General features: G+C 42.8%; 90 protein-coding genes and 4 tRNA genes (2 of these 94 only partly in view). 11 read left to right on the top strand and 83 right to left on the bottom strand.

Annotation, left to right across the window (positions count from 1 at the left end):
• The 6 genes from LI288_RS04555 to LI288_RS04530 all read right to left on the bottom strand — a co-directional run.
• Positions 1 to 407: the beginning of a hypothetical protein gene (locus LI288_RS04555; RefSeq protein WP_227089585.1), read on the bottom strand. 1,252 nt of this gene lie to the left of the window's left edge; only the first 407 of its 1,659 coding nucleotides appear in the window; its start codon is at positions 405 to 407; its stop codon lies beyond the left edge, outside the window.
• A gap of 19 nt (positions 408 to 426) precedes the next feature.
• Complete coding sequence (locus tag LI288_RS04550; protein ID WP_227089584.1) at positions 427 to 1,248, bottom strand: hypothetical protein; 822 nt, start codon at positions 1,246 to 1,248, stop codon at positions 427 to 429.
• 2 nt (positions 1,249 to 1,250) lie between these two features.
• Positions 1,251 to 2,414 carry a DUF5716 family protein gene (locus LI288_RS04545; RefSeq protein ID WP_227089583.1) on the bottom strand — a complete coding sequence of 388 codons (1,164 nt, stop codon included), beginning with the start codon at positions 2,412 to 2,414 and terminating at the stop codon, positions 1,251 to 1,253.
• 38 nt (positions 2,415 to 2,452) lie between these two features.
• Positions 2,453 to 6,004 (bottom strand): DUF5717 family protein, encoded by a 3,552-nt coding sequence (locus LI288_RS04540; protein ID WP_227089582.1) that lies wholly within the window; start codon positions 6,002 to 6,004, stop codon positions 2,453 to 2,455.
• Positions 6,001 to 7,332 carry a replication-associated recombination protein A gene (locus LI288_RS04535; RefSeq protein ID WP_227089581.1) on the bottom strand — a complete coding sequence of 444 codons (1,332 nt, stop codon included), beginning with the start codon at positions 7,330 to 7,332 and terminating at the stop codon, positions 6,001 to 6,003. Before LI288_RS04535 ends, LI288_RS04540 begins: the two co-directional genes overlap by 4 nt.
• Positions 7,333 to 7,486: 154 nt before the next feature.
• Positions 7,487 to 9,439: a diguanylate cyclase domain-containing protein gene (locus LI288_RS04530; RefSeq protein ID WP_227089580.1), complete on the bottom strand. Its 1,953-nt coding sequence runs from the start codon at positions 9,437 to 9,439 to the stop codon at positions 7,487 to 7,489.
• Positions 9,440 to 9,625: 186 nt separating this feature from the next.
• On the opposite strand from LI288_RS04530, the gene LI288_RS04525 reads away from it, so the two are divergent.
• On the top strand, positions 9,626 to 10,828 hold the full coding sequence (locus LI288_RS04525; RefSeq protein ID WP_227089579.1) for a D-alanyl-D-alanine carboxypeptidase family protein: 1,203 nt from the start codon (positions 9,626 to 9,628) through the stop codon (positions 10,826 to 10,828).
• Between the two features lie 197 nt (positions 10,829 to 11,025).
• Here LI288_RS04525 and LI288_RS04520 read toward each other — a convergent pair whose 3' ends face one another.
• From LI288_RS04520 to thrC, 16 genes are all read right to left on the bottom strand, one after another.
• Positions 11,026 to 12,684, bottom strand: a complete 1,659-nt coding sequence (locus LI288_RS04520; RefSeq protein WP_227089578.1) for a hypothetical protein — start codon at positions 12,682 to 12,684, stop codon at positions 11,026 to 11,028.
• Positions 12,685 to 12,702: 18 nt separating this feature from the next.
• Complete coding sequence (locus LI288_RS04515; RefSeq protein ID WP_022432752.1) at positions 12,703 to 14,091, bottom strand: glycine--tRNA ligase; 1,389 nt, start codon at positions 14,089 to 14,091, stop codon at positions 12,703 to 12,705.
• Positions 14,092 to 14,326: 235 nt separating this feature from the next.
• Positions 14,327 to 14,929: a TIGR04100 family radical SAM protein gene (locus LI288_RS04510; protein WP_022432753.1), complete on the bottom strand. Its 603-nt coding sequence runs from the start codon at positions 14,927 to 14,929 to the stop codon at positions 14,327 to 14,329.
• Between the two features lie 24 nt (positions 14,930 to 14,953).
• Positions 14,954 to 15,790, bottom strand: a complete 837-nt coding sequence (locus LI288_RS04505) for a pyridoxamine kinase (RefSeq protein ID WP_227089577.1) — start codon at positions 15,788 to 15,790, stop codon at positions 14,954 to 14,956.
• A 120-nt stretch (positions 15,791 to 15,910) separates the two neighbouring features.
• Positions 15,911 to 16,648, bottom strand: a complete 738-nt coding sequence (gene recO / locus LI288_RS04500) for a DNA repair protein RecO (RefSeq protein ID WP_227089576.1) — start codon at positions 16,646 to 16,648, stop codon at positions 15,911 to 15,913.
• 15 nt (positions 16,649 to 16,663) lie between these two features.
• Positions 16,664 to 17,617, bottom strand: a complete 954-nt coding sequence (gene era / locus LI288_RS04495) for a GTPase Era (RefSeq protein ID WP_440311443.1) — start codon at positions 17,615 to 17,617, stop codon at positions 16,664 to 16,666.
• A gap of 274 nt (positions 17,618 to 17,891) precedes the next feature.
• The gene (locus LI288_RS04485) at positions 17,892 to 20,846 is read right to left on the bottom strand and encodes an insulinase family protein (protein WP_227089575.1); all 2,955 of its coding nucleotides are present in this window, start codon (positions 20,844 to 20,846) and stop codon (positions 17,892 to 17,894) included.
• A gap of 191 nt (positions 20,847 to 21,037) precedes the next feature.
• Complete coding sequence (gene dnaJ, locus LI288_RS04480) at positions 21,038 to 22,168, bottom strand: molecular chaperone DnaJ (protein ID WP_227089574.1); 1,131 nt, start codon at positions 22,166 to 22,168, stop codon at positions 21,038 to 21,040.
• Between the two features lie 85 nt (positions 22,169 to 22,253).
• Positions 22,254 to 24,143, bottom strand: coding sequence for a molecular chaperone DnaK (gene dnaK / locus LI288_RS04475; RefSeq protein WP_022432759.1), 1,890 nt, complete (start codon positions 24,141 to 24,143; stop codon positions 22,254 to 22,256).
• Between the two features lie 43 nt (positions 24,144 to 24,186).
• A complete protein-coding gene (gene grpE / locus LI288_RS04470) occupies positions 24,187 to 24,777 on the bottom strand; it encodes a nucleotide exchange factor GrpE (RefSeq protein ID WP_264473923.1) in 591 nt (196 codons plus the stop codon).
• A 71-nt stretch (positions 24,778 to 24,848) separates the two neighbouring features.
• Positions 24,849 to 25,931 (bottom strand): heat-inducible transcriptional repressor HrcA, encoded by a 1,083-nt coding sequence (gene hrcA, locus LI288_RS04465; RefSeq protein ID WP_022432761.1) that lies wholly within the window; start codon positions 25,929 to 25,931, stop codon positions 24,849 to 24,851.
• 205 nt (positions 25,932 to 26,136) lie between these two features.
• A complete protein-coding gene (locus LI288_RS04460; protein WP_227089573.1) occupies positions 26,137 to 26,871 on the bottom strand; it encodes a hypothetical protein in 735 nt (244 codons plus the stop codon).
• A 52-nt stretch (positions 26,872 to 26,923) separates the two neighbouring features.
• Positions 26,924 to 27,634: a polysaccharide biosynthesis tyrosine autokinase gene (locus tag LI288_RS04455; protein ID WP_227089572.1), complete on the bottom strand. Its 711-nt coding sequence runs from the start codon at positions 27,632 to 27,634 to the stop codon at positions 26,924 to 26,926.
• Complete coding sequence (locus LI288_RS04450; RefSeq protein ID WP_227089571.1) at positions 27,634 to 28,398, bottom strand: YveK family protein; 765 nt, start codon at positions 28,396 to 28,398, stop codon at positions 27,634 to 27,636. Before LI288_RS04450 ends, LI288_RS04455 begins: the two co-directional genes overlap by 1 nt.
• Before the next feature lie 6 nt (positions 28,399 to 28,404).
• Positions 28,405 to 29,151, bottom strand: a complete 747-nt coding sequence (locus tag LI288_RS04445) for a CpsB/CapC family capsule biosynthesis tyrosine phosphatase (RefSeq protein WP_227089570.1) — start codon at positions 29,149 to 29,151, stop codon at positions 28,405 to 28,407.
• Between the two features lie 131 nt (positions 29,152 to 29,282).
• A complete protein-coding gene (gene thrC, locus LI288_RS04440) occupies positions 29,283 to 30,770 on the bottom strand; it encodes a threonine synthase (protein ID WP_227089569.1) in 1,488 nt (495 codons plus the stop codon).
• Between the two features lie 232 nt (positions 30,771 to 31,002).
• On the opposite strand from thrC, the gene LI288_RS04435 reads away from it, so the two are divergent.
• The gene (locus tag LI288_RS04435; RefSeq protein ID WP_227089568.1) at positions 31,003 to 31,836 is read left to right on the top strand and encodes a hypothetical protein; all 834 of its coding nucleotides are present in this window, start codon (positions 31,003 to 31,005) and stop codon (positions 31,834 to 31,836) included.
• Between the two features lie 109 nt (positions 31,837 to 31,945).
• Here LI288_RS04435 and leuD read toward each other — a convergent pair whose 3' ends face one another.
• Both leuD and leuC read right to left on the bottom strand, forming a co-directional pair.
• Positions 31,946 to 32,431 carry a 3-isopropylmalate dehydratase small subunit gene (gene leuD / locus LI288_RS04430; RefSeq protein WP_022432767.1) on the bottom strand — a complete coding sequence of 162 codons (486 nt, stop codon included), beginning with the start codon at positions 32,429 to 32,431 and terminating at the stop codon, positions 31,946 to 31,948.
• A 26-nt stretch (positions 32,432 to 32,457) separates the two neighbouring features.
• Entirely contained in the window at positions 32,458 to 33,723 is a 1,266-nt protein-coding gene (gene leuC, locus LI288_RS04425) for a 3-isopropylmalate dehydratase large subunit (protein WP_022432768.1), read from the bottom strand.
• A 180-nt stretch (positions 33,724 to 33,903) separates the two neighbouring features.
• Here leuC and LI288_RS04420 point away from each other — a divergent pair, with 180 nt between their 5' ends.
• Positions 33,904 to 34,884: a LysR family transcriptional regulator gene (locus LI288_RS04420; RefSeq protein WP_227089567.1), complete on the top strand. Its 981-nt coding sequence runs from the start codon at positions 33,904 to 33,906 to the stop codon at positions 34,882 to 34,884.
• 156 nt (positions 34,885 to 35,040) lie between these two features.
• On the opposite strand, the gene LI288_RS04415 is transcribed toward LI288_RS04420, so the two are convergent.
• The 9 genes from LI288_RS04415 to LI288_RS04375 all read right to left on the bottom strand — a co-directional run bounded on the left by LI288_RS04415 (position 35,041) and on the right by LI288_RS04375 (position 44,382).
• Positions 35,041 to 35,114: transfer RNA gene (locus LI288_RS04415), tRNA-Pro, on the bottom strand.
• A gap of 404 nt (positions 35,115 to 35,518) precedes the next feature.
• Positions 35,519 to 36,826, bottom strand: coding sequence for a methyl-accepting chemotaxis protein (locus tag LI288_RS04410; RefSeq protein ID WP_227089566.1), 1,308 nt, complete (start codon positions 36,824 to 36,826; stop codon positions 35,519 to 35,521).
• Positions 36,827 to 36,831: 5 nt separating this feature from the next.
• On the bottom strand, positions 36,832 to 37,365 hold the full coding sequence (locus tag LI288_RS04405; RefSeq protein ID WP_227089565.1) for a chemotaxis protein CheW: 534 nt from the start codon (positions 37,363 to 37,365) through the stop codon (positions 36,832 to 36,834).
• Positions 37,366 to 37,390: 25 nt separating this feature from the next.
• Positions 37,391 to 39,535 carry a chemotaxis protein CheA gene (locus LI288_RS04400; protein ID WP_227089564.1) on the bottom strand — a complete coding sequence of 715 codons (2,145 nt, stop codon included), beginning with the start codon at positions 39,533 to 39,535 and terminating at the stop codon, positions 37,391 to 37,393.
• A 19-nt stretch (positions 39,536 to 39,554) separates the two neighbouring features.
• A complete protein-coding gene (locus tag LI288_RS04395) occupies positions 39,555 to 39,947 on the bottom strand; it encodes a response regulator transcription factor (RefSeq protein ID WP_227089563.1) in 393 nt (130 codons plus the stop codon).
• Between the two features lie 27 nt (positions 39,948 to 39,974).
• Positions 39,975 to 41,003, bottom strand: a complete 1,029-nt coding sequence (locus LI288_RS04390; protein ID WP_227089562.1) for a protein-glutamate methylesterase/protein-glutamine glutaminase — start codon at positions 41,001 to 41,003, stop codon at positions 39,975 to 39,977.
• A gap of 23 nt (positions 41,004 to 41,026) precedes the next feature.
• The gene (locus LI288_RS04385; protein ID WP_227089561.1) at positions 41,027 to 41,830 is read right to left on the bottom strand and encodes a CheR family methyltransferase; all 804 of its coding nucleotides are present in this window, start codon (positions 41,828 to 41,830) and stop codon (positions 41,027 to 41,029) included.
• Between the two features lie 12 nt (positions 41,831 to 41,842).
• Entirely contained in the window at positions 41,843 to 42,916 is a 1,074-nt protein-coding gene (locus tag LI288_RS04380) for a response regulator (RefSeq protein WP_227089560.1), read from the bottom strand.
• Positions 42,913 to 44,382 (bottom strand): sensor histidine kinase, encoded by a 1,470-nt coding sequence (locus LI288_RS04375; RefSeq protein WP_227089559.1) that lies wholly within the window; start codon positions 44,380 to 44,382, stop codon positions 42,913 to 42,915. Before LI288_RS04375 ends, LI288_RS04380 begins: the two co-directional genes overlap by 4 nt.
• A gap of 217 nt (positions 44,383 to 44,599) precedes the next feature.
• On the opposite strand from LI288_RS04375, the gene LI288_RS04370 reads away from it, so the two are divergent.
• Positions 44,600 to 45,784, top strand: a complete 1,185-nt coding sequence (locus LI288_RS04370; protein ID WP_227089558.1) for a nucleotide sugar dehydrogenase — start codon at positions 44,600 to 44,602, stop codon at positions 45,782 to 45,784.
• Positions 45,785 to 45,850: 66 nt separating this feature from the next.
• On the opposite strand, the gene LI288_RS04365 is transcribed toward LI288_RS04370, so the two are convergent.
• The 20 genes from LI288_RS04365 to LI288_RS04270 form a co-directional block, all read right to left on the bottom strand.
• Positions 45,851 to 46,963, bottom strand: a complete 1,113-nt coding sequence (locus LI288_RS04365) for a S66 family peptidase (protein WP_227089557.1) — start codon at positions 46,961 to 46,963, stop codon at positions 45,851 to 45,853.
• Between the two features lie 183 nt (positions 46,964 to 47,146).
• Complete coding sequence (locus tag LI288_RS04360) at positions 47,147 to 48,064, bottom strand: SufB/SufD family protein (RefSeq protein WP_227089556.1); 918 nt, start codon at positions 48,062 to 48,064, stop codon at positions 47,147 to 47,149.
• Positions 48,065 to 48,073: 9 nt separating this feature from the next.
• Positions 48,074 to 48,799, bottom strand: a complete 726-nt coding sequence (locus LI288_RS04355; protein ID WP_022432781.1) for an ABC transporter ATP-binding protein — start codon at positions 48,797 to 48,799, stop codon at positions 48,074 to 48,076.
• Between the two features lie 20 nt (positions 48,800 to 48,819).
• Complete coding sequence (locus LI288_RS04350) at positions 48,820 to 49,566, bottom strand: adaptor protein MecA (protein ID WP_227089555.1); 747 nt, start codon at positions 49,564 to 49,566, stop codon at positions 48,820 to 48,822.
• Between the two features lie 235 nt (positions 49,567 to 49,801).
• Entirely contained in the window at positions 49,802 to 50,827 is a 1,026-nt protein-coding gene (ilvC, locus tag LI288_RS04345) for a ketol-acid reductoisomerase (protein ID WP_227089554.1), read from the bottom strand.
• A 33-nt stretch (positions 50,828 to 50,860) separates the two neighbouring features.
• Complete coding sequence (gene ilvN / locus LI288_RS04340; RefSeq protein ID WP_022432784.1) at positions 50,861 to 51,352, bottom strand: acetolactate synthase small subunit; 492 nt, start codon at positions 51,350 to 51,352, stop codon at positions 50,861 to 50,863.
• A gap of 77 nt (positions 51,353 to 51,429) precedes the next feature.
• Positions 51,430 to 52,014 carry an ATP-binding cassette domain-containing protein gene (locus LI288_RS04335; protein ID WP_227089553.1) on the bottom strand — a complete coding sequence of 195 codons (585 nt, stop codon included), beginning with the start codon at positions 52,012 to 52,014 and terminating at the stop codon, positions 51,430 to 51,432.
• A 2-nt stretch (positions 52,015 to 52,016) separates the two neighbouring features.
• Complete coding sequence (locus tag LI288_RS04330; protein WP_227089552.1) at positions 52,017 to 52,802, bottom strand: ABC transporter permease; 786 nt, start codon at positions 52,800 to 52,802, stop codon at positions 52,017 to 52,019.
• Position 52,803: 1 nt separating this feature from the next.
• A complete protein-coding gene (locus LI288_RS04325; protein WP_227089551.1) occupies positions 52,804 to 54,618 on the bottom strand; it encodes a GGDEF domain-containing protein in 1,815 nt (604 codons plus the stop codon).
• 61 nt (positions 54,619 to 54,679) lie between these two features.
• Positions 54,680 to 55,969, bottom strand: a complete 1,290-nt coding sequence (locus tag LI288_RS04320; RefSeq protein WP_227089550.1) for an O-acetylhomoserine aminocarboxypropyltransferase/cysteine synthase family protein — start codon at positions 55,967 to 55,969, stop codon at positions 54,680 to 54,682.
• Positions 55,962 to 56,855 carry a hemolysin family protein gene (locus LI288_RS04315; protein ID WP_022432789.1) on the bottom strand — a complete coding sequence of 298 codons (894 nt, stop codon included), beginning with the start codon at positions 56,853 to 56,855 and terminating at the stop codon, positions 55,962 to 55,964. The genes LI288_RS04320 and LI288_RS04315 overlap by 8 nt, the downstream gene beginning before the upstream one ends.
• A gap of 144 nt (positions 56,856 to 56,999) precedes the next feature.
• Positions 57,000 to 57,365 (bottom strand): type II toxin-antitoxin system PemK/MazF family toxin, encoded by a 366-nt coding sequence (locus tag LI288_RS04310; protein ID WP_022432790.1) that lies wholly within the window; start codon positions 57,363 to 57,365, stop codon positions 57,000 to 57,002.
• Positions 57,366 to 57,439: 74 nt separating this feature from the next.
• The gene (alr, locus tag LI288_RS04305; protein ID WP_227089549.1) at positions 57,440 to 58,630 is read right to left on the bottom strand and encodes an alanine racemase; all 1,191 of its coding nucleotides are present in this window, start codon (positions 58,628 to 58,630) and stop codon (positions 57,440 to 57,442) included.
• 62 nt (positions 58,631 to 58,692) lie between these two features.
• A complete protein-coding gene (locus tag LI288_RS04300; protein ID WP_227089548.1) occupies positions 58,693 to 60,261 on the bottom strand; it encodes an NAD(P)H-hydrate dehydratase in 1,569 nt (522 codons plus the stop codon).
• A gap of 67 nt (positions 60,262 to 60,328) precedes the next feature.
• A complete protein-coding gene (locus LI288_RS04295; RefSeq protein WP_022432793.1) occupies positions 60,329 to 60,934 on the bottom strand; it encodes a hypothetical protein in 606 nt (201 codons plus the stop codon).
• 28 nt (positions 60,935 to 60,962) lie between these two features.
• Positions 60,963 to 61,604 carry a redox-sensing transcriptional repressor Rex gene (locus LI288_RS04290; protein ID WP_436970244.1) on the bottom strand — a complete coding sequence of 214 codons (642 nt, stop codon included), beginning with the start codon at positions 61,602 to 61,604 and terminating at the stop codon, positions 60,963 to 60,965.
• A 213-nt stretch (positions 61,605 to 61,817) separates the two neighbouring features.
• On the bottom strand, positions 61,818 to 64,280 hold the full coding sequence (locus tag LI288_RS04285) for a homocysteine S-methyltransferase family protein (protein WP_227089546.1): 2,463 nt from the start codon (positions 64,278 to 64,280) through the stop codon (positions 61,818 to 61,820).
• Positions 64,273 to 64,956: a vitamin B12 dependent-methionine synthase activation domain-containing protein gene (locus LI288_RS04280; protein ID WP_227089545.1), complete on the bottom strand. Its 684-nt coding sequence runs from the start codon at positions 64,954 to 64,956 to the stop codon at positions 64,273 to 64,275. The genes LI288_RS04285 and LI288_RS04280 overlap by 8 nt, the downstream gene beginning before the upstream one ends.
• The gene (locus LI288_RS04275) at positions 64,944 to 66,053 is read right to left on the bottom strand and encodes a M20/M25/M40 family metallo-hydrolase (RefSeq protein ID WP_227089544.1); all 1,110 of its coding nucleotides are present in this window, start codon (positions 66,051 to 66,053) and stop codon (positions 64,944 to 64,946) included. Before LI288_RS04275 ends, LI288_RS04280 begins: the two co-directional genes overlap by 13 nt.
• A gap of 3 nt (positions 66,054 to 66,056) precedes the next feature.
• Positions 66,057 to 67,661, bottom strand: coding sequence for a DEAD/DEAH box helicase (locus tag LI288_RS04270; RefSeq protein ID WP_022432798.1), 1,605 nt, complete (start codon positions 67,659 to 67,661; stop codon positions 66,057 to 66,059).
• A gap of 158 nt (positions 67,662 to 67,819) precedes the next feature.
• On the opposite strand from LI288_RS04270, the gene LI288_RS04260 reads away from it, so the two are divergent.
• The 3 genes from LI288_RS04260 to LI288_RS04250 all read left to right on the top strand — a co-directional run bounded on the left by LI288_RS04260 (position 67,820) and on the right by LI288_RS04250 (position 71,641).
• Positions 67,820 to 69,754, top strand: coding sequence for an ABC-F family ATP-binding cassette domain-containing protein (locus LI288_RS04260; RefSeq protein ID WP_320055219.1), 1,935 nt, complete (start codon positions 67,820 to 67,822; stop codon positions 69,752 to 69,754).
• A gap of 157 nt (positions 69,755 to 69,911) precedes the next feature.
• Positions 69,912 to 70,370 carry a CYTH domain-containing protein gene (locus LI288_RS04255; RefSeq protein ID WP_227089543.1) on the top strand — a complete coding sequence of 153 codons (459 nt, stop codon included), beginning with the start codon at positions 69,912 to 69,914 and terminating at the stop codon, positions 70,368 to 70,370.
• Positions 70,367 to 71,641 carry a chloride channel protein gene (locus tag LI288_RS04250; RefSeq protein ID WP_227089542.1) on the top strand — a complete coding sequence of 425 codons (1,275 nt, stop codon included), beginning with the start codon at positions 70,367 to 70,369 and terminating at the stop codon, positions 71,639 to 71,641. The genes LI288_RS04255 and LI288_RS04250 overlap by 4 nt, the downstream gene beginning before the upstream one ends.
• Positions 71,642 to 71,804: 163 nt before the next feature.
• On the opposite strand, the gene LI288_RS04245 is transcribed toward LI288_RS04250, so the two are convergent.
• The 14 genes from LI288_RS04245 to LI288_RS04180 form a co-directional block, all read right to left on the bottom strand.
• Positions 71,805 to 72,845, bottom strand: coding sequence for an ABC transporter substrate-binding protein (locus LI288_RS04245; protein WP_227089541.1), 1,041 nt, complete (start codon positions 72,843 to 72,845; stop codon positions 71,805 to 71,807).
• Positions 72,846 to 72,901: 56 nt separating this feature from the next.
• On the bottom strand, positions 72,902 to 74,620 hold the full coding sequence (gene recJ, locus LI288_RS04240) for a single-stranded-DNA-specific exonuclease RecJ (protein WP_227089540.1): 1,719 nt from the start codon (positions 74,618 to 74,620) through the stop codon (positions 72,902 to 72,904).
• An 88-nt stretch (positions 74,621 to 74,708) separates the two neighbouring features.
• Entirely contained in the window at positions 74,709 to 76,937 is a 2,229-nt protein-coding gene (secD, locus tag LI288_RS04235) for a protein translocase subunit SecD (RefSeq protein ID WP_227089539.1), read from the bottom strand.
• A gap of 42 nt (positions 76,938 to 76,979) precedes the next feature.
• Complete coding sequence (gene scfB / locus LI288_RS04230; protein ID WP_022432805.1) at positions 76,980 to 78,338, bottom strand: thioether cross-link-forming SCIFF peptide maturase; 1,359 nt, start codon at positions 78,336 to 78,338, stop codon at positions 76,980 to 76,982.
• Positions 78,339 to 78,440: 102 nt separating this feature from the next.
• Positions 78,441 to 78,587: a six-cysteine ranthipeptide SCIFF gene (gene scfA / locus LI288_RS04225; protein ID WP_012739622.1), complete on the bottom strand. Its 147-nt coding sequence runs from the start codon at positions 78,585 to 78,587 to the stop codon at positions 78,441 to 78,443.
• Between the two features lie 73 nt (positions 78,588 to 78,660).
• Positions 78,661 to 79,632, bottom strand: coding sequence for an AEC family transporter (locus LI288_RS04220; protein WP_227089538.1), 972 nt, complete (start codon positions 79,630 to 79,632; stop codon positions 78,661 to 78,663).
• Positions 79,633 to 79,786: 154 nt separating this feature from the next.
• Positions 79,787 to 80,974, bottom strand: a complete 1,188-nt coding sequence (locus tag LI288_RS04215) for a PD-(D/E)XK nuclease family transposase (protein WP_227089537.1) — start codon at positions 80,972 to 80,974, stop codon at positions 79,787 to 79,789.
• Between the two features lie 129 nt (positions 80,975 to 81,103).
• The gene (locus tag LI288_RS04210) at positions 81,104 to 81,586 is read right to left on the bottom strand and encodes a hypothetical protein (RefSeq protein WP_227089536.1); all 483 of its coding nucleotides are present in this window, start codon (positions 81,584 to 81,586) and stop codon (positions 81,104 to 81,106) included.
• Between the two features lie 276 nt (positions 81,587 to 81,862).
• A complete protein-coding gene (gene thiD / locus LI288_RS04205) occupies positions 81,863 to 82,672 on the bottom strand; it encodes a bifunctional hydroxymethylpyrimidine kinase/phosphomethylpyrimidine kinase (RefSeq protein ID WP_227089535.1) in 810 nt (269 codons plus the stop codon).
• Between the two features lie 248 nt (positions 82,673 to 82,920).
• Positions 82,921 to 83,005 (bottom strand) — tRNA-Leu (locus tag LI288_RS04200).
• 98 nt (positions 83,006 to 83,103) lie between these two features.
• Positions 83,104 to 85,116 (bottom strand): FtsX-like permease family protein, encoded by a 2,013-nt coding sequence (locus LI288_RS04195; RefSeq protein ID WP_227089534.1) that lies wholly within the window; start codon positions 85,114 to 85,116, stop codon positions 83,104 to 83,106.
• Positions 85,109 to 85,876 (bottom strand): ABC transporter ATP-binding protein, encoded by a 768-nt coding sequence (locus LI288_RS04190; protein ID WP_227089533.1) that lies wholly within the window; start codon positions 85,874 to 85,876, stop codon positions 85,109 to 85,111. Before LI288_RS04190 ends, LI288_RS04195 begins: the two co-directional genes overlap by 8 nt.
• Positions 85,877 to 86,006: 130 nt before the next feature.
• Positions 86,007 to 86,957: a sensor histidine kinase gene (locus LI288_RS14390; protein ID WP_227089532.1), complete on the bottom strand. Its 951-nt coding sequence runs from the start codon at positions 86,955 to 86,957 to the stop codon at positions 86,007 to 86,009.
• 74 nt (positions 86,958 to 87,031) lie between these two features.
• Positions 87,032 to 87,706 (bottom strand): response regulator transcription factor, encoded by a 675-nt coding sequence (locus LI288_RS04180; RefSeq protein ID WP_022432812.1) that lies wholly within the window; start codon positions 87,704 to 87,706, stop codon positions 87,032 to 87,034.
• A gap of 254 nt (positions 87,707 to 87,960) precedes the next feature.
• Here LI288_RS04180 and LI288_RS04175 point away from each other — a divergent pair.
• Both LI288_RS04175 and LI288_RS04170 read left to right on the top strand, forming a co-directional pair.
• Positions 87,961 to 88,045 (top strand) — tRNA-Leu (locus LI288_RS04175).
• Between the two features lie 29 nt (positions 88,046 to 88,074).
• A tRNA-Leu gene (locus tag LI288_RS04170) sits at positions 88,075 to 88,159 on the top strand.
• 218 nt (positions 88,160 to 88,377) lie between these two features.
• On the opposite strand, the gene LI288_RS04165 is transcribed toward LI288_RS04170, so the two are convergent.
• The 11 genes from LI288_RS04165 to LI288_RS04115 form a co-directional block, all read right to left on the bottom strand.
• Complete coding sequence (locus LI288_RS04165) at positions 88,378 to 88,614, bottom strand: HPr family phosphocarrier protein (RefSeq protein ID WP_022432813.1); 237 nt, start codon at positions 88,612 to 88,614, stop codon at positions 88,378 to 88,380.
• Between the two features lie 195 nt (positions 88,615 to 88,809).
• Positions 88,810 to 90,435 (bottom strand): phospholipase D-like domain-containing protein, encoded by a 1,626-nt coding sequence (locus LI288_RS04160; RefSeq protein WP_227089790.1) that lies wholly within the window; start codon positions 90,433 to 90,435, stop codon positions 88,810 to 88,812.
• A 201-nt stretch (positions 90,436 to 90,636) separates the two neighbouring features.
• Positions 90,637 to 91,137, bottom strand: coding sequence for a hypothetical protein (locus LI288_RS04155; protein ID WP_227089531.1), 501 nt, complete (start codon positions 91,135 to 91,137; stop codon positions 90,637 to 90,639).
• A gap of 286 nt (positions 91,138 to 91,423) precedes the next feature.
• Entirely contained in the window at positions 91,424 to 92,908 is a 1,485-nt protein-coding gene (locus LI288_RS04150) for a glutamate synthase subunit beta (RefSeq protein ID WP_022432816.1), read from the bottom strand.
• A 34-nt stretch (positions 92,909 to 92,942) separates the two neighbouring features.
• Positions 92,943 to 97,481: a glutamate synthase large subunit gene (gene gltB, locus LI288_RS04145; RefSeq protein WP_227089530.1), complete on the bottom strand. Its 4,539-nt coding sequence runs from the start codon at positions 97,479 to 97,481 to the stop codon at positions 92,943 to 92,945.
• Positions 97,482 to 97,925: 444 nt separating this feature from the next.
• A complete protein-coding gene (locus LI288_RS04140; protein ID WP_022432818.1) occupies positions 97,926 to 98,849 on the bottom strand; it encodes a diacylglycerol/lipid kinase family protein in 924 nt (307 codons plus the stop codon).
• A 98-nt stretch (positions 98,850 to 98,947) separates the two neighbouring features.
• Entirely contained in the window at positions 98,948 to 100,546 is a 1,599-nt protein-coding gene (locus tag LI288_RS04135) for an MBL fold metallo-hydrolase RNA specificity domain-containing protein (RefSeq protein WP_022432819.1), read from the bottom strand.
• A gap of 197 nt (positions 100,547 to 100,743) precedes the next feature.
• Positions 100,744 to 101,304 (bottom strand): nitroreductase family protein, encoded by a 561-nt coding sequence (locus LI288_RS04130; RefSeq protein ID WP_022432820.1) that lies wholly within the window; start codon positions 101,302 to 101,304, stop codon positions 100,744 to 100,746.
• Positions 101,305 to 101,335: 31 nt separating this feature from the next.
• Positions 101,336 to 102,718, bottom strand: coding sequence for an MATE family efflux transporter (locus LI288_RS04125; protein ID WP_022432821.1), 1,383 nt, complete (start codon positions 102,716 to 102,718; stop codon positions 101,336 to 101,338).
• A 14-nt stretch (positions 102,719 to 102,732) separates the two neighbouring features.
• Complete coding sequence (locus tag LI288_RS04120; RefSeq protein ID WP_022432822.1) at positions 102,733 to 103,950, bottom strand: aminotransferase class I/II-fold pyridoxal phosphate-dependent enzyme; 1,218 nt, start codon at positions 103,948 to 103,950, stop codon at positions 102,733 to 102,735.
• 22 nt (positions 103,951 to 103,972) lie between these two features.
• Positions 103,973 to 105,427 (bottom strand): GDSL-type esterase/lipase family protein, encoded by a 1,455-nt coding sequence (locus LI288_RS04115; protein WP_227089529.1) that lies wholly within the window; start codon positions 105,425 to 105,427, stop codon positions 103,973 to 103,975.
• A gap of 165 nt (positions 105,428 to 105,592) precedes the next feature.
• On the opposite strand from LI288_RS04115, the gene asnB reads away from it, so the two are divergent.
• The gene (gene asnB, locus LI288_RS04110) at positions 105,593 to 107,443 is read left to right on the top strand and encodes an asparagine synthase (glutamine-hydrolyzing) (RefSeq protein WP_227089528.1); all 1,851 of its coding nucleotides are present in this window, start codon (positions 105,593 to 105,595) and stop codon (positions 107,441 to 107,443) included.
• A 199-nt stretch (positions 107,444 to 107,642) separates the two neighbouring features.
• On the opposite strand, the gene LI288_RS04105 is transcribed toward asnB, so the two are convergent.
• Positions 107,643 to 108,230 carry a dipicolinate synthase subunit B gene (locus LI288_RS04105; RefSeq protein WP_227089789.1) on the bottom strand — a complete coding sequence of 196 codons (588 nt, stop codon included), beginning with the start codon at positions 108,228 to 108,230 and terminating at the stop codon, positions 107,643 to 107,645.
• An 11-nt stretch (positions 108,231 to 108,241) separates the two neighbouring features.
• Complete coding sequence (locus tag LI288_RS04100; protein ID WP_227089527.1) at positions 108,242 to 109,033, bottom strand: dipicolinate synthase subunit DpsA; 792 nt, start codon at positions 109,031 to 109,033, stop codon at positions 108,242 to 108,244.
• 153 nt (positions 109,034 to 109,186) lie between these two features.
• On the opposite strand from LI288_RS04100, the gene LI288_RS04095 reads away from it, so the two are divergent.
• The gene (locus tag LI288_RS04095) at positions 109,187 to 110,194 is read left to right on the top strand and encodes a LacI family DNA-binding transcriptional regulator (RefSeq protein WP_227089526.1); all 1,008 of its coding nucleotides are present in this window, start codon (positions 109,187 to 109,189) and stop codon (positions 110,192 to 110,194) included.
• Between the two features lie 335 nt (positions 110,195 to 110,529).
• On the opposite strand, the gene LI288_RS04090 is transcribed toward LI288_RS04095, so the two are convergent.
• The 3 genes from LI288_RS04090 to LI288_RS04080 all read right to left on the bottom strand — a co-directional run.
• Positions 110,530 to 112,107: an extracellular solute-binding protein gene (locus LI288_RS04090; RefSeq protein ID WP_227089525.1), complete on the bottom strand. Its 1,578-nt coding sequence runs from the start codon at positions 112,105 to 112,107 to the stop codon at positions 110,530 to 110,532.
• Between the two features lie 200 nt (positions 112,108 to 112,307).
• A complete protein-coding gene (locus LI288_RS04085) occupies positions 112,308 to 114,932 on the bottom strand; it encodes a translation factor GTPase family protein (protein WP_227089524.1) in 2,625 nt (874 codons plus the stop codon).
• Between the two features lie 136 nt (positions 114,933 to 115,068).
• A protein-coding gene (locus tag LI288_RS04080; RefSeq protein ID WP_022432832.1) for a DUF2325 domain-containing protein crosses the window boundary here: on the bottom strand, positions 115,069 to 115,343 show its 3' portion. It continues 10 nt past the right edge of the window; the window shows 275 of its 285 coding nt (coding positions 11-285); its start codon lies beyond the right edge, outside the window; the stop codon is at positions 115,069 to 115,071.

Genomic DNA, 115,343 nt, shown 5'->3' with positions numbered 1-115,343 from the left:
TTTTCTTCTTTTGCAAGCTTCCCCGAATAATTTTCCTGTGTCCCTGCCTGATTCATCTTATCTACTACATGAATCAGGGACTTTGCCTGCACACTGTTTAACAACTCATCATACTTTTTTTCTTCTTCTTTTGCTTTTCTGCGCTGTTCCTGGATTTTTTCTTCGGAACTGACCTTTTTATTCTTTTTCTGCGGTGCTTTTGCTTTTTTTTCATGCTTCTGATAATTTTTTTCAAATTCGCTGACAAGTCCCGTTAAATCTTCTGTCCGCGAATTATCCGCATTTTGTTCTTCCCCTGTATTCTGCTCATCGTCATAGACAAAATCATCAATGTCTTCAATGTCCTCGATATCTTCCAAATCGTAATTTTCTTTAATTGTTCCCTTGATATAATTTAATAATCCCATATTTCCTCATTTCATCCGTCTATGACGTATACCTTTTATACTGCGCTTTCCATCTGTCCATGCAGTCATCAATCGCCTTATAATACTGTGCTACTTCACCGTCGGATTTTAAGTGTTCCATTTTCTGCATCGCACGGTATTCATCGCTGTAACGTGCATTGTCTGTAAGCAGTTCCAGTTCTCTTTGCAGCACCTGTTCTTCTTCCGGTGCCTGCATATCCTGTATCTGTTCCTCACCCTCTGCCATACGGCATGCCGCAAGATAACATTTCCGGGACTTTTCATGCTGACCGATTTTATACGCTTCTTCAAAATACTTTGCCGCTTTTTCAAAGAAGAACATTCTGGCATAGGCAGTTCCCAGATTGTGATAGACCTTTGCGTAAAACAGCCCTGAAAGATTGATGTCGCGCTCTCCATTTACAATTTTATCATAATTGCTGATTGCACTATAATAGCAGCCTTTTTCAAGAAACCGGTCTGCACGCATTTTCATCCGTTCATAGACATTCTGTGTATCCAGCATCGCAAGCAGGTCCTTTACCTGTTCAATTTCTGCCGTATCATAATAATCCACATACTTTAAAATGGTCACAACCGCTTCCGCCAGCCCTGCATTTTCACGCTTCAACTGCTCAAGCTTGTCTGCCAATAACGGTTCCTTAATCTCTGTCCGGATAAACGCAATAAGTTTTTCATCTAAAAATGCATTGGTCAGAATATAGATATTGTTGTATATATAATAGCACAATTCTTCCAGTGAATAGATTTGTACCCCCGGTTCCTCCAAAACCAGCGGCTTTAATGCCCGCCCGGTCCGGCATAAAATGATTCCGCTCATATTCATTCCTCTTTCTGTGCAATTTTGTCTGTTTCCAAATTTATTTCTTCTTCCACTACAACCCCGGAACTTTTGACAAATCCGCCAAAGCCCATATCTTCTATCCGTACCACGCAATGGCTGTCACTGTCAAAACGGACTTCAAAAGCCACTCTTGTCATCCTGCCCTGGCGGAACGGTATCGCACTGATGTCAATTTCCTGTGTCCATTCATATCCGGTGTCACACCTGTGCAAAATAACAGGAATCGTTCTCATATCTTCCAGTATCAGTTCCACACTGCGTCCGGCTTCGTACCAGTTCGTTCCCGGTCTGACCATGCGGAACCGCTTTTCCTCGCCGCGTTCTTTGATATTCAATTCAAGCCCCGTGGTAATGCGGTTTCTGCACGCCAGCAGTCTGCCGCTGCTATGACCGGCAGAAGTGTCTTCCTTTAATGCAGCATATGCAGCACCTTTTACAAACAGATTCTGTCCCGCAAATGCTTTTCTGCGCGCGCACAGCACATGGGTCAGTTCCTTGGGCAGATTTTCTGCTTCAAAACCGGCTCCCGTCAGATATACCGCAGATACGATTTTATCCTTTAATGCATCCTGCACACAGTGTATCAGTTCTTTTTCAGCCTGCGCCAGTGTTTTCCGTTTTTGCGGCACGGAACAAATCATTTCGGAGCTGTAAACGTGGCTTTCCTCCGGTATCATTTCCTGACCGCTTTTTTTTACAATCGTCATATAATGCGTATGCAGTCCGTCTTCTCTGTAATCGAGTAAAACCGCGCCGTTGACGTACAGCTCTTTTTTCTGTGAAAAAGCGTAATACGCATAAGCTTCCTCATGGCTGATAAAACTCCAGTTTTCCTTTGCATACCCTGTAAGCTGTACCGCCGCCGAAAGTTTTTCTAATACCGGCTTTGAAAAATCACTGACGGTGACACAGATAGAATCCCGTTCTCCTGCCTTTCGCCCGTTTTTTGGAAGCAGCGCAAGCAGCGTACAAAGAAGTTCTTTTAAATTATCCTGAGTGGCACCAGATAGCATAAATCCAAACTGATACTTCTGCCGGTTGTCCACGGAATTTACAACGCTTACCGATACCGGCTGTCTTTGCTGTTCATCATAATAGCAGATTTGGGAACTTTCCTGCCCGATATCTATTCCAACTATCAATTCAATCTCCTTCTGCCGCCTGCGCAGCTCCTTCATTCTTAAAAAGGCTGAAACATCTGTTCCACAACGTAATCCTGCACGCAGTACCCCTGCATGAGTTTTTTCATGGTTGCCATATCATGCATTTCCATGCTGACAAGCATATCATTTAAATAATCAAAACGTCCCTGTGGCTCTTTTGGTGTCACATTGTTACAAAGCAGGCTGGCATCCTGTGTTTTTTTCTTTTTCTTTCCGTCATCTTCCAGAAAATAGTACTGTATGCTTTCCCCGTAAAACAAAGAAAAGCTCTTTGCATAAACACCGCCTGCCACACAGGATAACACTTCACTTTGATATTCTTCCTTATCATCATGACGGTAGAATATCTGTACTTTGCTGTTTTCCGGTGCATAATACTCTACAGTTGTTTTGTCTGCCGCATTATACGGAAGGGAAAGTATCCCCTTATACTGCTCATAAAATGAAAAGAAAATATTTTCCGCACACAGCATATCCATCAGCTTTTGCAGTAACAGCATATGTGTACCGCCAAGCTGTTCCTGTCCAAACTGCGTATGGTATTTTAAATATGCCATACCACACACCGGCGGCATTTTTTTATTTTCCAGCAAATATCCGCCGATACAGGTAAAGACCTGTTCGTCTGCCGTTTCGTGTTTCACAAAATAACGGTACGCATTTTCTGCCAGATAAGCCATTTCAACCGCCGCATCCGGCAGCTGCTGACGATAATACGTAAAAACTTCCGGAATTCTGCCAGATAAATTTCCTGTAAATAGCCGTTCCACCAGTATCCGCTCTGCCAGTGTCTGGCACGGCACCCTAAATCCTGCACAGGCACGCCATACTTTCATCATTTTATCGGACTTTGCCTGATAAAACTGTTCTAAATATGCCAGTACATTTTCGTCATACTTGCCCTCATCAAACACATGAATACAGCACGCCAGCAATTTTTCATTGTATTCCTGCGGTCTTAACAGAATCATATTTCTTGCCATACGTAAAAGCTTTGCCGGTGCGGCTTCTTCAAAACCGTATTCACATACCAAATCAAAAGCATCCTCATACATGCCTTCTGCAATACACGTTTCAATCAGCAGCGCTGCATCGTGTATCTGCAATTCTTCTTTTAAAATCTTTTCATAGCGTTCTCCAAAATCTTCGCCATGATAATATTCATGATAATACTGTATCTGCCAGCTGTTTAACCGGTTTCTTGTAAGCTGGTTGACATTGCCGTCTGCCATCAATGCAAGACAGACTGCGCAGGCTTCTTCATCGTTTTTACGCTGTTCTAAGCTTTGTTCAAACCAGTTCAGCAGCAGATAAATATCTTTGCTGCAATAATCATCCAGCGCTTTTAAATATGCCGGATTATCATAAACCCTCTCGATTTCATACTGGATACTGCCTTTATGTACCTGTTTGCCTGCATCTTCAAACATCAGAATGCAGTCCCTTGTATACATCTGCACATAGGCAGTCCGTCCCACCAGCGTACAGCGCTGTCCCTTGCGCAGTTCCTTGTGCTTTACCAGCACCGACTCAATCTTGTCATTGAATACGGTAATACGGTATGTAAATAAGTATCTTGACAAGAATGGTGCCGTTTCTTCATTGACACCGACATTCTGAAACAGCCATCCATAAATCACTTCCAGATAAGGATCAATATATCCCTTTTTCATCTGCCCATAGGCAAACCGCTCTATCTGCGGTGCATACGTGTTCATGATTTCTCTGGAACTGCTGTGATTTTTTAAAATGTCCGCATACAGATATGCCTTGCTTTTTGTACTTAAACTGCTCTCATATGTAAAGTAACGCAGTACAATCTGCGGCAGGCGTTTTAATTCTTTTTTATCTAAACTTTCTATATAAAATTCATACAGACGCGTAATGCGGAGTCCACGCAGAATTCCCTTCTCGTACAGTCCTGCATATTCCGGTCCAATCAGCTCATTGCGGATCATATGTGTAACAAGTACGGTTAAGATTTCATCCTTGTCAAAAAAGTCGTTTAATGCTTTAAGCAGTCTTAAATACTGCATATCTGCCACTTTACCGTTTGCAATCATTTCACACACATACAAAGTCAGTTTCGTGGAAATTATGCCGTACTTACAGCCGAACTGTAAAATGTGCAGTTCAAAATCGTTTAACACACGCAAAAGCTCCGGCTGTGCATTTAAAATCTGTAACGCTTCATAATACATCACAGGACTTACACAGCCATTGTGGTATGCATCCTTAATCCGTAAAAGCTTAATGCTCTTATTTGCATCTTCCGCAGCATCCAGATAAAATAAAACCCACAGAACGCGCCACGTATCATAGCCGTTTTCATAATAATCCCGGATTACCTTAACTGCCGCAAAGGTATAGGACTTATCTTTATAATACATTGCACTGACATACAGGTAATAACAGTACAATTCCACATGGCTGTCCTTATTTTCTTCAAGAAAATCCCTGACATTGTCAATCAGCCAGCCGGCTTCATCACTGCGGTTCTGCACCAGCAGAATCTGTGCCTGTGCCAGCTTGAAAAAAATATCGTCATCGCAGATACCGCGCATGCGTTCTATAATCTGTAAAGATTTGTCCTGCCATGCCCGCTTGTCTTCCCGCTTCATTCTGAAACTTAAATATTCCTGAACCAGTGCAAGCACCGCCTGCTTTTTCTCACGGTGCGTATTTTCCTGTCCGGCGCAGTCTACTTCAATTTCAACCGTATATTTCTGCGTAAAAGAACAGATTGTCATTCTGCCCCAGTTCCTGCCCGCGTGCAGCTTGTCCGCATCAATGACATATTCCAGTTCATACTTATTGCCCGTAAAATTCTCAGACGTAATGCGTGTTATCTTCGGACAGATAAACGGTACATCCGTTTCAACCGTAAGCTCCGTATACCCCCAGCCGCTCCTGGTAATCGTTATACGCTCTTTCACGCTTTCCGTAAAATCCGCAAATGTCTTTGTCTGCGGAAAAACATCTATGCCAACCGGTGATTTTTTCCGCACGGCAATTAAAAATTCTTCCATTGCTGCATAAACGTTGGCTTCACTGCCGTTTTTAGCGCCTTTTACCACATCATAAATATTGGTCTGTACCGGATCGTTTTTTAAAAATATCCGTTTAAAATCCGGCGATAAAAAAAAGCCTGCTGCCTCCTCCGGTGAAGTCTGTACAAGATTGGCAAAATGAAACATACTGCCTGCTGCTCCCATGCTGGTCATGACCTTCTGCGCTTCAACCGTGTATTCATAAGATACGCTTTTTTCACCCGCACTGCTGACAATATAAAACTGTCCCTGAATCACCGTACCTTCTTTTAAATCCGCGGCATCTACCGTATAAACTATCTCTGCCGGTGTCGTGCCAAACTGGGGTTTTTCAATGCGGACACGTGCATGACTGGATAATACAATGCCGTAAGCCGGCTGTGATGCCGTAAACCGGAACGTAAACATTCCCTGTCCGCCTGCCGTGACACTGCCGGTCAGCGTATAATCCTGCACTTCTAATTCCGGTCTTTGATATGTAAATTTTCCTCTTGCTAATCGATTGATATACTCCTTCATTCGGAATCAGCCTCCGCTTTGATTTTATCTAAATGCTCTTTCATCTTTTTCTCGTAACCGATTTCTGTCATTTCATAAAAACGACTGTCTTTTAATGCATCCGGCAGATACTGCTGTCTGACATAGTGGTTCTTATAATCATGTGCATACAGATACCCTGCACCGTGACCTAGCTTTGCCGCACTCTTATAGTGGGCATCCTGCAAATGTGCCGGAATTGGAGCGGTCTTTTGTGTTTTTACCACTTCCATTGCCTTATCGACTGCCATATAAGCCGCATTGCTTTTCGGTGCGCATGCCACATACAACGCCGCCTGTGAAAGCGTAATCCGTGCTTCCGGCATACCGAGCCGCTCAACCGCCTGTGCCGCCGCCGAAGCAACTACCAATGCCTGCGGGTCTGCATTGCCCACATCTTCACTCGCACAGATTAAAATCCGCCTTGCAATAAACCGCACATCCTCCCCGGCATATAACATTCTTGCCAGATAATAGGCGGTGGCATCCGGGTCTGAGCCGCGCATACTCTTAATAAATGCTGAAATCGTATCATAGTGGTTATCGCCTGTTTTATCATAGCGGATCACACGCTTCTGGATACATTCCTGTGCCGTATCCAGTGTGATATGCACTTTTCCGTCTTCTGATTTTGCCGTTGTAAGAATTCCCAGTTCTACTGCATTTAACGCACTTCTTGCATCGCCGTTTGCTACGTCTGCAAGAAATTCCAGCGCATCTTCGTCAATCTGTGCATGGAAGCTGCCCATGCCTTTTTTTTCGTCCTGTACGGCACGCACAATCAGCTTTTTAATATCTTCTTTTTCAAGCGGCTTTAATTCAAAAATAACCGAGCGGGATAAAAGAGCGCCGTTGACTTCAAAATAGGGATTTTCCGTTGTCGCTCCGATTAAAATCAGCGTCCCATCCTCCACATACGGTAACAGATAATCCTGCTGTCCTTTATTAAAACGATGAATTTCATCGACAAACAATATCGTCTTTTTACCGTACATGCCGAGATTATCTTTTGCCTTGGCAACAATGTCTTCCATATCTTTTTTCCCGGCAACAGTCGCATTAATCTGTTCAAATGCCGCACTAGTCGTATGGGCAATGACCTTTGCCAGTGTCGTCTTTCCCGTTCCCGGCGGTCCGTAAAAAATAATGGAGCTTAATTTATCTGCCTGAATGGCGCGGTAGAGCAGCTTGTCCTTTCCGATAATATGCTGCTGCCCCACCACTTCATCCAGTGTCTGCGGTCTTAAACGAGATGCTAACGGCGATTCCTGCTTTATTGTATTTTCACGCATATAATCAAATAAATCCATAGTTATCCTCATTCCTTGGCAACTTGTTGCGAAGGGGCGATGAGAAATCCGCGCAGGCGGTTCCTCATCTGCCATCAAGGGGATTTGTTTTTGCTCAAAAACAAATCCCTGTGTGAAAAAGCTTTGATTTAAGGCTTTTTCACACTATCCCCTTTTAGTCTTTAAACTGTTCTGCCATTGCCTCTAATTCATTCTTTTTCTTTATAAAGCATTGTAATAATCTTGGGTTAAATATACCGCACTCTCCGTCCAGAATCATCTGATAAGCTGTATCATATGAAAATGACGGTTTGTAACAGCGTTTACTAATCAGCGCATCATAGACATCTGCCAGTGACACCAGCTGTGCACCAATTGGAATTTCATCTCCTGTAAGTCCTTCCGGATATCCGCCCCCATCGTATTTTTCATGATGATACCTTGCAATCTGCGAGCAGTACTGCATATATTCTTCTTCCCCTTCATCGTTAAAAATACGAAGGATAATATCATATCCCTTCGTTGTGTGGGTCTTCATAATCTCAAATTCTTCCGGTGTGAGTTTTCCCGGCTTTAGCAGAATCGTATCGGAAATTGAAATTTTTCCCACATCATGTAATGGCGATGCCTGTACAATCATATCAATATCGTTCTGGGTCAGTCCATATTCCGGGCATTCCTCTTTTGCACATTCCGCCAGGATTTTTGTAAAAAATTTCACACGCTTAATATGCGCACCGGATTCCACATCACGGAATTCTACAACATTGCCCAGAGATTCAATAATTTTTTCATTCAGCCGCTGTATCTTCCGGGTCTGACGCATGGTCTTTTCTTCTAACGCATTTTTGTGTTTATATAAATCAATGATGTTATTTAAGCGGCTGCTGAAGCTGTATGTATCAATCGGACTTGTCACAATATCAATAACACCATGTGCAAATGCATTTTTATAGACATCTTCTATATATTCACTGGATAAAAAAACAACCGGAACATTATCGATATAATCCATTTTCCGCATATAATCAAGTAAATCAAAACCGTTTATCCCATTGGCATACATTTCCGTCAGCACCAGACACAGAGAATCTTTTTTTTCATCAACAATCTCGATTGCCTCCTGACTGGTATCCGCTTTAATAATTTTATATTTTCCCATAAAGATATCCCCCACCATATGCTGGATACCATCATTTGCCATTACTACAAGAATGGATTCTGTATATGCCTCTTTATATACCGGATTGTCAGCCTGTACGGAAACACCTGTCATTCCCTTTTCTTTTGCCTGTTTTAACGCCGTTTCCGCGCTGCTGTAAAGCTGCCAGAAATCTGTGCCGAAACGTGAACTCACCGCTGTTCCCACTGTCACTTTTATCCGCACATCCGGATATCCGGTAATTGTTGTCTGCTCTGCTACCTGCATAATTTTATCCATATACTGCTGCTGCATCTTTTCTTCGTACAGTGGAATATACAGACAGAACTCATCGCCGCCAATACGGGACATCACCACATCGGAACGGAATATAGATACCATATTGGCAGCCATATTGTTGATTACCATGTCCCCCGCGGAACGTCCGTATGTGTCGTTAATCCATTTTAATTCACGGATATCCATTACAATAATCGCACAGTTGCCATCATTAAGCAGTGCTAAATCGTGATTTACCCGTTTTTCAAAACTGCCTCGGTTATAAAGGCCTGTAAGCATATCATGTTCTGATATTTCCATATAACTGCTGTTTTCTATTTTAACCTGGGAAAGCGGCGCTGTATCGGTAACATCTGAAACAATAATCTGCGCCTGCATTTCCCCGGTCTTTTCATCTTTGTAGATTTTTCCATAACAGAAAACTACAATGATATCGCCATTCTTTTTTACCAGACGGTGTTCCTGTATATTTTCGTTCTGGTTCCTGCGTATCTGCATCATCTTTTCTATATATTCAACGATATCTTCTGCCGGAATCAAATCGGTATGTTTTAATTGATTTTCTCTGTAATCTTTTTCAGTATATCCTGTCAGTTTCTCAAAATTTTCATCTGCCGAGATAATACGGTAATCACTCATCCGTATTCTGTAAACAGAATAAATAACATCTTTTACATTACTACTCATTTATTCCTCCACAGGCTCTAGTAAACCCAATAATAAGAAATATAACATATTTTTTTTCAAATTTCACTACCCGAAAGCAGATTTGCCTATTTTTCACAAAAAAATACAGCAAAAGCATACAAATTAAGTCTATTTCATATACTGCATTAAGAAAATGAATTGCTTTTTAGCGGAAATGAGCTTCTTATGCGTAAAACTGTGCTTCTTTATCCGGCAGTCCGTCTGACTGCCCTACTTCTTTCCGTATGTTTTTTGTTAACCTCCGTTTTCCCCTGCATTACATATGCCGGAAATTCCGACAATGGTCCTGCCATTACCTCGCCCGCCGCCATTTTAATGGAAGCTTCCACCGGACAGGTGATTTATGAAAAAGATGCCGATACAGTCTTACACCCCGCAAGCATTACAAAAATCATGACATTAATTCTGATTTTTGATGCATTAAACTCCGGTAAAATCAACCTGACCGACGATGTGACCGTATCCGAATATGCCGCTTCCATGGGCGGCAGCCAGGTCTTTTTAGAACCCGGCGAAACACAGACGGTCGAAACCATGATTAAATGTATCAGTGTTGCCAGTGCCAACGATGCCTGTGTTGCCATGGCGGAACTGATTGCCGGCAGCGAGGAGGGCTTCGTTGCCAAAATGAATGAGCGTGCCAAAGGACTTGGCATGAATAACACTACTTTTATCAACTGCTGCGGACTGGATACAGACGGGCATATGTCAACTGCAAGGGATGTTGCCCTGATGAGCCGTGAACTGATTGTGCAGTATCCTCAGATTCACAATTACTCAACTATCTGGATGGATACGATTACGCACGTTACCCGCAAAGGCGAAAGTGAGTTCGGTCTGACAAACACGAATAAGCTTATTAAACAATATCAGTGGGCAACAGGCTTAAAGACCGGTTCTACCGGACTTGCCAAATGCTGTCTTTCTGCAACCGCCAATAAAGACGGTGTTGAATTAATTGCCGTTATCATGGCTGCTCCCGACAGTAAGACCCGTTTTTCAGATGCCGTAACGCTGCTGAATTACGGATATAGTGTATGCGACATTTATCACGATACTGAAATGCCGCAGCTCCCAAACCTATCCGTATCCGGTGGGCAGTGCGATACGCTTTCACTTTCCTATGCAAAAGAATTTTCGACCTTATTCTTAGAACCTGTCGATACCGCCAGCATCGAAAAACAACTGACTCTCCCTGAAACAGTCACAGCACCTGTAAACGAGGGGGACGTCATCGGCACCCTGACATACACATTGGACGGAAAGACCCTCGGCACGGTCGATATCACTGCCGCACAGTCTGTTTCTTCTGCCACATACGGCGATGCACTGTTTAAAATGTTCCGGAAACTTACCGGTGCCGCGTGATTTAGAAATACAGCATAACCGTACAGGATAAAAAAACGATATAACAGCATACAATAAGCCGCAAAAAACGGAATCCCCGGTATCTGAAACTTAAATCTGTTTCAGATACTGTTGATTCCGTCCTTTTTTACTTTGCACCCGCACCGGCAGATTATCGTCTTTCTGCCCGGTACTGTTGCATTAAATACTTTACCGTTTTACTGATATTTTGTTCCAAGCCAGAAACGGCTGACATCGCCAACCTTCTCAAGCCCATTCCCTTTTTTTGCACAGGAATAAAGCTGTCCGTCGGCATCGTAAAAATACAGCCTGTTTTTATACAGCAGTGTATATGCCGTGTCTGTCTGTTCCGTCTGCTCACACATTTTTACAGGACTGCCCTTTACCGATGCACAATAATACTGCACACCGTCTTTGATATAAGTAATACCGTTCTGTGTATTGTCCACACTGCTGAGTGTTCCTGCCGTGACGCCGGATGTAATCCCGCTTTTCTTTCCTTTTTCACTGTAACAGAGTGTACCGTCTGCATTAATGTACACCAGTATATTATCCGCCGGAAGATACTCATAATCTGCCTGCAGCAGTGTATCAACCTGCACACGTTCTTTAATACCGTCTTGTGACAATTCCGCATAGGTAATTTTATTCGGCGCTAAAAGATACAGATACCCTGCCTTTTCCTCATAAATTATTTCTACGGAAGATGACAGTTCCTGCATCATATACTTTGTCTTTTGTTCTGAAATGTTGTAGTAGTACCACTCACCGTCGTCACTGAAAATCAGCGCATGGGCATTCTTTGAAGTATTTACCGTATCTGCCTTTGCCGTAAAAAAGTTATCTGCCTTCGCACTTTCTGCATACACGCTTCTGACACTGTCAGATAATTCATTTTCTTTTTTATTCTCATCATAATCATACAGATACAATACATTATTCTTGTTGTAGCAGGCAATTTTTTCTTCTGCCGCATACACAAAATATTCCTTTAACTGCCCTTCTATGAGTGTAAGCTTTCCGGACGCATCGTATACATATAACTGCATAGCTCCGAGTCCGCCTTCCTCATTGACAACCTCGACATCGGAATAAATAACTTTTCCTTTATTCGTAATATAACCGATATCTTTATCATAGGCATTTTTAGACACCTGTACCGCATCCTGTCCATCTTTCCATGTATACAGCGCATACTGCGCACTGCCCTCATCATAGACGGTTGCCGCAAAATATTCCCCGTTGTCGCTTGCAAGCGTATTTGTCACCGCATCGGCATCAATCTGCTGTGGAAACTGCGGCGTGTAAAATGTACGGTTATCGACTGCAAAAACCGCCTGCTTATTTTCACACACATAATTATTTTCCAGCCCTGCAACATTGTAAATCTTTGCACCGGAACTCATATAAAGCACATAATTTTTACGGGAAGCAAGCTTGTAAATGCCAAATCCGCCGCCTGCCAGTACACATACAACCAGCACTGCCGCGATAATCCGTTTCCGGTATCTGCTAAAAAAGCCTTTTCGTTTCTTTAGCTCCTCTGCGGCACTGCCTGCTGCTTCTTTTCCGGTATCATACACCTTTTTCATCATACCCAGATAATCGATTTCCTCATACTCCGGCTGTTCCTGTGGCTTCTTTTTTACTGCTCTGCGGTCATCGGCGTTTTCCTCTTCCGGTTCTTTCTGCGGCTTGTCTGCGTGAGAAGAAGCAGACTCTTTTTCAGCCTGCTTCTTTTCATACGCCTCTTTTCTCCTCAGATAATCTGCATTATTGACGATAATCTCTGGTCCCGGTTCACAATTCGGGCAGGCACTGCCCTCATACTCCTGACCACATTTCGGACATTTCATGGCGATTCCTCTCACATATTAAAATGTAAATTTGTCTGCGAAATATGCCTTTAAATCAGCAATCTTTACACGTTCCTGTTCCATTGTATCTCTGTCACGTACCGTTACGGCATTATCTTCTTCTGAATCAAAGTCGTATGTAATGCAGAACGGTGTACCGATTTCATCCTGTCTTCTGTATCTCTTACCGATATTTCCTCTGTCATCGAATTCACAGTTATAAGTCTTTGAAAGTTCAGCAAACACCTTTTCTGCGCCTTCATTTAACTTCTTAGACAGCGGAAGCACACCGATTTTAACCGGTGCCAGTGCCGGATGGAAATGAAGCACGGTTCTTACGTCACCGCCTTCTAATTCTTCCTCATCATATGCAGAACACAGGAATGCAAGTGTTACTCGGTCTGCCCCCAGTGAAGGCTCGATAACGTATGGAATGTACTTTTCCTTTGCTTCATCATCAAAATAAGACATATCTTCACCGGATACGGTCTGATGCTGTGTCAAATCGTAATCTGTTCTGTCGGCAATACCCCAGAGCTCGCCCCAGCCGAATGGGAATAAGAATTCAATATCCGTTGTTCCCTTGCTGTAGAAGCATAATTCTTCCGGAGAATGATCTCTTGCACGCATTTCATCTTCCTTGATTCCCAGCTTCTGTAACCAGTCGATGCAGTACTGTCTCCAATATGTAAACCACTCCAAGTCTGTTCCCGGCTTGCAGAAGAATTCAAGTTCCATCTGTTCAAATTCTCTGGTACGGAATGTGAAGTTACCCGGTGTAATTTCATTTCTGAAAGACTTACCAATCTGACCGATACCAAACGGTACTTTCTTTCTGGATGTTCTCTGTACATTTTTAAAGTTGACGAAAATACCCTGTGCTGTTTCCGGTCTTAAATAAACGGTATTCTTTGCATCTTCCGTAACACCCTGGAATGTCTTAAACATCAGGTTAAACTGTCTGATTTCTGTAAAGTTGTGCTTTCCGCAGGTCGGACAGTTGATTTCGTGTTCGTCAATGAAATTCTTCATCTGTTCCTGTGTCCAGCCGTCTACAGAACCGCCTAAATCAAACTTATTCTCATCTGCCCAGTCTTCAATCAGCTTATCGGCACGGAATCTTTCATGACATTCCTTACAATCCATTAACGGATCAGAGAATCCGCCAAGGTGCCCTGAAGCAACCCATGTCTGAGGGTTCATTAAAATTGCACAGTCCACGCCGACATTGTACGGACTTTCCTGAACGAACTTCTGCCACCATGCTTTTTTCACATTATTCTTTAATTCTACACCCAGATTGCCGTAGTCCCATGTATTAGCAAGTCCACCGTAAATTTCTGAACCCGGATACACAAATCCTCTTGCCTTTGCTAAGGCTACAATCTTTTCCATTGTCTTTTCCATTTCTAATCTCCATTCCTCCGCACCTGCGGCTCATTCTTCTCTATCCTTTTTCTTTTATGCACTTACACTCCGCATAAACATGCAACAATTTTATACTATTTTTATCATTCTGACAAGACCATATTCTTCTTCTGAGCGGCTTTCTTACAAAGCCGCGATTACTATATATGGATATTTGTGCTGTTCACAGCTCAAATATCCGTGTGAACAATCTTTGATTTAAGGATTGTTCACACTAGTCTTCCCACGGGCGGATTCTGTATGCCGCGCCGATTTCATCGCAAATCTTTTGACACTGTGCTTCCTGTTCGTGACTGATGGTCGTATCTACGGTTGTCATAACAACATGCGGTACGTATTTTGTACACGCTTTTGCAAATGAAAGCATCGCATCAAAGGATTCTTCCCCGAATTTACTTCTGACGAGCTTTAAATACTCCTCTTTTTCCGGATGGTTTAAGCTGACGGATACCGTGTCTACAAGTCCCTTTAATTCCGGTGCGATGTCACGTCCGTTAATCAGACTGCCTGCACCGTTGGTATTGATACGGATAGGCTTGTTATATTTTTCTTTGACAAATGCCGCAATCTCTTTTAACGCATCAAAACGCTCTGTCGGCTCACCAAAGCCGCAAAACACCACTTCGTTGTACTGTGTCATATCAAACTTTTCAAATTCTTTTTTTACTTCTTCCACAGACGGCTCTCTTTCCAGCCACAGTCTGTCGGATTCTCCGATTCTGTCCATCGTCTGCCTCAGACAGAACGTACAGGCATACGGACATTTATTTGTTAGATTGACGTACAGATTATTATGTACCTTATAAAGAATTTCCATCGTATAATCTCCTTTTCCATATCTTTATTTTAAGGTAGTGAGCAGTTCCTCAAAGCAGACACCGTCTGTCAGCGGAATGTCCATTTCCATAGATTTCAAAATACATTTTTTAATAAATGCGGATGCTTTTTTCACCGAATCGTGGAAATCCACACCGTTGACCGCATCTGCCGCAATAATGGCACTGAAAATATCACCCGTGCCGGAACGGGACATCCCTGCCTTTTCAGTCTTGATAAAATAGCCCTCCTGCCCCATTTCATAACAGAAATTCGCCACATATTTTCCCTGCTGGATACCTGTGATAACAATTTTTTCCGGTCCTTTTTCCGCTAAAAGCTTTGCCATATGGGTCAGCTCTTTTTTTGTCCAGCTTTCATGATATGCCATTCCGGAAAGGATACAGCCTTCTGTCAGATTCGGTGTTAAAATATCCGCATGTGTCACCAGCTTTTTCATTTCTTCACAGGTTTCCTGCGTATAGGTCGGATACATTTTTCCGTAATCGCCCATCACCGGATCGATAATGGTAATGTTGTCTTTTGTCTGAAACAGTGACAGAAAATGCTCCACAATCCGTATCTGACGTGCCGAGCCTAAAAAGCCCGTGCAGATGCCGTTAAACTGCAATCCCAGTTTCACCCACTCCTGCATATAGTCTTCCATTTTATCTGTATAATCATCAAAAAAGAAGCTTTCAAAACCCGTGTGATTGGAAAAAATCGACGTTGGCAGTGGACAGCACTGAACCTTCATTGCCGAAATGACCGGCAGCTCCACAGCAATTGAACAACGCCCAAACCCGGACATATCGTTGATAACCGCTATTTTCTTCTGATGATTGTGTGACATATCTGACATATCCTTTATCCTCTTTTTATTCTTATTTCTGTACGGCTCTGCCGCAGTCCGTCATTTTACAGGCACATATCCGAAACGCGGAGCACGAACATATGTCCGTGTCCTGTATCCCGGCTTACTTTACCCCGGCAGCATGGCTTCGGATTTCATCTGCTTATCCAAGTGCTTTGCACAGATACGCTTTAAAACCATTTTCAATTCCGTGAGTACATTTTCACTGACTGTAAACGTATACAGCTTTTCAAGCGGTGCCGTGACAATATACTGGAGCGTGTATACGGTAGATTCTTCTAACTGTATGCCGTCCGGCGCCTGTCCGTGACACGCATGGCAGTAAATGCCGTCCGCCGTCATCGAATACGTATCTAAGTCCTGTGTACCGCCGCAATTCTTACATGCAAACACTTCCGGACACTCGCCGTTTAAGGCAATCATTCTTAATTCAAAAATACATTTTACCAGTGTATCCGGAATCTTTTTATTTGCCAGCGCCTTTAACGAAACATATAGGAGATTGAGCATATCTGCCGCATCAAGATTTTCCCTGCCGTAATAATCCGCAATCTCTGCAAAATAACAGGCATAGCAGACCGCATCCAGATCCGAAATAACCGCCTCAAAGTAATGTGTAATGGACGCCTGCCGTATCGTATAGGAAGTTCTCCCTTCATAGACCTGAAACGTTCCGAATACAAAGGCACGGGTAATTCCCACCAGCGGACTGTTTGGTTTTCTTGCACCCTTGGCAAAAGCGGAAATCTTTCCGCGCTCTTTGGTCAGCAGCACCACCCGCCTGTCAAATTCACCGACCGGCATAGACGATAAAATCATGCCGGTTACTTCTGTAATATCTCCCATACCGCTTCACATCTGCTATTCGTCTTTTTTCTTGTCATATCCGAAGTTTTTAATCAGAATATCACTGTCGCGCCATTCTTTTTTTACCTTTACCCAAAGCTGGAGGTTTACCTTTGTTTCTAACTGGCGTTCAATTTCATAACGGGCATTGGCACCGATTTTCTTTAACATCTGACCACCCTTGCCGATAATGATACCCTTGTGCGAATCACGCTCACAGATAATCGTTGCCTGAATATCCGTAATTACACCCTTCGGGGATTTTCTTTCTTTCATGCTGTCAATGACAACCGCGATTCCATGTGGAATTTCCTCGTTTAAGGCATGCAGTGCCTTTTCACGAATCAGCTCGGATACAATCTGGCGCATCGGCTGGTCTGTAATCGTATCTTCGTCATAATACATCGGACCGTACGGCAGATACTGGAAAATCGCATTGATTAAATCATCGGTATTGTCGCCGTTTCTTGCGGAAACCGGAATAATTTCCACAAAATCCACTTCATTTTTATAGCGGTCAATAACCGGCAGAATTTCTTCTTTCTTAATCGTATCCACCTTGTTAATGACTAAAATAACCGGTGCTTTCACCTTTTTTAACTTTTCAATAATGTGCTGTTCTCCTGCACCGATAAACGTTGTCGGTTCTACCAGCCAGCAGATCACATCGACTTCACCAATCGTTTTTTCTGCCGCACCGACCATATATTCACCCAGCTTATTTTTTGCCTTGTGAATACCCGGTGTATCAACAAATACAATCTGCCCGCGTTCATCGGTAAAAACTGTCTGTATTTTGTTACGGGTTGTCTGCGGCTTATTGGATGTAATCGCAATTTTCTGTCCAATTAACCGGTTCATCAGTGTCGATTTCCCGACATTCGGACGTCCCACAAATGTTACAAAGCCCGATTTTGTATTTCCATTGACCGCAGCCGCACCACCGCTGATACCGCTTGCCGCCAGCATTTCATCTAAATTCATAAATCCTCCTTGTTTTTGCGAAGCAAAAATCCGAGCCTCTATGGCGAGGAGAGGATTTGCCTCCTTGTTTTTGCGGAGCAAAATGCTCCAGGCTATGATGTCTGTGAATTGTTCCGTGCTACACACTCCCACAATTCACACCGCTATTCGCATATCGCAGGACTTCCGTCCCGCTTTTATGCGAATAGCGGGCGGGTCCCAAGGTCTTTTACCCACTTATGAGCAAGCTCATGTGGGTTCAGACCTTTGTCCCCTGACATCATAAGAATAATGGTTCTATTTTTTCAAACATCTGCTCATTTTCACGGATTTTAGCATTATTGCCGACTACACACAGATAGTCCTGTGAAACCGCGGTTTCAATGAGCGGCGCTAATGCTCGAATGGACTCTTTTGTCGCATTTAACACTTCCTCACGTTCCTTTTTTAACTGTGCGTATTCTGTATGACAGATATATGCACCGAAGGAACGCACGCCCTTTGATGCCGGATTCATCGGTGTATCCATGCCGCCGATTGTTCCGATGATGAACTTCACCATATCCCTCTCACTGACATCAAACCGGCGCACATATTCTGCTGCCTGCTCAAAGATGGCGTTGGTTTCGGCGAGATTCGGGTCACGGTACGATACCATGTACGTATCGCCATTGCGGTAAAATCCGCTCATGCAGCCGTATGCACCGCCCTTTACACGGACATTTAACCACAGGTAATCATACGAGAATATAATTTTAAGCACCTTTAATGCCCCTGTATACTCATACCCTGCCTTACGGTAGTTACCGCATCTTGCCACGTACTGTACCTGTGATGAAGAAGTATACGCTGTTTTTTCCTTTACCGGTCTAAAGGTTCTTACCGCATCTTTTTCCTGTAACTGTGCCAGTTTTGCAACAAATTCCGTCATCGGCTTTTGTAACAGCTCCAGTCCGTCATCTTCTGCCGTAAAGCTGACCGTCAGATTTTCCTTTGTAAAAATCAGCGCCGCTGTACGCTTCAAATTCTCAGCAAGCATTTCTTTCATACTGTCAAAATCCCGGTCTGCCTTTTCGATAAACTCATAATACTGATATCCGCGCAGGATGTCAGAATAGTAGCTGGACGGTGAGAACTGTGCCATTGCCGAAAGCATTGCCACGGTATGCCCGCTTCCTGTCATATTGCTTTCCATTCTCGACTTAATCCGTGCAATAATCTCACGCAGACGCTTTTCATCTTCAAACTTTGTTTCATAAATGATTTCATGCATCATTTCCAGTACAAACGGCAGTTTTTCATATAAAACCTTGCCCTTGACTTCATACATGACCGTGTATTTTGAAAAGTCTTTACTGTCCGTATAAATAGCCGCGTCCGTAGCTATCCCACCGGAATTGATGTTGATTTCATTCGTTAATTCCGGGTAGGTATGCTTATGCGTATCCATAAGCCCCAGAACAGAGCTTAACAGCCCCACATACGGAAGCAGTTCGTCCGGCACTTTCTTACAGTCAAATGCCAGCATCAGATACGCAATCTGATTCGTAAACAGGTTGTGATGAATCACATCCACATCTGCAATACTCTTTTTATCAATATAAAGCTTTGCCGGCTCTCTTTCAATGTCTGACAGCTTTAACATCGGAATCCGTTCGAGTTCTTCCTGTGGGGACGGCTCGTCCTGATAAGCCTTTAATGCCGCCGTATCTGCCACAATGGCTTCCAGCTCTTCCTTTGAAAGACTGTTTTTATACGTTTCAAGCCGCTTTGCTTCCTCTGCCGCTTTTTCTTCTTCCAGTCCGCGCTTTGGCACTAATGCAATCAGACTGCCATGGCTGTTGTCAAGTAAATATTTCTGAATCAGCTCTTCAAAAAGCCCCTCGTCCAGTTCTTTGCGAAGCTGTGCAAATGTATCCAGTGCCTGAACATGGATAAACGGTTCATTTTCATCGTAAAGCCAGCTGTCCATCATCGTCAGATAATACATCAGTCCCTTCGGGTATGCCCCGTAGTCCGCTTCACGGAACTTAAATTCATAATAATTCATGCCCGCAAGTGCCATACGTTTGTCAATACCGTTTTTTGCAATATCACGCAGCACTTCTTCAATCGTATCAACAAATGCCTTCTTCTGGGATTCTTCCGCATTTTTGGCAACAATTGAATAAACCGGCTGTAATACGGAGGATTCCAGACTGCTGTAAATGTCCGTTCCAATTCCTTTATCAATCAATGCCTGCTTTAACTTAGCCCCCGGCGCCATAACCAGCACGTAATCTAATATCTGCATTGCAAGATACAGCTTTTTATCCAGTGCCGTTCCGACCACCTTGTTGTAAGATAAATAAGTATTATTCTCAAGCGGTTCATCTTCTGTCACCGCATAGTAATGTGTTTCTTCCTTTAATATATCAAACGGCCTCTGCATCGCGATATCCGCATCAATCTGCACATCGTTTGCATCAAAATTCTTTAAATATTCGTTATCCAGATAATCAAGGCGCTCCTGCACATCAAAATCACCGTACAGATAGATATAACTGTTCGCCGGGTGATACCATTTTTTGTGGTATGCCAGAAAATCTTCATAAGAAAGTTCCGGGATATGCGACGGTTCTCCACCGGATTCAAAACGGTATGCCGTATCCGGAAATAAAGATACAAACGTATCTCTGGAAAGCACATCGTCCGGTGAGGAATATACGCCTTTCATTTCATTAAACACAACACCGTTGTACTTTAACGGACTGTCGATACTGTCTAATTCGTAATGCCAGCCCTCCTGCTTAAAAATCTGCTCTCTCTGATAGATATTCGGATAAAATACCGCATCCATATAGACATCCGTAATATTCTTAAAATCTGCCAGATTACAGCTTGCCACCGGATACACCGTCTTGTCCGGGTAGGTCATTGCATTTAAAAATGTATTTAATGAGCCCTTGCACAATTCCACAAACGGGTCTTTGACCGGATATTTTCTGGAGCCGCACAGTGTGGAATGTTCCATAATGTGCTGAAGTCCCGTATCGTTAAACGGCGGTGTCTTAAAGCCGATGGAAAACACCTTATTTTCATCGTCATTAGACAGCACAACAACTCTTGCACCGCTTTTCTTATGCTTTAACAGCAGTCCTGCCGAATGAATATCTGCAATTTCTTCTTTTTTTATCAGTTCGTATTTACTTAAATCCAGCTGATCCAATGCTGTAGTTATTTCTTTTAAATCCATTGATAGCCCTCATTTCCATTTAATCATACCTGCCGCCCATATTTCAGGCGCATCATAATAAATTAATATACCACAAATACGGGCATCTATGCAAGACTGCTGCACAGTTCGCAGACATAAAAAGGACAGTATGCGCAGATTTTAAGCAAAAAGCACTACGCTGTACTGTCCCTTTATATATTAAGTTTATTTTACTTAAAAAAACCTTTTTTCTTAATATGCTTTTCTTCACCTGTCAGCAGCTTATCATATACTGCAAGGGCTTCTTTCTGTTCGTTGGTAAGCTTTGTCGGAATATCAACAACCAGTGTAATGTAGTGGTCGCCGCGCACATTTTTGTTGCGCAGTGTCGGCATACCTTTTCCTCTTAAACGGACTCTCGTGCCGGATGCCGTTCCCGGCTTTACTTCATAAAGCACTTCACCGTCAACCGTCTTTACCTTAACTTCACCGCCAAGAACAGCCGTCGGATAGCTGATTGTCACATTTGAGAAAATGTTGTAGCCGTCACGTTCAAAGCCAGGTTCTGCGGCAATCATCACTGCTACCAGTAAATCACCTCTTGCGCCGCCGTTCGTACCCGGTTCGCCCTTACCCTGGATTCTGACACACTGACCGTTGTCAATACCCGCAGGAATTGTGACTTCAATCGTCTTCTTTGTGCTGATGTAACCTGTGCCATAGCAGTCCGGACACTTCTCTTTAATAATCTTGCCGGTTCCGTGACAGTCCGGACATGGCTGTACATTTCTTACCATGCCTAAAATAGACTGCTGTGTATAGGCAATCTTACCCTTACCGCCGCACTTACCACAGGTTTCAGGCTGTGTTCCCGGCTTTGCACCGCTTCCGTTACACTTTGTACAGGTTTCTTTTAAATTCACATCGATCTTTTTGCTTGTACCGGTTACGGATTCTGCAAATGTAATTCTAACGGTTGTTCTTACATCAGCGCCGCGCATCGGACCGTTGCTGTTACGTCTTCTTCCGCCGCCGAATAAATCGCCAAAGATGTCACCGCCGCCGAAAATATCGCCGAAAATGTCGCCCATATCGCCGAAATCAAAACCGCCTGCGCCACCGCCGCCGCCATTTTCAAAGGCCGCATGACCAAACTGGTCATACTGCTTTCTTTTCTGTGCATCACTTAATACAGCATATGCTTCCGAAGCTTCCTTAAACTTTGCTTCCGCTTCTTTATCTCCGGGATTGATATCCGGGTGGTATTTTTTTGCAAGCTTACGGTATGCCTTTTTGATGGTCGCATCGTCTGCATCGCGTGAAACGCCTAAGACCTCATAATAATCTCTTTTATCTGCCATAACTTTTACCTTTCTTTTTATACGCTTAAAACTGCATGAGGGAAATTCCCCCATGCAGTTTTACCTGAAGCAAATGTTTCAAACCTTATACTTCCTTGTAATCACCATCAACAACGTCATCACCGTAAGGATTTGCACCGGCTGCTCCGGCATCTGCACCAGCACCGGCTCCCATATCAGGACCTGCACCGGCTGCTCCAGCACCGGCTGCCTGCTGTGCTTCATAAAGCTTAGCGAAAAGCTTCTGGGCGCTTTCCATTAACTTTTCTTTTGCTGCCTTAATTTCATCTACCTGTGAATCTGTCATGTTTTCAGCATCGCTGCCCTCAACAAGTGCCTTTAATGCATTTAAGTCTGCTTCTACAGCTGCCTTATCATTTGCATCTAACTTATCTCCGGCTTCATCTAAGGCTTTCTGTGTCTGGAATACCATTGAATCTGCATCGTTGCGGACTTCAATCGCTTCCTTACGTTTCTTATCCTGTGCTTCGTACTCAGCAGCTTCCTTAACTGCCTTATCGATATCTTCATCAGACATATTAGAACCTGCTGTGATTGTAATATGCTGTTCCTTACCTGTTCCTAAATCCTTAGCAGATACATTTACAATACCGTTGGCATCGATATCGAATGTAACTTCAATCTGAGGTACGCCACGTCTTGCCGGCGGAATACCATCCAGTCTGAACTGTCCAAGGGACTTGTTATCCTTCGCGAACTGTCTTTCACCCTGTACAACGTTGATATCAACGGCTGTCTGGTTATCTGCTGCTGTTGAGAAAATCTGGCTCTTCTTTGTAGGAATTGTTGTATTTCTCTCAATCAGTCTTGTAGCAATACCGCCCATTGTTTCGATAGAAAGTGACAGAGGTGTAACATCCAGAAGAAGGATTTCACCGGCACCGGCATCTCCTGCTAACTTACCACCCTGGATAGATGCACCGATTGCAACACATTCATCAGGATTTAAAGTCTTGCTTGGTTCATGGCCTGTGAGCTGTTTTACCTTATCCTGTACAGCAGGAATTCTTGTAGAACCACCGACTAAGAGTACCTTTGAAAGGTCTGAAGCGGTAAGACCTGCATCATTTAATGCGTTACGTACAGGTTCTGCTGTCTTTTCAACCAGTTCATGTGTTAATTCATCAAATTTAGCTCTTGTAAGAGTCATATCAAAATGCTTTGGACCTTCTGCTGTTGCAGTAATATATGGCAGGTTGATATTGGTTGTTGTAGCGCTTGATAATTCCTTCTTAGCCTGTTCTGCTGCAACCTTTAATCTCTGGAGTGCCATTGTATCCTTAGAAAGGTCTACGCCTTCCTTTGCCTTGAAGTCCTCTAACATATACTGTGTGATTACATTATCAAAGTCATCACCACCGAGTCTGTTGTTACCTGCTGTTGCAAGAACTTCGATAACGCCGTCACCGATTTCGATAATAGACACATCGAATGTACCACCACCGAGGTCATATACCATAATCTTCTGTTCGTTTTCGTTATCAAGACCGTAAGCTAAAGCTGCAGCTGTCGGCTCGTTGATAATTCTCTTTACATCAAGACCTGCAATCTTACCGGCATCCTTTGTTGCCTGACGCTGTGCATCGTTGAAATAAGCAGGAACCGTGATAACGGCTTCCGTTACCTTTTCACCTAAATAGTTTTCAGCATCAGCTTTTAATTTCTGTAAAATCATGGCTGAAATTTCCTGTGGTGAGTACTTCTTACCTTCGATTTCCACCTTGTAATCAGTACCCATATGTCTTTTAATAGAAGAAATTGTCTTGTCTGCATTTGTTACAGCCTGACGCTTTGCAGGATCACCAACAAGTCTTTCTCCGTTCTTTGTAAATGCAACAATTGAAGGTGTTGTTCTAAGACCTTCTGTGTTTGCGATAACAACCGGCTTACCGCCTTCCATAACTGCTACGCATGAGTTTGTAGTACCTAAGTCAATACCAATAATCTTTCCCATAGTTATCTTCCTTTCTTAAGGGCTTCTGCCCATCATTTACTGATTAATTTGCAACCTTTACCATTGAATGGCGGATTACGGTTTCTCTGTATGTGTAACCCTTTTCGAATTCTTCAACGATAATTCCTTCACCGACTGAATCATCTTCCACATGCATCACTGCATTGTGCAGTTCAGGATTAAATTCCATGCCGAGTGCTTCAATCGGCTTGACATCAGAATCTTCTAACATCTTCATGGTCTGCTTATAGACCATATCCATGCCCTTTGCAAATGGTGTTTCTCTTTCTTCTTCTGAAATTGAATTGAAACCTCTTTCAAAGTTATCAACGATTGGAAGAAGCTTCTTAATCATATCGGAAGCACCCATTTCAAACATGGAAGACTTTTCCTTCTCAGTTCTCTTTCTGAAATTATCAAATTCCGCCATCTGGCGTTTTACTTTATCCTGAAGTTCTTCAATCAATGCGTCCTTCGCATCCTTTTTCTTTGTATCTATTCCATCGGCAGACTGCGATTCGGATGATTGACTCGCTTCCTTCGGATTTTCGGCATCAGTGTTTTCTTTCTGTGCCTGCGTGCCATCGTCTTCTGCTCCAGCAGTTTTAGCGGCATCAGCGTCTTTTTCTGTCATCTTTACATCATCGACAGACTCTTTGCTATTTTTCTTTTCTTCTTTTTTAGACACTTTCTTACCAACCTTTCCTATGTTTTCTTAAAAACCTCGTCCATCTGCGTCTGGATTGTCTTTAACGATTCTACAACCTTTTCATAATCCATCCGCTTTGGTCCGATAATTCCGATTGTCCCTTTCAAACCGTCCTGCAATTCATAGGTTGCCGTAACAACACTGCAGTCCTTCATGGAAGCAACCGGTGTTTCATTTCCTATATATACCTGAATACCATGGTCGTCCGCTTCTTTGTCTTTCCCCGACTGCTGGTCTGCAATCAATCCTGAAAGGCTCTGCTTTTCTTCCAAAGTATATATAAGCTCACTCGCTTTGACAGAATCACTTAATTCCGGATACTTAAAAATATTCGTTGCACCGCTTGTATAAATCTCTAACTGGTCTTCATTGCTGATTGCTTCAACAATGGCATCCAGCACTTCTTTAACAAGCTGCATATGCTCTCCTGCCTGATTCTCCATCTTGGATACAATGCTTAAATTCATCTGTTCCAATGTCAGCCCCGTCAGTGTAGTATTTAACAGAATGTTCAGCTTTAAAATATTTTCCTGTGAAAGTGCCTCACTGACATCAATCACTTTATTACGGATAATATTGCCTTCCATTACAATAACTGCTAAAATCTTATCACTCTCCAATTGGGAAAGCTGTACGAATTTCAGCTTATTGCCTTTTACCTGCGGTGCTGTAATCATTGTTGCATAGTTCGTATCCTTTGCCAGAACTTTTGCTACATTCTGAAGCAGTTCCTCTACACGGTCTACCTTTTCATTTAAAATATCCCGCATGGAATCAACCTCTTTTTCTCTGTCGGACACTTTGCTTTCCCGGTCTTCTAACTCCTGCTTTTTCTGTGCCATTAAATCGTCCACATATAAGCGGTAGCCTTTATCGGTAGGAATCCGCCCTGCCGAGGTATGCGGCTGTACAATGTATCCTAATTCTTCGAGGTCTGCCATCTCATTTCGTATTGTTGCCGAACTTAATTTTAAATCGGTATATTTTGAAATGGTTCTTGAGCCAACCGGTTCACCCGTTTCAAGATAGTTCTGTATGACAGCTTTTAAAATCTTTAATTTTCTATCATCCAGCTCCATGGCATCTGCTCCCTTCTTATCTTGTTAGCACTCATTTAGGTGGAGTGCTAATATCGATATACTTAAAATATCACTACACCCCCGTATTGTCAACAACAATCTCAAATTTTTTCTATAAATTATTTATAAAATACATAAATTGCAGATGAACAGCAGAAATCCCCGGAAAAGCAGCATGCTCTCCGGGGATTATCTGATTTTTTTCTTATTTAACGTTCAGTGTAAATGCCACGTGGTTTGATTCATTCAGATCTGAATCCGTACAATATACATCCAATGTATATGTACCTGATTTTGAAGTACTGTATGTACCGTTAACTATAATTCTTCTGGATAATGTATCCTCTGTATCTTTATCATCCGTAATAGATGAAATATACTTCATCACATTAAAGCTGTTTCCCGCTTCAACCGTCGCTTCTGTTGCCGATAAAACAATCTTTGGTCCGCCTGCAGTTGTTTCTGCTTCGCTCTCTGCAGTTGTCTTTTCCGCTTCTGTCGTCTTTGAAGCATTCTTTGTACTGTCTGTCTCTGTCTTTTCCGTCTCGGCTGCCGTGGTTGTTTCTGCCTGGGTCAGCTGTTCTTTTGCTTCAATTTCTTCTTGGCTCGCTTCATATGCAATCATATAACTGTATTTTGATACATTATTATTATGGTCTCTTGCCGCAAAAATCACTTTTGCCCTTGTCATATCCGGCATCACATAGATATTCTCAATGACAATACTGCTACTTACATCACCGTCTTTTGCATCGACTGCCTTCGCATAACTTTTAAGCACTTCTTCACCCTGCTCTGCCGAATACGGTTTGACCTTGGATTCATCTACCGTAATTACCGGAGCAGTTCTATCTGAGGTCAGATACATTGCCGCGATGATAACCGAAAAGAACACGCACACAGCCAGTAATGCTATAATAACACCCTGCTTTTTTTCCATTTGTTTCCTCCTCCGTGAAATGGTTAAACTTCCATGTTATATCAGCTATGCATTATTCCTTATCACCATGACTGTAATTGCCGTAATACTTGCCATAATAATTGCCATAGTATTTGCCATAGTAACTATCTCCGGCAAGGTCTACTTTATTCAGAACGCTTCCGAGAATCTTGCACTTTGTCATTTTAAGCTGTTCTAACTGTTTCTGGACGAACTTGTAATTGACCATATGTGCTGCTACAACCAGCACTGCACCGTCACATTTCTGTGCGACAATCGCTGCATCTGTAACACTGCCAAGCGGCGGTGTATCAATAATCACATAATCATAAGTATCCCTGAGTGCCTTTACAAGTGCATCAAATGAATTGTTTGCCAAAAGTTCCGAAGGATTTGGCGGAACAATTCCGGAGAATACCACATACAGATTATCTACATTCGTTGTACAAATCACTTCTTCAAATTTATTCATGCCGGACAGGAAATGAGTGAGGCCCTTAATAGCCTTATTAATCTTATATCTGCCGACAAGAACGGATTTTCTTAAATCCGCATCAATGAAAATTACCTTTTTGCCGGATTCTGCAAGCGATACCGCCAGATTAAAAGAAACACTGGATTTTCCTTCATTCGGTGTAGAACTTGTAAACATAATTACTTTCATATCAGAACCACACAGCTGGATATTGGTTCTCAATGTCTTATAAGCTTCGTTACAGCGGTAATCTAACTTTCTGAGTCTTTCAATGTTAACTGTAGGCATTACTTATCTCCCTTCTTTGAAGAACTGTGCTTACGCTTCTTTCTCTTTGCCGCAGCTTCCGCACTGTCATCTAAATCTTCTGATAAAGGAATCAATGCAAGGGTACTGATTCCAAGATATTTCTCAATATCTTCAGATGTATTAATGGTATCATTCATTACAAACCGTACAACAACAATGGCAATTGCAAGCACCATGCCTAATACAAATGCGATGATTGCATTTTTTAAACAGTTCGGGCTTGACGGCTTTTCAGGAATATTCGCTTCCTCGAATACATTGACCTTTTCAATCTGCATAATATCACAAATAGAATCTGCTGAAATTTCCGCTACTTTATCTGCGATTCTTTTTGCTTCATACTGGTCGTTGTTAGAAACCGTAATTTCAAGCACACGGCTGTCAGATGGTGTAGATACGCTGATCTGCTTTGCAAGCTTTTCATTTGTCGTATTTAACCCAAGGTCACTGATAACCTTTTCTGTTACGGTACGGCTTTTTACAAGAATCATATAATCCTGTGTCAGCTGTGTTGATGACTGCAAATCACTTAATGTTGTTGTTCCCTGGCTCTGCTTATTTAACACATACAGGCTCGTCTGTGACCGATACACCGGCTTTAAAAGCAGTTTACTTCCAATAAATGCCGCCAGACCGAAAATCACTCCCACTAAGAGAATAATTGCAATCTTACTCAAAATAACGATAAAAATCTGTCGTAAATCGATTTCAATTTCGTCATTATTCTTCATCGAATTTTCCATATTCTTCTAGTCCTCCAAATATTCACCTTTAAGAATCCGTTCTGCATTATCACGCAGCAATGCCTTCGCATAATCCTCATCAAATTTGCGGCAGATATACTTTGCGCATTCCTGAATTCTAGGCGATCTTCTTCCATTACTGTGTGCATCTGTTCCGATAACATCCACGATTTCTTCTTTTAACAGTCTTTTAATAAACTTTTTCACCTTACTTCCGGAATCCCCGATAACAGAACCCGCATTCACCTGAATGACAGCCCCCATGTTCTTTAATTCCAAAGCCAGCTTCCAGTCTTCCAATACGCACATATAGCGTTCAATATGCGCAATAACAGGCATATAGCCCATCTGCATCACATTGCTGATACTGGTACGCAGATAAGAATATTCCACAGTCGGATGATATTCTATTAAAATATACTTGGAATCTTCCATTGTCAGATGCGCCTGTGCTTCGAGATCATCTAAAATATCCGAAGTATAATAAATTTCCCTGCCAAGTGCCAGTTCAATCTCAGGGCATACATCTTTCATCTGTTCTTTAAACAGTTCAAAATTTCTGCGCAGCTGTTCGTATCCCATTGTACATTTACCAGGATGATAATGTGGTGTTGCCACAATCTTGCGAATACCCTCATCATATGCAATTTTCATCATCTCAATACTGGTTTCAATATTATCCGGACCGTCATCGACACCATATAAAATATGGCTGTGAATGTCAACATAATGAAACGTCGTTAATTTTCTCATAATTCTGTTTCCTTTTATAAAATCTGCAACTTTGACATTATATATCATAAATCACTTTTTTGCAACAAAAGATTGGGGTCATCTGACATTTTTCCCTGTCAGATGACTCCAATTCAAATGAATGTATCTAATTAAATATGTAAAATTCTTTTTACATTATCGCACATCTTATCAACATCACATATAGTATCGTGCAGTACCGGCGCTGTTCTGATGTCTTCAATCGCCTGCGGAACTTTTACCTTAGAAAGCTTTGAAAGCTCATCTACCAGCTCAAAATCAGACATTACATCATACTTATTGTCAATCGCATCCATCACGCTTCTTGTAAACTTATATGGGCTGGCTGTTGATGCAATCACTGTCTTTGTTGTATCACCGGTTTCCTTCCGGTACTTCTCATATACAGATGCCGCAACAGCTGTATGGGTATCAATTACATATCCTGTATCTTCATACAGCTTCTTAATCATTGCCGCATCTTCTGCTTCTGTTGCGTAATTACCGTAGAAGTCCGAAAGCTGTGCTTTCATATCATCTGTAATTTCATACTTTCCTGATTCCTTTAAGGACTGCATAAGTGACGCATTCTTTTCAGCACTGTTACCTGCAATACGGTAAATCAGACGCTCTAAGTTGCTTGAAATCAAAATATCCATTGACGGAGAAGTTGTCAGGACAAATTCTCTGTTTCTGTCATATGTACCGGTTGTAAAGAAATCATACAGTACTTTATTTTCATTGGAAGCACAAATCAGTTTGTGAATTGGAAGTCCCATATTCTTTGCATAAAATGCTGCTAAAATATTACCGAAGTTACCGGTCGGCACAACCACATTGATTGCTTCCCCTGCCTTTACTTCACCGTCTGCGAGCAGGCGTGCATAAGCATATACATAGTAAACAATCTGCGGAACCAGACGTCCGATATTGATAGAATTGGCAGAGGAGAACTGGTATCCGGCTTCATTCATGACCTTTTCAAGTTCTTTATCACCGAAAATCTTCTTAACACCGGTCTGTGCATCATCAAAATTGCCATTGATACCGATTACATAGGTATTGTCACCCTTCTGGGTTACCATCTGCTTTTCCTGAATCGGGCTGACACCATGCTTTGGATAGAACACGATGATCTTAGTTCCTTTAACGTCAGCAAATCCTGCAAGAGCAGCCTTTCCTGTATCTCCTGAAGTTGCAGTCAGAATTACAATTTCATTCTTTACGTTGTTTTTCTTTGCAGAAGTAATCAGTAAATGTGGCAGAATGGATAATGCCATATCTTTAAACGCAATTGTTGAACCGTGGAACAATTCTAAATAATATGCGCCATCAGCCTTTACAAGCGGTGCAATGACCTTTGTGTCAAACTTTGAATCATATGCTTTGTTAATGCAGTTCTTTAATTCTTCCTCTGTAAAGTCATCAAGCATCAGCTTCATCACTTCATATGCCACTTCCTGATAAGACATCTTTGATAATTCTTCAAAGCTCTTATCCAATGCCGGAATCTGCTCCGGTACGTATAAACCACCGTCTGCCGCAAGACCCTTTAAAATTGCCTGTGATGCAGTAACCTTTACGCTGTCGTCTCTGGTACTTCTGTAAAACAAACTCATTCTTTTCTTCCACCTTTATATTTTCATTCAAATTCTGCTTAAAACAGTATTCAGTTGACATTATACAACAGGATTTTTGGAAACACAATAGCTTTTAAGGTATTTTGTATTTATGTATTTTATGTTACAATCTTTTACAGATACGTGAGGGGGAGCTTTTACGCAGGCAGCGCGAATCCACTCTTATCGCAGAACCGGATACATTAAAATATCTACAAAAGGAGAGGATGTTATGGCAACAGGGGTTTATACAGCATATAAAAAAGACGGCACCGAATACTACCGGGTATCGCTGACCTGTCAGAATAAACATATCAGTCTTGGAAGCTTTGACGATTACAAGACTGCTGCCGCCGTCTATTCCGAAGCCAATGCCATTGTGCGGGATGAAAAAAGTTCCCATTTTGTCAATGCTGCAGAAAAAATAACAAGCTACTCCTCCTGCACTTCTGCACTGGCTTTTGAAAAATTTATGATTCTTTTGAATCTCCGGGATAATAACATTTATATTAAAACACCGGTTTATCTGTGTGATAAATATTTTTTATACTTTTTTTCACCGGAAATTGTGCTGACTTTTGATATTGAAGATTTATTTTACTATTCAGGACACAAAATCATGAGCCGCGGCGGTTATTTTTTTGTCAATGACTTCGGTATGCAGACCAGTATTTTAGCACGCTTCGGTATCCGCAGCCACTCCGTAAAAGGAAAGGATTATTTATTCCGCAACGGTGACGAACACGATTTCCGCTATTCCAATGTTGCCGTTGTCAACCGGTACAACGGCGTAGAACAGATTGAAAAAAACGGACGGATTTTATACAGAACCCGTATCCACATTAACGGCAACTATACCATCGGCACTTATACGTCGGAAAATGAAGCCGCGATTGCCTATAACCGCGCCATTGATTTACTTGCAGAACAGCTGCCGGATTTTAAGAACTACACCCGGAATTATATCGAAGGACTGTCCCACATCGAATACGCTTCTATTTATAATACGGTAAAAATTTCACGCAGGTTCCGCCGCTATATCGAACAGTTAGGACTCACTTACTAAAAAGCGGCAGAAATTCAAATCATAGATTCAAGAATTTCTGCCGCTTTTACTATTTTGTGCAGACACAGATTATACTGCGATACCTGCCTGCACAGACACTTTTATCATTTTACTTCTGGTTAATGTAATTAATCAGACCTTCTGCTTTGATAATCTTCTGCATAAATTCAGGAAATGCCTGACCGGTGTAAGACTTTCCTGTTGTTTTATCGGTAATCACGCCGCTGTCAAAATCCACTTCCACCTCATCACCGGCTTCAATTGCCTTTGCAGCTTCCGGACATTCGATAATCGGAAGACCGATATTGATGGAATTGCGGTAGAAAATTCTTGCAAAGGTTTCTGCAATAACACAGCTTACACCTGCTGCCTTAATTGCAATTGGCGCATGTTCTCTGGATGAACCACAGCCAAAGTTCTTATTGGCAACGATAATGTCGCCTTTCTGAACCTTTTTTACAAAATCCTTATCAATATCTTCCATACAATGCGTTGCGAGTTCTGCCGGGTCTGATGAATTCAGATATCTTGCCGGAATGATAACATCTGTATCTACATTATCGCCATACTTAAATACTCTGCCTTCTGCTTTCATGTTGTTCCTCCATTCTGATACGATTCTTATAATCCAAGGTCTGACGGCTGGCTGATTTTACCTGTAACCGCACTTGCTGCTGCAACTGCCGGGCTCGCAAGATAAATTTCAGAGTCTACATGTCCCATACGTCCTACAAAGTTACGGTTAGTTGTAGATACACAGCGTTCTCCTTCTGCAAGGATACCCATATAACCGCCAAGACACGGTCCACAGGTCGGTGTGCTGACTACTGCGCCTGCACGGATAAATGTCTGAACCAGTCCTTCTTCGATTGCCTGCATATAAATCTTCTGTGTTGCCGGAATAACAATAACACGCAGTCCCTTTGCCACTTTTCTGCCTTCTAAAATCTTTGCCGCACAGCGTAAATCGTCAATACGTCCGTTTGTGCAGGAACCGATAACGACCTGGTCAATCTTAATGTCGTCAAAGCTTCCTACTACATGTGTATTTTCAGGAAGATGCGGAAAAGAAACTGTCGGTTCAATTTCTGATAAATCAATATTGATAACCTGTTCGTACTCTGCATCGTCATCTGCTGTATATTCTACAAACGGTCTCTTTGAATGTTCCTTCATATATGCTCTTGTCAAATCGTCAACCGGGAAGATACCGTTCTTTCCGCCGGCTTCGATTGCCATGTTTGCAATCGTAAAACGGTCGTCCATTGTCAGATTGGCAATGCCGTCTCCTGTAAATTCCATAGACTTATACAGCGCGCCGTCTACGCCAATCATGCCGATAATATGTAAAATAACATCTTTTCCGCTGACCCACTTCTTTGGCTTGCCTGTCAGTACAAATTTAATTGCAGACGGTACTTTAAACCATGCCTTGCCTGTTGCCATGCCGGCAGCCATATCCGTTGAACCTACACCTGTAGAAAATGCGCCGAGCGCACCGTATGTACAGGTATGTGAATCCGCACCGATAATAACGTCGCCTGCAACCGTAAGTCCCTGTTCCGGAAGCAGTGCATGTTCAATACCCATCTGTCCCACTTCAAAGTAATTTGTAATATCATGCTTCATCGCAAATTGTCTGACACATTTGCAATGCTCGGCAGACTTAATATCCTTATTCGGTACAAAATGGTCCGGTACAAGTGCAATCTTATCCTTATCAAATACAGTTTTTACTGTCATCTTATCCATCTCATGAATTGCAACCGGAGATGTAATATCATTTCCAAGTACAAGGTCTAAATCCGCTTCAATCAGCTGTCCTGCCTTTACTTCTGAAAGACCTGCGTGTGCCGCAAGAATCTTTTGTGTCATAGTCATTCCCATGAACCTGTTCCTCCATTTCTTTTTCTATTGACTTCTATTGACTAATTATAGCCGTATCCTGTAAAATTTGTAAAGAGAATTATTTAAATAACTATAATTCCTTTTTGGAATATGTTTCTGTTCAGAGCCAGGCAGATTTTCAAGCATATTTGTGAACCATGCTCGCATGAGTGAACAAATATGGCTGAAAATCTATTTGGCGGATACGCCACACCGACAAAATGTGAAGCATTTTGGAGGCTGGCTCTGAACAATAACTGGAATATTGATACATTCCCTAATGCCTGTTCAAAATATAAGGAGAGCGCCATGAATTCACAATCCATAAAAACCTTTATTACCCTTGCCAAATTAAACAGTTTTTCGCAGACCGCCACTTCCCTCTACATTTCCCAATCCACCGTAACAAAGCGTATCTGCGAGCTGGAAAAGGAAGTCGGAAAGCCGCTGTTTTACCGCGATAAAAAACATGTTTCACTTACGGAAGACGGTCGTATTTTCTTAAAATATGCCACACGTATTGTTGAATTGGAGGAAGCCTCTTTAAAGGAAATGCACTCCTCCGTCACTTACGAAAACAGTCTGCGCATCGGCTCGACCAATTCCATTTATGAATGTCACCTGTTTCCGCTGATTTCCGGCTTTGAAAGCGCTTCTAAAAAGCACTCTGTCAAAGTCACGATTGGTCATTCTTCCGATATGATCCAGCTGTTAATGGACGGCATTTTAGACTGTGTCTTTACATCAGTCCCGCTGGTACGCGCAGGCTTTGAATGTCACCATTTTCACACGGACAATCTTGTGCTTGCGACCGGTTATGATAATATGCTGCATGCGGACGGTATCCGAAAAGAAGAACTGACTTCTATTAAATATATGATGTGTAACTTTGCACTCAATGACGTTGGGGAATTTATCCGGAATCTCTTTCCGACACACTATCAGTTTAAGTTTGAAATTGACAACAGCACCAAACTGATTCCCTATCTGATTAACACAACCGGTTACAGCTTTCTGCCCGACAAAATGATCGAACAGGAGCTTGCAGATAAAAAACTGCGTACGATTCCTCTTCTGGATTTTGAAACACCGAAAATTAACAGCTATTATATAGGAAGTTTAAGAAGTAAAGAACTGTGGACAAAACTGCTGCACAAGTAAAGTTTAGAACCACAGCCGCTCTTTACACAGCAGTTTCCCGTATCGCATATCGCGCTCCCGGGTGCAAAAAGAGAGCCGGTTTAGATGAACTCTAAACCGGCTCTCCCGCCCCTGCCAAGGATTTGCTCACATATCCGTACTGAAATCCTTGAAGAATCGGAATGACGTGATTCGAACACGCGACCTCTTCGTCCCGAACGAAGCGCTCTACCAAGCTGAGCCACATTCCGATATGCTGCTAATTGATGAATCAATTGATTATGTATCGCTGCAACGATATTTAGTTTAATACATGTTGTTATAAATGTCAAGCATTTTTTGTTTTGTTTTTTATTTTTGTTTTACATTTTTTCTGATAATAAACAGATAACACAGAATACATAAAAGACATATTTATTTCATAATATGGACTTCTTTTGGTCACATTTATGCCGTATTATAAATATCGTTGAAAGGCGATAAGCTTTTTTCATACACTTTTTCATATTTTCATACAAGCGGAGGGAACGTCCTTTATATAGCTTCCCACTATGACCGATCCTTTGCTTGTAAACACTTTCCCCTATTAATGGCGGCGGGTCTGCATTATGCAGCCCGCCGCACCTGTTTACACATTATTCATCCGTAATTCACTTTAATACTTACCAAAATCCCCATCTAAAGAAATAATCTGCTCATTGTTTCCTGCCTGTGGCATATAACTGTTTCTTCTATTGTAAGAATCTGCATACATCGGATTTCTGTATGTATTTTCCTTTAATTTGTATCTGGAAATGGTATCTCTTAGTGCCTGTGACTGGTTTGCAAGTTCTTCACTGGCGCTTGCGCATTGTTCACTGGTTGCAGAATTGGTCTGGATAACCTGTGAAACCTGCATAATTGCCTGATTAATCTGTGCTACGGCTGTTGCCTGTTCATTGGAAGTCGTTGCAATACTGCTGATGATTTCCACGACATTTTCAAGGCTTTCTACAATCTTTGTAAGAGAAGCTGCTGTTTCATCGGCAATCTTTACCCCTTCTTCTACCTTATCAATAGAAGACTGAATCATTTCTGCGGTTTCATTGGCTGCCGCCGCACTCTTTTCTGCCAGATTTTTCACTTCTTCCGCTACAACCGCAAAACCTTTGCCGTGCGCTCCGGCTCTTGCCGCTTCAACCGTTGCATTCAATGCTAAAATGTTGGTCTGGAATGCAATGTCATCAATCACTTTAATAACCTTTGAAATGTTGTGGGAAGATGTATTGATGTCGTTCATGGCTTCAATCATATTGTGCATCTGCTCATTGCCGTTCTTTGCTTCCTCGCCAACTTCATGAATCAGCTTATTGCCTGTTGTTGCCTGTGTCGCATTTTCATTGGTTTCCTTTGCAATTTCATTCATGGAAGCTGTAATCTGCTCAATCGCACTTGCCTGCTGTGTTGATCCCTGTGCAAGTGCCTGGCTTGCGCCTGCCACCTGTTCGGCACCTGCGGAAAGCTGAAAGCTGGATTCTTTAATGCCTGTTAATACATTATTATTATTTTCAACCAGTTCCTTTAAGGCCCGCCCCAGTTCATCTTCTACTGAATGTGGAAGCACTTCTACCGTTAAATCCCCGTTGGCAATTTTTTGTGCAAGCATTGCATTTTCTTTGGTATTTTTAATAATTTTTGCATACACATCTAGCACTTCGCCGATTTCATCATTGTAATATTTTTTCAGTTCAACATCGACTTTACCGGCTGCAAGCTCTGTTGATGACTTTTTTAACTCTTCAAGCGGCTTCCTGATACAGCCGATTACCGTTGAAACGGAATAAATACAGCCAATAACAATCATCACATCCAGCAGAATCAGGCAGATCATTCCCACTCCGTGATACTGCTGTCCCCGTGCAATCTGAAGCTTTCCCGTTGTCAATCCAAAACAGATACCTGTTAATACCATCAATTCAATCATGGCCACTACATAACTTGTTTTAATTTTTGATAAAATTGTTCCGTCATTTCTTCAAATGCCGCAATATCTTCATCTTTAATCAGTTTCTCAGGGTCTAAAAGCAGCTTTACAGAATTCCCCGTTTTTCCCAGTCCATATACATATTTATTTTTCGTGCTGCCTGTTGATATGGTTGGCGGCGGTTCAATATCCGATTCGTCGATTTGTTCCACCCCTGCAATTGTTTCTACAATCAGCCCCACAACTGTTGATTTTACATTAATAATGATAATGCAGGTTCTGTCTGTGTACTGAAACGGTTCCTGATTAAAACGAATCCGTACATCAATCACCGGAATAATTTTTCCGCGAAGATTAATCAGTCCTTTAATATACGGCTCTACCTCCGGAATTGCCGTAATACTCTGCATACCGATAATTTCATTAATATACCGGATTTCAATACCAAAATATTCATGTCCCGATTTGAATGTCATATATTTGCCTTTTTGAGTATCTTCTTCCTCCGGATTGTCTTCTTTGATGATTTCTTCTGCCATTGTTATGTCCTCCTTTCTGCGCATCTTATATAAGCAATCCACCCACATCAATAATCAATGCAATACTACCGTCACCAAGCTGTGTACAACCTGATAACCCCGGTACTTTTCTGATATACGATGGGATTGGTTTTACTACAATTTCCTGTCCGCCAATCAGATGATCTACAAAAACGCACATTTTTTTATCTTCGTGTTCGACCAGAATCATAATACCGTCACTGACATCTTCTTTGGCGTGTTCCAGATGATATTTGCGGCTTAACCGCACAACCGGGAAACACTCCCCGCGAATCATCACATATTCTTCTCCACCCGGCTCATAGACCATATCACTTTCTTTAACATTTAAAAATTCTTTAATTGAACCGGATTCAATAACAAAAATAGATTCCCCGACCCGCATGACAATCCCTTCGATAATTGCCAGTGTCAGCGGGATTTTTAAGGTCATGGTTGTACCCTTACCCAGTTCACTGTCAATATCCAGCTGTCCACCGACTGACTGGATATTTTTCACAACAACGTCCATGCCGACACCTCTGCCAGATAACTCTGTAACCTTTTCTTTCGTTGAAAATCCCGGATATGTAACAAACTGATAAATCTCCTTTCGCGTATAATCGCTCTGCGTTTTTTCCGGCGGGATCAGCCCGCTCTTTTTTGCTTTTGCAAACAGCTTGTCCGGGTCCATGCCCTTGCCGTCATCGGATACCGAAAGAAAAACTTTTCCACCTTCATTTTTGGCTTCCAGCGTAATGACACCTTTTTCCGGCTTTCCTGCTGCCGCCCGTTCTTCCTTTTCCTCAATACCGTGGTCTACAGAATTCCGGATCATATGCATCAGCGGATCCGAAATATGTTCAATAATATTTTTATCTACTTCCGTTGTTTCACCAATCATCTTTAATTCAATGTTTTTGCCGACCTTACGGGACGCATCAAATACAATCCTGTTCATTTTCTGGAATGTATTGGTAAGCGGCATCATCCGCATGGACATAATGACGTCCTGTAATTCCGAGGTGAACTTTGTCAGCTGTGCCGCTGCCTTGTTAAAGTTATTCAGGCTTAATCCCGGCACTTTTAAATCAGGATTTTGTAAAACAACCGACTCTGCAATGACAATCTCACCGATTAAATCCATGAGCATATCCATTTTTGCCACATTTACACTGATAAATGTCTGCGCCGCCGGTTTTTCCTTCCGGGTTTTTGCCAGCTGTTTTGGCTTTCCCGGTTCTTTGGTCTTAATAACATAATCGCCGGGCTTTGGTTCTTCGCTTTTTTTTGCTTCCTGTTCCTTCTGCACCCGTGCTTCAATGGTTTCCACATCGGAATCCAGGTCGATAACCTTTCCGTTATTGACAATCACCGGCGCTTCAAAGCCTTTAATGTATTCATCCGGCGTACACTCTGTAATGTCAATTTTTTCAACACCCGACCCGTCAATCAGCTTTTCAATTTTCTCCTTACTGCTCTGGGTCTGCAGCATCATCTGGAAACCGTCTGCTAAAATCACATCTGCCGAAGCTTCATTCGTAACAATGTCCTCCGGCTTATATAAAATATCCTCCGCAATTTCTTTTAACGAATACACTGCCGTGTACGCCCTCAGATTGCTCATCTGCGTATCCGCACGATAGAAAATGTGAATTCTGTAAAACTTACTGTTTTCTGTTGCTACCGGTGCAATATAAAACTGCTTTGGCGGCTCCTGCACATTTGCCGGCGGCAGTTCTTTACCATCCTCCGTTGCTTCATTTTTAATTTTTTTCAAAAACACATCCAGTTCATCAATCAGTTCTTTGGCATCACCGTCCGGGTCACCCCCGTCCCTGATTTTATCAAATTCTGCCGATATAAAATCCGACACCTGAAAAATATGTTCTACCAGCTCCATGTGCGGAACGTTGTCCGGCTTGGATTCCCTGATAAAATAAAACACATCTTCCAGCTTATGCGCAAGCTTCATAATGTCATCAAACATCATAATCCCTGACGAACCTTTAATGGTGTGCATGACTCTGAAAAACTCATTGATATCTGCTTCATCAAAGCTGTCCGCGTCCTTTTTTTCAAGGGTTGTCGCTTCCAGCTGTTCAAGCAGCTGTCCGTTTTCATACAGATACATATCCAGCATGCCGTCTGCACTAAAATCTTCTGCCATTTCTTCTCCTCCTGTGATATTATATCAGTTTCAATTTCTTTAACACATTTTTTAATTTATCCAGATCAACCGGCTTCGCACAATAAACCGTGCAGCCCATTTCAAAGGCTTTTCTTACATTTTTTTGTTCATTTAATGCCGTCATCATAATAATCTTTACGCGGTCATCGCCTTCGATACCACGCTGTTTTTCCATATTCCGGATAGTATTTAAGACCTGATATCCATCCATGACCGGCATCATGACATCTAAGCAGATTAAGTCATACGGCTGTTCATCTTCCAGCGCCATCATATACGCTTCAACCGCTTCCATGCCATCTACCGTGCCGTCACAGTCCCCATATGCCGACATAAAATTCATCATAAACTTTCTGCTTGCAAAATCATCCTCAACAATTAAAATTCTCATTTTTGCACCCTCTTTTCCATCTATATTTTATCTGACTGTTTCCAGACAATCATACGTTTTTTGTGCAATCTGCGTTAATTCTGCCTGCTGCTGTACTGCTCCGATATCATATGCCGCTTTTGGCATGCCATATACAATACAGCTGGCTTCGTTCTGCCCGATTGTTTTTGCTCCTGCCCTTCTCATCTCAAGCAATCCCTTTGCGCCGTCATTTCCCATTCCTGTAAGGATAATGCCAACCGCCCCCGCTCCTGCTGCTTTTGCTACCGACTCAAAGAGGACATCTACTGACGGACAGTGTCCGTTGACTTTCGGTCCGCTTCTGCATTCCACCTGATATTCACCGTTGACTTTTAACAGCCGCATATGGGCATCTCCGGGGGCAATTAACACCTGTCCCGGCACAACCCTGTCCCCGGTTTTTGCTTCCCGTACCACCACGCGGCACTGGTTATTTAACCGCTCCGCATACATTTTGGTAAATCCCGGCGGCATATGCTGCACAATAACCGTTCCCGGTATATCCTGATGAAAACGCCTGACAACCTCATAAATGGCTTCCGTCCCGCCCGTTGATGCACCGATTGCAACAACCGTTCCGGCTCCTGTGCCATACCCATTCTGCCTGAAACTGTGGCTTCCTACCCGTTTTAGTTTTCCAACCTGTATTGTAGATGCAATTTTTATCTTTGTAATCAGTTCTCCCCTGATAAATTCTGCAATCTGCTCCGCTGTCATTCCTGACGGCTTATTGACAAATTCCACAGCACCTGCCGACATCGCATCAAATACCCTGTCGCTTAATGCGCTGATTACCACGGTCGGCAGCGGATACTGCGGCATCAGTTTCCTTAAAAATTCAATGCCGTCCATTCGCGGCAGTTCAATGTCCAGCGTCATCACATCCGGTTCGTATTTTAAAATGGCATCTCTTGCTTCATAAGGGTCTGAGGCCTGTGCCACAACCTCTAACATTGGGTCTGTTATAAGATTCCGGACTAAAATCTGCCGGAACATCAGGGAGTCCTCTACAATCAGAACTTTTATTTTTTTCATCGTTTTGTATTTCCTCCCTATATTTATTCTTTCCTGAATATGGACGGTCGGACATAAACAAGCGGCACTGCGCTTCTGTCGATATTCTCTGTACTGCCAATAATCAGATAACCGCCCGGCTCTAAAAATTCATAAAGTCGCTGAACCAGTTTTCTCTTGGTCGTTTCGTCAAAATAAATCATGACATTTCTCAAAAAAATCACATGCATTTTTTTCTTAAACGGCAGTGGATTCATCAGATTAAACTGTCTGAAAACCACCTGCTGGCGCAGTTCTTTTTTCACCTGATACATTCCATCGGGCAGCGGCACAAAATAACTGTTCCTCCACCAGACAGGCAGTGTACTAATCTGCTCTGCACTATAAATACCGTTCACCGCGCTGTCCAGTACTTTTCTTGAAATATCCGTTGCCAGCACGGAAGTTTCCCATGCATTATACTCCGGTCCCAAAAAATCTTTGAGTATCATGGCAATCGTATATGGTTCCTGTCCTGACGATGCCGCCGCAGACCATATCCGTAAATCCATTCCAGTCTTTTCCTGTTCTTTTAATTCCGGCAGAATCACATTTTTAAAAAACTCAAAATGTTCAGGCTCCCGCATAAAATATGTGTGATTTGTCGTAAGGATATTTATCAGATTCTGGGCTTCCTGCCCGGTGTAATCTGCTTCCACCCGATCCATATATTCCGTATAACTTTTAAATCCGTTTGCCGCCAGATAATTGGAAAGCCGTCCCTCTACCATGACTTTTTTGTGATATAAATTAATCCCGTAACGCACCGCCGTATATTTTACAATGCGTGAAAATTCTTCATCTGTCATCGCTTTTCCCCGCTACTTTCTCAGCTGCTTCTCAATCTTTAAAAATACCTCCAGAATATATGGGTCGAACCGGCTTTTACTTCCCTGTTTCATATAAGCTAACGACTCCTCTTTGGTGTACGCACTCCTGTAACACCGGTCTGACAAAATACTGTCATAAACATCCACGATTTTTACAATCCGCGCACTCAGCGGAATATCACTGCCCTTTAAACCGTCAGGATATCCGCTTCCGTCCCAGTCCTCATGATGGGACCGCACCACATCACATGCCACCTTGACAAATGTATTATCCTCTACATCCGGATATGCCGCCCGTATTAATTCATCCCCGTTATCCGTATGGTGCTTCATAATCTCCCACTCTGTTTCCGTAAGCTTTGTGGGCTTATCAAGAATTTCTTTCGGAACGGTCAGTTTTCCGATATCATGTACCGCACCGGCAAGCTCCACTGCTTCAATATAAGTTTTAGAAATCTGGTTTTCATACTTTTCCGTAAAATTTAATGCCTGTGCCAGCAGTCTTGCATTATATGCCACATTTTCCAGATGTTTTGTCATACCGGTTGCATTACTGCCTTCCGTAATCTTTGCCAGTGCCTTTAACAGTCTTTTTTGTTCTTCATCATATTTTTTTGCCTGTTCACTAACAATAATGCTCAGTCTGCGGTTACTGTCTTCAAGTTCCTGCTTCATCTGATACATTTTTAAATGTGTATTAACCCGCATTGCCACTTCGCCATAGTCAAACGGTTTACTGATAAAATCAACCGCCCCCACCTGAAAGCCCTTCATTTTATCATCAAGCTCGCTGGCTGCCGATACAAAGATGACAGGAATATCCTTTGTATCCGGATTTTCTTTTAATAATTCGCAAAACTGGTAACCGCTCATATCCGGCATCATAATATCCAGCAAGATCAGCTGCGGAAGTTCGTTCTGCATCTGACTGACCGCCTCTTTTACGCCTGTTGCAGTCAGCCCCTGATATCCCATTTTTTCAACCATCTTTTTTAATAATCTTGCATTGACTTCCACATCATCAACAATCAAAATTACCGGTATTTGTTTATCATTCTGCTTCATACACCTTCTGCCCCCGGTTCTTTTAGTTTTAAAATTATACGGATTTCTTCCGAATATCCGATTGCCTGCTTATAATCTTCTTTCCGGACTGCCATCAGCAGACGAAATGTCCTGCTCTTTAATGTCTGCTCCCCGGATTCTGCACAAAGCGTTTTAATATTTTCCGCAAACCCTTCTGCCTTTTCCCAGTTTTCCATCTCGATGCACAAAACCAGTTTTTCCATATTGATGGCAAGTTCCCGCCTGTTAGCTGCGCTTCCATACATATAAACCTGTTCCATCCGGCTCTTTGCCTGCGTTCCCAGCAGATGATTCTTCAAGTTAGAAATATCAAACTCAATATTCTGTTCCTTTTCCTGCTCCACCGCCTGTACAGGTACTTTGACCTTAATTGCACAGCTGAATGTACTGCCCCTGCCCGGTTCACTTTCTACTTCAATATGTCCGTGCATCTGCTCTGCCAGCTGTTTAGTGACATACAGTCCCAGACCCGTTCCGCCGTATCTTCTCGTAATCGAATCATCCGCCTGCGAAAAACTCTGAAACAGCTTCTGCCTGCCCTGCGCATCAATACCGATTCCGGTATCGGTTACAAAAAATGTCAGTTCAACAACATCTTCACGCTGATGTGTTTTATAAACCTCCAGTGTCACCGCCCCCATTGAAGTAAACTTCAATGCGTTGGACAGCAGATTGTTCATAATCTGTGTAATCCTTAATTCGTCCCCGATAACCGTCTGCGGCACGTCTTCTGCTACAAACGCATGAAAATGCAGCCCTTTCTGATTTGCCACTGGCCGGTTGGTATCCATCGCCTGATTGACACAGCTTTTGAATTCAAACGGTTTTTCACAGATTTCAAATTTGCCTGCCTCCATTTTTGAAAAATCCAGCAGATTATTAATAATTTTCTCCATATTGTTACAGCATTGGATAATGATACCCAGTGTGGATTTCTTAGATGGCTCTGTTTCCAGATCCAGCAGATTTTTTACATGACCTTTAATTCCATTGACCGGCGTACGCAGTTCATGGGTAATATTTGCCACAAAACTGTCACGTGCCTTTAAATTCTGCTCCATCTCCTGCTCAACTTTTTTTAATTCACGGATTGCATCTTCTTCATCCTGAATATTCAGCCCTGCTACGGCATTAATCTGTCCGACATCTTCAAAAAACAATTTTGAAAAACGTATCATCACCGGAAAACACGTATTATTCTTACGATATGCCACAGTCTTGATTAACTGTCCCTGTACTGAATTTACATATTCATCATAATTGCAGTTTTCCCTGATTAACGTTGGAAAAATATCTTCAACAGAAATCTTTTTCTTTCCCTGCCGGTAATCCAGTTCCTCTCTTGCAATACCATTCAAAAATGTCACGGTCCCCTGCCCGTCAAATGCAATAATCATCCCCAGATTGTTTTCAAGCAGGGAACGCATTGCCATTGCATCTCCCATAGCGCTGTCCTTCCCTAAAGCCTCATACTTTTCCCCAAAAGTAAAATAAATTTCTAAACACAAGCGCAAAAAAGTTAAATTTAGTATACAATATTTATTTTTATTTATCAATATCTAATTACTTATGTTTTAATACTATTTTATTTATAAATTTGATTCTACGGTACTTTTGTGCTAAACTAATGCTATTATATTGAGGAGGTTCATTTGAACAATTATGAAAATCGCAGTTGTCGGTGCCGGATATGTGGGGTTGTCAAACGCCATTTTACTTGCCCAGCACCATGAAGTCTATTTAATAGATATTATCCAGGATAAAATTGACAAAATTAATCAGCGGATTTCTCCTTTTGCAGATAAAGAAATCGAAGAATATCTTTCCGGTCACCCGTTGCAGTTGACTGCAATAACGGACGGATGTTCTGTCTATAAAGCTGTGGATTATGTCATTATCTCCACACCCACAAACTATGACTCAAAAAAAGATTATTTTGACACCAGTTCCGTAGAACGGGTTGTATCGGATGTGCTATCCTGTGGCTCTAACGCCGCAATTGTCATCAAATCAACGGTTCCTGTCGGATACACCCGCGAGTTAATTGCCAAAATCGGATATGAAAAAATCTTATTTTCACCAGAATTTTTACGGGAAGGCAGGGCATTATACGACAATCTCTATCCAAGCCGGATTATCGTAGGCTGCGACAGTGAACAGCCGGATTTATTAAACTGTGCCAAAAAATTTGCCGGACTATTAAGCGAAGGTGCAATTAAAACCGACATTCCGGTGCTTTTTACAAAAACAACTGAGGCAGAATCAATTAAATTATTCGCCAATACCTATCTCGCACTCCGCATTTCTTTCTTTAACGAATTGGATACCTTTGCAGATGTGCGCGGATTAAATTCCAAACAGATTATTGAGGGTATCGGACTGGACCCGCGAATCGGCACACATTACAACAATCCATCCTTTGGATACGGCGGCTACTGTCTGCCAAAGGACACCAAACAGCTGCTTGCCAACTACAAAAACGTGCCAAACAACATTATGTCGGCGATAGTTGCCGCCAACAGTACGCGGAAGGATTTTATTGCAGAGCGCATTTTAGATATGAATCCAAATGTTGTCGGACTGTTCCGCCTTGCAATGAAAACCCATTCAGACAACTACCGTCAAAGCTCCATCCTCGGTATTATGGAACGTATCAAGGCGCAGGGAGTGGAAGTTATTATCTACGAACCATCCATTGATACAGATAAGTTCTGTAATTCTAAAGTGATAAAAAATCTGGATGAATTTAAGAAAGCTTCTGACGTCATCGTCACGAACCGCTACGATTCTGTTTTAGACGATGTAAAAGATAAAGTCTATACAAGAGATATTTATCTGCGCGATTAAGAGCGAAAAAAATGAAGTATTTTTTGTCCCGTGTTACTTGACGACAAAAAATACTTCATTTTTTCATTACCGCAGTCGCATCTCCAGTGTCAGCTTATTTTCATGCACTACTGCCTCTGCCAGACTGCCACAGATAACCGGCATGGAAGGCGGGAGGTGTCCGATACTTACGTCCATAATGACCGGCACGTGATATTCCCTTACAATGCCCATCACCGCTTCGTACTGATCTAAGCCCATCATTTCCTGTCCAAACTGCAACGGACGTCCTATCAGAAATCCCTTGGTATTCTCAAACCAGCCTGCCTGCTTCATATGCCACATGGCACGGCGGATGCTCATCACATTCAAATCACAGCTTTCCAGAAACCATAAAATGCCGTCATCACGGTATTTTTTCTGAAACTCTGCCACCTTATCAAACAATGTCCCTGTAAAATTTACAAGGCAGTCCATACAGCCGCCAAGCAGCCTGCCCGATACCCGTGTCTGTGTTGTTACCGTACCGTCCTCACTGTATACCCTCAGTACGGACTTTTCCGTGGCATGATACGGTGCTGTCGGATTTTCTTCGGATTTTAAAGATTCTTTTTCCCATAAATCATAATCCGTTATTGTAATCTTTCTTTCAGGCATTTTTTTCTGTCCATCAGCTGCACTTTCACGTTCTGTTCCGCTGTTACCTGCCGTTTCTTCCAATGTACCCGTCAGTACCCCGAAAGCATCCTGCACTGCCCTGTGCCACGGCTTCATGCCGAATGCACCCGCACATGGCGCATAAAGGGATGCTGTATCTGCCATTGTCGTCTGCAAAAAAGTGAAATTCGTATTGTCCGAATAGCCCGCAAACCACTTCGGCGGTGCTTTTTTTATCGCTTCCCAGTCGATATACGGCAGGATCTCGCACATCAGTTCACCGCCGCCACAAGATAACAGAATATTATTTTCGGGGGTTTCATACATCTGCTGTAATTCTGCCGCACATTTTTGTGGTGTATTACTGATACCGAGCCCCTCTGCCGCGTAGCAGTTGGGTCCAAGCATCGTCTGATAGCCCATTTCATGAAATGCAGCCAGTGCGCTTTCAAATGCACTTTTATACGGTTCAGTGGCACACCCGAAGGACGGCGCCACAAATCCGATTGTTCCGTTTTTCTTTAAATATGCTGGATATCTCATTCTATCTGATCCACTCTTTCTCAATCCGTCCACTCACCAATTTTCGCCGTGTATGTCCAGGAAAGCCTTGCTTTCCTGGACTGTCGGGCGTTCGCCCTATCAGCAGAAACCATCAAAAAGAGCTTTGTGCTAGCACAGCTCTTTTTTCTGCTTTCAGCTGGCACGGCTCATTGCTTGCGCACATTATTTCATAAACCCGTTAATAATCTGTTCCTCTGCCTGCGCTTCCGTTAATCCGAGTGTCATCAGCTTGATTAACTGATCACCGGCAATTTTTCCGATTGCTGCTTCGTGTACCAGACTTGCATCCAGATTGTTGGCTTCCAATGACGGAACTGCCTTGACATGACCATTATCCATCAGAATCGCATCACATTCTGTATGACCATAGCATTGATTATTTCCGCAGATATTTGAATTGAACACCTGCTTGGATTCACCCTTGGCAACAGAACGTGAAATCACATTGGCACTGGAGTCTACACCGTTTAACTCTACCGTAAAATTCGTTTCTGCCGTCTGGCGTCCGTGTGTCATAATCTTTTCCTTGATAACAAGCGTTGCACCGTCTGCCAGGTCTGCCTTTGTATCGCGCACCGTGGAATCCACACCCTTAATCTGGGTCGTTTCCATTTCCATATAGCCGCCGTCTTCAATATGCACAATCGTCGTCGGATTTAGAATACGCTCACCTGCACCATCCCCTTCGCCGTAGTGCTTTTCAATATATTTTACCTTTGCATTTTTACCGATATAAAATGTATGGATTCCGTCATGTTCCGATGTATCTACACCGCAGTTATGAATGCCACAGCCTGCAACAATGGTTACATCTGCACCCTCTCCAATATAAAAATCATTGTACACCATATCCTTTAAGCCGCTTTCACTTAAAATAACCGGAATATGCACACTTTCATTTTTTGTACCCGGTTTGATAATAATATCAATGCCCGGTTCGTCCTTTTTGGTTACAATATCAATATTGGCTGTTGTATTTCTGCCTTCTAACTGTCCGTTTGAGCGGATATTATATGCGCCTTCCGGCACTTCATGAATGTCCGCAATCTTTTCGAGCAGACTTTTTTGTATCTCGTCCATTCCTACCTCCTATACCAGCTTATTCATCAGTGTTTCACAGGCTTCGGATGAAGCTAAAAGCTTCGGCAGCACTTCCTGTTTCGTTCCCTGTGCCGCCACCTGTCCATCAGATATCACAATAATTTTATCTGCAATATTTAAAATGCGTTCCTGATGGGAAATAATCAGGATTGAACCGTTAATTTTCTCGTGCATACCTTCAAATACTTTAATCAGGTTGTTAAAACTCCAAAGGTCAATCCCCGCTTCCGGTTCATCAAATAATGACAGCTTCGTTCCCCGGGCAATAATCATCGCAATTTCAATTCTTTTTAATTCGCCTCCGGATAATGATGCGTTCACTTCGCGGTTGATATAATCCTTCGCACACAATCCGACTTCTGATAAATATGAACAGGCCTCTGCTACAGAAATCTTTTCACCTTTTGCAAGCGTAATTAAATCCCGTACGGTCAGTCCCTTAAAACGGACCGGCTGCTGAAATGCAAAACTAATTCCTTTATTAGCACGCTCCGTAACGGATAAATCTGTAATATCTTCACCATCCAGTAAAATCTTACCGCTTGTCGGCTTATTAATGCCTGCAATAATTTTGGCAAGTGTAGACTTTCCTCCGCCGTTTGGACCTGTAATTGCTACAAAACGGTCATCTATCTTTAAGCTGATATTCTTTAAAATCTCTTTTCTTGTATTTCCTTCTTCAACAGCATATCCGATATTTTGTAATTCTAACATGTTTCTCCTCATTTCCTGCTTTACATACAATATTTTTTCATAATATTGACAGCATTATTTTCTATCAGTATTTCACAATGTTCCATGATATATGCCGCTGTTTCCTTTTTCGATGAAACATATCCGCCATATTCCGTTAATAAATCGCAGATATACTGATATTTTTCCTGTGCACATCTTGTACGTTCTACAATATAATAAAAACATGCCTGTTCTTTATGCTTATAAAGACTGTTCTTTAATCCCCATGTCTTTGGACAATTCTGTGCAAATTCCTCTACTGCCTGCATTGATGCAAAACGGTAAATGGCAATCATCTGGCCTTCCTGCTGTTTTGCTGTTTTTTTCAGCTTATTTTTAAGCTGCTCCTCTAATTTTTCTACCGGAACAAACGGTGCTGACTTGATTGCATCACCGGCATCTTCTTTTTTAATAACATTGCTGCCCGCATCGTGGATATCCGATAAAATCCTGTCTGTCATCATCTTTCCTGCATTTCTGATCATATCGCTGAATTCATCGTGTCCGGACGAAATAGTGAGCAGGATGGTATGATTTGGCTGTGGTGCCAGCTGTAAAGACATCACACCGCCATCCATCATAATGCCAATTGATTTCTGTGCTTCTTCTAATATTACATCGAGCAGTCCGTGAATCTTCTTTGTATCATTTCTAAAAAAATCATCCAGTGAAATATTGTTATCTTCTAAATCATCTTCATCTAATAAACACTGGAATTTCGTATCATCTATTCTTTTAAATTCCATAAAAACTCCATTTCCGGGCAGCATTGCTTCCGCTGCCTGCTGTATACAAAATTATTTTAACACAGAATACAAAACAAAAAAATCCTAAAAATATAAAATTTTTATATTTTTCTGTCAAAACATGTCCCTCGCTCCGTTTTCCGGTTTTTAAAATATTGGCACCCTTGAAAATCTGCATAACTTAAAAAGACGGCTGTGCAAAACACAGCCGCCCTGACCTCGTTATGTATTACGATTAGTTATTGATTAACTTATCTGATTCATCATTCCAGCTATAAAGCTTTCTGATTTCTTCACCAACAGCTTCTGATGGATGTTCTGAAGCTAACTTTCTCATAGCCTTGAAGTGAACCTGTCCACCTGCTTCTGACATATCTAATAAGAATTCCTTCGCAAATGTACCATCCTGGATATCAGAAAGAATTTTCTTCATAGCCTTCTTTGTATCCTCTGTGATAATCTTAGGACCTGTAATGTAATCACCATATTCTGCTGTGTTAGAGATAGAATATCTCATTCCTGCAAAACCTGACTGATAGATTAAGTCAACGATTAACTTCATTTCATGGATACATTCAAAGTATGCATTTCTTGGATCATATCCGGCTTCGCAGAGTGTTTCAAAACCAGCCTGCATTAATGCGCAAACACCACCGCAAAGAACTGCCTGCTCACCAAAAAGGTCTGTTTCTGTTTCTGTTCTGAATGTAGTTTCAAGAACACCGGCTCTTGCTCCTCCGATACCCTGTGCATAAGCCAGTGCCATATCAAGTGCCTTACCTGTTGCATCCTGTTCAACAGCTACAAGACAAGGTGTACCCTTACCTGCCTGATATTCAGAACGTACTGTATGTCCAGGAGCCTTTGGTGCGATCATTGTAACATCTACGCCCTTAGGAGCCTTAATCAGACCAAAATGAATGTTGAAACCATGAGCGAACATTAACATATTGCCCGGTTCAAGATTTGGTTCGATTGATTCCTTATATAACTTAGCCTGTTTTTCATCATTAATCAGAATCATAATAATATCGGCTCTCTTAGCTGCATCTGCTGCTGTGAATACTTCAAAGCCCTGCTCCTCAGCTCTCTTCCATGACTTAGAACCCTCGTAAAGACCGATAATGACCTTGCATCCTGAATCCTTTAAGTTTAAAGCATGTGCATGACCCTGGCTGCCATAACCGATAATGGCGATTGTCTTACCGTCAAGTAATGATAAATTACAATCCTGCTGATAAAAAATTCTTGCTTCTGCCATTTTACAATTACCTCCGTATGATAACTAAAATATTTATTTTAAATTTGCAGCGCCTCTTGCAAGTCCGGTAATACCTGTTCTTGCGAGTTCTGTAATTTTAAAACCATTAAGTAACTCAATAAACGCATTCAGCTTATTCTGTGCGCCAGTCAGTTCAATAATTACCGACTCCGGCGATACATCTACAATTTTTGCACGGAAGACATCACTGATTGCAATAATCTCCTGACGGTGCGCTGCATCACATTCTACTTTAACCAGAACAAGTTCCCTGCACACAGATGCATCCTGTGGAAGTTCCATAATTTCTTTTACATCCACCAGCTTTGTAAGCTGCTTCTGAATCTGCTCTAAAACATCGTCATCCCCGGTAACGGTAACCGTCATGCGGGAATACTTCGGATCCTGTGTTTCACCTACTGTAAGGCTGTCTATATTGTAACCTCTTCTGCTGAATAACCCTGCCACACGGCTTAATACGCCGGATGAATTTTCAACAAGAATAGAAAAAACTGCATGTCTCATCTTTTCCCTCCATTTTCAGAACCCTGTCAGAACTTTACTGGCAGTTTGATTTTCCAAATATTGTGGAATTTTGTCACTCACAATATTGTAGCAACTGCTTTGCCACTTGTCAATAAGCAAATGCCCGCCCCGAGCATTTTGCACATTTCCATATCATGTGTAACGGAAATAACCGTTCTGCCTCTCTGCTCCGACAGGATATATTCTGCGGCTTTTTTGCTGTTCCGGCTGTCAAGCCCTGTAAACGGCTCATCTAACAGTACAATCTCACTGTCTGCCGCCATCGCCCGCACCAGTGCCACACGCCGTTTCATGCCGCCGCTGTATTCTCTGACAGGCTTTAAAAGTGCTTCTTTGGGAAGAAGCTGCAAAAGCTGTTCATATGCACATTTTCCTGCATTCCTGTCTTTTATCACCAGCGCCGTATTTTCAACAGCATTTAAATGTTCTATCAGACGGTTCTCCTGAAAAACCGCCGATACTTTATCAAACCCGGTAATAATACCGGAATCTGCCTTTTCAAGCCCCATAAGCAGTCTTAAAAGCGTTGTTTTCCCTGCTCCGGATTCTCCCATAATACAGGTTATGCCACCTGGTGTAAAAGCATACGAAAAATCCTGCAGAACCACTGCCTGTCCATAACTTTTATATATATGTTCCATCCTCAGCTTCTGCATCTGTCCTGTTCCTTCCCGCTGCCATGTATATCACCTGATATTACCCTGCCGCACTGCCTGATCAGCGCAACAGCCAGCTTCTCAAACAGAAAACTGATGCACATAATCGTAATACTCCACGCAAATAATTCCGGCATCATCAGATACAGTTTTGCATAATACAGCTCTTCCCCGATGGAATTTTTCACCAGTCCGATTACCTCCGCAGACACTCCCGCTTTCCAGCACATGCCTGCTGCCGTTTTGACTGCCGCATTTAGAAACGGCATAATCTGCGGCACATAAATATAACGCACCTTTTTTACCGGTGAAAGTTCAAAAACCGCCGCCATTTCAAGCAGTTTTGTATCCGCTGCACAAGCACCTTCAAGCACTGCCTGATAAACCATTGGAAATACAACCATAAATCCAATCGTAACCGCCGCATTCTGCGAACCGAACCAGATCAGCATCACAATAATAAATGCTGCCACCGGCAGAGCCTTCATCAATAACACCAACGGTTCCAAAAAGGACTGCACACCTTTTTTTACCGCTGCAATACTGCCCAGTACCAGTCCCGCCAGCAGCGCAGCCAAAAAACCGGCACTGATTTTAATAAAGCTGTGAAAAACGACCCGGTAAAATGCACGCGTACAAAGGGCTTTTCCAAGCGCCAAAAAAACAGTAACAGGACCCGGCAGAAGAAACGCCAGTCCTGTTACACTGCTTGCAATCTGCCAGATTACCAGCCAGATTCCAATAATTCCTGCTTTTTTTATAATAGAAAGCATTCTATTTCTGCTCATAGAATTTTTTATATACATCTGCAATCGCCTTTACTACACTGTAAATCGCCGAAATATCATCCTGACACCACTTTCTGCGGTTTGCGCCGAATATATCAAATTCAAAAACTGCCCACAGCTGTCCATTTAACATGCATGAAAACTGCAGCGCCGAACCAATATTATTCTGCTTAAAATGTTCGTAAACCTGTGGATACTCAACTGCTATGGATGCGGTATTATTAATCACGTGAATATGATGCTCATCAAAACGTGCAAGATACTTCTCTTCCGACAGACAAAGCTGTGTTCCCGGCTCTTTTTCATAATGCCCCAGCGTTTTCCGGCATTCCATGGACGGTGCCTTATAAATCGTCATGCCATGAATATTCATCTTATCCATAAGCTCCATCAGCACTTCCTCTGCCACATCCATACCGCCGTTGAAAACTTTCAGCATCAGATTCGTTGACAGCTCCACCTTATCAATCGGACGCATAAAATCAACACCCGCTGTCTTTTTATGACAGTATCCGTCTTCTGTCAGCAGATGTCCGTGTTTTTCCTTATCATATACGATAAACCGGTCTTTTCCCTTTTCTTTGGCAATATACAATGCACCGTCTGCGATTTTAAACAGTGTTTCATAATCCGTTCCATCTTTTCCGTACTGGGAAATACCGATGGATGCTGAAAATTCATAATCCGGCTTTTCCTGTGCCAGATCCACTTTCAGCTTTTTGCGGACCGCCTTTAGCAGACTTCTCAAAGTATCTTCTCCGTTTGCTTCTTTTAGCAGTACTAAAAATTCATCGCCGCCGATTCTGCCTACCAATCCACGGTTTGCCACTGCGCGGTTCAGCTCTGTCGCCAGATGCTTAATAACCTCATCACCGAAATAGTGTCCATAGGTATCATTGACCTGTTTAAAGTCATCGATATCCCACACCATCAGATACATACTGTGGTCACAGCCCGCCACATTGGCAAGATTAATCGCTGCCGTTGCTTCATCTGTCACCGTTTTTTTATTCAGGACTCCTGTTGCGGAATCCTGATTGACAACTGCCGAATCCAGTAAAATGTCTGTACCTGTCATACGGTTTCCCTGCTCTGTAATCAATCCTATGGTAAGCACACGTTCTTCTCCATTATAAATGGTCTGTCCCCTGAAACGCAGAACATCCATGCGTTCCCCTTTAGACATCAGTGTTGTACGCAGGGTCGTCGCAAAGCTTTCAGAGCCTGCCTGTATATTATCACAGAGCTGTCTGAATGCCGCCTGCTGTTTTTCATCAATAAAGCCCAGACGCATCATGCGTTCTTCCCATGCTTTTAAATCGTCTTTTTCAATAATCTCAGAACGGTTGTTGACATAACAGTATATTGTAAAAATTCCGGTGTGGTGATTATATTCAAACATTTTATCCTGAATCATATTCATCACTGCACGATATTTCCGGATACGATCCATATACAAACCAAACCTGGCACTGACCAGACAAATATCCTTCAAGTGAATATTGGTCATCTGCTCCGATTTTACCTGTTCATTATTTTTTTCCAGCATAAACCAGCGATATGAATCATTTGCGGTCATACACCGTACAACCGCATAAGCTGCAACATCTTCCGATTCCATAAACGATTCGAAATCCTGACGATCCTTTGGATGTATAAGCATATTAAATGTATAAAGTGTTTTTTCCCCAAACAGCCTGTAAAAACGTTCATCGCCCATTACAACTGCAAAATTATTGCTTAATGTAAAATTTGCCTCCGGTGTTCCACTTTCTGTTTTTCCGTCTATTTCCCCAGACATTTTGACACCCCCTTTGCCACTCATGCGGCTTTAAGATTACATTTTCCTTATAGCCACAGCTTTACGATGCAAATGTCACCTCTAATGCCTGCTGAATATCATCAATAATATCCGCCACATTTTCAATGCCCACTGAAAGACGGATTAAATCCGGCTGAACGCCTGCCTCTGCAAGCTGTTCGTCACTTAACTGTCTGTGTGTATGGCTTGCAGGATGAAGAACAGATGTCCTTGCATCCGCAACGTGGGTTACAATGGCAATCATTTTTAAATGATCCATGAATTTCACTGCCGTTGCCCTGTCACCCTTTAAACCAAAGGAAATAACCCCACATGTACCATTAGGCATATATTTCTGCTGTAATGCGTGATATTTACTGCTTTCCAGATCTGCGTAATTAACCCATGCCACATGCTCATTGTTCTCTAAAAATTTTGCTACCGCAAGCGCATTACTGCAATGTCTTTCCATGCGCAGCGCCAGCGTTTCCAGACCGAGATTAATTAAGAACGCATTTTCCGGTGACTGTACAGACCCCAGATCACGCATCAGCTGGCTGGTTGCCTTGGTAATGTAAGCCCCTTTGCCAAAACGCTGTGTATAAATCACGCCGTGATAAGATTCATCCGGTGTTGTCAGTCCCGGAAACTTATCTGCATATTTTTCCCAGTCAAAATTACCGCTGTCTACGATACAGCCGCCGATTGTTGCTGCATGTCCATCCATATACTTTGTCGTCGCATGTGTCACAATATCCACGCCAAAGTCAAACGCATGACAGTTAACCGGTGTTGCAAAGGTATTGTCTACAATAAACGGTACACCGTTTTTATGGGCAAGCTTTGCAAACTTTTCCAAATCAAGAACAACGAGTGCCGGATTGGCAATCGTTTCGCCAAAAATACACTTTGTATTCGGACGGAACGCCGCCTGAATCTCTTCCTCTGTTGCTTCAGGATCTACAAATGTCACATCAATTCCCAGTTTTTTCATTGTTACACCAAACAGGTTAAACGTACCGCCATAGATGGCTGACGTACTGATAAAGTGATCACCCGCTTCACAGATATTAAACACTGCGTAGAAATTGGCAGCCTGACCGGAGGCTGTCAGCATCGCCGCATAACCTCCCTCTAAATCACAAATCTTTTTCGCAACATAATCATTCGTGGGATTCTGTAATCTTGAATAAAAATATCCTTCCTTTTCCAGATCAAACAATGCACCCATCTCATCACTGGACTCATACTTAAACGTTGTACTCTGGATAATCGGAAGAATTCTCGGTTCTCCATTCTTTGGCTCCCATCCGCTCTGAATACACTTTGTTTCAATTCTGTAATTACTCATTTTCTGTTGTCTGCTCCTTCTCCTGTATTTTTGTCACTCTGACTTTGCGAATCATCTTGTCTGCGACCTCTGCCACATCAAACAGATATCCGCCGCATTCCATTTGAAACTGCTCCTGTTCTTCCGGAATCTTTCCAAGCTTATATATCATATAGCCATTAATTGTATCAATATCTTCACATTCAAAATGAATATTAAACAATTCTTCCAGTTCTTCCAAAGTTGTCTGACCGTCAATCATATACGAACCGTCATCCATACGGCTGATCAGCTCTTCTTCCTCATCATATTCATCCTGAATATTTCCTACAATTTCCTCAAGAATATCTTCCATCGTTACAATGCCTGCGGTCTGTCCGTATTCATCAACAACAACCGCTATATGTACCTTTTTAGATTGCATTTCTTTAAACAACAGACTGATATTTCTTGTTTCAGGTATGTAATACGCATCAAAAAGCACCTGGTCTTTGATTTCTGACAGCTGTTTACAGCGTTTTTGTTCGTCTACATATACTTTTAATAAATCCCGTATATGCAAAATTCCCATAATATTATCAATATCCCCATCTATCACCGGATAACGGGAATAACTTTCATTCATAATGAAATCAAAAGCTTCCTGTACGGTCGCCGTACTGTCAATTGCTGCAATGCTTTTACGGTGTGTCATGACATCCTGTGCCTGTTTTTCACCGAATTCAAAAATATTGTTAATCATCTCGGCTTCATTTTCATTCAGTACACCATGTTCATGTCCTTCATTGACCATGTCTTTGATTTCTTCACCGGTTACATCATCATCTCTTTTCCCTCTTGTTCCAAGCTTACGGAATAAAGCTGAAAGCAGTCCTTCGTTCCCATCCGCGGGGTGCGCATCATTCATTTTAAATTTTCCTTCCTTTATAAATCTCTTTTTGTAAAATTTCTGACATTATACCAGAATCATTATAAATTCGTTAACAATTATATCATATACATCCTTATATAGTCAATAAATACAGCCTGCCAGTCGCGCCATAAGGCGCATTTATTTACGTCCTGCCAGGCTGTTCCCCATTTCAAGACTAATATAAAGTGCCTTATTCACCTGACTGATAATTTCATTGTCTAAATGACACACTTTATCCTTTAATCTTTTTTTATCAATTGTCCGCAGCTGTTCTAAAAGAATCACTGAATCTTTGACAATATCATACCGCATGGAATCAATCTCTACATGGGTAGGCAGCTTTGCCTTGTTCATTTTTGATGTAATTGCAGCACAGATAACTGTCGGGCTGTGTTTGTTTCCTGTATCGTTCTGTATGATAAGCACCGGTCTGACACCGCCCTGTTCCGAACCGACAACCGGTCTTAAATCCGCATAAAAAATATCTCCTCGTCTGATTACCAAAATTATTCACACTCCCCAAAGCACTTTTTGTTTATATGCTTAGTATTTCCAGCTTGCGGGCGTGTATTCATTTTTTATAAATTTTTCAAATTCCAGTTTTCGCGGAAACAGTCATGTGTTCCGATATATTCTCCGTTCAGATAATAGCTGCGTGGAATCCGCTTGCCCAGATCGCAGACAAATTCATAATTAAATGTACCTGCCAGTGCTGCGATTTCTTCCACTGTAATCTCTGCATCACCATCTTTTCCAATCAACGTGACAATATCCGCTCTTGTGACATTTTTAATATCCGTTACGTCTACCATCATCTGATCCATGCAGACCCTGCCGACAATCGGGGCTTTCTGACCCCGGACCAAAACATATCCTTTAGACGATAAAGCCCTTGGATAACCGTCACCATAACCGACTGAAACGGTCGCAAGCTTTGTGGTTCTTGTCGTTGTAAATGTACCGCCGTAGCTGACCTTTTCGCCTGCCGGAATTTCTTTTACCATCGTAATATGGCTTTTTAAATCCAGTGCCGGGAATAATTCCACCTTTTCTTTTTTGACCTCATCTGACGGATACATGCCATACATGGCAATTCCCAGTCTTACCATATCCAGGTCCACCTGCGGCATATCAATCACTGCCGCACTGTTTGCACAGTGTCTGTATGTAAAATGGATTCCTTCTTTTTCAAGACGTCCTGTAAAATCCATAAATAATTTAAACTGATGTTCTGCCGATGTCTTGTCAGTTTCATCCGATGCCGCAAAATGTGTAAAAATGCCGTCTGCGGACAATTCCTTTAATGCCGTAATCTGCTTTACAATGGCAATACCATTCTCATCCGGTTCCAGTCCGATTCTTCGCATACCGGTATCAACTTTGATATGGCAGTGTGCCTGTTTTTTCTGCACCCTTGCAGCATCTGCAAGTAATTGTGCCGTTTCCACATCAAATACGGTTGCCGTAATTTCATGGGATACCAGAATATCAAACTCGTACGGATCTACATACCCCAGCACCAGAATCGGCTTTTTCACACCGTTTTCACGCAGATTGACTGCTTCATCAAGTGTTGCCACGGCATAGCCCGTTACTTTTTGCGCAACTGCTTTTGCCACTGCGACATCGCCGTGTCCGTAGCCGTCTGCCTTTACAACTGCAAGTGCGCCCGTATTTTCCTTTGTCAGTGCCATCAGATTATCAACATTTTTCACAATAGCATCTAAATTAATTTCTGCATATACTCTATAATACTTATTATTCTTCATTTTCCTTTTCCTCAGACTTATGTATTTGCTTCTTAGTATTATACAACAACTTCAAAAAATGTCTAGTTCTCTTTAAGCACATTTGCCACTGCATCTGCAATGTCCATGGCTTTCATGCCTGCATTGCCAAATCTGTCTGCTGCCGCATCGCCTGCCCTGCCATGCAGATAGACCCCCATGCAGATTTTTTCAAAAAATTCGTATGAAGCATTTTCTTTTCCGTTCTTCTGTGTCCGCCCGGCAAGCACGCTCCCTGCAAGAATCCCCGTAAGCGTATCGCCTGCGCCTGCCGTTGACATACCGGAGTTGCCGGAAGTATTAATATAAATGCGGCTACCATCCGATACGACCGTTGCCGCATCTTTTAAAACGCAGACTCCGCACAGTTTTTGTGCCAGCTCCTTTGCGGATTCACAGGACGTTTCTTTTAACTGAGCGATACTTTTGCCGGACAGTCTTGCTGCTTCCCCCATATGCGGCGTATACACGTACTGCTTGGAGCTGCCTTCATTCTCTGCAATCCCGCTTAACAGTTTTCTGTTTTCAGCAATGATGTTTAATGCGTCTGCATCCAGAAGCACCGGAAGCCTTTTTTCTCTTTTAGGCTGATAGGCTATCATCTCGGCTACAATTTCTTTTGCCGTATCTGATTTGGAAAGCCCCGGTCCTGCCACCACGCAGTCTGCCCAGTCCAGCTCCCCTGCAAGCTTTTCTTTTATATCTGCGGTATCTTTATATGTTACCATAACCGCTTCCGGCACATGCGTTAATACAACGGTACGGTTGTTTTCGTGTGTGAAAACTTTCACAAGTCCGCAGCCGGTACGGTATGCCGCCCTTGCAGAAAGTGCTGCCGCTCCCGCCATATTTTCAGAGCCTGCCACAATCAGCAGCTTTCCGTAGCTGCCCTTATTCGTATCCGCCGGACGGTCAAAAAAAGCCGCAATGTCTGTATCTTCCATTGTAAATGCCGCCTGCTCCCAGATTTCTGGAATTGTGCGGACGTCGGCAAAACCGGCATTGGCAACACACAGTTCTCCTGCGTATTTTCTTCCCGGATACAGGCACAGCCCGCATTTTGCAAAGCCGAAGGTGACCGTCATGTCTGCCCTTACGGCACAGCCCATGACCTGTCCGTCCCCGGCATTAATTCCCGATGGCGTATCTACTGCCACAATCAGGCTTCCCGTATCCTTTGCCGCATTGATTTTTGCAATAATCTGTTCATATCTGCCTGTAATTGTTCTTGATAAACCGATGCCAAAAACAGCATCTATAATACAATTATATTCACCAGCAGGAATGTCGTTCACAAACACAATTCCCAGTTTCTGCAAAATCGCACGCTGCCGATTTAACTCTTCTGTTCCTTTTCCTTCCTCTGCTGTCGTATACACCTCTGCCGAAATTCCACGTTCTGTCAGCTGACGTGCTACCGCCATGCCATCCGCACCGTTATTGCCGCTTCCGCACACGCACAGCACCTTATCCGTCTTTTTAATCTTTTCAAGCACCGCCTCCGTCACACAAAGTGCCGCCCGCTCCATCAAAACCAGTGAAGGAATCCCCACCTCCTGAATCGAATACACATCAATCATTTTCATCTGCGCACCATTCATTAATTTCTTCATAAACACCCTCCTGCCCTGTAAAACAAAAAGCCGCCATACGGACTTCTTCCCGCACAGCAGCTTTCTTCTATTCATCATTCTCATTTAACCGGTCTAATTCACTCATGATTTCAGGACCTAAGATCGCATGCATATAAGAATACATCTGCTCGTTCATATCCTCTTTGTCCTGCTTGACCAGTAAATTTTTCTTAAGTTTAATCCGCGTGTCTTCAATCCATGCTTCCAGCCGCTCCAGGTCTTTATTGTTGCGGTTGATTTTTTCATAACACATTTTGACTGTTTCAAAAAAAAGATGCATGTTTGCTATGCGAAGTTTTTTAGGCACTTCGTCCGATTCATCTTCTAGCTGGGAGATTTTATCTCTTGCTTCATAAATCAGCCGCTGGCTTTCATCCATAATTTTCTGCTTTTTCGGATCTTCGTCATTCTGGTTCATATGATTAACAATGCCCCGGAACAATCCTTTCCTAATCTTTTTTACCTGAATCAGGTCTTCGTTGACCTGCCCCTGTTTTTTGAGCAGTTCATTGACACGTTTTTCCCAGTAACGGATTTCATCCGTTTTTACAGATTCCGGCACAAGTCTGTACCACCGTTGGTCAAGCGTTAAAATCGGCAGATTTTTCAAAGCCGCATTATCCTTCATTGCCTTATATGTAAGCTGTGCCATCCGCTATTCCCCCTTTGTAAATCTTTTTCTACCGTCCTTCATTTGCAATGGTATACGAAAGGCGCATCAGGCTTTCTGATAAATGTACATTTTCAACAATGACTTCATCCGGAAGATTCAAATCTGTATGGGCAAAATTCCAGATTGCCTTAATTCCGGCATCTGCTACCAGCTTACCGACTTCTTTTGCTGCTTTTTTGGGAATCGTCAGTGCTACAATCTCGATTTCATTTCTCTTAATAAAATCAGAAACGGCATCCATCATCATCACCGGGATTCCACGGATTGTCTTTCCTTCCATCTCCGGATTGTTATCAAAGACTCCTTTAATCACAAATCCACGTTTTTCAAAGTCCTCATAATTGACAATTGCCTGACCTAAGTTACCCGCACCAATAATAATCATATTATGCGGGCGGTCAATTCCTAAAATTTTGGCAATTTCATCATAAAGATACTTCACATTATAACCGTAACCCTGCTGTCCAAAGCCGCCAAAATTGTTTAAATCCTGACGAATCTGTGAAGCGGTTACTTTCATCTTTGCACTTAATTCCTTTGAAGATATTCTCTGTACTCCGCTCTCATTCAGTTCGCCCAGATATCTGTAATATCGTGGCAGACGTCTGATTACCGCAGCTGATATCTTTTTTGTTTCTTCCATACTCATGTCACCATGCTTTCTTTTCAATGTATCTTCGGATACCAGGGTCAAAAGGTCTGAACCCACATGAGCTTGCTCATATGTGGGTGAACGACCTTGGGACCCGCCCGCTATAAGCATAAAAGTGGGATGAAATCCCACGATATGCGAATAGCGGGCCGGATTGTGAGAGTGCGCAGCACGAAACAATCCGTGATTATTATAATACTTTTTATTATATCACCCCAGCACTCTTTTTGCAATATCTACGGATTCCTTGGCATCCTTTGCATAAAAGTCGGCATGAATTTCTTTGGCATATTCCGGTGTCAGAACCGCACCGCCTACCATAATTTTGCAATCCAGCTCATTTTCATGAAGCAGTTCAATCGTCTTTTTCATGGAAACGAGTGTCGTTGTCATCAGAGCAGAAAGTCCGACCAGCTTGACATCATTTTCACGGACTGCATCAACGACCGCCTGATATTCCACGTCTTTTCCGAGGTCAATCACGTCATAGCCGTAATTTTCAAGCAGAACCTTTACAATATTTTTACCGATGTCGTGAATATCACCTTTGACGGTTGCAATGACGATTTTGCCTTTGCTGACCGGTGCGGCGTTACTCTGCACCATATGTTCACGAATGACTTCAAACGCCGCCTGTGCAACGGAAGCTGCCATAATCAGCTGCGGCAGGAACAGCGTTCCCTTTTCAAAGTCCTCGCCGATTTTATCCAGTGCCGGAATCAGCACTTCATTGACAATTACCATGGAGTCATTGTCTTTTAACAGTTCTCTTGTGAGGTTCGCACCCTCATTTTTTAAGCCTGCATAAACCGCATGGAATAACTGCTCTTTACAGTCACCTGCCGGTACAGCTGCCGTCTGTGCACCCGCCGGTGCCGCACTGCCTGCCGCACCTGTGCTTCCCGCTGCCGGTTTTGCCGCCGGATTGATTTTTTCAACCTTTGGCATATTGGCATAGGCTTTAATATAATCCACTGAATTTTTATCAATATTGGCAAGCAGTTTGTAAGCTCTGACCGCCCCCGTCATTTCCGGAATATTCGGATTGATAATTGGAAGGTCTAAGCCGTTTTGCAGCGCCATGGTTAAGAAAATGTGGTTGACTAACACTCTGTTTGGCAGACCGAAGGAAATGTTTGACACGCCCAGTACGGTTTTTAAGCCTAACTCATGTTTTACACGGTAAACTGCATTTAACGTTTCCATAACACCTTCCTGCTCTGCGGAAGCCGTCAGTGTCAGACAGTCAATATAGACATTTTCCTTTGGAATACCGATTGCCTGCGCACGCTCTAAAATACGCTGTGCAATCTTAAAACGGTCTTCTGCCTTTGGCGGGATTCCATTCTCATCCAGTGTAAGACCGACAACTGCCGCACCGTATTTTTTTACAAGCGGAAGCACTGCCTTTAAGGACTTTTCCTCGCCGTTGACCGAATTGACAATCGGCTTTCCGTTGTATACACGGAGTGCCGCATCTAATACTTCCGGAATCGTGGAATCCACCTGTAACGGTACATCAACAATTGCCTGAATAGACTTTACGGCAGAAATCATCATTTCTTTTTCATCAATTCCCGGCAGTCCGACATTAACATCGAGAATATCCGCACCCGCACCAATCTGCTCCAATGCCTGATTTAAAATGTAGTCCATATCGCCGCGCAGCAGGGCTTCCTTAAACAGCTTCTTACCGGTCGGATTGATACGTTCCCCGATGATACGCGGTTCCGTAATTGTCACTGCCTTTGTAGGTGAGCAGACTGCTGCCGGAATTTCCTTTTCATGCCAGAAACCTGCATTGCCGTCCGTATGCAGCATTTCGGATACACAGCGGATAAAATCCGGTGTTGTACCACAGCAGCCGCCGAATACTTTAATGCCGTATTTGCGCAGGTTCTTCATCATCTGTGCAAATTCTTCCGGCGATACATTGTATTCATTGGTAACAGGGTCGGGAAGTCCCGCATTCGGTTTCACGATAATCGGCAGGTTTGTCCACTCGGAAAGCTTTGCAACGACCGGCTCTAATTCTGCCGGTCCTAACGAACAGTTGACACCCAGCGCATCTACCCCCAGTCCGCTAAGGGTCAGTGCCATGGATTCAATACAACAGCCTGTGAAAGTTCTCTGATTGATTTCAAAAGTCATTGTAACCGCTACCGGTAAATCCGAATGTTCTTTTGCCGCAAGTACCGCCGCTTTACATTCAAGCAAATCGGTCATGGTTTCAAAAACGACAAGGTCTGCGCCTGCCGCGCTGCCCGCTTCGACGATTTCACGGTACATATCATAAGCTTCTTCAAAAGAAAGTGTACCGGTCGGCTCTAAAAGCTGTCCAATCGGACCAACATCTAAAGCGACAAGTGCCTGCGGATTGACATTTTCACATGCCTGCTTTGCATTTTTAATGGATGCCTTTACAATCTCATCAACACTTTTTCCGCATTCTTCCAGCTTATAACGGTTTGCACCGAATGTGTTGGCATAAATGACATCTGCACCCGCACGCAGATACTTTTCATGAATCCCGACTAAAAGCTGTGGCTGGGTAATACTTAATACTTCCGGTGTTTCGCCCATTTTCATGCCTGCCGCCTGAAGCATTGTTCCCATTGCGCCGTCAAATACAACGTATTCTTTTTTCAAGAGTTCCCTAAAATTTTTATCCATTACAATGACCACCCTTTATTCTGTACTGACATTTTTCTCTCATATTACAGGTCTGACAGCCTCTTGCCACACCTTTTACCGGTTCTTTCGACAGCCCGATAACGGCCGTCACGGACTTTGTCGGAATCAGCATAAATGAACTGCTGACACTTAATCCAATCTGCTTTGGAGCATTGAGCAGTGCCACAAAATCTTTTTGCTGTTCAATCGGCAGATCGCCGTAGCCCAGCCCGAACCGGAACGTCTGATAATACCCTTGTGTCTGTTCTTTTAAAATCTGCTCGAATTTATCACATACCTGCTCGACTGCCACACTTGCAAGGCTGTCCATTACAAATGCTTTCGTAATGTCGGATACCTGTGCAATCCGTAACTGTCTGTCGATTCCGTCCGATATGGTTGCCGCAAAAAATGCTGCCTTTTCACAGCCCTTTAAATGCTTTTTTATAGAATTGCCGCGCAGTATAAAATCCGTGCCTTCCGCACACACGCCCTCCTCACATTCCCTGATGTCAAAAATGCGGTAGACATAACGCGGTCTTGCCTGTGCAAGCACCGTTTTTTCACAGTCTTTCATCAATGCCATAAACGCATCATCCGGAGTCTGCCCGCCGCTTCCAAGATACCGCAGAGCTTCCTGCCTGTTCAGATTGTCTAATTGTATCAGTCTTTCCATATAAAATATTTTCCTATAAATGCTAATATAATGTTATAGCCTTCTTCAAATGAGCCGGCATCAACCCACTCCTGTCTTGTATGCGCACCGCCGCCTCTGTAGCCGCCGAAACTGACCGCCGGGATTCCCATGGACAGCGGGATATTGCAGTCCGTTGAACCACTGCGCCGTACCGGCTCTCGACCCGTATACCGGCAGATGACTTCTGCTGCCGTATCCGCAAGTGCCTTTTGTGCCGCTTCGGGTACACCGTTTCCTGTCGGACGGAAACCGGTCAGTTCATACGATATCTGCACTTTAGCAAACCCCTCTGCATTATTAAAAAAATCAAAAATATTGCAGAGCTGTCCGTCAATCTTTTGCAGTGCCTGTGCATCATCGGAGCGCACTTCTGCAAGAAATGTACACTTTTGTGCAATCGTATTGACCGAGGTACCGCCTTCTATCATTCCGACATTATACGTTGTCTGCGTGCCTTCGCAGGGCTTTATGCGGTAAATTTCATGAATAATTTCTGCCGCCGTTTCAATCGCACCTTTTTGTCCGAAGGCGTGAAATGAATGTCCGCCCGGCGCCGTCACTGTCACACGGTAGCGTTTTGAGCCGACCGCTTTGACACAAACCGCATCACTGCCTAAATCAAATGAAATAACCTCATCTACCTTATCCTTATAATCCTGCATGAGCTGTCGTGTTCCGCGGCAGTTGCCAAGTCCTTCTTCACCGGTGTCGAAAACAAACAGCAGATTCTTTAAAGGTCTACATTTTTGCCCGATAAGTGTCTTCATTACCGCCATTAAAAAGGCGGCATTGCACGTATCATCGCCAATTCCGGGCGCACTCAGGATGTTTGCATTTTTTACTACAGAAATGTCTACATCTTCAAACACGGTATCCATGTGTGCCATAAGTACGGTATAACCGCCCTCCTGCACCTTCATTTCCACAATGACATTGCCTGCCGCATCTGTAAACGGGTGGTATCCCAATTCCTTTAACCAGTCTGTAATGTATTCTGCCCTTTTCTGTTCCCTGCCTGTCGGCGCCGGAATCTGCACCAGCTTAATCAGCAGTTCTTCAATCTCTGCCGCATTCATGATTTACTTGCGTCTTCCCTTCTTCTTTCTGCCGCCCTGTGCCTTTTCGATATTAATGCTTCTGCCCTTAATCTTTGCATTGGACATTGCCTTTAATACTTTATCGGCATGTTTTGCAGGGACTTCTACAAAGGTATAATTGTCAAGCATGTCAATCGCACCGACTAATTTACCCGGCATACCGCTCTCGCCCGCAATCGCACCTAAAATATTGGCTGGCTTGATTTTATCTTTCTTACCCACATTGATAAACAGACGTACCATGCGGTTATCGTCCTCATACATATCAAAATGGACTTCTTCCACATCATCATCTCTGTCAAGCGAATCGCCAATAACCATTTTTAAAAGCGCCGCCGCCATATCCATTGAAGTATAATCTTCATCATTGACATGATTTTCAACCATTTCTATCATATCAGAAATTCCGCCTTCTGCAATGGTTTCCTTAATTTTTTCAAAAAGCACTTCCAGCTTTGTATTCTTTACATCATCTAATGAAGGAATCGGCTTTGCCTTAATCTTTGTTTTACAGTAATGCTCGATATCCTTTAACTTATAAACTTCTTTTCCTGATATAAATGTCAGTGCCAGACCTTCTCTGCCCGCACGGCCTGTTCTTCCGATTCTGTGTACATAGTATTCTTCGTCCTGCGGTAAATCGTAGTTGAATACAATATCCACGTCATCCACATCTATGCCTCTTGCCGCAACATCTGTTGCAATTAAAATCTCAGTCTTTCCATTTCTGAAATCTGCCATCACACGGTCACGCTGTGCCTGCTTCATATCGCCGTGGATTCCGTCGGCAAAGTATCCTCTGCCCTTTAAATCGGAAATGAGTTCGTCTACCTGACGCTTTGTATTACAGAATACGACAGATAATCTCGGATTATAAATGTCAATCAGTCTGCAAAGCACTTCACATTTGTTCTTCGGACGAACTTCGTAATAATACTGTTCAATATTTTCTACCGTCAGTTCTTTTCTGACAACTTTAATGACCTGTGCATCATTCTGGAAACGTTTTGCAATATCCATAATGGCTTTCGGCATCGTTGCGGAGAAAAGCACGGTCTGACGGTCTTTTGGTGTATCGGTAAGAATCGTTTCCATATCTTCACGGAAACCCATGTCTAACATTTCATCGGCTTCATCTAAGATAACCATGGAAACGTGGTCAAACTTTACGGTCTTTCTTCTCATATGGTCCATTACACGTCCCGGTGTACCGACTACAATCTGCACGCCTGCTTTTAATGACTTAATCTGCTTGACAATTTCCTGTCCGCCGTAAACCGGAAGTACCTTAATGTCGCTCATGTACTTGGCAAGCTTTCTGATTTCTTCAGATACCTGCACAGCAAGTTCTCTGGTCGGGCAGAGTACGATTGCCTGCACCTTTTTTAAATCCGGGTCGATTTTCTGTAACATCGGAATGCTGTATGCGGCAGTTTTACCGGTACCGGTCTGTGCCTGTCCGACAACGTCCCTACCTTCAAGCACCGCAGGAATCGCATTTGCCTGAATCGGTGATGCTTCCTCAAATCCCATGTCTTCCACTGCTCTTAATATTCTCTCATCGATATTTAATTCTTCAAATTTCATCTATAATCCTCTATCTGTTTCTACTTAATGAATGTGCAACTTTATAAGTATATACTAAGAACGCGTGCAAAGTCAAAATATTTTTACATGACAACCCCTGTCTTTTCATGTATAATAAATGATAAAAGACTTTACGATACGAAAGGAATCTTTGCATTATGATTTTATCATGCAACAACATCACAAAGACTTTCGGAACGGATGCGATTCTTTCCGACTGCTCTTTTCATATAGAAGAACGGGAAAAAGCGGCGATTGTCGGACCAAACGGCGCCGGTAAATCCACTCTTTTAAAAATCATTATGGGCAGGCTTCCCGCAGATGACGGAACGGTCACGATTTCTAAAGATAAGACTTTAGGGTATCTTGCACAGCATCAGAATCTTTCTTCTGACGGTACAATTTATGACGAACTGCTTTCCGTAAAAAAAGACATTATCGCACTGGAAGAAAAAATCCGCGAAACCGAACAGCAGATGAAAAATGCCACAGGTGAACAGTTAGATACACTGTTAGACCAGTACACCAAAATGAACCACCAGTTTGAACTGGAAAACGGCTATGCGTACCAAAGTGAGATTGTCGGTGTGTTAAAGGGTCTCGGATTTACAGAAGATGATTTCTCCCTGCCTGTCAATACCCTCTCCGGCGGTCAGAAGACGCGCGTTGCGCTTGGTAAGCTTCTGCTTTCCAAGCCGGATATTATTTTACTGGACGAGCCGACTAACCACTTAGATATGGAGTCTATCCGCTGGCTTGAAAATTATCTGCTTGGATATAACGGCAGTGTCATCATCGTTGCGCATGACCGTTACTTCCTTGACAGAATTGTCACAAAAATTATTGAAATTGAAAATACACATGTGACGGTATTTTCCGGCAATTATACCGCTTATGCCGACAAGAAAAAGATTCTGCGCAATATGCAATTAAAGGAATATTTAAACCAGCAGCGGGAAATCAAGCATCAGCAGGAGGTTATCACAAAATTAAAGCAGTTTAACCGTGAAAAGTCCATTAAACGTGCCGAAAGCCGTGAAAAAATGCTGGACAAGCTGGAAGTTGTCGACAAACCGGCAGAAATAAACGACAAAATGAATATCGAGCTGAATCCGTCCGTTATCAGCGGCAATGATGTTTTAAGCGTTTCGCATTTAAGCAAAGCATTTGACGACAATACACTTTTTACTGACATCAGCTTTGACATTAAGCGCGGGGAACGGGTTGCCCTGATTGGCAATAACGGTACGGGAAAAACAACGATTTTAAAAATTATCAACGATATTCTGCCTGCCGACTCCGGTGAAATCAAGCTCGGCTCTAAAGTAACGATTGGCTACTACGACCAGGAGCACCACGTATTAGACCCGGACAAAACCTTGTTTGACGAATTGCAGGATGCCTACCCGGATTTAAACAATACACAAATCCGCAACACCCTTGCGGCATTTTTGTTTACGAATGACGATGTGTTTAAGTATATCCGTGATTTAAGCGGTGGAGAACGCGGACGTGTTTCACTGGCAAAACTGATGTTATCCAACGCAAACTTTTTAATCTTAGATGAACCAACCAACCATTTAGACATGGTTTCAAAGGAAATTCTTGAAAATGCGTTAAATTCGTATACCGGTACGGTTTTATATGTATCGCACGACCGTTATTTTATCAATACCACGGCAACACGTATTATTGAGCTGGTCGGACAGACAACCGTCAATTACATCGGCAACTACGATTATTATATTGAAAAGAAAGATGCCCTGACAGCCGCCGCGCTTGCCGGCAAACCGGCTGATTCTTCTTCCGCCGTTTCTGCCGCACAGAAAAACGCCCAGAAGGAATCTGCAAAAGCGGACTGGAAACAGTCTAAGGAAGAACAGGCACTGTTAAAGAAGAAAAAAAATGAGCTGAAAAAAACCGAAGAACGGATTACCGTCATTGAAGACCGCTTAAAAGCAATTGAGGAAGAATCCGCACTTCCGGAGGTCTGTACCGATACGGCACGTCTTTTGGAACTGCACAAGGAAAGCACGAAGCTTTCCGAGGAACTCGATGCGCTGTATGAAAAGTGGGAAGAACTGTCGGAATAGGAATGAGGAATAGTGTGAAAAATCCTTAAATCTAAGATTTTTCACACAGCGATTTGTGCCGCAGGCGTCACAAATCCGCTTTTTATCGCAGAACGGAATTAATTAATTCCGTTCGCGATTCCTCCGGCATTAAAATGCCTGCGGAATGGAGAATATTATGGAAATTGAACGCAAATATCTGGTATCGGAAGTACCGGCAAATTTAAAGGACTATCATTGCCGTGTCATTGAACAGGGCTACCTTTCAACCCATCCTGTTGTACGGGTCAGAAAAGATAACGATTCCTATTATCTAACCTACAAAGGCAGTGGGATGATGGCACGCGAAGAATACAACCTGCCGCTGACAGCGGAGTCCTATGAACATCTGCTTGCCAAGGCAGACGGCAATATTATCACCAAAAAACGCTATGAAATCCCGGACGGAACAGGGAAAACGATTGAATTGGATTTATTTGAAGGTGTGTTTTCGGGACTGACACTCGCCGAAGTTGAATTTGAATCCATTGAGGAAGCCAATGCTTATATCCCGCCGTCATGGTTTACGAAGGATGTCACCATGGACGCGGCTTATCACAACAGCAATATGAGTAAAAAGGCCGTGACAAAACCATGAAAACAAACTTTAACACAGATGAAATAAAGGTTGTCCTGCACCGCCTGATGTTTGCGGTGACGACTTTTATCAAATGGCTTGCCTGTTCGGTTGTCTGCGGTGTTGTCCTCGGACTTATCGGTACATTTTTTTATAAACTATTGGGACTGGTCACGGTATTCCGCGAAACAAACCCATGGATTTTATTCGGACTGCCGGTTGCCGGACTGCTGATTGTCTTATGCTACCGGCTTGCCGGGGAAACCCGCAATACCGGAACAAACCTTGTCATTACGGCTATCCAGTCCAATGACGAAGTTCCGGTACACGTTGCGCCGTTAATTATTCTTTCCACCCTGCTGACACACCTCTGCGGCGGTTCTGCGGGACGTGAAGGTGCGGCACTGCAGGTCGGCGGTTCGCTTGGCAACTTTTTTGCCAAGCTCCTGCACTTTGATGACAAAGACACGCGTATTATGATTATGTGCGGCATGAGCGCCTGTTTTTCCGCTCTGTTTGGCACACCGATTGCCGCTGCCGTCTTTTCGATGGAAGTCATCAGTGTCGGCGTGATGTATTACGCAGCACTTGTACCATGTGTGGTATCTGCACTCACGGCGCAGAGCATTGCAAAATATTTCGGCATTGCCGGAACACATTTTGCACTCGGTGAACTGCCTGATTTTACAATCGCTTCCGGCGGCAAAATGCTTTTAATGTCCGTATTATTTGCCTGCGTAAGTATTCTGTTCTGCGTAGCACTGCATACAGCTTCCAGACTTTATACAACTTATTTTGAAAATCCATTTATCCGCATTTTTATTGCCGGACTTTTGGTGATTGCACTGCGCTTCATCTTTCAGACAACGGACTTTTTAGGCGCAGGTGCGCCTGTGATTGCCTCAAGCTTCACAGCCCGCTGTGCATGGTATGTATTCTTACTGAAAATCCTTTTCACCTCCGTCACGCTCGGCGGTGGCTTTAAGGGCGGTGAAATCGTACCGACACTTTTTATCGGTGCGACACTCGGCAGCTTTTTATCGGGATTTTTCGGTCTGCCTGCGGGGCTTTGTGCCGCCTGCGGCATGGTCAGTGTGTTCTGCGGTGTCACAAACTGTCCGATTACATCACTGATTCTTGCGATTGAAATGTTTGATATGGCGGGCATGAAATACTGTGCGCTCTGTATTGCCGTAAGCTATCTTTTATCCGGCTATTACAGTCTGTACAACAGCCAGAAAATTATGTATTCCAAATACCGTACGGAATTTATCAACCGCAATACACATTAAAATGCATGTTTCATATATGCAAAAACAGCCGTTTACAGTGCTTTATCCGGCAGGATTTCTGACCGGGTATGTCACCGAAAAAACGGCTGTTTTTATTTATCGTGTTTTTTATCTGAAAATATACCTGCAAATACCTCTATAAATACTGTTTTTACAAATCTATCTATTTTACATAAAAACCGTCATCCGGCATCTGACCGCCTACGGCATTCGGGTTGGCATCGCAAAGTACCTTTAAATACTTTTCAACTTTATCCTGCATTTCCTGTCCTGTAATCAATGTAATATTACACTTCGGAATTGCCTTTTTAGCCACTGCCGCTTTGAAAATATCAAAATCTTCAACGAGCTGTGCCGCACCGTCCACATTGCTGTTTACATACTGAACTGATGATTTATATTCTTTTAAGAAATCATCGACTGCCTGACGGTTGTTTTTATAAAATTCGGTATTCACCACAAGAACGCCTGTAACAACGGTGCTGTCTGAACCGTTTAACTTCTCCCATTCTTCGGTGACATCGAGTGCAAGTCTTGTATCCGGCTGCTGCATTAAAACCGTTGCTGCATACGGCTGTGGGAGCATTGCAATCACTTCTTCCGTGCCTGCATTTGCCATGACTGCCGCTACTTCTGCCGCTTCGGATTTAAATTCGATTGTCACATCACTGTCAGGATTTAATCCGGCACTGCTTAACAGATAACGCAGGGTATACTCCGGTGTCGTTCCCTTTCCCGTTGTATAAACGGTCTTTCCCTTCAAATCTGCAACTGTCTGCACCGAATCGCCTGTATCTAAAATTGATAAAACACCCAGCGTATTAATTCCTAATATCCTGATTTTACCGTTGCTCTTATTATACAGGGTTGCTGCTGCATTACACGGAAGCGCCGCCAGCGCTACATTGCCTTTAATCAGGTCTGCGCTGAATTCATCTGCCGTCGCCGCAATCTGGAATTCATAATCATTTTTAGCAGTCTGCTCTTTGGCATTTTCCATCAGCTGTACCATGCCGATTGCCGTCGGACCTTTTAATGCCGCTACTTTAATCTGCTGTTTCAAAACTGCTGTGGTTTCCGCTGTATTTTCACTGCCTGCCGCTGTTGTCTGCGGATTCTGCACATTTTTTTTACCGCATGCCGCCAGTCCCAAAAGCAGGACTGCACCAAGAAGCAGTGCGGTTACTTTTACGCCTTTTCTCATTTTCTGCTCTCCTTTGCTTGTTTTCATCCCTACCTTAGCATACTTTTTATGCAATATCAAGTTGTATAGCACCATTCCTGAACGATAAACTGTAATGTCTGATTTCCCCTGAATTCATTAATATCCGGGTAATACACAATGGAGATTTCTTTTCCGCGAAGCGGCATATCTTCTTCTTCAACCTTAAACTGAATTGCATCAACAACGTGTCCCTGCGTATCTTCCAATTGCATTTTTAATACATTTTTGTTTTTTCCAATCATATTGGCGGAACGCACCGTAAGCTTTCTGTCGGCAAAAACAGGCTTTTCGTTGCCCTTTCCAAACGGCTCTAGTACGCGGAGCTGTTCCACCAGCTTTTTACTTGCATACGAAACCGGCATCGGAACATCAATCCAGGTCACCGGTGTCAGTTCTTTTTCTGTCAACGTCTGCTGGCGGTTGAGTTTCGCACGGAACAAATCAATATTTTCCGTCGGCAGGGATAAGCCCGCCGCCATCGGATGTCCGCCAAATTTTGTAAGCAGTTCCTTGCATTTTGTGATTTCTTCAAACATATTATAGCCTTCAATCGAGCGCCCCGAACCCTTTGCGCCGTCCGCCGCATCGGTAATGACAATCGACGGCTTGTAGAAATGCTCTCTTAAACGGCCTGCGATAATCCCCGCCACGCTCTCATGGCACTCCGGCAGATACACCACCAACACGTTATCTTCATACAAATCCGTTCCTTCGACCATTTCAATTGCTTTTTTCGCTTCCGTATCCGTCATATTTTTGCGTTCTTCATTTAATTCCCGCAATTCCTGTGCCATTTCATGCGCCTTACCGGGTTCGGTGCATAACAATAGTTCAATTGCGCGCTGTGCCGTGTCAAGCCGTCCGCTGGCATTTAAACACGGTCCAATAATAAATCCGATATGATATGCCGATAAATGAGCCGCATCCAGCTCGCAGGCTCCAATCAGCGCCCGCAGTCCGGTATTTTTTGTCGTTGCAATCCATGCCAGTCCCTGTCTTACGATGACACGGTTTTCATCTTTTAAATCCACGACATCGCCGACCGTTGCGATTGCCGCAAGTTCCGTATATTCTTTAAAATCCGTCTTGTCCAGTCCCAGTTTTTCATATAAAATCTGCATGACCTTGTATGCCACAACCGCGCCGCAGATTTTATCAAACGGATATTCACAGTCCGGCTGTTTCGGGTCTACTATTGCATCGGCGCAGGACGTCAGCAGTTTCTTTTCGCCGTTTTCCTCGATAAACGGGATATCGTGGTGGTCGGTTACAATCACCGTAAGCCCGTGTTCCTTTGCATACTGAATCTGTGGAATTGCCGCAATACCGTTATCACAGGTCAGAATCGTATCTTTCCCCTCTGCAGCCGCATTGTCAATTAAATGTTCATTAATCCCGTATCCGTCCGTAATCCGGTGCGGCACAACGTAATCCACGTCTGCGCCAGCCTTTTTTAATGCTTTATAAAGAATTGTAATCGAACAAATCCCGTCAATATCGTAATCCCCGATAATCCGGATTTTTTTATGCTGTGCGATTTTTTCCGTTAAAATATCTACCGCTTTTTGTGCATCCTTTAACAATTCCGGTGCGTGCAGTCCATCGATACTGCCGTTTAAATACATCTGCATTTCCTCATCGGTGCAGACGTCACGGTTGCGCATAATCCGCGCAATCACCTGGTCAATTCCGTATTTTTGCTCTATCGCCTTAAAATCCGCTTTTTTGGCATATACCAGCCACTTACTTTTCATTTACTCTCCATTCTAAAAAAAACAGGGGACTCTTTATTTAGAATCCCCTGTCAGATTTCTCAAATTTACTTTTACTGCTCAGTGTGTCTTAAACCTGCGCGCCGTCTTCGTAAGTCTTTGCTTTTACAGGCTGTTCATTCACAATACCGCGCTTCTTTCCGCCCATGATATACCACAATGCACTTGTGATACAGATTGACGAATAAGCACCTGCCAGAATACCCACAATCAATGGTGCTGCAAACTCTTTTACAGATGCAACGCCGAAGATTAACAGGCATACCAGCATAATGAGTGTTGTCAGTGTCGTATTGACATTTCTTGTAAATGTATATGTAATTGAAGAATTTACAAGTTCTGTAATATCGGTCTTTGCATTGGCACTCTTTAACTTCTCACGGATTCTGTCAAAGATAATGATTGTACCGTTGATAGAATATCCGACGATTGTCAACATACATGCAATAAACGTTGTTCCGACAGATACTCTTGCCAGTGCATAAAAAGTCAACACAATCAATACATCGTGAATCAGCGCAATAACAGCGGCTGCCGCAAAGCGGATATCACGGAAACGGAACCAGATGTAAATCAGCATACAAATGGTTGCAATAATGACGGATACAAACGCATCACGCTTCGTCGTTGCACTGACAGATGAACTGATTGTATCAGATTCTACAATTGTACCATCCTGAACCGGATACTTTGCAGTTACTGCATTTTCCATTGCTTCACGCTGGTCTAATGTTAAATCCTTTGTCTTAAAGGATACCTTTGTACTGTTCTGTACCTTCTGCTGCTGTACTTCCGTTACATTTGCAGCTGTTTTGATAATCGGAATCATGTCATTTTCGATTTCTGCCTGTGTGTATTCCTTATCAAATGTAAAGGTTGTTGTTGTACCGCCGACAAATTCAAGGCTGTAATTTAAAGTCTTCTTACCGGCTGCGGAAAATGCACCCATACCGATAAATCCTGCCACGATGACAACAATTGAACCGATAAAGCACCATTTTCTGATACCGAGTACGTTAAAGGTCTTTTTATGTACGGTCTTGCCATACCACTTTGGATCGGTAAATCCGAAGTTATAAAGCAGCTTCATAATCACTCTTGTAATTACAAGTGCCGTAAACATTGAAGCTACAATGCCGACTGCCAGTGTCGTTGCAAAGCCCTTAATCGGACCTGAACCGAAAATATAAAGAACAGCTGCGGAAATCAGTGTTGTCACATTACCGTCGACAATCGCTGACAGCGCTTTGCTGTAACCGGTTGTAATGGCACTTTCAACGGCTCTGCCCGCTGCAATTTCTTCACGGATTCGTGTATAAATAATGACATTTGCATCAACTGCCATACCGATACCGAGGATAATACCTGCGATACCCGGCAGTGTCAGTGTCAGATCGTATACGCTTACTAAAATTAATACACCTGCTGTGTAAATCCATAATGCAATCGTTGCGACAACACCCGGAATACGGTAAACTGCAATCATAAATACACATAATAAAACCAGACCGAGAATTGCTGCATAAAGGCTGGTCGTAATCGCATCATGTCCTAACTGTGCACCTACGATGTTAGAACTTACTTCCTGTAAGGTCAGCGGAATTGAACCGATTCTTACGAAAGTTGCCAGTGTGTCGGCTGATTCATAAGATTCCATATTGGTAATGGAAGCTGTTCCGCCTGTGATTTCTGACTGTACAGTCGGTGCACTCTTTACTTCACCATCATATACAATATAAATAATTTTATTTAAGTTTGCCTTAGTGGCTTCGGCAAATTTTGTAGAACCCTCATCTGTAAATGTAAGCTGTACACCAAATGAACTTGATGAGTTTGATGAGGTATCTGTGTATGCCTGGGCGCCCTTCACATCAGAACCGGTAAGCAGCGGTGTGTATTCTTCGCCGTTTGCCCATGCTGCATAGCCGTCTGAATCAAGGAATTCCAATGAACCCGGTGTACCGAGTTCCTGTAAAATTTCGTTGGCATCCGTAACACCCGGAATTTCAACTGTAATACGGTTATCACCGGCTTTATATACCTGTGATTCTGTACTCTTACCCTCTACACGCTTTTGCAGCTTGTAAATCGTATCATCGACATCCTGTGATGTAGGATTGTCTTCCTGAATTTCGTAAGTAATACTTACGCCGCCTGCTAAGTCCAAACCCAGATTGATGTCTTTTGCACTACCTGAACCATTTTCATCAATACCAAAGATAGCAATGAGTGTAAATCCGATTGCCATGGCTGCAATGATGATGGAGTAGCAGACTTTTTTTGTCATGTTATACTTCATTTTTGCGGTTACTCCTTCTCCACATTGTTCATTTTGGTCCGTTTAATCCTCTGCCAGTGCTGCTTTTATCATAATCGCACATTCAATTCTTTTTCTCTGCAATTCACAACCTATATCATAAGCATCGTTGATATTGCCGTGGAAATTGTATGAATTGGCCGCACAGCCGCCGCTGCAGTAAAACTTTGCAAAGCATTTTTTACATTTTTCCTTAGAATAAACATTGCTGTTTTTGAATTCTTCACGGATATCTGTTCTTGTGATTCCTTCATCAACATTTCCCATCAGAAACTTTTCATTTCCAACGAACTGATGACATGGATAAAAATCTCCCCACGGGGTCACTGCAAGATACTCACAGCCCGAACCACAGCCGGATAATCTCTTTGCCACACATGGACCGCCGTTTAAATCAATCATAAAATGGAAGAAATTAAAACCGTTGCCGGCTTTCTTTCTCTTAACCAGTTCTTTTGCAAGCATGTCATACTGCTCACAAAGATAAGGAATATCTTCCTCCCTGATTGCATATGAATCTGTCGGCTGTGCAACAACAGGTTCTACGGAAATCTGTTCAAATCCTTCATCTGCCAGATGCAGAACATCTTTTGAGAAATCCAGATTGTTATGCGTAAAGGTGCCTCTTACATAATAATTCATCTGGTTTCTGCTCTCTGCAACTTTCTTAAACTTCGGCATGATAATATCATAAGAACTTCCGTGTCCGTTTCTTGTCGGACGCATCAGGTCATTGATTTCTTTTCGTCCATCGATACTTAATACGATGTTGGACATTTCTTTATTTGCAAATTCAAGAATCTCGTCATTTAACAGGATTCCATTGGTTGTAAGCGTAAAACGGAACTTTTTGTTGTTCGCTTCTTCAATACTTCTTCCGTATTCAACAAGCTGTTTTACAACTTCCCAGTTCATTGTCGGTTCTCCACCGAAGAAATCGACTTCCAGATTCTTTCTGGAACCGGAATTGGCAACTAAAAAGTCAAGCGCTTTTTTACCGACTTCAAAGCTCATTAACGCTCTGCGGCCGTGATATTCGCCTTCTTCTGCAAAGCAGTAGCGACAGGCAAGATTACAGTCATGCGCAATATGCAGACAGAGTGCCTTTACAACCGTCGGTCTGTCTTTAAATGCATCGATATAATTTTCATAAATATCTTCTGTAAATAACTGTCCTGCTTCTTTTAACTGTTCTATTTCAGAATAAGCCTCTCTGATATCATTTTCCGGGTACTTGTTTTCAAGTTCCTCAACAATTGTATCAAGCGGCATCTTCTCATAAAGTGCGATGATATCATAAACCATATCATCTACAACATGTACTGAACCACTGTTGACATCCAGCACGATGTTATAACCATTATTTTTATACTGATGTACCATTTCTAATTTTCCATTTCTTTTCTTAATTGCTGTCTGCACAATAATCCTATTGCGAAAGAAAGAGAGTGTTGATAAAACCTTAACACTCTCTTATCAATTACATTAGTTATTCTTGTTCTCGCAGCTCTGATTACCTACTGTGCAAGAAGTCTTGCAAGCTGACTGACATGATGTCTGGCATTCGCCGCATCCGCCGTGCTTCATTGTATCTTTCAATACGCGGTTGCTGATTGTCTTAATATGCTTCACGACAATACCTCCTTTTGTTTATAAACTAACGTTTATTATATCATAGCCTTGTTTTCATTTCAACTGTTTTATATCAGATAAGCCCCATACTGCGTAACAGGTAAATCCAGCCGGTCAGCGTAATAGAGGATAGTAACGTCGTAAGTACAATGATACTGGATGCTAACACACCGTCATTGTCCATATTTTCCGACATAATATAGCAGCTCACGGTTGTCGGTGATGCCACCATAATAAGAATTGCCACCAGCTCCTGATTGCGGTATCCCATGGCAACAGCTATCGGCAGGCAGACTGCCGCAATACCGATTAGCTTAATAAAGGTTGCAATTACGGTCGGCTTAATCTTTTTAATTGCCTTTCTGCCCTCAAAACCCGCACCGATTACAATCAGCGCTATCGGTGTCGCCGTCTGCGCGATACTTGTCAGCGTCTTATTAATAATCACCGGGAACTGCACATGTAGTAATGAAAACGGCAGTCCCAGTACGATTCCTATAATAATCGGATTTTTTAAGACATTGATAAAGGCTCTCTTAATTACCGCACTGTGTGGCTCTTTCTTGACCGCACTGCCTGTTTTTACCTCCGGGTGTGCTTTTAATGTCAGAATAATGACCGAATAAATATTAAATAACGGAACGGCTGATACAATCATCAACGGTGCCATGCCGGTTGATGAGTACATATTCTGAATAAATGCCATGCCAAGAATTGCCGCACTGCTCCGGCAGGCACACTGCACAAAGCTTCCCTTCTGCGTATCGTCCTTCATCAACAGTTCCGTCACCACCCATATAATTACGAAAAATGCTGTTGTTGCAAGCATACAGTACAGCACAAACCGGATATCAAACTGCGATGTCATGTCTGCACTTGAAATCTGTTGGAATAACAGCACTGGCAGCGCTACATGAAACACATATTTATTCGCCTTACTGACAAAATGTTCATCAATCACACCAAGCTGTTTTATCACCCAGCCGACAATCATTACCAAAAAAATCGGCACTGTTGCATTAATACTGTAAATAAAACTATCCATTCTTATCTTTTCTCCCTTTTCACCTTATAATCTGTATTAATTTCTAACGCATTTTACCATATATTGTGATATTTTTTGAGGGAATTGTCAAGAATGATACTGTTTTTACAACAACTGTGCCTTTGTTCTGCTCTGTTAAAGTTTTGCGGAGTCTTTACTGTTTCTTTAACTGTTCAATCTGTGCCATGACTGACTGTAATTGCTGCTTCATTGTTTCAATTTCATCTTTTTGTGTGTCAATGGTATTCTGTTTAGCCTCTAGTTCTTCCTTTTGAGTATTAATGGTTGTTTTCTGTTCTTCAAGTTCATTCTTCTGCGTACTGATAGTTGCTTTCTGCCGTTCCAGTTCTCCCTTCTGTGTGTCAATGGTTTCTTGCTTTGCTTCCAATTCTTCTTTCTGAACGTCAATCGTATCCTGCATTTCATCTATCATGTACTGCACCGTATTTCTATCCAGTTGAATCAATTCCTTTGAAAACATTTCCATCACCTTTTCCACATTCTGACACATGACATAGATTTCTTCGTACATCTCTTTAAACTCCGGGTATTGACTGATTAATTCAATGATAATCTCCGGTTCATCTGTACTTAAAAATGTCAGCCACGCTTCTGTTTTATTCCAGCACCTGTTTGCACTGTTCTTACCGTTGCTCTTACCATCATTGTGGTAGATTCCGCGGAAAATGTCAAGCGGTATAAACACATATTTTTGCAGTAATTCAAGCTCCAATCCCGTGTCTGACTGCTGTTTAAATTTGTGAATATAGTTTTGGGGATATTCGTGAAATTCTTTGATACTTGTTTCAAAGAATACGATCGTATAGACGGATTTTATATCCTTATAACTGAAGGCTTTTTTCTTTTCGCCTTTGACCCTTTTATACTGTCTGAGCAGTAAATCCGAGGAATAACAGGCACTTCTCTGTCCCGGAAATCTGTACCCGATTTTCTGGACAGAGACATTGGCAAGACTGGTATCGGAAAGTTCAACCAAGATGTCCATAATCAACAGCGACTGTTCATCGGCAAGCCTCGTAGAATCGCCCGGAAGCACTCTTTTTATCGTAACACTCTGTCCTAACAATAATGATAGTAATTCATTGAGCCGCTCCGGTGTGTTTTCGGGATTCATGATTTCTTTAAAGAACGCATCGTATAAAATTTTGACACCTTTTACTCCCGTGCAGTAATCTAAAAATTCTTCCTGCTGTTCTTCATCCCATTCCCGATATTTTTCTAATAGCTTCGGATTCTCACAGATTTCCTGCTTGATGTCCTCCCGCTCGCGAATCATCGGAAAGTATTGTTTTAATTTTGTTGTGCTTTTTGGCAATCGCATCGCCCCTCTCTTTCGCATTTTGTTCATCGTTCAACAACATTTATTAATGTACATCAATGCTCATAAATATTATTGATGTATTTACCATACTTCATATAATAATCTTTGTCAATATATTTTTTAAATTATTTATATAATATCCCTGATTTCATATATCTTCTCTACTACATTGTTTCCATATGGATGCCCATTATCATTCGGATAATTCGTTACATCATCTGCCGGTACTCCTGACGGCTCTCCGGTCGTATATTTATTCGTATGCCAGATACTTGATTCACAGGCTGGGGCATATAATGCCAGTCCATATGTGGTTATTCTTCCGTCACTTTTTTCTGTCGTATTTAATTCTCCTTCAAATGCAGGATGTAAATGACCTTTATCTTCCATTCTTTCTCCATTTGAAAAACAGATATTGGAATACTCTCTGTTAAACTCATTATGTTTTCCTATCCCGTCACAATATACTGCATTGACTGACCACTGTGGTACATTATAATATGTTGGTACTCCCAGTTCTGAAAGCACCATGCTTCCATGTTCCAGTTCTGTGGTTGATGTTGCACTGTTGTCACACAGCCACCTTGCTGTTCCATAAATGTATTTGTACACTCATTAATACTTTTCCTCCTGTAACTTAATATTTATACTTTTAGTAATATTATGAAATTGGCAATTTCAACCAATTCCCACGCCCATTATATATAAAAAAAAACTATAATAATAGTTTTCTATATATCTGCACCTCTGCCACAAATTTTTCCAAAAACACCATTTTCCAATCCGCTCTGTCTACAAACAAAAAACCACAGAAACGGCTGTGTTTAGCACGCATCGTTCCTGTGGTTTTGTCTTTTATATTTTCTTTTATTATCTGTTATCTACCAGTTAATCCTGCTTTTCGCCCTGAATTTCCAGCCAGTATGTATGCTCCAGCGGTCCACTGCCCTTTCCGAGGTTTAAGCCCGCCTGCAATGCACCTGTAATGTAACGTTTTGCATTTTCCACGCTCTCCTGCATGGTGTGTCCCATTGCCAGATTACATGCGATTGCCGAAGACAGCGTACAGCCTGTGCCATGGGTATTGTCATTTTCCACACGCTTTCCTTCAAACCAGAACGTCCCTTCCTTTGTATAAAGGCAGTCGTTGGCAGTATTGCGCTCATGTCCGCCTTTTACAAGCACCGCCGTATCCGTTCCGATTTTATCATAAATCGCCTTTGCCGCCGCTTCCATATCCTGTGCATTTTCAATTTTTCTGCCGCAAAGCACTTCCGCCTCCGGAATATTCGGTGTAATTACGCTCGCAAGCGGCATAAGCTGTGTCACAAGTGTTTCCTGTGCTTCCGGTGCAATCAGCCGGCTTCCGCTGGTAGACACCATAACCGGGTCTAATACGACTCTGCCCGGCCGGTATTGCTTTAAGGTGTCTGCTATTACCTGAATCAGCCCGCTGTTGGATACCATGCCGATTTTTACCGCATTGGGGAATATATCCGTAAAAATGCAGTCTAACTGGTTCTTTAAAAATTCCGGTGATACATCGTAAATGCCGTATACACCGGTCGTATTCTGTGCCGTCAGGGACGTAATGGCACTCATGCCGTAAAGCTTATGCGCCGCAATCGTCTTTAAATCTGCCTGAATCCCCGCGCCGCCGCTGCAGTCGCTCCCTGCTATCGTCAATACTGTCTTCATAACTCTCCTCTTTTCCGTAAATGCTCCCGAATCTATTTGCGGCGTCTACGGCACAAATAGCTGTATAAATCGAAATGAATGTGCAAAGCACATTCTCGCGCCGAGCGCGGTCGTTTGCGACAAACTACATCTTCGCGCGAGTGCGCATCACCGGCACGTAGTGCCTTTTGTGCAATAGGGAATTCTATCAGAATTTCCTATTACACAAAAAAGGCTTGTACCGTCAATCCGATACAAGCCACCCAAAGTGCAGTCGGCGGGACTTGAACCCGCACGAGCGCAATGCTCACTAGATCCTTAGTCTAGCGCGTATGCCAATTCCGCCACGACTGCGTATTATGTAGCGCCGTAATCAACAGCGCCTATACATAATACCATTGACACTGATTCATGTCAACTGTTTTTTTCATTTTTTTATTTTTTTGCATATTTTATGCCTTTACCCTGACAATATTATAGTACGATTTTGCGGTAAATGCATATACCAGTCCGTATATCACGCAGAATATGCCAAGCGTAATCAAAGTACACATGCCAAACAGCTTTGTTTCACCCATCGCCAGCATCCGCACCATCATCTGGATAATCCTGAAGGATACAGCAATATGAATCCCTGCTGCCACAAGCGGCAGAAAAAATACCATCAATACCTGACTGCGGATAGTCTTTTTAACCTCTGTCAGGCTCATGCCGACATTCTGCATAATTTCAAACCGTTTTTTATCCTGATACCCCTCTGAAATCTGCTTATAATAGATAATCAGCGCCGTTGCCATTAAGAACAAAATTCCGATAAACAGTCCCACAAACAGCAGCCCGCCGTATATCTGATACAGCTGTTCTGCCATCTCATAGCTGTTTTCTGCTTCTACATAGGCACTCTCTATATCGATCCGGTATAAATCTTCTGTCAGTTTCAGACTTTCCTGCTTTGAAAGATTGGTATTATACTGTACACAGTACTGCAGGTTCTGCATATTTCCTGCTTCCAGTGCCTGCTGCCACCACTTTTGCACGTCTTCTTTTCCCGGAACAACCACCAGCAGGCATTTCACTGCGCCACTGTAAGCCTGGAGTCCAAAATCCATCTCCGGTTCTGGAAGATAAGATGCAATCTGATAGTCATTCACCGCTGTACCTATCTGCATCTGTATGGATGTCTGTCCTTTTAACTCCTTATTTTGCGTATACAGTAAAACTTCTCCGTCTTTTAAGGTTTCTCCTGTATGGCAGACCGTGTTATATTCATCTAACGAAATGACTTCCATATATACGCCCTGTTTTTCATCTGCAATTACCAGTCCTTTGCCGTCTGCAAGCGTATATTTTCCATCTCCGCCGTAAGCCGTTATCATTCCCATTGAATGAACCGCCGTATAATCCTTCACCGTAACCTGATGCGCTTCGTTGATCTTCGCAATTTCTTCATCAACCGCCGCTGTATCCTCATAGTCTGATAGATTTGCGGTCACATCAATTTCTTTCGGACTTCTGGCCGCAATTGTTGTCTGAATTCCCGCATACAATGATACGGTTGTTGAAATGCTGATTAACACCATTGTTGACAATATACAGATGTTGGCAAGCCCTGCCGCATTCTGCTTCATTCTGTAAATCATGCCGGATATACTGAAAAAATGTCCCGTCCGGTAATAAAAATGCTTATTTTTGCGCATAAGCTTTAACAGTGCAATACTGCCTGCCGTAAACAGAGCATACGTACCAATCACAACCAGTATGACTGCAATAAAAAATGTATTCATCGCCGCCATCGGTGACTTTGTGGTTAATGCAAAGTAATACCCGAAACCGATACAGCAAAGTCCTATCAATGTCATCAGAATTTTTGTCTTCGGTTCTTTTTCCCCGGCTTCCGTGCCGTGCAGCAGCTCAACCGGATTCGACAGATGAATTTTACACAGGTTGTATAAAAATGTTACAAAATAGATTGCCAGAAAATAACCGCCCGTCATAAACACCGAGGTCATTTCCATTTGGAATTTCGGCACACTGCTTACCGCAATCATTTTCATCAATATCAGAAACATCAGTTTGGAAAACACCATTCCCAGAATCATGCCCGATACAAAGACCGTGATAAAAACAAAAACATTTTCAAAAAACATCATGACTGCAATATGGCGTTTTTCCATGCCGAGAATATTGTAAAGTCCGATTTCTTTTAACCGCTGTTTCATCAGAAAGCTGTTAATATAAAACAGAAATACAACGATAAATATCCTTGCAACCCACAATCCAATTGGAAGCAGTGCCAGAATATTGTCCGAATACGGCATTTTCCTGATACCATCGTTATTCATCAGCGAAACCATCATGTAATACATCATCACTGAGAAAATTCCCATTATTATATAAGGAAAGAATTCTTTTTTGTTCTTTCTGATGTTGGACACTGCCATTTTGGCGTAAAACAGACTATTCACCCTGCTCACCTCCCGTTGCAAGGACCGTGAGTGCCGCAGAAATCTTTGCGTACATTTCCTCATCACTCATATTCGCCTTGTAAATCTGATGGAACACTTCTCCGTCTTTAATAAACAGCACACGCTTTGCACGGCTTGCCGCTTTGGTTGAATGCGTTACCATTACAATGGTCTGACCGTCTTCGTTAATACTCTGAAATAAATCCAGCAGCTGGTCTGTCGAGCGGGAGTCCAGCGCTCCTGTCGGTTCATCGGCTAAGATCAGCTGCGGCTGTGTAATCAGCGCTCTTGCGACTGCGGCACGCTGCTTTTGTCCGCCGGATACTTCATACGGATACTTTTCCAGCAAATGCGTGATTTCAAGCTTCTTTGCAATCGGTTCTAATTTCTGCATCATTTGCGGGTACTGTTCTCCTGAAAGCACCAGCGGCAGAAAGATATTATCTTTTAATGAAAATGTATCTAACAGGTTAAAATCCTGAAAAACAAATCCCAGATTAGTCCTGCGAAACGCCGATAACTCCTTATTTTTAATTTCTACGGTATTTTTTCCGTTTAAAAGAATCTCTCCGGCTGTCGGACGGTCCAGTGCCGCAAGGATATTAAGCAGCGTTGTCTTTCCCGAACCGGACTCACCCATAATCGCTACGTATTCTCCGTCCTCTACACTGAAATTGACATTGCTTAATGCCTGCACCTGATTTGCACCCAGCCTTGTTGTATATACTTTTTTTACATTTCTTACTTCCAGTAATGACATATTTCCTCCATTCCAGCACCGCTGTGCTTTTGTTATCTTACAATCACAGTATATAAAAAGATGAAATGCAGTTCCATAACTTAAACTTACATTTCATCTTCCTAACCTTACACTTTTGTAAGAATTCTTTCTATTCGTGCCGGGTATGGTGCTGGCGTATCGTCAGCAGTACCTTTGTTCCGTGATACGGTTCTGATTCCACCTCAATATCAATTCCAAGCTGGTCTGCCGCCTTTTTACACAGATACAGTCCGATTCCCGATGATTTGCTTGCGCCGCGCCCATTGTAACCGGTATATCCGCGTTCCATAATACGCGGCAGGTCCTCACTTTGAATCCCAATGCCGTTATCTTCAATAACAAGCACCGTATCGGATTTTAACAGTGTTTCTTTTTCGTAGATTTTTACCGTTCCGCCCTTTTGCGTATATTTTACTGCGTTAGACAGCAGCTGTTCTAGAATAAATAACAGCCATTTTTCATCCGTTTCAATCTCACTGTGCAGATTTTCCATTACCAGGGTAATCTGACGGTGAATAAACTGTCCCGCAAAACGCTTCACTGCCTTTTTTACAACGGCTTCCACCGCAGTTGTTTCAAACCGGAAATCCGAAGACAAATCTTCCAGCCGCAGGTAATTCATCACTGCTTCAACATAAAAATCAATCTTAAACAGTTCGGATTTTAACTCTTTAATATCCTGTTCCGCCACTTCCCGCGGATTTTCTTCCATCACCTGTAACAACAGATCCACAGCCGCAATCGGTGTCTTAATCTGATGCGCCCAGATGGCATAATAATCCATCATATCGGTCTGTTTCTTCTGCATGTGTTCTGCCAGCTGCGCTTTTTCCTGTATCAGTTTTAAAACCAGCTGCTGATAATCCCGCTCAATGGCTGTATGTGCCGCATCTTCTTCCAGCGCATGCACTTCCTTTAAGTGACAGTGTCTTTGAAGATTTTCATGTTTTTTATAAAAATGCACATAATCGGCGGCACATACAATCACAAGCACTGTCAGACTGATTTTAAATGCATAAAGACCTGCCTGCAGCGGTGCTGAATATAAGTAATTAATCACTGCGGTCACGCCACAGATAAATGCAGTGAGAAAAAAATACATTTTCCGGTCTTTGATATATATTCCCAAATATTTCATTCAATCAGATACCCCGCACCTTTTTTCGTTTTAATATAATCCTGTATGCCTGTTTCCTCTAATTTCTTCCGAAGCCGCGTGACATTAACCGTCAGCGTGTTATCATCAATAAAACTTTCATCTTCCCAGAGCTTTTCCATAATCTTATCGCGGGATACGACCTTCCCCGTATTTTCCATTAAAATCTGTAAAATACGGAATTCATTTTTCGTCAGTTCCGCTTTCTTTCCTTCATAAGTAAAGGTCTGGTCATTCACATTTAAAATGCCGCCCCGGTACTCACACAAATTTCCAGGATGCTCCGAATACGAATAGGTGCGCCGCAGAACCGCCTGAATCTTTGCTGTGACGACATTTAAATCATAAGGCTTTGTAATAAAATCATCACCGCCCATATTCATCGCCATGACAATATTCATATTGTCAGACATCGAAGACAGAAAAATCACCGGCACCTGCGAGATATTCCGGATCTGTGTACACCAGTGGTATCCGTTAAAAAACGGCAGTCCGATGTCCATTAACACAATGGAGGGCTGTTCCTTTACAAAACACTCCATGACATGATTAAAATCCTGCACACAGACTGCTTCATAGCCCCATTTTTCCAAATGTACTTTTAATGTCTTTGCAATAACCTCATCATCTTCCACAATTAATATCTTATACATCTTTTAACCGTCTTCCCACTTTCCATATTTTCCATGCTTTTCATACTTTTGATTTCCGCTGCCGGTATCACCGCTTTTCTTTTTTCATCATAATCAGTTTTGATTCTGACGTCAAGCCTTCCATCGATGCGGATTGATCGTTTTTTAAATTTTTTTACATTTTTTGAATTTAAGTGTTGACAGATTTACAATTATAGTATAGAATAAATATTGCTGTTGGCGAGTTATTAAAACAGCACAACAATTAAATGTATGCGGAAGTGTCGGAATTGGCAGACGAGCTAGATTCAGGTTCTAGTGGCGGTTTTCGCCGTGAGGGTTCAAGTCCCTTCTTCCGCATTGTCTATAAGTTTCTTATAGATTGTCTTGCAGTCGTGGCGGAATTGGCATACGCGCTAGACTAAGGATCTAGTGAGCATTGCGCTCGTGCGGGTTCAAGTCCCGCCGACTGCACTACTGTTTGGGTGAGCCTGTTACTTTTATGGTAACAGGCTTTTTTATTTTTTTTGCTCCTGCCTTTGTACTCTTTTTATCCCATCATACAAGGCTGCCGCCGAAAACATCTCCTGTGCCATGAACTTTCATGAATCAAACAAAAAAGGTTCATGCAGGCATCTTCTGCCCTGCATGAACCTCATATGAAATCCTATAAAATACTCTGTACTTATAGATTAATACTCCATGAACTCCTGAATATCTCTTAAAATATCTTCTATTAAAGTACCGTCGTCATTAATCGTTAAACGAAGCGGCTTACTGATATCCAGACTGAATAACCCCACCAAAGACTTTGCATCAATACAGCTGTGTCCCGATTCAATATCAAAATCACAGGAATATTTGCTGATAATGCTTACAAATCTCTGAATTTTTTCTACTGAATCCAATAAAATAGATACCGTAATCATTGTTCTCCTCCTAAACCCACCTAATATTTTTAACTTTCTACCACATCATACTACATGGATTTGATAAAAACAACCTAAAGTACGGTTTTTCGACATTTTTCGGCAAGTCATGGTTTTTTATCTGCTTTTCACAATTTCTTTTGTGAATTTTTTACATGAATTTTACATTCTTTTCACATTTTTGTTTTTCTCAAATTACATCAGCGGCGCAATCAGACGAAGCATTTTTCCAACCAGCATTTTCCCTTTCGGATATTTATCGCAGCTCTCCTTTGTAATCTCCTGGCACTGCTTTAATGTTTCTTTAAAATCCTGCTCCACATCATGTAATACATCGTTGCTGTACATATATGCCCCACATTCAAAATGCAGATACAGACTTCTGAAATCCAGATTAATCGTTCCGACACAGCCCCGGATATCATCACTGACAAATACCTTGGCGTGTACAAAGCCCGGCGTATATTCATAAATCTTTACACCGTATTTTAACAGCTGCTTATAGTACGTCCTCGCCAGCAGATAAGCATAGATTTTATCCGGAATATGCGGCATGATAATCACCGTTTCCACACCACGCTTCGCACAGTAGCGCAGCGCCGTTATCATTTCATCATCTAGAATCAGATACGGTGTCATAATATGCACATATTTCCGCGCACGGTTTAAAATGTCGATATAGACCTGCTTTCCGATACGCTCATCGCCATATGGGTCATCCCCATATGGAATGACATAGCCACCCGCGTGCAGCTTTTTATCCTGCGTATTTTGCATATCGGTGTTCCGCATACTTTCCATATCCGTACACATGTCACCAGCCTGCGCATTTTCCCACACTGAAACCGTATATTTTTGGATTTCTTCTTCCGGGATACTGTCCTTTCCCTTTGCCACATGCCACATTTTCAAAAAGAGCAGCGTAAAGCTTTTCACTGCCTCCCCCTGAATCATAACTGCTGTATCCTTCCAGTGTCCAAAACGGTCAATTCGGTTAATGTACTCATCAGCAAGGTTTATGCCGCCCGTAAATACTGTTTTTCCGTCAATAATAAGAATTTTACGGTGGTCGCGGTTATTCTGGTAGGTAGACAGCACCGGTCGAATCTGTGAGAACGGAATACTCTGGATTCCCATTTTTTCCAAATCTTTATAATACCCATACGGAAGCAGCGCCAGACTGCACATGCCGTCATACATCATGCGGACCTCGACGCCCTGCGCCGCCTTTTCCTTTAAAATTTCCAGAATCGTATTCCACATATAGCTTTTTGCCACAATAAAATACTCCATGAAAATGAAATGCTCGGCATGTTTTAACTGTTCAATCATGTCTGCAAATTTTGCTTCACCGATTGGATAATATTTCATTTTACAGCCTGCATAGACCGGGTAATTATCCGCATGATACAGATAATCCGCAATGCCTTTTTCTCCCGCGGACTGCTCCTGTAACTCCTGCACTGTTTCTTCATTCTGCGCAAGATACGGACGGATTTCATCTTCAATCTTTGTGAGCTTCTTATGGATTCTTTTTGTTCCCGGCTGGAGGTTGATATAGATATATAATACCGTGCCAAATACCGGGATAACCAGCACCGGAATAATCCACGCTATTTTAAAGGAAGCATTATTTTCTTCATTTAAAATATGAACGACCGTCACCGCCCCCAGCAGTACAAATGCCGCATAAACGACCGTACTGTAATCTTTTAACCAGTAAAAGCTGGCAAAGAAAACAAAGAGCTGTAACAGCAGTGCCACTACGATAATTGCCGTCCGGCTGAACGCAATCCGCAGCATCAGCCGAAGTCTTCTTATTACTCTTTCTAAAAAATCTTTATTCATATCATTCTCCGTTCTGCTACATAATACCGCTAACATCAAGGCGGTTTCTTATCTGCCGTTATTTAAAACAGTATACCACAAATTGTAAAAAAGCACTACAAAACATTGCATTTAATGTTCTGTAGTGCCTGTTTCCGCACGGTACGCCTTATGTATTTATCTTATATATTCATCTTATGTATCTATCTCACAATAATACAGTATATTCTCATCTGAATCATATATTGCCAGAGAAAAATTATACGACCGGCGGTATAAAAGACCTGCTCTTTCTGTATCCTGCTGTCGATCAATAAAATAATAACAGCCGTTTTCAACCTTCGGGATTCCTGCTTTATCCGCAAAATAATACCCATAACTGCTACCGCCCCTGCTTCCGCCATACATCAGCAGTTCCAGTTCTTCTTCCAGTGGAAGCGCTTTCCACCCGTCTGTATTTTGAAGCTGCTCCGTCAGTTGCGCACCATGTACCGTATCAAACCGGATCGTTGCCGCATATTCTCCTTCACCGTGAAAGCCGCCGTGCGTGTCGGAAACTTCTGCTTTTTCTGCGGCAGGCAGGCTACAGTTTAACTGTTCACTGACATACTGTTCTGCCGGCTTTTTGCCGGTACAGCCGCTGACCGCCGTCACAATCATTAACACTCCCAAAAATGATACTGCAAACCTTTTCATGAATCTTTCCCCTCTTTTCTTCTGCAAAAATTAATATTTTTTCAACCGTACATTCAGATATACTACGCTTCTTTATTCTTTCCCATTGCTTTTTGTAGGTGATTTTTCGTTGGTTTCTGTTGGTTTTCGTTGCTTTTGTCGCTTTTTCATATAAAACATAAGCAGGCCCGACAACCACTTTGGTCGTCAAGCCTGCTTTCACAACACATTTATATACCTATAATGTCTACAGATTGTTCCGTGCTGTACACTCCCACAATCACCCTGACATCATAAGATTTTTAAATTACAGATTCGTATATCCCATTAAGTACGCATCTACTTCTCTTGCACAGTCGCGACCCTGACGGATTGCCTTTACAACAAGGGACTGTCCTGTGTGCATATCGCCTGCTGTAAATACACCTGCCACATTTGTTGCAAATTTATCTGCCGCAGTCTTTACATTGGTTCTTTCGTTTAATTCCACACCAAATGCATCTGCGATATACTTCTGTGTGCCTAAGAAACCTGCCGCAATCAGTACGAGTTCGCAAGGCAGTTCCTGTTCTGTTCCCTCTACCGGAACCATCATTCTTCTGCCGGTCTTTTCGTCCTTCTTAGACTCCAGCTTCACGGTTACAACCTTTTCAAGATTGCCTTTCTTATCTTTTTTGAACTCTTTAACAGTTGTTGTATAGATTCGAGGGTCATGTCCGAATACGGCAATCGCTTCTTCCTGACCGTAATCTGTCTTGCAGACTAACGGCCACTGTGGCCAAGGATTGCTCTCCGCTCTTGTATCCGGTGCCTTTGGCATCATTTCAAGCTGTGTAATAGATTTACAGCCGTGACGGATACACGTTCCCACACAGTCATTACCGGTATCACCGCCGCCGATAACAATAACATTTTTATTCTTTGCAGAAATGTATTTGCCGTCCTGTAAGCCTGAATCTAACAGACTTTTTGTCGTTGATGTCAGGAAATCTACCGCAAAATAGATTCCGTTTGCATCTCTGCCCGGTGCATTGATATCTCTCGGATTAGAAGCACCACAGCAAAGTACGACTGCATCGTATTCTTCCTGTAACTTCTGTGCCTTAATATTGACACCGATATTGGCATCGGTTACAAATTCAATACCTTCCGCTTTCATCACATTGATTTTTCTGTCAATGATATGTTTTTCCAGCTTCATGTTCGGAATACCGTAACGCAGTAATCCGCCGACTCTGTCTGCACGTTCATAAACCGTTACGGAATGCCCTCTTGAATTTAACTGGTCTGCAACGGCAAGTCCCGAAGGACCTGAACCGACAACTGCAATTTTCTTGCCGGTTCTTACCTTTGGCGGCTTTGGACCTGCAAGGCCGTTTGCATAAGCATGTTCGATAATCGCCATTTCATTTTCCTTTGTGCAGACTGCATCTCCGTTTAAACCACAGGTACAGGCTTTCTCACAAAGCGCCGGGCAGACACGGCTTGTAAATTCAGGGAAATTGCTGGTCTTGTGCAAGCGGTTGTATGCCTGCTCCCAGTTTCCTGTGTATACAAGATCATTCCATTCAGGAATCAGGTTGTTTAACGGACAGCCTGATGTCATGCCTTTAATTGTCATGCCTGACTGGCAGAACGGAACGCCGCAGTCCATGCAGCGTGCGCTCTGTTTTCTCTGTTCTGCCTCTGATAAAGGGGTATGAAATTCATTAAAATTTTTGATTCGTTCTTTCGGTGAAACTGCTTTCGCTTCCACGCGTTCATATTCTAAAAATCCGGTTGGCTTTCCCATAGGTATCTCCTTTCGGTCATTCACTTCGTATCATTTACTTAATTGCTGCATAGAATGCTTCAATCTGTGCCTGTTCGCTGCTTAATCCCTTTTCTTCCATCTGTACAATCTTGTTCATCATCTTCTTATAATCATGCGGAACAATTCTCTTAAACATCGGAAGGTATTCGCCGAAGTTGTCTAAGACTTCCTTGCCCTTCTTTGAATTGGTATAAGCTACGTGTTCTGTAATAATTTCTTTTAACTCAAGCACATCGTATTTATCCGTTACCGGTTCCATGGAAACAAGCTGCTTATTTACTCTCTTGTAAAGGCTTGTATCCTCATCGAGTACATAGGCGATACCACCGCTCATACCGGCTGCAAAGTTCTTACCGGTTCCGCCAAGTACTACAACACGTCCGCCTGTCATGTATTCACAACCATGGTCGCCGCAGCCTTCTACAACTGCTGTTGCACCGGAATTACGGACACAGAAACGTTCTCCCGCAACACCGTTAATAAATGCTTTACCGCTTGTTGCACCATACAGGGCAACATTACCAACAATAATATTTTCATCTTCTTTGTAAGTAGCGCCTGCCTGTGGGTAAACAATCAGCTTACCACCTGAAAGACCTTTGCCGAAGTAGTCATTGCTGTCGCCGACCAGTTCGAGTGTCAGTCCCTTTGGAATAAATGCACCGAAGCTCTGTCCACCTGCGCCGTGGCATTTTACGGTATATGTATCCTCTTCAAGTGTTTCACCAAATCTTCTTGTAATCTCTGCACCGAGCAGTGTACCGAGTGCGCGGTCTGTATTGGTTACATCGACCTCAACACTTCTCTTTTGTCCGCTCTCTAATGCAGATGCGAATTTCTTAATCAGAACCTTTTCATCAACCGTCTTTTCCAGTTCAAAGTTATATACGTTCTTCTTGTTGTACTGAATCTTTCCTGCTTCCTTAATATAAGGATTGTTAAGGATTGCTGAAAGATTGACTTCTGCGGAACGACCGCTTCCTTCAACCTGCTTCTGCTCTAAGAAATCCGTTCTTCCTACCAGTTCGTCAACTGTCTTTACGCCCAGCTTTGCCATATATTCACGCAGTTCCTGTGCAATAAATCTCATAAAGTTGACAACGTATTCCGGCTTACCTGTAAATCTCTTACGAAGTTCCGGATTCTGTGTTGCAATACCAACCGGACAGGTATCTAAGTTACAGACTCTCATCATCACACAGCCCATTGTTACAAGCGGTGCTGTTGCAAATCCAAATTCTTCCGCACCGAGCATTGCCGCAATCGCTACGTCACGGCCGCTCATCAGCTTACCGTCTGTTTCGATCACAACCTTATTACGCAGTCCGTTCATAATCAGTGTCTGGTGTGCTTCGGCAAGTCCGAGTTCCCAAGGAAGTCCGGCATTGTGGATAGAACTTCTAGGAGCTGCACCTGTACCGCCGTCATAACCGGAAATTAAGATAACCTGTGCACCGGCTTTGGCAACACCTGAAGCAATTGTACCAACACCCGCTTCTGATACGAGTTTTACGGAAATTCTTGCGTTCTTATTTGCATTTTTCAAATCGTAAATCAACTGTGCCAAATCTTCGATAGAGTAAATATCGTGATGTGGCGGCGGTGAAATTAATGATACACCCGGTGTTGAAAGTCTGGTCTTTGCAATCCAAGGATAAACCTTCTTGCCCGGCAGATGTCCGCCTTCACCCGGTTTTGCGCCCTGTGCCATCTTAATCTGGATTTCCTGTGCGCTGACTAAGTATCTTGATGTAACACCGAAACGTCCGGAAGCAACCTGCTTAATTGCCGAACATCTGTTCTTTCCGTCTGCACCGACTGTTAAACGGTCTTCGTCTTCACCGCCCTCACCGCTGTTAGACTTACCGTGTAACATATTCATTGCGATTGCCATGGTTTCATGGGCTTCCTTTGAAATAGAACCGTAGGACATCGCACCGGTCTTAAAACGCTTTACAATGGAATCTACGCTTTCTACTTCATCAATGTTAATGCCCTTTTTCGGAAACTTAATATCCATTAAGCCACGCAGATTTTTGACACCTGTATCTTTATTTACCAGTTCCGTATATTCCTTAAAGGTATTGTAATCACCCGTTCTTGTGGCAAGCTGTAATAAATGAATGGTCTGCGGATTGTATAAATGTTCTTCCTTTCCGCTTCTCATCTTATGTGCGCCTGCGCTATCAAGTGTGGTGTCCGTAGACAGTCCCAGCGGGTCAAATGCCTTTGAGTGAAGGGTTTCCACATCATTTTCAATATCCTTTAAGCTGACACCTTCAATTCTGCTGACCGTTCCCTTAAAGTACTTGTTAATCACATCTGAATCAATACCGATTGCTTCAAAAATCTTCGCGCCCTGATAAGACTGGATTGTTGAAATACCCATTTTCGCCGCAATCTTTACAATACCGTTGATGATTGCGTTATTGTAATCATCTACTGCCGCATAATAATCCTTGTCCAGCATATTTAAGTCAATCAGTTCCTGAATACTTTCCTGTGCAAGGTATGGGTTAATTGCTGATGCACCAAAGCCTAACAGTGTTGCAAAATGATGTACATCTCTTGGCTCACCGCTCTCTAAGATTACCGCCATGCTGGTTCTTTTCTTTGTCTGTACCAGATACTGCTGTAATGCAGATACGGCAAGCAGTGACGGAATCGCTACGTGGTTTTCATCAACGCCTCTGTCGGAAAGGATAATGATATTTGCACCTTCTCTGTGCGCTCTGTCAGCTTCTACATACAGGTGGTCAATCGCCTTTTCCAGCGAGGTATTCTTATAATAAATAATCGGAATGGTTTCAACCTTAAAACCGTCTACCTTCATATTTTTAATCTTTAAAATATCTGTATTGGTAAGAATCGGGTTGTTAATTCTTAACTGCTTACAGTTTTCCGGCTTTTCTTCCAGCACATTACCGTCTGAACCTAAGTAAACCGTTGTCGATGTAACGACCTTTTCACGGATAGAGTCGATTGGCGGATTGGTTACCTGTGCAAACAGCTGTTTGAAATAGTTAAACAGCGGCTGATGATTATTGGAAAGAACAGCCAGCGGTGTATCAATACCCATTGCACCGATCTGCTCTGAACCGTTTAATGCCATTGGAAGGATGGATGTCTTAAAGTCTTCGTAAGTATAGCCGAAAGCTTTCTGAAGTCTTGCACGTTCTTCCTTTGTATGTACCGGTACCTTTTTGTTCGGAATCTTTAAATCATGAAGCTGTACCAGATTGTTGTCCAGCCATTCACCGTAAGGCTGCTTGGTTGCATATTTTTCCTTTAATTCATCATCATCGATTAATTCGCCCTTTACGGTATCAACCAGAAGCATTTTACCCGGTCTTAAACGGTCTTTTAACTTAATTCTGCTTTCATCAACCGGAAGCACACCGACTTCGGAAGAAAGAATCAGATAACCATCATTTGTTACATAGTAACGAGAAGGACGAAGACCGTTTCTGTCGAGTACCGCACCCATGATATCACCGTCTGAGAACAGAATGGAAGCCGGGCCATCCCAAGGTTCCATCATCGTTGCATAATACTGATAGAAATCTTTCTTTTCCTGTGCCATCGCCTTGTTGTTGCTCCACGGTTCAGGAATGGTAATCATCACCGCAAGCGGAAGCGGCATACCGTTCATAACAAAAAATTCAAGTGTATTATCTAACATTGCGGAGTCAGAACCGTTTGTATTGACAACCGGTGTAATCTTTGACATTTCTTCTTCAAGGTAATCAGAGTACATGGTTTCTTCTCTGGCTAACATTCTATCGGCATTTCCCTTGATTGTATTGATTTCACCGTTATGTACGATAAATCTGTTTGGATGCGCTCTCTCCCAGCTTGGTGTTGTATTCGTTGAGAATCTTGAGTGAACCAGTGCAATTGCGGATTCATAGTCCTCATCTCTTAAATCGCCGAAGAACTGTCTTAACTGTCCGACTAAGAACATCCCTTTATAAACGATTGTTCTGCTGGATAAAGATACAACATATGTATTTTCACAGGTCTGTTCAAATACACGTCTTGCTACATATAACTTTCTGTCAAAATCAATTCCCTTATTTACATCTTCCGGCTTCTTTACAAATGCCTGCATGATATACGGCATACAGTCGATTGCTTTCTTACCGAGAACATTCGGATAAGTCGGGACTTCTCTCCAGCCAAGGAACTCCAGCCCTTCCTTTTCTACGATAATTTCAAACATCTTCTTGGACTGATTTCTCTTCAATTCATCCTGTGGGAAGAAAAACATACCGATACCGTATTCTCTTTCCTCTCCCAGTTCAATTCCAAGAGGCTTTACAGCCTTTTTAAAGAACTTATGTGATATCTGTAACAGAATACCAACACCATCACCGGTCTTTCCTTCTGCATCCTTACCTGCTCTGTGCTCTAAGTTTTCAACAATACTTAATGCATCAGAAACCGTCTGATGTGTCTTAATGCCCTTAATACTTACAATTGCGCCGATACCGCAGTTATCATGTTCAAACTGCTCGCTGTAAAGTCCAGGCTGTTTTGTTTGATTCTCCATAGTCTTAATCTTCCTTTCGTAAACTTATTGGGGATTTTCATCTTACGGTTACTATACGCCTATTTTTAAAATCTGTAAATATTTTTTTATTTAAAATTGTCTGATTATTTATCTTTTAAGCATTTATTTTATAATTATCTGACTATTATTGTGTTTTCCAACAATATAACCGTTATTTTGCTACATTTTCATTGATTTTTATGCTTTTAAACCCTCTGTATCACTGTCGTTTTTCACAATATATCACAGATTTTTCAAAATTGTTTCTAAATTGTGTTTCATTTCATATATTCTTTTGCTTTTATTTTAATATTTATTATTTTGAAACATAAAAAAATTAAGTCGAGGGTTTTATTTGCGCTTTTTCAAAACCCTCGACTTAATTTTATAAATCATTTTTTAATTATTTTATTGTTTTTTAAGCTAATTTCGTTTTGTGTTCATTTAATTAAGTTTTTTTGTCTTTTCCTTTCTTTTCTTAATTATGAACTCTATTGCCCGCGGTTCTACTTCCAGCCTCATTTCTTTCCACTCTCCGCCATACTCACCATCCAGTGTCCACTTGATTGCTTCTTCTGATTCAAAAGTGATTTTACTGGTCTTAAAAGAGTACAAAACATCACATTTTTCAAAGTTTTTTGAAAGAAATGCCGTCACCAGCTGCTGTACTTCCATTGGATTTTTAATTTCCTTAATCAGCGTCACTTCAAACAATCCATCCTGTAAGTCCACACCGGTTCCTGCCAGCCCGCGCATACCGCCCACGGACTCTGTATTGCTTACCATACCGTATACAAACGAATCTTCCACCTGAAGTTCATTACTGGTAACTTTTACTTTGTACGGTTTTAATGCCGCAAGGCTTTTAACACCCTCCAGTACATATGCCTGATGTCCCAGCAGATTTTTTAAATGCTGCGGTGTCGCATATGAAACCTCTGTAAATGCACCAAACGCTGCCACATAATTAAACGAGCGTTCACCGTTTGCCCTTCCGATATCACATTGAACAGGCTCTCCTGCCGCAATATGCTGCGCCGCACGCACCATGTCCTTTGGAATATTCAGGCTGGTTGCAAAATCATTGGTACTGCCGCTTGGAATATAACCAATCGGCGGTTTATCGCCCTGATATTCCAATACGGCACGTACCACTTCATTTAACGTTCCGTCACCGCCGCTGCATACCAGCACATCATATTGACCTTCACGCTTTTTCAGGTACTCATATCCGTCAAGCGGTGCCTTCGTAGGATACACAGTCACATCGTACCCCGCTTCCGAAAACACCTGTATTATCTTTAGTAATGCATTTTTAATCAGTGCCTTTCCCGAGTGAGGATTCAGCACGAATACTATTTTTTTCATACAATCCTCGTTTCTGAGCAACTTGCTGCAAAGCGGCGATGGAAAATCCGTGCAGGCGGTTTCTCATCTGCCAACATAGATGTTTGCTTTACAATTTATTATCTGTCCCACTTGTCGCACAACGCATTAATCTGGTCAGCAAATTTTGCCAGATCCTTATTTGCACCGCCTTCGTTGTGCTGAATAACTGTCATCAAACGCTTTCCTGCGGCAATCAGGCGGTCAAAGACACCCTGATTCCTCTTATTAACACTTCTTCTTTCCCTCTTCTTGCGGTTGCCCTCAGTCAGCCACTCGCCTGCAATCAGATCATAACTGGCTCCCGTATATGGCGCTTCCGCGTTAAATCCATGCTCTGTACGCAGACACTCCGTAAATTCATCGCACACGCTGTCTTCACCGTGTACAACAAATACTTTTTTCGGCTTCTTTTCAAACTGGGATACCCAGCGTATTAAGCCTTCTTTATCGGCATGACCGCTTGCACCCTGAAGCTGTACGATTTCCGCACTGATTTTAATCGGCTCACCAAACAGCTTAATCTCATCTGCACCGTCTACAATAATTCTGCCTGTTGTACCGACTGCCTGATAACCGACAAACAGTATCGTACATTCCGGCCGCCACAGGTTATGCTTTAAGTGGTGGCGGATTCGTCCCGCTTCACACATACCGGAAGCCGATAAGATTACCTTCGGCTTCGGGTCAAAATTAATCAGTTTTGATTCTTCGCCCGTTACCGCAAACTTTAACCCCGGAAATGTCAGTGGGTTGATTCCACCTTTTACCAGTGCCATCGCTTCCTCATCAAAACACATATCCACATTTTTCTGAAAAATATTGGTTGCTTCAATTGCCAGCGGACTATCCATATATACATCAAACTCACGGTCAATTAAATGATCCTGTTTAATCTTCCGGATAAAATATAATATTTCCTGTGTTCTGCCAACTGCAAAGGAAGGAATCACAACATTACCACCACGGTTAAACGTCCTTTCAAATATCCTGACAAGCTCTGTTACATAATCCGGCGTACCACCGTGGCTTCTGTTACCATAGGTAGATTCCATAACAACGTAATCCGCATCGGACGTATACTGCGGATTTTTCACAATCGGCTTGTTCATATTTCCGATATCGCCGGAAAATACCATCTTGCGGGCTTCTCCGTCTTCCTCTGCCCACACTTCAATACTGGCAGAACCTAACAGATGTCCGACATCACGGAACCGGATTTTAATACCTTCATCTAACTGGATAATATCCTCATAGGCACAGCCTACGAATTGCTTCATAACGTTAATTGCCGCTTCAATATCATACAGTGGAACAAATTCCTTTAACGTACCGTTGGAACGTTTTGCCTTACGGTTGCGCCATTCTGCCTCAAACATCTGAATGTGTGCGCTGTCTTTTAACATAATCTCGCACAGCTGCACCGTCGGCTCTGTCGTATAGACCTTTCCACGGAATCCGTTCACATACAGAAGCGGTATCAGTCCCGAATGGTCAATATGTGCATGTGTAAGCAATACATAATCTACGTCAGATGCAGGAACCGGCAGTTCCTGATTCTCATAAACATCATTGCCCTGTTCCATGCCACAATCGATAAGGATATTTTTCCCACATGCCTGTAAGAAATGACAACTGCCTGTTACTTCATGATCTGCCCCTAAAAATGTCAACCTCATAACCTTACCTCTTTTCTGCTGCTTTTGCAGCTTTTCTCGTACATAGCTTACTAATATACTATCATAATTTGGTTATTTTGACAATATTTTATCGAATCCAAGGCGTGTTTTTTCACTTTTCCCACAAAATTTAAAAATTGCAAGAAAACAGAAGACCGTATTCCTATTTTCCATAGAACTGTCATTGCCGTTACTTCTTATATTAAAATGTCATCCAGCTTCTTTTTCGGCACATGCTGTACCTGATTGTCATCACGGTAGTAATGAATGTCGCCATCTCCCGCAATATCTTCCAATACCACTTCTTCTTTTGGATATCCCAGTGCAATGCACAAATCCACCTTATAGCCCTCCGGCAGATTTAAAACAGCAGCAAGCTTTTCTTTCCGGATATTTCCGATAAAACAGCCGCCAAGCCCCTGCTCTGTCGCCGCAAGCAGAATGGTCTGACCCGCAATGCCTTCATCCCACTGCGGATTTACATCCTGCGGTGTCACCATAATAATATATGCTGATGGACGTTCCTCTGCTACCGGACCGTCCCAGTCCTTATAATAGCCTGCCCAGCCAAGACAGTCGTATACACGGCTGTTTGTTTCATCATCACACACAAGACGGTATTGAAGCGGCTGTCTGTTTGCCGCAGACGGTGTATTCCTTGCAATATCCACCAATTCCCGCAGTGTCTTTTCATCAATCTTTTTCTCACCGTAAAATCTTCTGTAAGACCGGTTCTTTAATGCTAATTCTCTAATCATATTAATCCTCATTTCCGCAGGCATTTTTCTATTAATTCATCGCTTTTTTCAGCCACCGACCGCTTAAAAATCTGCCCGAAAAGATTACGGAGCGGATAGACCAGTCTGCGAACATACCAATCCAGACTGCCATTGGTCCCATGCCAAATGCTTTTACAAGAAAGATACAAAGGGCAACCCTGCAACACCACATCGTAGTTACGGAAACTATCATTGAAAAGCGGACATCTCCTGCGGCACGCAATCCGTATGCAGGTACAAATGAAAGCACCCAGGCAACCGGTTTTACAATCGTAATTGCCGCAATCATCTGCATACACAGTGCTGCGCTTTCCGCTTCCATGCCTGCTATAAGCGTAACCGGGTGTGCCGCCGCATAAACCAGCAGACACGATATCGTCAGTCCCACTTCCGCAATGACGGTTAATTTTACCATATAGTATTTTGCTTCTTTATAATGTTTCGCTCCGATACACTGTCCGACCACGGTCATCAATCCGATTCCCGTACCAATACCGAATACGCCGTTGACATTTTCAAAGATATTTGTCATCGCCTGTGCCGCAATCGCTGTCGTACCCATGGTTGATACGGTAGACTGGATTGCCAGCTTACCAAACTGAAACATACCGTTTTCCACACCGGACGGAATACTGATTGCCAGAATCTGACAAATCAGGTTCTTTTCAGGACGGATTTTAAAATAGTGGTCTAAAACAATCATCTGATTTTTACGTCTTAACAGTACAAAAATGATAACCATGCACAACACTCTCGACAGCAGTGTCGATAATGCCGCACCGGCAACACCCATATTCATGCCGAAAATAAAAACGGCATTTCCGGCAATATTTAAAACATTCGTGCCTGCCGCCACAAACATCGGCAGCTTGGCATTGCTCTCCGCCCTGAAAAATGCCGCACCCGCATTAAACAGTGCCAGAAACGGATATGAAACCACCGTAATCAGGAAATAAATCATTGCATTTTCCATAACCTCCGGTTCAATCGCACCGAAAACCACCTGCAGTAACGGCACACGGAATATCAATCCGAATACCATAATCGCCACGGAAATGATAAAAACAGTCAACACAACCTGTCGTGCCGCACGGTTACAGCCGTTCCTGTCTTTCGCCCCGATAAATCTTGAACAGACAATGGCAGCCCCCGCCGCCATTGCCGAGAACACCTGAATAACAAGATTATTGATAGAATCCACCAGCGATACCGCCGAAATCGCCGCACTGCCTACATTGCTGACCATAACGGTATCCACCATTCCCATAAAGGAATTTAAAATCTGTTCTATAATAATCGGTAACAGCAAAGCAAATAATGCCCTGTTGTCAAACATAAGCTTGTTTTCTTTTCCATTCTCCCTCTCTGCTTCTGCTCTTAACTTCCGAAACATATTTTCTCCTCGTTTTAATCCTGTACGTAATGTGCAAAAAAGTCCTTCATTCGTGTGCAGGCTTCCGTCAGCGTATCCACATCCGGCAGATAGACAATTCTGAAATGATCCGGTGTATTCCAGTGGAAACCGCCGCCGTGCGTTACCAGAATTTTTTTCTCCTTTAAGAAATCCAGCGCAAATTTCTCATCATCTTTAATATGAAACTTTTTCATATCCATTTTCGGGAAAATGTAAAATGCCGCTTCCGGTTTTACCGCGCTCACACCCGGAATATCATTTAACGCATTGTAAATGTATTCACGCTGTTCATACACCCTGCCTCCCGGCTCTAACATTTCTTTGGTCGAATCCAGCATCTCCAGTGCCTTTGGAATAACGGACTGTGTCGGTACATTTGCACAAAGGCGCATGGATGATAACAGGTTAATGCCCTCAATATAGCCCTTTGCACGGCTCTTGTCGCCGCTGATACACATCCAGCCGCAGCGGTAGCCCGCAATCAGATGGGACTTTGAAAGTCCGTTAAAGCTGACAACACATAAATCCGGCGCCAGTGAAGCAATGGAAATGTGCTGTTTGCCATCCATCACAAGTCGGTCATAGATTTCATCGGCAAAAATCAGCAGTTCATGCTCCCTTGCCAGTTCTACAATCTGCTCTAAAATTTCCTTTGGATATAATGCACCGGTCGGATTGTTCGGATTGATAATAACAATGCCTTTTGTCTTATCCGTAATTTTTTTACGCATATCCGCGATATCCGGATACCAGTTAGACTGTTCATCGCACAGGTAATGCACCGCTTTTCCGCCCGCAAGCGTAACCGATGCCGTCCACAGCGGGTAATCCGGTGACGGAACAAGTACTTCATCGCCGTTGTCAAGCAATCCGTTCATAGACAGTGTAATCAGCTCACTGACACCGTTTCCCGTATAAATGTCATTGACACCGACATTCGGGATATTTTTCTTTTTGCAGTATTCCACAATCGCCTGTCTGGATTTTAACAAGCCCCTGGAATCCGAATAGCCTTCCGCATTTTCCAGATTACCGCGCATCATGTCTACCAGCTCCTGTGGTGCTTTAAAACCAAACGGTGCCGGGTTTCCGATATTTAATTTTAAAATTTCAACGCCCTGCTCAATCATGCGGTTGGCTTCGTCCATGACCGGACCTCTGATGTCATAACAAACGTTGTCTAATTTTGATGATTTTGCAAATGTTCTCATTTTCTTTACGCCTTTCTTTTCATCATTCATTTTCCGGTGTCTTAAAAATTAATTCGATATCTGTAAATGTCACGTCGGCATTTCTTGAAACAAACATTCCCGCATAAACGTGTTCTGCATCAATGCTGGTCAGCTGGAAGTCAAATCCGCCTGTTATGGTCTGTTCTTTGCCGAAGGTGCAGGCATATCCGTCCTGTGTGCTTTCTATCTGAAGTTCAACGACATCGCCCGGTTTGTATGCTCTGGTGCAGATTCCACCCTTCACCAGTTCACCGCTTTTTCTTGCAAAGCAGTTCCAGCACTGCGCCCCGTGTGTCAGCAAAAGCGGTGCCGCCGCTACATAATCTCCTAAAATATCCGCCGTCGTTTTATCCACATAACAATCATCACGCACCATTAATCCAAAGGATACCTGATCATTTAAAAAATAATCGTGAATTACGGCTTTTGCCCGCAGAATAAACGGTCTGTCCGCCGGAATTTTTTTATAATACATCGCTATGCCGTCCGATACTGCCGCGATCTTTCCGCAGTTATTTTTGACTGCAATATGTACTGCATTTTCACCTGCCGGTTCTAACACAAAATGCTCTTTGGATACTTCTTCAAGCACATCGCCGAATACCGTACCCGAAAAGCCTGCCGCATCTTCCCAGAAACGGCTCTTTGGTAAATCCGAGGTAAATACAACCGGGTGATATTCAGGATTGGATACTAAATATTTACTACGGTCTAAGACTTCTTTTTCATCCGTATCCAAAATGTGTTCGGAAAGCCCTGCCACCTGCTGATTCTTTACTTCATTCAGACAAAGACACGCATTGACCCTTGCACCCCATACATTGGTGTGCGTATTATCCACGCTTGCCGCTTTATCAGACGTCCACGCATGTAAATACACCGTTTCGTCTTTTCCGAGTGTTTCATAAAGTGCCTTTGTCATCTTTGTCATATCCACAACCGGAAGCCCCAGTGTTTTTCCAAGTTCCCGGACTGCCTGCGGATAATCTCCGCCCGGATACGTGCCAAAATCCTGTGTCACATGCAGATCCTGCGCATTCCATTCACCGGTTTTTGTTCTTCTGACAATCGGTGTGCATAAAATCACCTGACAGCCGGCTTTCTGTGCCGGTACAATATAATTATCATATAAAGATGCCGCAAATGAACCTGCCGTTTTATAGTCCCCCCGTGCTGAGGTGAAACGGGCTTCTTCCGTCTTTTCATCATTGTGTCCGAAGCCAATCAGCAAAAAGTCGCCTTTCTGCATACCGCCCGTCAATTCTTTATACTGTGGCTCTGTCGTATAGCTTTTACTGCTCCGCCCCGACAGTGCAATATTTTTCACTTCAACCGCATCATCTAAATACGCCGCCAGCTTTGTTCCGTATCCGTACCTCGGATAGTAATATTTATCGTTAAAACTGCTTAATGTTGAATCTCCGATAACCCATAAAACTTTTTTTCTTTCTTTCATGCTGTTCTCCAATTCCGCAGGCATTTCTGCTAATATGATTCATATATTCTACCACCGACATATCACACATTTCAATAGTCAATTGACCCGACTTTTGTGTATAATTCATTTTGTTTTTACATAGATTTATAAAAATATAACTGACCTGCCTGCCAAAGGAGATTTATGTGCGGAATAGCCGGATTTTTCGATGCTGACGCATCTTTTTTATCAAATGAAGAACAATATCAGATACTGCTTGCAAAAATGGGAAGGACTTTAAAACACCGCGGACCGGATGCCTCCGGCACACTGCTCTGCAACCGGTGCGGACTGGCACACCGCCGCCTTTCAATTATTGATATTACGGGCGGCGCACAGCCGATGTCAAAAATTTATTCGGACTACCACTATCACATTGTATACAATGGTGAAATTTATAATACAGATGATTTACGTCACAAACTCACCACCCTCGGGGTTCATTTTAAAACCACTTCAGACACGGAGGTTTTACTGCTGGGTTTCATTCACTTTGGACCGTCTTTTATTCAGGACGTGGATGGCATTTTTGCACTTGCCGTTTATGATGAACGCCACGAAACGCTGACACTATTTCGCGACTGCTTCGGTGTAAAGCCGCTTTTTTACACACAGACCGGAAACACTTTCGTTTTTGCTTCCGAATTAAAGGGACTTTTTTGCTATCCCGGCATTGCACCCGCTGTTGACAGTAACGGACTGAATGAAATTTTTTCCTTAGGTCCTGCCCACACGCCCGGCTGTGGTGTCTATAAAAATGTGCATGAGGTTCTGCCGGGTTCTTATTTAAGTGTTTCACGTGCCGGTGTCCGAGAAACGACCTATTTCCGGCTGGAATCCCACCCACATGAAGATTCCTACGAAACAACCATTGCAACTGTCCGTGAACTGCTCACCGGTGCAATCCGCCGCCAGATGATTTCCGATGTTCCTATCTGCACTTTCCTTTCCGGAGGAATTGATTCCAGTCTGGTATCTTCCGTATGCGCAGGGGAGTTAAAAAAAGAAGGAAGACAGTTAAAGACCTTTTCCTTTGACTTTACGGACAATGAGAACTATTTTCAATCAAACAGTTTCCAGCCTTCCATGGATAAACCGTATGCCGCAAAAATGGCTTCTTATTTAAACAGTCATCATACTTATCTGGAATGTACCAACCAGACACAGGCGGATTATCTTCTGCGTTCCGTAAAAGCGCACGACCTGCCGTGCATGGCAGACATTGATTCCTCGCTTCTTTATTTCTGCGAGCAGGTAAGCCACACGCACAAGGTTGTACTGACCGGTGAATGTGCCGATGAGGTATTCGGCGGCTATCCGTGGTTTCACCGGGAATCCATGTTAGACTGTGGCACTTTCCCATGGACACCGACCCTCGCCCCGCGGAAATCACTTTTAAATGCGGATTTTGCAAATACCCTGCGTATGGAAGACTATGTAAAAAATGCCTATGACCGCGCTGTCAGTGAAGTCGATATTCTCCCTATGGAAAATGAAACAGAAACGAGCCGCCGCCGTATCGGCTACTTAAGTATCAGATTTTTTATGCAGACACTGTTAAACCGCATGGACAGAACCAGCATGAACACGGGACTGGAAGCGCGTGTGCCGTTTGCCGACAAAAAGCTTGTTTCCTACGTTTTTAACATCCCGTGGGAAATGAAAGCAAAAGGCGGACTGGTTAAAAATATTCTGCGCCAGTCTGCCGTGGGACTGCTGCCGGATGAAATTTTGTTCCGCAAAAAAAGTCCGTATCCCAAAACCTACAATCCGTACTATGAGAATCTGCTGTCTGCCCGCTTAAAAGAAGTACTATCCGATGAAAGCAGTCCGCTCCTGCCGCTCCTTGACCGCACCGCCGTACAGAAGTTTTTAGACAATCCGAAAGACTACGGTCAGCCGTGGTACGGACAACTGATGGCCGGTCCGCAGATGACTGCCTATCTGTTGCAGATTCACTACTGGCTGACAGAGTACCATGTAACGATTTTATAGAATGATTTTATAAAGAAAATTAATTTTGACACAGTGAAATGTACCTGTTAAATATCTGTTAAACGGTTTAAAAATGTTTAAATGTCCCGGTCAAAGTGTTAAACGCACGTTTTTTAGAGAGCGCACGCTGACACTTTGACCGGGACATTTTTTATTCTTTGCAACCCTTTTGGGGTTAATTTTCCTGTTTATTTCCCTGTCAAAACGGCGAAGCGATGACCGGCTGTATCTGCTTTCCCTGCAAAGCCGCTTCAATTGTATCCGGTATCTTTTCCACATGTGCTATCATGGAATGGTGCTTCTTTTCATAGTTATCCTGTCCAAACGGCACAAAATAAATATTTTTAATATTCATCAGCGTGCCGATATTTTTAAAATTCATGCCGAGCGCATCGTTGGTGGAAATTGAAATCACCAGTGGCTTTTCATTGCGCAGATGTGCTTTTGCCGCCATTAACACGGGCGTATCGGTAATGCCCGCTGCGAGCTTGGCTATCGTATTTCCGGTGCAAGGTGCAATCACCAGCGCATCCAGACTGCTTTTCGGCCCAATCGGTTCTGCTTTTGCAATGGTATCAATGACCTGCTCTCCTGTAATCTCACAGATTTTTTTGCGGAAATCTTCTGCTTTGCCAAACCGTGTATCCATATGTTGTACATTTTCGGAAAAAATAGGAATTACTCTCATTCCCGATGCTGTCAGTGTTTTGATGACACCTGTCATTTTATCAAAGGTGCAAAACGAGCCTGTTATGGCTATACCGATGGTCTTCTTTTCCATGCCGATTCTGCCTTTCTTTAATTGATATGTTGTTCAATGACTTTCATTAAAACTTCCGCCGAGCGCTTCGGCGCATATTTGCCCGGCAGACCGAGTGCCTGCACCGCATTCATTTTATTTGCACGGCAATACTCAAAATCCGTTCCTCCGGGTCTGGAAGCGATGTCTATAATCGTCACTTCACCGCTTACATTTTCAAGTTCCTTAGATGTCAGCACTTTTTTAGGAACAGTATTAAAAATATACGCATACTCTTTTCCGTATTTCTGCAAATGCGGCAGTAACGGGAATGGCACGCTGTCAAATCCAAAAGCTTCCGCCTGTGCGCGTGCGCTTTCCTTTCGCTCTGCCACGGTCACACAGCTGTACATGCGCATGAGCCGGTCTGCCAGTACTTTTCCGCATCGTCCGTATCCTATTAAAAGACTTTTTGCACCGCACAGATTGATTGTACTGTGAAGAATCGCTTCCGCAACCGCACCTTCTGCCGTTGCCACCGCATTATGATACGCCGTGTCATCTTCCTGCATATACTCAACAAACTCCGGCACATTTTCCACCAAATTTTGTCCGGTTTCTTTTTTGGGCAGGTTACAGCCGAAAATGAGCTGTCCTCCATGCACGGAATCCGCCACCTGGTCATAATACGCCCTGCTGTCCGAAACCGGCAGAAGTACCGCATCATACTCTGCCGCATCAACCGGTGTCACTGTCTGAATCCATTCTGTATGATGTCCCTGCTGTTCTAACATTTCTTTTAAATATTGCTGTCTGACATCGGTGCCCATCAGCAAAAATTTCTTTTTCATATGCGCCTCCTATTTCCCTATAATTTATCCTATGCCATAAGACCTGTCCTTGATTATACGCGCTTGAATTCCTTTCGGAAATAGGTTATACTATAATATAATTATTTTTACATTTTATATAGTTTTATAAAATGTTGTGGAGGGATTTTACATATGTCAATTACGGCTAAAGAATTAGCAAAACAACTGGGGCTTTCGCCGTCCGCTGTATCCATTGCTTTAAACAACAAGCCCGGAATCAGCACCGAAACACGAAAGAAAATTTTAGATGCGGCGCGCGTAAGCAACTACGACTTTTCAAAAATCGGAGAGAAAAAAACAACAGCCGGTACAATTTATTTTTTAATTTATATTAAAGACGGCGCGGTTGTTTATGAAAATCCGTTTATCACACAGGTTCAGGAAGGTATTGCCACCGCCTGCGCACAGCATGAATACAAACTGCTGGTACGGAATCTCTATGAAGAAGGGGACGTTTTAGAACAGTTAAACAACATCATTTATTCAAACTGTGCCGGGCTGATTATTTTAGGAACGGAAATGCAGAAGCCTGATTTTATGTATCTGAAAAACCTGACTGTGCCGATTGTGCTTTTGGATACTTACTGCGACTTTCCGAATGTGGACTGCGTGATGATTAACAATATGCAGGGTGCTTTTAATGCAACGGTTCGTCTGATTCACAAGCACATCGGACAACCGGGATATTTACACTCCTCTTATCCGATTCATTCTTATGAGGAACGGTGTGAGGGCTTTTACCGCGCACTGCGCAAAAACGGACTTCCGTCTTCCAAATCGGTTGTCCACCTGCTCTCACCTTCCGTAGAGGGCGCTTATGCAGATATGCTGGAACTTCTGGAACAAAACACACCGCTTGCTTCCTGTTATTTTGCAGACAATGACAACATCGCTATCGGCGCAATGAAAGCTTTTCAGCATAAAGGTTATAAAATACCGGCAGATATTTCGATTATCGGCTTTGACAATATGCCGTTAAGCACCAGTGTGATTCCGGCATTAAGCACGATTCACGTTCCGAAGCAGAATCTTGGCAAAACCGCTGCAGAACGACTGATTAATGTGATTGAATCGGATGAATACTATTCTGTGAAGATTGAAATTTCCGCGACGTATATTGCGCGGAAGTCGGTGATTTAAGGGAGCAGAAAACACCCCGCTATCTCAACGTTGGCACTTGACTTCGATAGCGGGGTGTTTTCTGCCTGTGGAATGGTGGTGGCTAAACAGTACTTCTGTCTTACCGTTGGTGCTTAACTTCGATAGCGGGGTGTTTTCTGCCTGTGGAGTGGTGGTGGCTAAACAGTACTTCTGTCTTACCGTTGGTGCTTGACTTCGATAGCGTGGTGTTTCTGCCTGTGACTTCCAGTACAGGATTTACTTAATCTTTATAAATAAACGTAACAAAAAGCTGCAGCCCAGTGGTATTCCACCACCAAGCCGCAGCCTTTTATTCATTTATTCAGTTGGTTTACTTACTTATTTAATGACTTTAAAACAGCATTGCTTAATGAGCCGACTGTCTTGTTGTAGTAATCCATACCTTCATCTACTGTCATGTAACCCAAAGCTACCTGTGCAATAACATATGTTCTTGCTGTGTTAATATCACCGATATTATTAGATAACTCTGATGTCATTGGAAGCGGTACGGCTACCTGAGAGTTTTCAGCGAAGAATTCACCATTTTCTCTTGCAACTTCAGGAATTAAGGACTCACCTACATAACCATTTGTGAAGTTTGCAATAGAAAGGATTGGGTCAATGTGGTTCTTTGTCTGCCACTGATCCGGTTTTTCAATACCCGGAAGGTAATGGAACTGTCCTTCTGTGTATGTCTTTGGCTGGTCTTCCTTCTTCTGTACCGTAACAGTTTCTGCCTTGTCATCCCAGTGTGTACCCTTTGCACCGTGTGTCCAAAGCATCTGGACATCGCCGCCATCTAACATCTTATCAATGAAATACTTAAAGATTCCTTCCGGATTCTTTGCGGCTGATGTGATACACCAGCATGGTGCGATTCTTTCTGTATACGCACCCAGTTCTTTGATTGGCTTAATGGCAATGAGTTCATCGTCCAAGCCCTTGTTTGAAAGGTTTGTCTTTAACGTATTTGCCCATGTACCTGCCCAGTATGTAAATACACCGGTTTCTGTTGACGGGTCTGTTGAATAGAACTTATCTCTTGCATTGGCTGTTGAGTTATTTACGGATTCCCTATCAATAACACCGTCATTTACGGCTGTCTGGAGTCTTTGAAGAGCTTCTTTCATTTCCTGCTGTGCAAATCCATCTACATATTTTCCTGAAGTATCCTTGTAGAAAGTATACTGTGCTTTCTGATAAAATTCAGGCAGATAGTTTGTATTCGGTGCTTCCGGATGGATAAAACCAGGAGAAGAAATAACATAATGTCCCATTGTCTGTGCCATCTGCTTTAAATAGCCGTAATATGTATTAAAATCCATCTGTACATCTTTTACCTTGGAAGCATCAATGCCCGCCTTGTCAAGCCATGCTTTCTTTACATATGTACAACATCCGTTACCACGGTAAAGAGATAATCCGTACATTGCCTTTGTTCCATCTTCACCGTTTACCATCAGTGCGGAAAGAACATTGTCGGCTGTGCTGATTAATCTTCCGGAATTCTTTGTTTCTGAATGTTCCCATGCATCTGTCATATTCCAAAGGAAACCGTTTGATGCATACAGTGCATAATAATCAGATGAAAGCAGTACAACGTCCGGCATGGTATCGTCTGAGTTAAATGCATTGGCTACGGCATCATAGTAGCTTGCATGGTCAGGACGTGTCCATTTAATATCAAGTCCTGTTGCTTCATTTAACTGTTTGTAAAATGCCTCTGCTCCATTTGTTTCTGTAACAACTGTACCATCACACATTACGGTAAATGTATCCGGCTTTGTTACTTCTTTGTTTTCTGATGTTCCCTGGCTTGTTGTTCCTTTACTGCTTCCGCAGGCTACCAGTCCGAGTACGGATGTTACGGTAAGACCTACCGCAGTAAGCTTTTTCACTGTTTTTCTCATAAAACACCCTCCAATTAGTTTTATTTTGTAAAAAGTTTTATAGGTTTATGATGATGTATTGGTTAGGTACATCATATTGTGTATTATATGTGCAGATTGTACTAAATGAAATACATTTTTTAGTAGATTTACTAAATTTTTACCTAAATTACAAACTGTTTTTACAAATCTTATTTATGAAAGTGCTTTAAAAAACGAAATTACGGTGTCAGATAGTTTTCACGGATATGCTGTTCCCTTGCTTTAACCTCCGCTTCAAACTCCCTTGCCGACATCAAAAGGCACCCCTGCCCTCGGATAATCACCTGTTCAAGCCCGTCCGAGGTTGCAACCGTGACTTTATATTTTCTGCCATTTTCATGTGCAAATTTTTCAATATAAGCATCTGCCGTTTCAGCTTCTTTTGTGTAGACCACATGAATATTGTAATAATCTGTAAACTCTGTCACATGTCCTTTCACACGGTACGCATCAAATACAACAATCAGCTCACACTGGCGGCTTCCCTGATAATTGCACAAAATGTCCAAAAGCCGGCCTCTCGCACTGTCAATATTAACAGCCGCCAGCTCCTTTAATTCCTGCCATGCAAAAATAATGTTATAGCCGTCTACTAAAAGATATTCCTTCTGCGCCGGCTGGTCGTAGCTGCGCACTGTCATTCCCGAAGTCTTTGGCAGTGTATCCACGCGGGTAATCGTTCTTTTTTTCGTACCGGTACGCGGCATGGACTTATCCCTTTTATTGGCATAATAGGTCTGGCGTAAAATCTCATCAATTTCTTCCGTGCCAATCCACTCATCCGACACGCTTCTTGCAGCAGCTTTCTGCGGCTGCATCTCGTCTTTACGCTTTTCCTTTAAAATGCTTTCAAGATGCATATACTCCGGCACTTCCTGCCAGCCGACTACAAACCCCGAACCGTGCGCGCAAAAGACAGAATCCGCCGGATTGTCCAAATCCCGTTCCGCAATGTAGCCGCATGTTTTTAAAACTTCATTCTGATTGTGACAGACTTCATAACCTTTCAGGTTACAGAACAACCTGCCTGTACCCTTGCTGTAGGCAACCACTTCTTTATAGTAGTCTTTCATCGTAGAAACCGGGGCTTCTCCCGTAATCGCTGCCATGCCTGCTTCGTGTGTCTGCTGTAACGCAAATGTGCCGCACATCCTTTCAATATCCGTCATTGCCCTGCCGACTGCCGTTTCCGGAATTTCCAGCCTGAATTCATAATACGGCTCTAACAGCACACTTTCTGCCTGCATTAAGCCCTGCCGCACCGCACGGTATGTCGCCTGTCTGAAATCACCGCCTTCGGTATGCTTCTGGTGTGCCCTTCCCGCCTTTAACGTAATCTTCATATCGGTAATAACACTGCCGGTCAACACACCTAAATGTTCTTTTTCATACAAATGCGTCAACACCAGTCTCTGCCAGTTTTTATCGAGCTGTTCCTCACTGCAGTCTGCGGCAAAGACAAGCCCGCTTCCCCGCGGCAGCGGTTCTAAAAGTAAATGAACCTCCGCATAGTGGCGCAGTGGTTCAAAATGTCCTACACCCTCTACCGTATTTTGAATGGTTTCTTTATAGACAATGCTTCCCGTGCCGAATTCCACGCTGACACCAAACCGCTCCTGTATCAGGCTTTTTAAAATTTCAATCTGGACTTCGCCCATTACCTGTACATATATCTGCTGTAATTTTTCATTCCATACAATATGTAACTGTGGTTCTTCTTCCTCTAACTCCCGCAGCTTCGGTAAAAATACCGCCGCATCACAGCCTGCCGGAAGTTCAATACAATACGTAAGCACCGGCTCTAAAAACGGAACAACCGTCCCTGCCTGTGTACCAAGCCCCTGTCCCGGATACGTCTTTGTCAGTCCCGTTACCGCACAGACCACACCGGCTTGCACCTGCGCCGGTGCGGTATATTTTTCACCGGAATAAATGCGGATTTGATTGACCTTTTCCGACCATTTTTCCGAATCTTTTCCGCCGCTTAACAATTCTTTATTCTTTAAAATGCCGCCGGTCAGCTTCATATACGTCAGGCGCGCGCCCTGCTCATCTCTTGCGATTTTAAATACACGCGCACCGAACTCCTTTGTATATACCGGCTGTTTTGCATACAGTGTCACCGCTTCAAGCAGTTCCTCCACGCCGGTCATTTTTAATGCCGAACCGAAAAAGCACGGAAAAAGCTCTCTTGATGCAATCAGTTCTTTGATAACGTCCGTTTCAATACTGCCGCTATTCAGATAATCATTTAATACTGATTCATCACAAAGCGCCACATTTTCAAAGAATTCGTCCGGATTGTCGTCTTTTTTTGAAAAATCCACACACGAAACACTAAACTCCCGCTGTAACTGTGATAAAACCGCCTGTTTGTCCGTTCCCGGCTGGTCCATTTTGTTGACAAATAAAAATACCGGGATTTTATACCGGTTTAACAGACGCCACAATGTCCGTGTATGCCCCTGTATGCCATCTGCGCCGCTGACAACCAGAATGGCGTAATCCAGTACCTGTAATGTCCGCTCCATTTCTGCCGAAAAATCCACATGTCCCGGCGTATCTAACAGCGTTATCTCACAGTCTTTCCAATAAATCTGCGCCTGCTTTGAAAAAATCGTAATACCGCGCGTCCGCTCCAGTTCAAAATTATCAAAATATGCATCTTTATTATCTACTCTTCCGACTTTACGGATACTTCCCCCTGTATACAAAAGCCCCTCTGACAAGGTCGTCTTTCCCGCATCTACATGGGCAAGGACTGCCATACAGAATCTTTTAATTTTATATTCCTGCTGATTCATTCTTCTGCACCCTGCTCTTTCCTGTGAATATAATGTACATTACATTCTATCATGCACGCAAAATGTCTGCAATCCCTCATTCATTTGCGGAATTGCAGACATTTACCCTCATATTTTATTTTCTTTTATCTGGTTTTTACACTGCGGCTGCCTTGTCTAAAATTTCATTTAATGCAGCCTGGCTGCTTGTGTGGCATCTGATAATATTCGCATTGGCGCGTTCAGCTTCAACAACTGCGCAGCGCGCCATTTTATGTGACACCGTATTGGTAAATAAAATCACCAGATCCGGGCTTCCAATCTGGCTTGACAGATTTGCACTCATCTGTGTAAATACCTTTGCCTTACATTTATGTTCTTTACAGATTTTCTTGTACTGACTGACCATACGGTCATGTCCCCCAACAATTA

This window comes from Lachnospira pectinoschiza (assembly GCF_020564355.1).
Lineage (GTDB): Bacteria > Bacillota > Clostridia > Lachnospirales > Lachnospiraceae > Lachnospira > Lachnospira intestinalis.
Note: the sequence above shows the minus strand (reverse complement) of the source record. Positions and strands in the feature narration are given on the sequence as shown.

Excerpts from the sequence above, each read along its gene's own strand:
- LI288_RS04115 (WP_227089529.1), bottom strand. The coding sequence starts at position 105,427 with ATGAAAGAAAGAAAAAAAGTTTTATGGGTTATCGGAGATTCAACATTA.
- LI288_RS04290 (WP_436970244.1), bottom strand. The coding sequence starts at position 61,604 with ATGAGTATGGAAGAAACAAAAAAGATATCAGCTGCGGTAATCAGACGT.
- LI288_RS04355 (WP_022432781.1), bottom strand. The coding sequence starts at position 48,799 with ATGTTAGAATTACAAAATATCGGATATGCTGTTGAAGAAGGAAATACA.
- LI288_RS04395 (WP_227089563.1), bottom strand. The coding sequence starts at position 39,947 with ATGAGAATTTTAATTGTTGAGGATGATTTTGCAAGCAGAAAGTTTATG.
- LI288_RS04390 (WP_227089562.1), bottom strand. The coding sequence starts at position 41,003 with ATGAAAAAAATAAAAGTTCTGATTGTAGAGGACTCCCTGATGTTCCGG.
- LI288_RS04550 (WP_227089584.1), bottom strand. The coding sequence starts at position 1,248 with ATGAGCGGAATCATTTTATGCCGGACCGGGCGGGCATTAAAGCCGCTG.
- ilvN (WP_022432784.1), bottom strand. The coding sequence starts at position 51,352 with ATGAGACATGCAGTTTTTTCTATTCTTGTTGAAAATTCATCCGGCGTA.
- LI288_RS04435 (WP_227089568.1), top strand. The coding sequence starts at position 31,003 with ATGGCAACAGGGGTTTATACAGCATATAAAAAAGACGGCACCGAATAC.
- LI288_RS04220 (WP_227089538.1), bottom strand. The coding sequence starts at position 79,632 with ATGGATAGTTTTATTTACAGTATTAATGCAACAGTGCCGATTTTTTTG.
- thiD (WP_227089535.1), bottom strand. The coding sequence starts at position 82,672 with ATGAAGACAGTATTGACGATAGCAGGGAGCGACTGCAGCGGCGGCGCG.
- ilvC (WP_227089554.1), bottom strand. The coding sequence starts at position 50,827 with ATGGCAGAAGCAAGAATTTTTTATCAGCAGGATTGTAATTTATCATTA.
- leuD (WP_022432767.1), bottom strand. The coding sequence starts at position 32,431 with ATGAAAGCAGAAGGCAGAGTATTTAAGTATGGCGATAATGTAGATACA.
- LI288_RS04410 (WP_227089566.1), bottom strand. The coding sequence starts at position 36,826 with ATGATTGAATTGATGGTATTAACAGGTATCTGTTTTGGATTGACAACG.
- LI288_RS04460 (WP_227089573.1), bottom strand. The coding sequence starts at position 26,871 with ATGGAAAAAAAGCAGGGTGTTATTATAGCATTACTGGCTGTGTGCGTG.
- LI288_RS04325 (WP_227089551.1), bottom strand. The coding sequence starts at position 54,618 with ATGTCTGGGGAAATAGACGGAAAAACAGAAAGTGGAACACCGGAGGCA.
- LI288_RS04245 (WP_227089541.1), bottom strand. The coding sequence starts at position 72,845 with ATGAGAAAAGGCGTAAAAGTAACCGCACTGCTTCTTGGTGCAGTCCTG.
- LI288_RS04520 (WP_227089578.1), bottom strand. The coding sequence starts at position 12,684 with ATGAAATGTCCGAAATGTGGTCAGGAGTATGAGGGCAGTGCCTGCCCG.
- recO (WP_227089576.1), bottom strand. The coding sequence starts at position 16,648 with ATGGGAGATATTACAGAAGTAACCGGCATGATTTTATCGTCTATGCCG.
- LI288_RS04215 (WP_227089537.1), bottom strand. The coding sequence starts at position 80,974 with ATGCGATTGCCAAAAAGCACAACAAAATTAAAACAATACTTTCCGATG.
- gltB (WP_227089530.1), bottom strand. The coding sequence starts at position 97,481 with ATGGAGAATCAAACAAAACAGCCTGGACTTTACAGCGAGCAGTTTGAA.
- LI288_RS04140 (WP_022432818.1), bottom strand. The coding sequence starts at position 98,849 with ATGAAAAAAATAGTATTCGTGCTGAATCCTCACTCGGGAAAGGCACTG.
- LI288_RS04530 (WP_227089580.1), bottom strand. The coding sequence starts at position 9,439 with ATGAGTAGTAATGTAAAAGATGTTATTTATTCTGTTTACAGAATACGG.
- LI288_RS04125 (WP_022432821.1), bottom strand. The coding sequence starts at position 102,718 with ATGTTTCGGAAGTTAAGAGCAGAAGCAGAGAGGGAGAATGGAAAAGAA.
- LI288_RS04270 (WP_022432798.1), bottom strand. The coding sequence starts at position 67,661 with ATGAAATTTGAAGAATTAAATATCGATGAGAGAATATTAAGAGCAGTG.
- LI288_RS04350 (WP_227089555.1), bottom strand. The coding sequence starts at position 49,566 with ATGGAATTTAAAAGAATAGATGATACGAAATTCCAGTGTTTATTAGAT.
- LI288_RS04335 (WP_227089553.1), bottom strand. The coding sequence starts at position 52,014 with ATGGAACATATATATAAAAGTTATGGACAGGCAGTGGTTCTGCAGGAT.
- LI288_RS04135 (WP_022432819.1), bottom strand. The coding sequence starts at position 100,546 with ATGAGGTTGACATTTTTAGGGGCAGATCATGAAGTAACAGGCAGTTGT.
- LI288_RS04380 (WP_227089560.1), bottom strand. The coding sequence starts at position 42,916 with ATGAAGCAGAATGATAAACAAATACCGGTAATTTTGATTGTTGATGAT.
- thrC (WP_227089569.1), bottom strand. The coding sequence starts at position 30,770 with ATGAGTTTGTTTTACAGAAGTACCAGAGACGACAGCGTAAAGGTTACT.
- dnaJ (WP_227089574.1), bottom strand. The coding sequence starts at position 22,168 with ATGGCAGATAAAAGAGATTATTATGAGGTCTTAGGCGTTTCACGCGAT.
- LI288_RS04385 (WP_227089561.1), bottom strand. The coding sequence starts at position 41,830 with ATGACAGATGAAGAATTTTCACGCATTGTAAAATATACGGCGGTGCGT.
- LI288_RS04155 (WP_227089531.1), bottom strand. The coding sequence starts at position 91,137 with ATGAAAAGGTTTGCAGTATCATTTTTGGGAGTGTTAATGATTGTGACG.
- LI288_RS04180 (WP_022432812.1), bottom strand. The coding sequence starts at position 87,706 with ATGTATAAGATATTAATTGTGGAAGATGATGAGGTTATTGCAAAGACA.
- era (WP_440311443.1), bottom strand. The coding sequence starts at position 17,617 with ATGCTGGCGGCAAGCGGTATCAGCGGTGGTGCGGCTGCGGTCAATGGA.
- LI288_RS04515 (WP_022432752.1), bottom strand. The coding sequence starts at position 14,091 with ATGGAAAAGACAATGGAAAAGATTGTAGCCTTAGCAAAGGCAAGAGGA.
- LI288_RS04120 (WP_022432822.1), bottom strand. The coding sequence starts at position 103,950 with ATGAGAACATTTGCAAAATCATCAAAATTAGACAACGTTTGTTATGAC.
- secD (WP_227089539.1), bottom strand. The coding sequence starts at position 76,937 with ATGAAGTATAACATGACAAAAAAAGTCTGCTACTCCATCATCATTGCA.
- LI288_RS04315 (WP_022432789.1), bottom strand. The coding sequence starts at position 56,855 with ATGAATGATGCGCACCCCGCGGATGGGAACGAAGGACTGCTTTCAGCT.
- LI288_RS04250 (WP_227089542.1), top strand. The coding sequence starts at position 70,367 with ATGAAAACAAACTTTAACACAGATGAAATAAAGGTTGTCCTGCACCGC.
- LI288_RS04260 (WP_320055219.1), top strand. The coding sequence starts at position 67,820 with ATGATTTTATCATGCAACAACATCACAAAGACTTTCGGAACGGATGCG.
- LI288_RS04150 (WP_022432816.1), bottom strand. The coding sequence starts at position 92,908 with ATGGGAAAGCCAACCGGATTTTTAGAATATGAACGCGTGGAAGCGAAA.
- LI288_RS04255 (WP_227089543.1), top strand. The coding sequence starts at position 69,912 with ATGGAAATTGAACGCAAATATCTGGTATCGGAAGTACCGGCAAATTTA.
- LI288_RS04400 (WP_227089564.1), bottom strand. The coding sequence starts at position 39,535 with ATGGCAGAAGATTTTAGTGCAGACGGCATGCTGGATATGTATCTGTAT.
- hrcA (WP_022432761.1), bottom strand. The coding sequence starts at position 25,931 with ATGGAGCTGGATGATAGAAAATTAAAGATTTTAAAAGCTGTCATACAG.
- LI288_RS04405 (WP_227089565.1), bottom strand. The coding sequence starts at position 37,365 with ATGGCAGAAGAAATCATCAAAGAAGACAATCCGGAGGAAGAAGATACT.
- leuC (WP_022432768.1), bottom strand. The coding sequence starts at position 33,723 with ATGGGAATGACTATGACACAAAAGATTCTTGCGGCACACGCAGGTCTT.
- LI288_RS04360 (WP_227089556.1), bottom strand. The coding sequence starts at position 48,064 with ATGGACGAGATACAAAAAAGTCTGCTCGAAAAGATTGCGGACATTCAT.
- LI288_RS04370 (WP_227089558.1), top strand. The coding sequence starts at position 44,600 with ATGAAAATCGCAGTTGTCGGTGCCGGATATGTGGGGTTGTCAAACGCC.
- scfB (WP_022432805.1), bottom strand. The coding sequence starts at position 78,338 with ATGGTACATCAGTATAAAAATAATGGTTATAACATCGTGCTGGATGTC.
- LI288_RS04295 (WP_022432793.1), bottom strand. The coding sequence starts at position 60,934 with ATGGCACAGCTTACATATAAGGCAATGAAGGATAATGCGGCTTTGAAA.
- LI288_RS04485 (WP_227089575.1), bottom strand. The coding sequence starts at position 20,846 with ATGGATTTAAAAGAAATAACTACAGCATTGGATCAGCTGGATTTAAGT.
- recJ (WP_227089540.1), bottom strand. The coding sequence starts at position 74,620 with ATGAAAAGTAAGTGGCTGGTATATGCCAAAAAAGCGGATTTTAAGGCG.
- LI288_RS04455 (WP_227089572.1), bottom strand. The coding sequence starts at position 27,634 with ATGCCTACAGTTAACATTGAAAGACTCAGAAAGTTAGATTACCGCTGT.
- alr (WP_227089549.1), bottom strand. The coding sequence starts at position 58,630 with ATGAAGAATAATAAGTATTATAGAGTATATGCAGAAATTAATTTAGAT.
- LI288_RS04540 (WP_227089582.1), bottom strand. The coding sequence starts at position 6,004 with ATGAAGGAGTATATCAATCGATTAGCAAGAGGAAAATTTACATATCAA.
- LI288_RS04100 (WP_227089527.1), bottom strand. The coding sequence starts at position 109,033 with ATGAAAAAGAAATTTTTGCTGATGGGCACCGATGTCAGACAGCAATAT.
- LI288_RS04275 (WP_227089544.1), bottom strand. The coding sequence starts at position 66,053 with ATGAATGCGGCAGAGATTGAAGAACTGCTGATTAAGCTGGTGCAGATT.
- dnaK (WP_022432759.1), bottom strand. The coding sequence starts at position 24,143 with ATGGGAAAGATTATTGGTATTGACTTAGGTACTACAAACTCATGCGTA.
- LI288_RS04510 (WP_022432753.1), bottom strand. The coding sequence starts at position 14,929 with ATGGAAATTCTTTATAAGGTACATAATAATCTGTACGTCAATCTAACA.
- LI288_RS04285 (WP_227089546.1), bottom strand. The coding sequence starts at position 64,280 with ATGGATAAAAATTTTAGGGAACTCTTGAAAAAAGAATACGTTGTATTT.
- LI288_RS04320 (WP_227089550.1), bottom strand. The coding sequence starts at position 55,969 with ATGAGTAATTACAGAATTGAAACAAAGTGTATTCAGAGCGGATGGGAG.
- LI288_RS04330 (WP_227089552.1), bottom strand. The coding sequence starts at position 52,802 with ATGCTTTCTATTATAAAAAAAGCAGGAATTATTGGAATCTGGCTGGTA.
- LI288_RS04375 (WP_227089559.1), bottom strand. The coding sequence starts at position 44,382 with ATGGGAGATGCAATGGCAATGCGTTCCCTGCTTGAAAACAATCTGGGG.
- LI288_RS04445 (WP_227089570.1), bottom strand. The coding sequence starts at position 29,151 with ATGAGAAAATTAACGACGTTTCATTATGTTGACATTCACAGCCATATT.
- LI288_RS04535 (WP_227089581.1), bottom strand. The coding sequence starts at position 7,332 with ATGGATTTATTTGATTATATGCGTGAAAATACAATAAAGCAGGAATCG.
- LI288_RS04280 (WP_227089545.1), bottom strand. The coding sequence starts at position 64,956 with ATGGAAAGACTGATACAATTAGACAATCTGAACAGGCAGGAAGCTCTG.
- LI288_RS04165 (WP_022432813.1), bottom strand. The coding sequence starts at position 88,614 with ATGATTACGGTATCTATTTTATTGGATTCAGTAGAAAAAATTCAGAGA.
- LI288_RS04190 (WP_227089533.1), bottom strand. The coding sequence starts at position 85,876 with ATGTCATTACTGGAAGTAAGAAATGTAAAAAAAGTATATACAACAAGG.
- LI288_RS04365 (WP_227089557.1), bottom strand. The coding sequence starts at position 46,963 with ATGAGATATCCAGCATATTTAAAGAAAAACGGAACAATCGGATTTGTG.
- LI288_RS04130 (WP_022432820.1), bottom strand. The coding sequence starts at position 101,304 with ATGATTAGAGAATTAGCATTAAAGAACCGGTCTTACAGAAGATTTTAC.
- LI288_RS04095 (WP_227089526.1), top strand. The coding sequence starts at position 109,187 with ATGTCAATTACGGCTAAAGAATTAGCAAAACAACTGGGGCTTTCGCCG.
- asnB (WP_227089528.1), top strand. The coding sequence starts at position 105,593 with ATGTGCGGAATAGCCGGATTTTTCGATGCTGACGCATCTTTTTTATCA.
- LI288_RS04085 (WP_227089524.1), bottom strand. The coding sequence starts at position 114,932 with ATGAATCAGCAGGAATATAAAATTAAAAGATTCTGTATGGCAGTCCTT.
- LI288_RS04090 (WP_227089525.1), bottom strand. The coding sequence starts at position 112,107 with ATGAGAAAAACAGTGAAAAAGCTTACTGCGGTAGGTCTTACCGTAACA.
- LI288_RS04525 (WP_227089579.1), top strand. The coding sequence starts at position 9,626 with ATGCGTAAAACTGTGCTTCTTTATCCGGCAGTCCGTCTGACTGCCCTA.
- grpE (WP_264473923.1), bottom strand. The coding sequence starts at position 24,777 with ATGACAGAAAAAGACGCTGATGCCGCTAAAACTGCTGGAGCAGAAGAC.
- LI288_RS04450 (WP_227089571.1), bottom strand. The coding sequence starts at position 28,398 with ATGGAAAATTCGATGAAGAATAATGACGAAATTGAAATCGATTTACGA.
- LI288_RS04420 (WP_227089567.1), top strand. The coding sequence starts at position 33,904 with ATGGCTGAAAATCTATTTGGCGGATACGCCACACCGACAAAATGTGAA.
- LI288_RS04300 (WP_227089548.1), bottom strand. The coding sequence starts at position 60,261 with ATGAAGAAATTAATGAATGGTGCGCAGATGAAAATGATTGATGTGTAT.
- LI288_RS04505 (WP_227089577.1), bottom strand. The coding sequence starts at position 15,790 with ATGTCAGATATGTCACACAATCATCAGAAGAAAATAGCGGTTATCAAC.